General features: G+C 54.1%; 108 protein-coding genes, 1 pseudogene and 1 riboswitch (1 of these 110 cut by a window edge). Of the genes and pseudogenes, 34 read left to right on the top strand and 75 right to left on the bottom strand.

What is annotated here, in order from left to right:
• The 6 genes from QWT68_RS12605 to fdrA form a co-directional block, all read right to left on the bottom strand.
• A protein-coding gene (locus QWT68_RS12605; RefSeq protein ID WP_290148581.1) for a response regulator transcription factor crosses the window boundary here: on the bottom strand, positions 1 to 56 show its beginning. The gene continues 661 nt to the left of window position 1, outside the view; the window shows 56 of its 717 coding nt (coding positions 1-56); the start codon lies at positions 54 to 56; the stop codon falls past the left edge of the window.
• Positions 57 to 59: 3 nt separating this feature from the next.
• Positions 60 to 2,681, bottom strand: coding sequence for a sensor histidine kinase (locus tag QWT68_RS12600; RefSeq protein WP_290148580.1), 2,622 nt, complete (start codon positions 2,679 to 2,681; stop codon positions 60 to 62).
• Between the two features lie 119 nt (positions 2,682 to 2,800).
• Positions 2,801 to 3,739, bottom strand: coding sequence for a carbamate kinase (gene arcC / locus QWT68_RS12595; RefSeq protein ID WP_040285370.1), 939 nt, complete (start codon positions 3,737 to 3,739; stop codon positions 2,801 to 2,803).
• Positions 3,724 to 4,626, bottom strand: a complete 903-nt coding sequence (locus QWT68_RS12590) for an oxamate carbamoyltransferase subunit AllH family protein (RefSeq protein WP_290148579.1) — start codon at positions 4,624 to 4,626, stop codon at positions 3,724 to 3,726. Before QWT68_RS12590 ends, arcC begins: the two co-directional genes overlap by 16 nt.
• 29 nt (positions 4,627 to 4,655) lie before the next feature.
• Complete coding sequence (locus tag QWT68_RS12585) at positions 4,656 to 5,918, bottom strand: YlbE family protein (RefSeq protein WP_040285368.1); 1,263 nt, start codon at positions 5,916 to 5,918, stop codon at positions 4,656 to 4,658.
• Positions 5,919 to 6,019: 101 nt separating this feature from the next.
• Positions 6,020 to 7,768, bottom strand: a complete 1,749-nt coding sequence (gene fdrA, locus QWT68_RS12580; RefSeq protein ID WP_290148578.1) for an acyl-CoA synthetase FdrA — start codon at positions 7,766 to 7,768, stop codon at positions 6,020 to 6,022.
• A gap of 309 nt (positions 7,769 to 8,077) precedes the next feature.
• On the opposite strand from fdrA, the gene QWT68_RS12575 reads away from it, so the two are divergent.
• Together QWT68_RS12575 and allD are read left to right on the top strand one after the other, a co-directional pair.
• Positions 8,078 to 8,953: an alpha/beta hydrolase gene (locus QWT68_RS12575; RefSeq protein WP_040285366.1), complete on the top strand. Its 876-nt coding sequence runs from the start codon at positions 8,078 to 8,080 to the stop codon at positions 8,951 to 8,953.
• A gap of 36 nt (positions 8,954 to 8,989) precedes the next feature.
• Complete coding sequence (gene allD / locus QWT68_RS12570) at positions 8,990 to 10,039, top strand: ureidoglycolate dehydrogenase (RefSeq protein ID WP_040285365.1); 1,050 nt, start codon at positions 8,990 to 8,992, stop codon at positions 10,037 to 10,039.
• 63 nt (positions 10,040 to 10,102) lie between these two features.
• Here the strand turns inward: allD and QWT68_RS12565 are convergent, their stop codons facing one another.
• The 3 genes from QWT68_RS12565 to QWT68_RS12555 all read right to left on the bottom strand — a co-directional run bounded on the left by QWT68_RS12565 (position 10,103) and on the right by QWT68_RS12555 (position 14,124).
• Entirely contained in the window at positions 10,103 to 11,341 is a 1,239-nt protein-coding gene (locus QWT68_RS12565; protein WP_040285364.1) for a Zn-dependent hydrolase, read from the bottom strand.
• 84 nt (positions 11,342 to 11,425) lie between these two features.
• Entirely contained in the window at positions 11,426 to 12,655 is a 1,230-nt protein-coding gene (locus QWT68_RS12560) for a CynX/NimT family MFS transporter (protein ID WP_290148577.1), read from the bottom strand.
• Positions 12,656 to 12,870: 215 nt separating this feature from the next.
• Positions 12,871 to 14,124, bottom strand: coding sequence for a dicarboxylate/amino acid:cation symporter (locus QWT68_RS12555; RefSeq protein WP_290148576.1), 1,254 nt, complete (start codon positions 14,122 to 14,124; stop codon positions 12,871 to 12,873).
• Between the two features lie 249 nt (positions 14,125 to 14,373).
• Between QWT68_RS12555 and QWT68_RS12550 the strand changes: the two genes are divergently transcribed.
• The 5 genes from QWT68_RS12550 (at position 14,374) to QWT68_RS12530 (ending at position 19,700) form a co-directional block, all read left to right on the top strand.
• Positions 14,374 to 14,802, top strand: a complete 429-nt coding sequence (locus QWT68_RS12550; protein ID WP_290148575.1) for a hypothetical protein — start codon at positions 14,374 to 14,376, stop codon at positions 14,800 to 14,802.
• 13 nt (positions 14,803 to 14,815) lie between these two features.
• Positions 14,816 to 17,242 carry a molybdopterin-dependent oxidoreductase gene (locus QWT68_RS12545; RefSeq protein WP_290148574.1) on the top strand — a complete coding sequence of 809 codons (2,427 nt, stop codon included), beginning with the start codon at positions 14,816 to 14,818 and terminating at the stop codon, positions 17,240 to 17,242.
• Positions 17,243 to 17,353: 111 nt separating this feature from the next.
• Entirely contained in the window at positions 17,354 to 18,112 is a 759-nt protein-coding gene (gene pgeF, locus QWT68_RS12540) for a peptidoglycan editing factor PgeF (protein WP_040285359.1), read from the top strand.
• A 16-nt stretch (positions 18,113 to 18,128) separates the two neighbouring features.
• Positions 18,129 to 19,259 (top strand): glycerate kinase, encoded by a 1,131-nt coding sequence (locus QWT68_RS12535; protein WP_290148573.1) that lies wholly within the window; start codon positions 18,129 to 18,131, stop codon positions 19,257 to 19,259.
• A 102-nt stretch (positions 19,260 to 19,361) separates the two neighbouring features.
• Positions 19,362 to 19,700, top strand: coding sequence for a hypothetical protein (locus QWT68_RS12530; RefSeq protein ID WP_290148572.1), 339 nt, complete (start codon positions 19,362 to 19,364; stop codon positions 19,698 to 19,700).
• A gap of 43 nt (positions 19,701 to 19,743) precedes the next feature.
• Here the strand turns inward: QWT68_RS12530 and dacB are convergent, their stop codons facing one another.
• Positions 19,744 to 21,267, bottom strand: coding sequence for a D-alanyl-D-alanine carboxypeptidase/D-alanyl-D-alanine endopeptidase (dacB, locus tag QWT68_RS12525; protein WP_290148571.1), 1,524 nt, complete (start codon positions 21,265 to 21,267; stop codon positions 19,744 to 19,746).
• 218 nt (positions 21,268 to 21,485) lie between these two features.
• Between dacB and QWT68_RS12520 the strand changes: the two genes are divergently transcribed.
• Entirely contained in the window at positions 21,486 to 21,731 is a 246-nt protein-coding gene (locus QWT68_RS12520) for a hypothetical protein (protein WP_040285357.1), read from the top strand.
• A 44-nt stretch (positions 21,732 to 21,775) separates the two neighbouring features.
• On the opposite strand, the gene QWT68_RS12515 is transcribed toward QWT68_RS12520, so the two are convergent.
• Positions 21,776 to 22,816: an LLM class flavin-dependent oxidoreductase gene (locus QWT68_RS12515; protein WP_040285356.1), complete on the bottom strand. Its 1,041-nt coding sequence runs from the start codon at positions 22,814 to 22,816 to the stop codon at positions 21,776 to 21,778.
• Between the two features lie 194 nt (positions 22,817 to 23,010).
• Between QWT68_RS12515 and QWT68_RS12510 the strand changes: the two genes are divergently transcribed.
• Together QWT68_RS12510 and QWT68_RS12505 are read left to right on the top strand one after the other, a co-directional pair.
• On the top strand, positions 23,011 to 23,934 hold the full coding sequence (locus QWT68_RS12510; protein WP_290148570.1) for an ABC transporter ATP-binding protein: 924 nt from the start codon (positions 23,011 to 23,013) through the stop codon (positions 23,932 to 23,934).
• Positions 23,912 to 24,853 (top strand): ABC transporter permease, encoded by a 942-nt coding sequence (locus tag QWT68_RS12505; RefSeq protein WP_290148569.1) that lies wholly within the window; start codon positions 23,912 to 23,914, stop codon positions 24,851 to 24,853. The genes QWT68_RS12510 and QWT68_RS12505 overlap by 23 nt, the downstream gene beginning before the upstream one ends.
• Before the next feature lie 723 nt (positions 24,854 to 25,576).
• Here the strand turns inward: QWT68_RS12505 and QWT68_RS12500 are convergent.
• From QWT68_RS12500 to QWT68_RS12470, 7 genes are all read right to left on the bottom strand, one after another.
• A complete protein-coding gene (locus QWT68_RS12500; protein ID WP_290148568.1) occupies positions 25,577 to 27,667 on the bottom strand; it encodes a 5'-nucleotidase C-terminal domain-containing protein in 2,091 nt (696 codons plus the stop codon).
• A gap of 192 nt (positions 27,668 to 27,859) precedes the next feature.
• Positions 27,860 to 29,074, bottom strand: coding sequence for a multidrug effflux MFS transporter (locus QWT68_RS12495; RefSeq protein ID WP_290148567.1), 1,215 nt, complete (start codon positions 29,072 to 29,074; stop codon positions 27,860 to 27,862).
• Positions 29,075 to 29,355: 281 nt separating this feature from the next.
• On the bottom strand, positions 29,356 to 30,798 hold the full coding sequence (locus tag QWT68_RS12490; RefSeq protein WP_290148566.1) for a protein adenylyltransferase SelO: 1,443 nt from the start codon (positions 30,796 to 30,798) through the stop codon (positions 29,356 to 29,358).
• A gap of 65 nt (positions 30,799 to 30,863) precedes the next feature.
• The gene (locus QWT68_RS12485; RefSeq protein WP_290148565.1) at positions 30,864 to 31,598 is read right to left on the bottom strand and encodes a hypothetical protein; all 735 of its coding nucleotides are present in this window, start codon (positions 31,596 to 31,598) and stop codon (positions 30,864 to 30,866) included.
• Between the two features lie 132 nt (positions 31,599 to 31,730).
• Complete coding sequence (gene abc-f / locus QWT68_RS12480; protein WP_290148564.1) at positions 31,731 to 33,392, bottom strand: ribosomal protection-like ABC-F family protein; 1,662 nt, start codon at positions 33,390 to 33,392, stop codon at positions 31,731 to 31,733.
• A gap of 393 nt (positions 33,393 to 33,785) precedes the next feature.
• On the bottom strand, positions 33,786 to 34,136 hold the full coding sequence (locus tag QWT68_RS12475; protein ID WP_290148563.1) for a rhodanese-like domain-containing protein: 351 nt from the start codon (positions 34,134 to 34,136) through the stop codon (positions 33,786 to 33,788).
• Between the two features lie 112 nt (positions 34,137 to 34,248).
• The gene (locus QWT68_RS12470; protein ID WP_179860730.1) at positions 34,249 to 34,404 is read right to left on the bottom strand and encodes a hypothetical protein; all 156 of its coding nucleotides are present in this window, start codon (positions 34,402 to 34,404) and stop codon (positions 34,249 to 34,251) included.
• A gap of 602 nt (positions 34,405 to 35,006) precedes the next feature.
• Between QWT68_RS12470 and ytvA the strand changes: the two genes are divergently transcribed.
• From ytvA to QWT68_RS12440, 6 genes are all read left to right on the top strand, one after another.
• Positions 35,007 to 35,777: a YtvA family blue-light photoreceptor gene (ytvA, locus tag QWT68_RS12465; RefSeq protein WP_040285347.1), complete on the top strand. Its 771-nt coding sequence runs from the start codon at positions 35,007 to 35,009 to the stop codon at positions 35,775 to 35,777.
• A 57-nt stretch (positions 35,778 to 35,834) separates the two neighbouring features.
• A riboswitch (FMN riboswitch) is annotated at positions 35,835 to 35,980 on the top strand.
• Positions 35,981 to 36,101: 121 nt separating this feature from the next.
• Positions 36,102 to 37,196: a bifunctional diaminohydroxyphosphoribosylaminopyrimidine deaminase/5-amino-6-(5-phosphoribosylamino)uracil reductase RibD gene (gene ribD / locus QWT68_RS12460; protein ID WP_290148562.1), complete on the top strand. Its 1,095-nt coding sequence runs from the start codon at positions 36,102 to 36,104 to the stop codon at positions 37,194 to 37,196.
• Between the two features lie 2 nt (positions 37,197 to 37,198).
• On the top strand, positions 37,199 to 37,843 hold the full coding sequence (gene ribE, locus QWT68_RS12455) for a riboflavin synthase (protein ID WP_290148561.1): 645 nt from the start codon (positions 37,199 to 37,201) through the stop codon (positions 37,841 to 37,843).
• Positions 37,844 to 37,859: 16 nt separating this feature from the next.
• On the top strand, positions 37,860 to 39,053 hold the full coding sequence (locus QWT68_RS12450; protein ID WP_290148560.1) for a bifunctional 3,4-dihydroxy-2-butanone-4-phosphate synthase/GTP cyclohydrolase II: 1,194 nt from the start codon (positions 37,860 to 37,862) through the stop codon (positions 39,051 to 39,053).
• Between the two features lie 12 nt (positions 39,054 to 39,065).
• Positions 39,066 to 39,533: a 6,7-dimethyl-8-ribityllumazine synthase gene (ribH, locus tag QWT68_RS12445; protein WP_040285344.1), complete on the top strand. Its 468-nt coding sequence runs from the start codon at positions 39,066 to 39,068 to the stop codon at positions 39,531 to 39,533.
• A gap of 106 nt (positions 39,534 to 39,639) precedes the next feature.
• Entirely contained in the window at positions 39,640 to 40,038 is a 399-nt protein-coding gene (locus QWT68_RS12440; RefSeq protein WP_040285343.1) for a GNAT family N-acetyltransferase, read from the top strand.
• A gap of 43 nt (positions 40,039 to 40,081) precedes the next feature.
• Here the strand turns inward: QWT68_RS12440 and QWT68_RS12435 are convergent, their stop codons facing one another.
• The 4 genes from QWT68_RS12435 to QWT68_RS12420 form a co-directional block, all read right to left on the bottom strand.
• A complete protein-coding gene (locus QWT68_RS12435) occupies positions 40,082 to 40,588 on the bottom strand; it encodes a QueT transporter family protein (protein ID WP_040285342.1) in 507 nt (168 codons plus the stop codon).
• 153 nt (positions 40,589 to 40,741) lie between these two features.
• The gene (locus QWT68_RS12430) at positions 40,742 to 41,497 is read right to left on the bottom strand and encodes a 3-oxoacyl-ACP reductase (RefSeq protein ID WP_290148559.1); all 756 of its coding nucleotides are present in this window, start codon (positions 41,495 to 41,497) and stop codon (positions 40,742 to 40,744) included.
• A 57-nt stretch (positions 41,498 to 41,554) separates the two neighbouring features.
• Positions 41,555 to 41,776 (bottom strand): DUF2829 domain-containing protein, encoded by a 222-nt coding sequence (locus QWT68_RS12425; protein WP_290148558.1) that lies wholly within the window; start codon positions 41,774 to 41,776, stop codon positions 41,555 to 41,557.
• A gap of 23 nt (positions 41,777 to 41,799) precedes the next feature.
• Complete coding sequence (locus tag QWT68_RS12420; protein WP_040285339.1) at positions 41,800 to 42,165, bottom strand: winged helix-turn-helix transcriptional regulator; 366 nt, start codon at positions 42,163 to 42,165, stop codon at positions 41,800 to 41,802.
• A 137-nt stretch (positions 42,166 to 42,302) separates the two neighbouring features.
• On the opposite strand from QWT68_RS12420, the gene QWT68_RS12415 reads away from it, so the two are divergent.
• Positions 42,303 to 42,929 (top strand): nitroreductase family protein, encoded by a 627-nt coding sequence (locus QWT68_RS12415; RefSeq protein WP_040285338.1) that lies wholly within the window; start codon positions 42,303 to 42,305, stop codon positions 42,927 to 42,929.
• Between the two features lie 38 nt (positions 42,930 to 42,967).
• Here QWT68_RS12415 and QWT68_RS12410 read toward each other — a convergent pair whose 3' ends face one another.
• Positions 42,968 to 44,419 (bottom strand): NAD(P)H-binding protein, encoded by a 1,452-nt coding sequence (locus tag QWT68_RS12410; RefSeq protein ID WP_040285337.1) that lies wholly within the window; start codon positions 44,417 to 44,419, stop codon positions 42,968 to 42,970.
• 545 nt (positions 44,420 to 44,964) lie between these two features.
• On the opposite strand from QWT68_RS12410, the gene QWT68_RS12405 reads away from it, so the two are divergent.
• A complete protein-coding gene (locus tag QWT68_RS12405) occupies positions 44,965 to 45,345 on the top strand; it encodes a hypothetical protein (RefSeq protein WP_040285336.1) in 381 nt (126 codons plus the stop codon).
• A 52-nt stretch (positions 45,346 to 45,397) separates the two neighbouring features.
• Here the strand turns inward: QWT68_RS12405 and QWT68_RS12400 are convergent, their stop codons facing one another.
• From QWT68_RS12400 to QWT68_RS12390, 3 genes are all read right to left on the bottom strand, one after another.
• Positions 45,398 to 47,023, bottom strand: a complete 1,626-nt coding sequence (locus QWT68_RS12400) for a hypothetical protein (RefSeq protein WP_290148557.1) — start codon at positions 47,021 to 47,023, stop codon at positions 45,398 to 45,400.
• Positions 47,016 to 47,810 carry an ABC transporter ATP-binding protein gene (locus QWT68_RS12395; protein WP_290148556.1) on the bottom strand — a complete coding sequence of 265 codons (795 nt, stop codon included), beginning with the start codon at positions 47,808 to 47,810 and terminating at the stop codon, positions 47,016 to 47,018. Before QWT68_RS12395 ends, QWT68_RS12400 begins: the two co-directional genes overlap by 8 nt.
• Positions 47,811 to 48,126: 316 nt before the next feature.
• Positions 48,127 to 48,612, bottom strand: a complete 486-nt coding sequence (locus QWT68_RS12390) for a methylated-DNA--[protein]-cysteine S-methyltransferase (RefSeq protein ID WP_040285635.1) — start codon at positions 48,610 to 48,612, stop codon at positions 48,127 to 48,129.
• Between the two features lie 127 nt (positions 48,613 to 48,739).
• Here QWT68_RS12390 and QWT68_RS12385 point away from each other — a divergent pair, with 127 nt between their 5' ends.
• Positions 48,740 to 49,072 carry a DUF3889 domain-containing protein gene (locus QWT68_RS12385; protein ID WP_290148555.1) on the top strand — a complete coding sequence of 111 codons (333 nt, stop codon included), beginning with the start codon at positions 48,740 to 48,742 and terminating at the stop codon, positions 49,070 to 49,072.
• A gap of 62 nt (positions 49,073 to 49,134) precedes the next feature.
• Here QWT68_RS12385 and QWT68_RS12380 read toward each other — a convergent pair whose 3' ends face one another.
• Together QWT68_RS12380 and QWT68_RS12375 are read right to left on the bottom strand one after the other, a co-directional pair.
• On the bottom strand, positions 49,135 to 50,700 hold the full coding sequence (locus QWT68_RS12380) for a malate:quinone oxidoreductase (RefSeq protein ID WP_290148554.1): 1,566 nt from the start codon (positions 50,698 to 50,700) through the stop codon (positions 49,135 to 49,137).
• A 244-nt stretch (positions 50,701 to 50,944) separates the two neighbouring features.
• Positions 50,945 to 52,684, bottom strand: a complete 1,740-nt coding sequence (locus QWT68_RS12375; protein ID WP_040285332.1) for an ABC transporter ATP-binding protein — start codon at positions 52,682 to 52,684, stop codon at positions 50,945 to 50,947.
• Positions 52,685 to 52,805: 121 nt separating this feature from the next.
• Here QWT68_RS12375 and QWT68_RS12370 point away from each other — a divergent pair, with 121 nt between their 5' ends.
• Genes QWT68_RS12370 through QWT68_RS12360 form a run of 3 tightly spaced genes read left to right on the top strand, consistent with a single transcriptional unit; the run spans position 52,806 to position 57,581 of the window.
• Positions 52,806 to 54,227: an ABC transporter permease subunit gene (locus QWT68_RS12370; protein ID WP_040285331.1), complete on the top strand. Its 1,422-nt coding sequence runs from the start codon at positions 52,806 to 52,808 to the stop codon at positions 54,225 to 54,227.
• 14 nt (positions 54,228 to 54,241) lie between these two features.
• Positions 54,242 to 55,738, top strand: coding sequence for an ABC transporter permease (locus QWT68_RS12365; protein ID WP_040285633.1), 1,497 nt, complete (start codon positions 54,242 to 54,244; stop codon positions 55,736 to 55,738).
• Positions 55,739 to 55,769: 31 nt separating this feature from the next.
• Entirely contained in the window at positions 55,770 to 57,581 is a 1,812-nt protein-coding gene (locus QWT68_RS12360; RefSeq protein WP_290148553.1) for an ABC transporter substrate-binding protein, read from the top strand.
• 303 nt (positions 57,582 to 57,884) lie between these two features.
• Here the strand turns inward: QWT68_RS12360 and QWT68_RS12355 are convergent, their stop codons facing one another.
• Entirely contained in the window at positions 57,885 to 59,084 is a 1,200-nt protein-coding gene (locus tag QWT68_RS12355) for a DUF4317 domain-containing protein (protein WP_290148552.1), read from the bottom strand.
• Between the two features lie 167 nt (positions 59,085 to 59,251).
• Here QWT68_RS12355 and QWT68_RS12350 point away from each other — a divergent pair, with 167 nt between their 5' ends.
• Positions 59,252 to 59,674 carry an organic hydroperoxide resistance protein gene (locus QWT68_RS12350; protein WP_040285328.1) on the top strand — a complete coding sequence of 141 codons (423 nt, stop codon included), beginning with the start codon at positions 59,252 to 59,254 and terminating at the stop codon, positions 59,672 to 59,674.
• 117 nt (positions 59,675 to 59,791) lie between these two features.
• A complete protein-coding gene (locus QWT68_RS12345; protein ID WP_290148551.1) occupies positions 59,792 to 60,286 on the top strand; it encodes a hypothetical protein in 495 nt (164 codons plus the stop codon).
• Positions 60,287 to 60,409: 123 nt separating this feature from the next.
• Here QWT68_RS12345 and QWT68_RS12340 read toward each other — a convergent pair whose 3' ends face one another.
• The 14 genes and pseudogenes from QWT68_RS12340 to QWT68_RS12275 form a co-directional block, all read right to left on the bottom strand.
• On the bottom strand, positions 60,410 to 61,021 hold the full coding sequence (locus QWT68_RS12340; RefSeq protein ID WP_040285326.1) for an FMN-binding negative transcriptional regulator: 612 nt from the start codon (positions 61,019 to 61,021) through the stop codon (positions 60,410 to 60,412).
• Positions 61,022 to 61,038: 17 nt separating this feature from the next.
• Complete coding sequence (gene paiA / locus QWT68_RS12335; RefSeq protein WP_290148550.1) at positions 61,039 to 61,560, bottom strand: spermidine/spermine N(1)-acetyltransferase; 522 nt, start codon at positions 61,558 to 61,560, stop codon at positions 61,039 to 61,041.
• Between the two features lie 26 nt (positions 61,561 to 61,586).
• The gene (locus QWT68_RS12330) at positions 61,587 to 62,039 is read right to left on the bottom strand and encodes a MarR family winged helix-turn-helix transcriptional regulator (protein WP_040285324.1); all 453 of its coding nucleotides are present in this window, start codon (positions 62,037 to 62,039) and stop codon (positions 61,587 to 61,589) included.
• A gap of 144 nt (positions 62,040 to 62,183) precedes the next feature.
• Positions 62,184 to 62,921, bottom strand: a complete 738-nt coding sequence (locus QWT68_RS12325; RefSeq protein WP_040285323.1) for a hypothetical protein — start codon at positions 62,919 to 62,921, stop codon at positions 62,184 to 62,186.
• Positions 62,922 to 62,965: 44 nt separating this feature from the next.
• Positions 62,966 to 63,381: pseudogene (gene hepT, locus QWT68_RS12320) on the bottom strand (type VII toxin-antitoxin system HepT family RNase toxin).
• Positions 63,374 to 63,781: a type VII toxin-antitoxin system MntA family adenylyltransferase antitoxin gene (gene mntA, locus QWT68_RS12315; protein ID WP_290148549.1), complete on the bottom strand. Its 408-nt coding sequence runs from the start codon at positions 63,779 to 63,781 to the stop codon at positions 63,374 to 63,376. Before mntA ends, hepT begins: the two are co-directional and overlap by 8 nt.
• 29 nt (positions 63,782 to 63,810) lie before the next feature.
• Positions 63,811 to 64,437: an NUDIX hydrolase gene (locus tag QWT68_RS12310; RefSeq protein ID WP_290148548.1), complete on the bottom strand. Its 627-nt coding sequence runs from the start codon at positions 64,435 to 64,437 to the stop codon at positions 63,811 to 63,813.
• A gap of 67 nt (positions 64,438 to 64,504) precedes the next feature.
• Positions 64,505 to 65,485, bottom strand: coding sequence for an amidohydrolase family protein (locus QWT68_RS12305; RefSeq protein ID WP_290148547.1), 981 nt, complete (start codon positions 65,483 to 65,485; stop codon positions 64,505 to 64,507).
• A gap of 350 nt (positions 65,486 to 65,835) precedes the next feature.
• Entirely contained in the window at positions 65,836 to 66,627 is a 792-nt protein-coding gene (locus QWT68_RS12300) for a TatD family hydrolase (protein ID WP_040285320.1), read from the bottom strand.
• Positions 66,624 to 67,523 (bottom strand): alpha/beta fold hydrolase, encoded by a 900-nt coding sequence (locus QWT68_RS12295; protein ID WP_290148546.1) that lies wholly within the window; start codon positions 67,521 to 67,523, stop codon positions 66,624 to 66,626. The genes QWT68_RS12300 and QWT68_RS12295 overlap by 4 nt, the downstream gene beginning before the upstream one ends.
• Positions 67,524 to 67,593: 70 nt before the next feature.
• Positions 67,594 to 69,093, bottom strand: a complete 1,500-nt coding sequence (locus QWT68_RS12290; RefSeq protein WP_290148545.1) for a phytoene desaturase family protein — start codon at positions 69,091 to 69,093, stop codon at positions 67,594 to 67,596.
• 54 nt (positions 69,094 to 69,147) lie between these two features.
• Positions 69,148 to 70,446, bottom strand: a complete 1,299-nt coding sequence (locus QWT68_RS12285; protein WP_290148544.1) for an FtsW/RodA/SpoVE family cell cycle protein — start codon at positions 70,444 to 70,446, stop codon at positions 69,148 to 69,150.
• The gene (locus QWT68_RS12280) at positions 70,436 to 70,834 is read right to left on the bottom strand and encodes a helix-turn-helix transcriptional regulator (RefSeq protein WP_290148543.1); all 399 of its coding nucleotides are present in this window, start codon (positions 70,832 to 70,834) and stop codon (positions 70,436 to 70,438) included. The genes QWT68_RS12285 and QWT68_RS12280 overlap by 11 nt, the downstream gene beginning before the upstream one ends.
• A gap of 1 nt (position 70,835) precedes the next feature.
• Positions 70,836 to 71,372 (bottom strand): sigma-70 family RNA polymerase sigma factor, encoded by a 537-nt coding sequence (locus tag QWT68_RS12275; RefSeq protein ID WP_290148542.1) that lies wholly within the window; start codon positions 71,370 to 71,372, stop codon positions 70,836 to 70,838.
• A 658-nt stretch (positions 71,373 to 72,030) separates the two neighbouring features.
• Between QWT68_RS12275 and QWT68_RS12270 the strand changes: the two genes are divergently transcribed.
• Entirely contained in the window at positions 72,031 to 72,891 is an 861-nt protein-coding gene (locus QWT68_RS12270; protein ID WP_290148541.1) for a 5'-methylthioadenosine/S-adenosylhomocysteine nucleosidase, read from the top strand.
• Positions 72,892 to 72,976: 85 nt separating this feature from the next.
• Here the strand turns inward: QWT68_RS12270 and QWT68_RS12265 are convergent, their stop codons facing one another.
• From QWT68_RS12265 to rpsF, 19 genes are all read right to left on the bottom strand, one after another.
• Entirely contained in the window at positions 72,977 to 73,807 is an 831-nt protein-coding gene (locus tag QWT68_RS12265) for a MetQ/NlpA family ABC transporter substrate-binding protein (protein ID WP_290148540.1), read from the bottom strand.
• 16 nt (positions 73,808 to 73,823) lie between these two features.
• Entirely contained in the window at positions 73,824 to 74,486 is a 663-nt protein-coding gene (locus QWT68_RS12260; RefSeq protein ID WP_290150486.1) for a methionine ABC transporter permease, read from the bottom strand.
• Positions 74,479 to 75,225, bottom strand: a complete 747-nt coding sequence (locus QWT68_RS12255; RefSeq protein WP_290148539.1) for a methionine ABC transporter ATP-binding protein — start codon at positions 75,223 to 75,225, stop codon at positions 74,479 to 74,481. Before QWT68_RS12255 ends, QWT68_RS12260 begins: the two co-directional genes overlap by 8 nt.
• Positions 75,226 to 75,546: 321 nt before the next feature.
• Entirely contained in the window at positions 75,547 to 76,026 is a 480-nt protein-coding gene (gene rlmH, locus QWT68_RS12250; protein ID WP_040285317.1) for a 23S rRNA (pseudouridine(1915)-N(3))-methyltransferase RlmH, read from the bottom strand.
• A gap of 58 nt (positions 76,027 to 76,084) precedes the next feature.
• The gene (locus QWT68_RS12245; protein WP_290148538.1) at positions 76,085 to 76,270 is read right to left on the bottom strand and encodes a CxxH/CxxC protein; all 186 of its coding nucleotides are present in this window, start codon (positions 76,268 to 76,270) and stop codon (positions 76,085 to 76,087) included.
• A gap of 166 nt (positions 76,271 to 76,436) precedes the next feature.
• Positions 76,437 to 77,744: a S1C family serine protease gene (locus tag QWT68_RS12240; RefSeq protein ID WP_290148537.1), complete on the bottom strand. Its 1,308-nt coding sequence runs from the start codon at positions 77,742 to 77,744 to the stop codon at positions 76,437 to 76,439.
• A 325-nt stretch (positions 77,745 to 78,069) separates the two neighbouring features.
• Positions 78,070 to 78,858 (bottom strand): MBL fold metallo-hydrolase, encoded by a 789-nt coding sequence (locus QWT68_RS12235; RefSeq protein ID WP_040285316.1) that lies wholly within the window; start codon positions 78,856 to 78,858, stop codon positions 78,070 to 78,072.
• 14 nt (positions 78,859 to 78,872) lie between these two features.
• Positions 78,873 to 79,691 (bottom strand): two-component system regulatory protein YycI, encoded by an 819-nt coding sequence (locus QWT68_RS12230; RefSeq protein ID WP_040285315.1) that lies wholly within the window; start codon positions 79,689 to 79,691, stop codon positions 78,873 to 78,875.
• A complete protein-coding gene (locus tag QWT68_RS12225) occupies positions 79,678 to 81,012 on the bottom strand; it encodes a YycH family regulatory protein (RefSeq protein ID WP_290148536.1) in 1,335 nt (444 codons plus the stop codon). Before QWT68_RS12225 ends, QWT68_RS12230 begins: the two co-directional genes overlap by 14 nt.
• Entirely contained in the window at positions 81,009 to 82,841 is a 1,833-nt protein-coding gene (gene walK, locus QWT68_RS12220) for a cell wall metabolism sensor histidine kinase WalK (protein WP_040285313.1), read from the bottom strand. The genes QWT68_RS12225 and walK overlap by 4 nt, the downstream gene beginning before the upstream one ends.
• Positions 82,842 to 82,844: 3 nt before the next feature.
• Complete coding sequence (gene yycF, locus QWT68_RS12215; RefSeq protein ID WP_040285312.1) at positions 82,845 to 83,555, bottom strand: response regulator YycF; 711 nt, start codon at positions 83,553 to 83,555, stop codon at positions 82,845 to 82,847.
• Between the two features lie 248 nt (positions 83,556 to 83,803).
• A complete protein-coding gene (locus QWT68_RS12210) occupies positions 83,804 to 85,093 on the bottom strand; it encodes an adenylosuccinate synthase (protein ID WP_040285311.1) in 1,290 nt (429 codons plus the stop codon).
• Positions 85,094 to 85,218: 125 nt separating this feature from the next.
• Entirely contained in the window at positions 85,219 to 86,571 is a 1,353-nt protein-coding gene (gene dnaB, locus QWT68_RS12205; protein ID WP_040285310.1) for a replicative DNA helicase, read from the bottom strand.
• A 15-nt stretch (positions 86,572 to 86,586) separates the two neighbouring features.
• Positions 86,587 to 87,033 (bottom strand): 50S ribosomal protein L9, encoded by a 447-nt coding sequence (gene rplI, locus QWT68_RS12200; protein WP_040285309.1) that lies wholly within the window; start codon positions 87,031 to 87,033, stop codon positions 86,587 to 86,589.
• Between the two features lie 2 nt (positions 87,034 to 87,035).
• The gene (locus QWT68_RS12195) at positions 87,036 to 89,006 is read right to left on the bottom strand and encodes a DHH family phosphoesterase (RefSeq protein WP_040285308.1); all 1,971 of its coding nucleotides are present in this window, start codon (positions 89,004 to 89,006) and stop codon (positions 87,036 to 87,038) included.
• Between the two features lie 11 nt (positions 89,007 to 89,017).
• The gene (locus QWT68_RS12190; RefSeq protein ID WP_040285307.1) at positions 89,018 to 89,956 is read right to left on the bottom strand and encodes a YybS family protein; all 939 of its coding nucleotides are present in this window, start codon (positions 89,954 to 89,956) and stop codon (positions 89,018 to 89,020) included.
• A gap of 203 nt (positions 89,957 to 90,159) precedes the next feature.
• On the bottom strand, positions 90,160 to 90,399 hold the full coding sequence (gene rpsR / locus QWT68_RS12185; RefSeq protein WP_251639997.1) for a 30S ribosomal protein S18: 240 nt from the start codon (positions 90,397 to 90,399) through the stop codon (positions 90,160 to 90,162).
• Between the two features lie 42 nt (positions 90,400 to 90,441).
• Positions 90,442 to 90,963, bottom strand: coding sequence for a single-stranded DNA-binding protein (ssb, locus tag QWT68_RS12180; RefSeq protein ID WP_040285305.1), 522 nt, complete (start codon positions 90,961 to 90,963; stop codon positions 90,442 to 90,444).
• A gap of 43 nt (positions 90,964 to 91,006) precedes the next feature.
• The gene (gene rpsF / locus QWT68_RS12175; protein ID WP_040285304.1) at positions 91,007 to 91,294 is read right to left on the bottom strand and encodes a 30S ribosomal protein S6; all 288 of its coding nucleotides are present in this window, start codon (positions 91,292 to 91,294) and stop codon (positions 91,007 to 91,009) included.
• A gap of 445 nt (positions 91,295 to 91,739) precedes the next feature.
• Between rpsF and QWT68_RS12170 the strand changes: the two genes are divergently transcribed.
• Positions 91,740 to 92,303, top strand: coding sequence for a DUF3267 domain-containing protein (locus QWT68_RS12170; protein ID WP_290148535.1), 564 nt, complete (start codon positions 91,740 to 91,742; stop codon positions 92,301 to 92,303).
• 55 nt (positions 92,304 to 92,358) lie between these two features.
• Here the strand turns inward: QWT68_RS12170 and ychF are convergent, their stop codons facing one another.
• Entirely contained in the window at positions 92,359 to 93,459 is a 1,101-nt protein-coding gene (gene ychF, locus QWT68_RS12165; protein ID WP_040285301.1) for a redox-regulated ATPase YchF, read from the bottom strand.
• Between the two features lie 144 nt (positions 93,460 to 93,603).
• Positions 93,604 to 93,807 carry a DUF951 domain-containing protein gene (locus QWT68_RS12160; RefSeq protein WP_040285300.1) on the bottom strand — a complete coding sequence of 68 codons (204 nt, stop codon included), beginning with the start codon at positions 93,805 to 93,807 and terminating at the stop codon, positions 93,604 to 93,606.
• A 114-nt stretch (positions 93,808 to 93,921) separates the two neighbouring features.
• On the opposite strand from QWT68_RS12160, the gene yyaC reads away from it, so the two are divergent.
• The gene (yyaC, locus tag QWT68_RS12155; RefSeq protein WP_290148534.1) at positions 93,922 to 94,563 is read left to right on the top strand and encodes a spore protease YyaC; all 642 of its coding nucleotides are present in this window, start codon (positions 93,922 to 93,924) and stop codon (positions 94,561 to 94,563) included.
• On the opposite strand, the gene QWT68_RS12150 is transcribed toward yyaC, so the two are convergent.
• The 11 genes from QWT68_RS12150 to rpmH form a co-directional block, all read right to left on the bottom strand.
• Positions 94,468 to 95,178 carry a DUF554 domain-containing protein gene (locus tag QWT68_RS12150; RefSeq protein ID WP_290148533.1) on the bottom strand — a complete coding sequence of 237 codons (711 nt, stop codon included), beginning with the start codon at positions 95,176 to 95,178 and terminating at the stop codon, positions 94,468 to 94,470. The two genes, yyaC and QWT68_RS12150, sit on opposite strands and share 96 nt — an antisense overlap.
• A gap of 63 nt (positions 95,179 to 95,241) precedes the next feature.
• The gene (locus tag QWT68_RS12145) at positions 95,242 to 96,084 is read right to left on the bottom strand and encodes a ParB/RepB/Spo0J family partition protein (protein ID WP_040285297.1); all 843 of its coding nucleotides are present in this window, start codon (positions 96,082 to 96,084) and stop codon (positions 95,242 to 95,244) included.
• The gene (locus tag QWT68_RS12140; RefSeq protein ID WP_040285296.1) at positions 96,077 to 96,838 is read right to left on the bottom strand and encodes a ParA family protein; all 762 of its coding nucleotides are present in this window, start codon (positions 96,836 to 96,838) and stop codon (positions 96,077 to 96,079) included. The genes QWT68_RS12145 and QWT68_RS12140 overlap by 8 nt, the downstream gene beginning before the upstream one ends.
• 155 nt (positions 96,839 to 96,993) lie before the next feature.
• On the bottom strand, positions 96,994 to 97,854 hold the full coding sequence (noc, locus tag QWT68_RS12135) for a nucleoid occlusion protein (RefSeq protein WP_040285295.1): 861 nt from the start codon (positions 97,852 to 97,854) through the stop codon (positions 96,994 to 96,996).
• 210 nt (positions 97,855 to 98,064) lie between these two features.
• On the bottom strand, positions 98,065 to 98,781 hold the full coding sequence (gene rsmG, locus QWT68_RS12130; RefSeq protein WP_040285294.1) for a 16S rRNA (guanine(527)-N(7))-methyltransferase RsmG: 717 nt from the start codon (positions 98,779 to 98,781) through the stop codon (positions 98,065 to 98,067).
• Positions 98,782 to 98,839: 58 nt separating this feature from the next.
• Positions 98,840 to 100,729, bottom strand: a complete 1,890-nt coding sequence (mnmG, locus tag QWT68_RS12125; RefSeq protein ID WP_040285293.1) for a tRNA uridine-5-carboxymethylaminomethyl(34) synthesis enzyme MnmG — start codon at positions 100,727 to 100,729, stop codon at positions 98,840 to 98,842.
• 55 nt (positions 100,730 to 100,784) lie between these two features.
• Positions 100,785 to 102,170, bottom strand: coding sequence for a tRNA uridine-5-carboxymethylaminomethyl(34) synthesis GTPase MnmE (gene mnmE, locus QWT68_RS12120; protein WP_040285292.1), 1,386 nt, complete (start codon positions 102,168 to 102,170; stop codon positions 100,785 to 100,787).
• A 243-nt stretch (positions 102,171 to 102,413) separates the two neighbouring features.
• Complete coding sequence (jag, locus tag QWT68_RS12115) at positions 102,414 to 103,196, bottom strand: RNA-binding cell elongation regulator Jag/EloR (RefSeq protein WP_040285291.1); 783 nt, start codon at positions 103,194 to 103,196, stop codon at positions 102,414 to 102,416.
• Positions 103,193 to 103,981 (bottom strand): membrane protein insertase YidC, encoded by a 789-nt coding sequence (yidC, locus tag QWT68_RS12110; RefSeq protein ID WP_040285290.1) that lies wholly within the window; start codon positions 103,979 to 103,981, stop codon positions 103,193 to 103,195. The genes jag and yidC overlap by 4 nt, the downstream gene beginning before the upstream one ends.
• Before the next feature lie 73 nt (positions 103,982 to 104,054).
• On the bottom strand, positions 104,055 to 104,399 hold the full coding sequence (gene rnpA / locus QWT68_RS12105) for a ribonuclease P protein component (protein ID WP_040285289.1): 345 nt from the start codon (positions 104,397 to 104,399) through the stop codon (positions 104,055 to 104,057).
• 269 nt (positions 104,400 to 104,668) lie between these two features.
• Positions 104,669 to 104,803: a 50S ribosomal protein L34 gene (gene rpmH / locus QWT68_RS12100; protein WP_040285288.1), complete on the bottom strand. Its 135-nt coding sequence runs from the start codon at positions 104,801 to 104,803 to the stop codon at positions 104,669 to 104,671.
• Between the two features lie 521 nt (positions 104,804 to 105,324).
• Between rpmH and dnaA the strand changes: the two genes are divergently transcribed.
• The 7 genes from dnaA to QWT68_RS12065 all read left to right on the top strand — a co-directional run bounded on the left by dnaA (position 105,325) and on the right by QWT68_RS12065 (position 115,325).
• Positions 105,325 to 106,674: a chromosomal replication initiator protein DnaA gene (gene dnaA, locus QWT68_RS12095; protein WP_040285287.1), complete on the top strand. Its 1,350-nt coding sequence runs from the start codon at positions 105,325 to 105,327 to the stop codon at positions 106,672 to 106,674.
• 177 nt (positions 106,675 to 106,851) lie between these two features.
• On the top strand, positions 106,852 to 107,988 hold the full coding sequence (gene dnaN / locus QWT68_RS12090) for a DNA polymerase III subunit beta (RefSeq protein ID WP_040285286.1): 1,137 nt from the start codon (positions 106,852 to 106,854) through the stop codon (positions 107,986 to 107,988).
• Between the two features lie 99 nt (positions 107,989 to 108,087).
• A complete protein-coding gene (gene yaaA / locus QWT68_RS12085; RefSeq protein ID WP_040285285.1) occupies positions 108,088 to 108,327 on the top strand; it encodes a S4 domain-containing protein YaaA in 240 nt (79 codons plus the stop codon).
• Positions 108,317 to 109,474 carry a DNA replication/repair protein RecF gene (gene recF, locus QWT68_RS12080; protein ID WP_052461642.1) on the top strand — a complete coding sequence of 386 codons (1,158 nt, stop codon included), beginning with the start codon at positions 108,317 to 108,319 and terminating at the stop codon, positions 109,472 to 109,474. Before yaaA ends, recF begins: the two co-directional genes overlap by 11 nt.
• A 47-nt stretch (positions 109,475 to 109,521) precedes the next feature.
• Entirely contained in the window at positions 109,522 to 111,444 is a 1,923-nt protein-coding gene (gene gyrB / locus QWT68_RS12075) for a DNA topoisomerase (ATP-hydrolyzing) subunit B (RefSeq protein WP_290148532.1), read from the top strand.
• An 83-nt stretch (positions 111,445 to 111,527) separates the two neighbouring features.
• Entirely contained in the window at positions 111,528 to 114,089 is a 2,562-nt protein-coding gene (gyrA, locus tag QWT68_RS12070; protein ID WP_290148531.1) for a DNA gyrase subunit A, read from the top strand.
• 123 nt (positions 114,090 to 114,212) lie between these two features.
• On the top strand, positions 114,213 to 115,325 hold the full coding sequence (locus QWT68_RS12065) for an HD-GYP domain-containing protein (protein WP_290148530.1): 1,113 nt from the start codon (positions 114,213 to 114,215) through the stop codon (positions 115,323 to 115,325).
• Positions 115,326 to 115,343: the final 18 nt, after the last annotated feature.

Genomic DNA, 115,343 nt, shown 5'->3' with positions numbered 1-115,343 from the left:
GAGATGAACCGCAGGATCTTCGCCTCATCATCCACTACGCATATTTTCTGTTTCATCCCTTACGACCCCTCTCTTAACGGAAAGTAAAGTATAAACGTACTGCCTTCGCCCGGTGTACTCTCCACTTCGATCTTCCCTTCATGCGCCTCCATGATCCCTTCACAGATCGACAGGCCGAGACCTGTACCGCCAGAACGGCGGGTGGCTGTGACATCGACCTGGTAGAAGCGGTTGAAGATCTTCTGAAGATGCTCTTCCGAAATGCCGATCCCGTTGTCGGAAACGGCGATCGTCAGATAATCGCCTTTTTTCTCAAGTGTGACATCGATGCGTTTATGATCACTGTCATTATACCGCAGTGCGTTCGTGAACAGATTGACAAGCACCTGCTGGACACGCGTTTTGTCCGCGTAGAAGAACAGATAATCCTCCGCCCTGTTGTGGAATTCCAGAACGGCGTCTTCCTTCAAGGCGATCGGCACAAGCTCAATCGATTTCTCGATGACATGGTCGGCACGGATCATATTCCGTTCGATATACATGGAGCCTGATTCTATTTTCGAAATATCCATCCAGTCATCGACAAGATGCTGGATACGTTCAATATCTTCATGCACTCCTTCAAGAAGTTCATACTGGAAGTCCGGCTCCCATTCGACGTCTTCACGCAGAAGGGTTTCCACACTTCCGCGGATATTGGTGATCGGCGTCTTGAACTCGTGGGAGGTCAGGGAGATCAGATTGTTCTTCAACGTATCGATCTCTTCTTCTTTCGTAATGTCCCGGATGAGGAGCCCTTCCCCGATCTTCTTATCATCCGAAACGACCGAGAACTTATGGAGCATATAGAAATCGGTATTGCCGGATTTTGTCTTGTACTCGAGTTTCAGTTCACTGTTTTGGTCGTCGAAGAATGCGGTCAGTTCATCCGCAGTGATTTCAAACAGTTCATTGATGCGCCGGAAGACATCGGCCAGAGTGGTCAGCGGGACAGCTGCCCGTTCCCCGTCGATGACATTCAGGAAGAACTCGTTCACGTAGTCCACTTGGCTGTTATTGTTCAGCAGCATGATGCCTTCCGACATGCTCTCGAGCACGGCGTCGAGTTCCGCATGCTTGTTGCGGTACCGCTCGAACAGTAATTTGTTCTGCAGCATGATTGCAAGCGATCGGGAAAACGTCTGCAGGAACGACTGCTCTTTCTGGCCGATCATCTGACCTTCCTGCAGGTCGATGATCAGGTACCCGTTCGGCATGCCGTCCAGGATGATCGGTTCCATGTGGTGGTTTGTCCCCTGTACATAACCTTCCAAATATTGCTGAAGACTGATCTCTTCGTAAATCTCATCACGGGTGACCGCCAGCTCACGGAACCAGATGTGCAGGGAGAACGGCACGGTCGGTGCGATATTCTCCAGGCACAATTGGATGAAATGGGGCAGGTCCATCTTGGAAGAGACTGGTGTGATGAGCTGACTGACGGCCTGCAGTTCCGCATTCCGGCTTTCGAGCTTGGCTGTCCGTTCCTGGACGCGTCCTTCCAGCTCGGTGTTCAGGGTGATCAATTCTTCGCGGTTCTCTTCGATTTCGAACAGCATATCGTTGAAATGAGTCAGAAGGTCGGTCATCTCTTGGGGTCCTTCAATCCGCTCGGCGACCTGCACAGGCTGGTTCGTCTTATAGCTTGCGGAATAACGCCGGATCGTATCCAGCAGGTTGCGGATCGTCCGCTCCAGCCGCGCTGTCAGGAACAGGCTCGCCAGTACGACGAACAGGGCCGTCAGTGGGATGAACCAAAGAATCGTACCGGCCGCTTCCCGCAGCGGCTTGGTAATGTGGGTCGACGGATTGGCGATCCAGACCGTCCATCCGAGTTCGGGCGTCTTCGCATAAGTGATGAATTCCTTATCATGGCCTTCTTCTTTGATGGTCAGACTCTTAACTGGGCTGTCCGCATTCCGGTTGATGCTCTTGATAATTTCCGAGTTCGTCAAATTGACCATTTCCGTTTTGGTGTCAACGTCTGGATGGACAATGACATTGTTGGCCTGATCCAGCAGCACCGCATAGCTCGCTTCCCCGGAAATCCGGTTGGAGACATACTTCTCCAGTGCGTTCAGATCGATCGCGCCCAATATATACCCCTGCATCTTGCCTGCAGAGTTGAATATCGGAGACACGATGGCGACGAGCAGTGTGTCCGTTCCGCCACGACCGTGAAACACGTGGGAGACGACCTGTTCATTGGTTTCCAGCAGCTCCTTATAATAGGACCTGTCGCTGAAATCCAAGTGCTCCCGTTTCGCTCCGTCCGTATAGACCGAAGGGTAGAAAACGAGTGACTTTCCGTTTTTGTCCCCTACGTACAGATTGACGAACCCCGGATAGTTCACTTTGATATCCCTCAGATTCTCTTCAATCTTGCCCGTATTCCCTTCTTCCAGGGCAGGTGCGATAGCGCTGGACATCGTCTGGATGACCCGGCCGTGCTGCTCCATGTAACTTTCAATATTATCCTCCAGGAACTCAGTCACTTTGATCTGGCTGTCCTGGTTGTCGCGGATCAATGAAGAGAGCTGGAAATATTGGAAGACACCGAGCGATATGATGGATGCCAGCCCGATCGTGAGAAACGAATAAATAAGTTCTTTTCTGAATGAACGCGACTGCCTCTTCTTCATCCGGTCTCCCCCCTCTCCTCTTCACGTCCCGCCGCTTATGTAAACACGCAATTACCCTGGCAAAATAGCAAAAGGGTATTGGCGCCGTACGGTGACGGCAGCCAATACCTTTCAATCTCTTATTTCGTGATTTGCGTACCTGCTTTTCCTTCGACAGCCAAGTCGGCTTGACCGAGTGAACAGATGATCGCGCGTCCGCCCATTTCAGCGAATTTCATAGCTGCTTCCATTTTAGGACCCATGCTGCCTGCAGAGAATTGACCTTCGTCTGCATACTTTTTCGCTTCATCCAGCTTGATGGAGCCCAAAGCTTTCTGGTCCGGTTTTCCATAATTGACGTATACGTTGTCCACGTCCGTCAAGATCATCAGGACATCCGCTTTTGCTTCTTCCGCAAGACGGAATGCACTGCGGTCTTTGTCGATGACCGCTTCGATTCCTGTCAGGCTGCCGTCTTCTTCACGGACGACCGGAATTCCGCCGCCGCCGGAAGCGATGACGATCACTTCGTTGTCCGTCAGCATCTTGATCGTGTCCGAGCTGAGGATGGATTTCGGATTCGGTGATGCGACCACACGTCTCCAGCCGCGCCCTGCGTCTTCTTTTACGACCCAGCCTTTTTCTTTCGCCAGCTGTTTCGCTTCTTCTTCTGAATAGAAGACACCGATCGGTTTCGAAGGGTCCTTGAATGCTTCGTCGTTGCGGTCGACTTCCGTCTGTGTCAGCATGCTGACGACTTGGCGGTTCTCACCGAGTTTCGTCAATTCGTTCTTGAGTGTCTGTTCCATCATGTAGCCGATGAACCCTTGGGATTCAGCACTGCATACATCCAGCGGCAATGCAGGAACGACGTCTTTCGCCTCTTCGTTCTGACGGAGGATATTACCGACTTGCGGTCCATTTCCGTGTGTCACGATGACTGTGTGACCGTTCTTGACAATCTTTGAAATGATTTCCGTACTGATGCGGACGTTCTCACGCTGGTTTTCATATGTCGCTTCCTGCTTCGGCTGGAGGATTGCGTTCCCTCCAAGTGCGATCACTACTTTTTCTGCCATTCCTGTCTCCTCCTTAAGGCTAATAAGCCGAGTAACATGCCGAACACCGTATCCGCCCCTGAACTGTGCCCCATCTCGAGCAATTCAGTGAGCAGCGGTTTCAGCTTATAAATTTCTGTCTTCCTTGTCAATTCCGAAACTGGCCGGACAACCGTCGAACTGAACTGACCATCCAGCGCATAGAGCAGATACTCCCGTCCGATATCGGTCGTCAGCTTTCCGTGGGTCACCAGGCGGCGGAGCACGCTCCTGAATCCATCCGACAGCAGACCGGCTGCCGTATCGATTGCGAGCAGGCCGACGAGGTGATCATCGCCGGATGGCGTCAGCCCCTGTCCGCGTCCCAGGAAAAACCGAAGCAATTCTTCGACTTCTGTTTCGTCTGCTGAATTGACTGCAGCTATCAGATGCCGTATTTGCGTTTCTGTCCAGCTTGAAGGTGCCCGATCTTCCAGATAGGCCGCCAGAAATTCATCGATTTCGACGTCCAATCCTGTTTTCACCGGGGTCTCCAGCAGAACAGCCGCAAGCAGTGCCAAGTTGTCTGTCAGATCGGATACCGATACTTCCCGACGGGGCAGCGTCCAATGGTAAGGTATCGCTTCCCCGAGGGACACGGCATTTTCAGGTCTGCCGATAAGGACTGCCTGTTCTCTCTGGTCCCAGACAGCCAGGTCCCCCTGTTCGATTCCTTCCAAGAGCTGCTGCAATTCACCTTGCGGCAGATGGATACCAAATGGAAGCTGGCCGTTTTTCACCGTACCGATGAAAAACAGCCGTTCCCCCATCCGGATATTAGCCCCGTTCTGAAAGACGCTGTGGACACACCCTTCAGGCTGTTCAGAAAGCAGCAGAGGGATGTGCTGCTCGTATCCCTCTGCCCTCATGACTGGTCCTATTCCGGATGGTCTGTCCATCAGATCAAGCCGAGTTTGACTGCGTAGGCTTCCAATGCTTTTTCGAAGCATTCTTTCGGTGCACGCACTGTACCTGCGCCGACTTGTCCCATTCCTGCTTTTTTGTTTGCAATCCCTGTGTTGATGATCGGCTCGATGCCGGTTTCAACGACTTTACGAGCGTCAATTCCGAGGCATGCACCCTGGAAGTCCCACGTTGGGATTGTGAAGTTACTGTTTTGGGAAATACAGATTTCCGTCATTTCGTTGCTTGTTGCAAGCGCATCGTCAAATCCGCCTGCACCGACGAAACGAGTAACACCTGGTGCTGCGATCATAGCCATACCGCCGACACCGAATGTTTCCGTGATGGCACTGTCACCGATATCCGGATTCGCATCTTCCTGTGAGAAGCCTGTGAAGAACAAACCTTGCGGCGTGTTGACAGGTGCTGTGAACCATTCGTCACCCATTCCGCTGATCCGGATACCGAAGTCTTTACCGTTCCGGCACATTGCAGTGACAACTGTACCATCCTGGATCTGACGGGCAGCATCCATGACCGCTTTTCCTGTCGCCATCGCGATGTTCAGGAAGAACTGGTCTGTATCCGCGAGGAACTGGATGACGTCTTTGCGGTCTTTCTCATCCATATCGAGCTGTACGATGTACGGGCTGATCTCTTTCAGGAAGATGAGGGACGCTGCAATGTTACGCTGGTGGAACTCATCGCCCATTGTAATCGCCTTCGCAATGATGACGTTGAGGTTTAATCCGTCTTCCGTCAGTTTCAGCGCTTTTGCAATGGTAGGACCGAGGATGTCCTGCATCCACTTCAGGCGGTCGATAACTTCTTTCGAGTTTGCGCCGAAACGGAGCACTTTCCCGATTCCTTCGTTCATGATGCAGTACGCTTCGTTGCCGTCTGTACGGTTCTCGACGACAAAGACCGGCATGTTCGCAGACGTGATGCCACCCATCGGTCCGACTGCATTCACATGATGGCAAGGGATGAATTTCACTTCACCTGCAGCCAGCTGCTTTTCCGCTTCCTCCTCTGAAGAAGCCCATCCTTCATAGATGGATGCACCGATACATGATCCCTGCATCGGACCTGTCATATCGTCCCACTTGATCGGCGGGCCTGCATGCAAAAGGACTTTTCCGTCATTCAGTTCTTTGATCTTCTCTTTTGCTGGAACTACGTCCACCAGGAAAGGTGCTGATCCTGTGATCTTGTCAATAACTGCTTTGTTCGCTTCATCCATTGACTTATAATTCATAACCGTTCCACCTCATTCATCGTATTTACAGACGCTGCCGCCTGCATGGAAGAGGTCCAGTCCGAACCGGATCAGGACCTCACAAATTCACCACGCTGAAATTATTTAAGCAAGCTAAGGATCTTCGCCATGCGCGCATTGCCGCCGGCAACCGGACGCCAGTCATACTGGACGAACTGTGTGCCTGTGTCTTCCAGCGCTTCTGTGAAGCCTTTCAGACCGACGTTGATGACACGCGGACGCTCTGTTACGAGGTTTGTCAGCTCTTCGGATACGGACAGATCGAACTTCTTGTCCGACTTTCCGCCTTCGACATGTTTCTTCTCATTGTCTTCCACGCTCAGGCCGACAATGTTAAGAGCCGTGCGGACTGCTTCGTTGTTCGTTTCCTTGACGATGACACCCGCTTTTCTCAATTCTTTCACGTGACCGTCATAGCTTTGCGGATCGTTCTTCGTACCGCAGACAGTTGCAACGACGTGAAGTGTGCGGCCGTCTTCTTTAGCGGAAGATACTGCCTTTTTGATGGAAGGAAGCAATGCGCTTGCCATATCGTCGTGAGATCCGTACCCAAGGACGAAGTCGAGCAGGATGACTGCTGTCGATTTGTCAGCGCCGGCTTCTTCGATGAATTTCGAACGTGTTTCCGGATCGATCATCGGGTGCGGCTTTCCTTGTGTATACTTATCGTCTCCAAGGTCGACGATTTCGTGGCCTTCATGCTTCAGCACATAGCCTTCTTCGTTCTTGATGTGCGTGCCGAGTCCGAGTGCATCCGAGATGAGGACAGCTGCTTCGGATGCGAGCGTACCGCCTGAATAGAGGCCTTTCAGTGTTTTCTGGCCTTCTTTCAGGTTTTTGTTCTCCACAGTGAAGTCGCCTGAGTTATAGTCCGGCTTCACGTCGTTGCCGCGTGCAAGGTCGACAGCGATGTGCGCTGTTTCAGCAAGTGTGTACGCCTGGTAGACATTGCCGACATACTCTTCCGGCTTTTCACCGAGGAAGACAGCGACAACAGGCTTCGAAAGGCTCTGCAGAAGTTCCATGACTTCGTTGCGCACGTGCTCTGCAGGCGGCTTCGAGATGATTGTGATGATTTCTGTCTGGCTGTGGTTTTCAAGCGCACGGATTCCATCCATCATCGTGATTGCACCGATCGGATCCTTCAGGTCACGGCCGCCTGTACCGATTGCGTGGCTGACGCCTTCGCCGAGGCGGTCGATGATTGTGGAGACTTCCTGGATCCCTGTGCCGGATGCACCGACAAGACCGATACGCCCTTTGCTGACAACGTTCGCGAATGCAAACGGAACACCGTCAAGAATGCCTGTACCGCAGTCAGGCCCCATGACGAGCAATCCTTTTTCGTGTGCTTTCTTCTTCAGGCGCAGTTCGTCTTCGACAGATACGTTATCACTGAACATGAACACGTGAAGACCGCGGTCCAATGCCTTGTCCGCTTCGTCTGCTGCATATTGGCCGGGCACGGAGATCATCGCAACGTTTGCATTCGGCAATGCGTCGACTGCTTTGTCCCATGTACGGACTGTTTCAAATCCTTGTTTCTTGTTGCTGATGGACTGGTCTTTCAAGTACTGGTCCACTTTCTCGAGCACTTTGTCGACCATGCTGTCATCTTCTGTATCCATGACGATTGCCATGTCGTTCGATTCAGCCGCTTCGAGTTCGTCTGTATGGAGACCGGCATCTTTGAAGATATCCTTGTTCGCCGGTGTCGCCATCATGATTTGCACTTTGTTGAGACCTTCCATCGTTGACACTGAGTTCGTGAGCAGCATCAGGTTGATGGAGTCTTGGTACGAGTTCTTCTTGATAATCGTATGAAGCACAAAAATCACCCCTGTAGTAAATTTTTAAAATCAGCGTACCTACGCTACCATTTGATTCCCTAAAAACCCATGGCAAAACTGTACGAAGGCTGGTTTTATTTTATCCATATCCATTGTAGGGCATACAGCATTGCAGACGAATAAAATCCGGGAGCCGAACATTACAAAAACGTAAAAGATGAAGGCGAATGCTGTATTCTGCGCGATTTGTGACGTACCATGGTAGGTGAATCACCATCAGCAGACGCTGTGAAGAAGGAAATTTCCATGCAGCGGAGAAGTATAGAGATCCAGAGAAGGGGATGCATCATGGCAGAGACATTCGTGTATAAGCAGACAGAAGAGAACAGGATCGAAGGTGTCCTCCACCGCACCCGGGAACCACACGCCCCGCTGCTTGTCTTCATCCACGGCGGCGGCCTGATCTGGGGAACGAAGGATGATATGCACAAGCAGCAGATCGAACGGTACACGGAGGCCGGCTTCCATGTCTTCTCCGTCGATTACCGGCTTGCGCCGGAGACACCGCTGCCGGGCATCCGTGATGATATCAAAAGCCTTCTGGAGTGGCTGAAGACCAAAGCGCCCCGGCAGTTCGGCTTCGACACGGGCCGTATCGCTGTCACGGGCAGTTCGGCAGGCGGCTACCTAGCTTTGCTTTCCGGTACATTCAGCGTCAAGCCGGATGCAATCGTTTCGTTTTACGGATATGGACAGGTGACGGGTGATTGGTACCGCAATCCGAGTCCGCATTTCACGAGCATGCCGGCCGTTCCGGAAATGCTCGCGAAGCAGCTTGTGAAGCCCGCGCCGATTTCCGCGGCACCGATCCAGCAGCGGTACGCCATCTACCTGTACTGCCGGCAGAACGGAACGTGGCTCGACTGGGTGGCAGGTCCGGAACTTGCGGCGGACACCGTGCAGCTGCAGCAATTCGCGCCGGTGCTGCTGGCGGATGCATCCTATCCGCCGACACTGCTCATCCATGGAGATGCGGATGAAGACGTGCCGTACGAAGAGTCTGTCGCCATGAAAGGAAAACTGGACGGAGCAGGTGTGCCGAACGAGCTGCTCACCATTTCAGGCGGCGAACACAATTTTGATGCGAATATGGATGATCCGGACTCTGTCCATGCTGTCAATGAGACGATCCGCTTTTTAAAAGACCGCTTTGCCATGTCGTAAACTACCCGGCAGCTGCTGCCAGAAGGAGTATGGAACATGATTGTGAGCTATGAGGAGATTCGGGAACTGATCGCACGGAAACTGGAAAAAGCAGGCCTGCAGAAAGACCATGCGGAAGTTGTGGCGGATGTGCTGGCACATGCCGATGCACGGGGCATCCACTCACACGGCGCCATGCGGACGGAATATTACGCGGAACGGATCGCCAAAGGCGGCATCACGGCAGATCCGAAATTCAACTTCGCCAAAACCGGACCGGGGACGGCTGTCCTGGATGCGGATAACGGCGCCGGTCACGTTGCCGCGAAGGAAGCGATGGAACATGCAATCGAAATGGCGCGCGAGAATGGAACAGCGATCGTCGGCATCCGGCGCATGAGTCACAGCGGCGCGATGTCATACTTCGTCCAGCAGGCAGCGGAGGCCGGGATGATCGGCATCTCACTCTGCCAATCCGATCCGATGGTCGTGCCGTTCGGCGGCGCGGAACCGTATTTCGGAACAAATCCGATCGGCTTCGCAGCGCCGGGAGTAGGGGATGACAAAATCATCTTCGATATGGCGACGAGCGTCCAGGCATGGGGCAAGATCCTGCATGCCCGGTCGAAAAAAGAATCGATCCCCGATACGTGGGCGGTGGACAAGGACGGCGTGCCGACGACCGATCCGTTCAAGGTGACGGGACTTCTGCCGATCGCCGGCCCGAAAGGCTACGGGCTGATGATGATGGTCGATATCCTCTCGGGTGTCCTGCTCGGCCTGCCGTTCGGCAAACACGTTTCATCGATGTACCATGATCTGACAGCCGGCCGCGAACTCGGTCAGCTGCACATCGTCATCGATCCCGGTGCGTTCACAAGTGCTGAACTGTTCCGGGAACACATTTCCGGGATGATGAAGGAACTGAACGAGGTGAAGCCTGCGCCGGGCTTCGACCAAGTCCTGTACCCGGGACAGAATACGACGCTCCAGGAACAGGCATCGATGAAGAACGGAATCGAGATCGTCGATGATATTCTCGACTATCTGCGGAGTGACACCGTGCACAACAATCAGTATGATCATAAAGATCCTTTCGCCAAATAACAAAAGCGGACCGCGACAGTGCGGTCCGCTTTTGTTATGGGGTCGTCAGATTCCGGATCACGGTCAAATGACGACCGCCTGTCTCAGCAGCATGTCCCGCAGCACTTCAGCTCCAGTCAGCAGCTGTTCCATTGCGGTGAATTCTGCAGGGTTATGGCTCAGCCCATCTTTTGAGGGAACAAAGATCATGCAGGTCGGACAGAAACGGGCCATGTTCATGGCATCGTGACCCGCGCCGCTCGGCATTTCGAGCCAGGTCACGCCATGTTCCCGACAGACGTCTTTCAGCTCTGCAACGAGTCCTTCATCCATCTCGACCGGACTTTCATTCGAGATTTCGTCGATCCATACGTCGAGACCCCGCTTGGCGGCAGCCGCGTCAGCAGCCTCCTGCAGCGCATCCGCCACCCGCTGACGAGATGCCGGTTCCGTTCCGCGGATATCGACATCGAGCTCAGCGGCACTCGGCACAACGTTCATGGCACCCGGTTCGATCGAGAACACCCCCACTGTGCCGACGGTGCCATACCGCAGCTCGGCAAGTGCTGCCTTCTCGACTGCAAGCGCGATCTCTGCGCCGCCGAGCAGCGCATCATGCCGGTAATCCATCGGGGTCGTCCCCGAGTGATCCGCCGTTCCGCCCACATGGACATGGAACCGGACGGGGGCTGCGATGGCCGAGACGACACCGACCGCCGTCTCCCGCCGTTCAAGAACAGGTCCCTGCTCGATGTGGAGTTCAACGAATGCCTTGAACTCATCCCGGAACCGTTTCGCAAGATGAACCTCCTCGAGATCGAGGCCATTCTCTGCGAATGCCTGCATCAGCGTGATGCCGTCCTTGTCCGTCAGCGAGCGGGTGTACGCCGGATCGAGCCGGCCGGACATCGCTTTGCTGCCAAGGGTCGAGACGCCGAAACGGGCGGATTCCTCGCAGGCGAAAATGATCACTTCGATCGGATGCTCCGTCTCCGTGCCGTCATCTGCAAGGGAGCGCATCACTTCGAGTGCAGCCAGGACGCCTGCGGTGCCGTCATAGGCACCTGCTGCATAGACGGAATCGATATGCGAACCCGTCGCCACCACCGGCAGCTCCTCATTCCGGCCGTTTCGCCGGGCGATCACATTCCCCGCATAATCGGTACGGACAGTCATGCCCGCCTGCTCGAACTGTTCGATCATATAGCCGCGTGCCTTGCGTTCCGTCTCCGTATACGCGAGCCGATTGATGCCCTCCCCGTTGTCCGTGAATGCTGCCAGTGCTTCAAATGACTGTCGGAGCCGTTCCAGATTCATCGTCATTTCCCCTCTCCCGCTGATTGGTATGGCCTTTCGAAGTCCCTGTAGTTCCCGTACTGAGCTGCCGCTGTCCGATTCCTCTAATTGTCAAACCGATTCTTCCGGCTGCGGCTCCCCGACAAACTTGTTGCGGCCTGCGCCGATTCCGGAGGCGGTCAACAGGAGACACATACCTGTCAGCACGGCAAGAGGAATCGTCCAGCTGCCGGTCATGTCATAAATCAGTCCAATGGCAATCGGGCCTGTGGCCGCCAGCAGATAGCCGATCGACTGCGCCATGCCGGACAGCTGGCCTGCCTGCCTGCCGTCACGTGCCCGCATGCCGAGAAACGCAAGGGACAGGCTGATCGTTGCACCGGATGCAAGTCCGATCAGCATGCTCGATACGATAAGGAATGCATGCGAGCCGCCGAGCAGCAGGCCGCCATATCCGAGTGCATACATGAGACCTGCAGCGCCCGCAATTCCGGACTGATGGCTGAATTTCTCCGCGAGGAGCGGAGCGATGAATGTGGAGGGGATGCTGACCATCTGTGCGATGGACAGCACCCAGCCGGCCGCGGACGGAGTAAAACCGTAGTCGGTCAGGATCTGCGGCAGCCAGGAGACGAGTGTATAGAATCCGAATGACTGCAGTCCCATGAACAGGGTCACCTGCCAGGCGAGCATGGAACCGAACAGCCCTTTCTGCTTCCGGGCGACAAAGACTTTCATTTCATCTTCCGGTACGGGGTCTTCCCGTCTCATGACAACGATCCACAGCACGGCACCGGCAGCGGACAGGAGTACCCAGGAACCGAGTGACAGCTCCCAGCCGAGCCCCGCACCTGATGCAAGCGGTATGGAGACACCTGAAGCGGCAGCGGCAAATATGCACATGGCCGTGGAGTAGATACTCGTCGTCCGGCCGACTTTGCCGGGGAACTTCTCTTTGATGAACGCAGGAAGCAGTACATTCATCAGTGCAATGCCGAGTCCGATCATAGCCGTGCCGATGAAGAGAAGCGGCGTGTAGGCGACCGAACGGATGATGATTCCGACAGTCAACAGGATGAGTCCTGTCAGAATCATCCGCATGTTGCCGAAACGGTTGCCAAGCCGTGCGGCAACTGTCGACATCGCAGCGAAAGCGATGAGCGGAAGACTCGTGATAAGGCCTGCACTCCAATTCGACAGTCCGAGCTCATCCCGGATGGTGCCGAGCAGCGGACCGACGGACGTTATCGCCGGCCGCAGGTTGAACCCGATGATGATGATGGCAATCAGCAGCAGTGTCCGTTTTGCAGAAGAGGGACGCTGGATCTCTGTTTTTCTCATGGATCGGTCCTCCTTCAAATTATAAACAACCGGCACACTGTCTGGTGTATCGACTGCAGTTTCAACAGTCTATGTTTCCGTACAATTTTCTGCCATATATTATGTGAAGTCAAGGGCTGCAGGAGATTCATTGGATTTTCCATGTTTTTAGCCAAAGTGAAAAGCCGGCTGCTGACAAGCTATCTGTCGGCAGCCGGCTTCTCCAGAAGGGCAAATCAAGCTTGCCACTCCCCTTCCCCCTCGTCTTTTATGTGTCCTTTATGTTCTTCCGTCTTGCTGATCAGCGCGGTACCGACGAGGTCGCCGGTGACATTGAGGGCGGTCGCTCCCATACCGATCAGCGCATCGATCGACGTCAGCAGTGCCACTGCTTCCACCGGCAGTCCGAGCTGAACGAAGACAGTGGCGATCATGACGATCCCTGCTCCTGGCACGCCCGCTGTGCCGATGGATGCCAGCGTTCCGACCAGGACAACCATCAGCATATCAGTGAGTGATAGCGGCGTATTGGCGATATTCGCTGCGAAGACAGCGGACACGGCAATCCGGATGGCAGCCCCATCCATGTTGATTGTCGCGCCGAGCGGGAGGCTGAACCCGTACAGACTGCGCGGCAGCTTCAGGTCTTTTGCAGCTTTCAGTGACAGCGGAAGCGTCCCTGCACTGCTCTGCGTGACGAATGCCGTGACGATGGGTGTCCTCGCATGTTTGAAGAATGTCAGAGGATTGATTTTGAACAGCAGCATGGCAACTGTATACAAGACGATCTGCGCCAGCAGCGCCGCGTACAATACGCCGATCATCCCGCCGAGCTCCACAAGCGTATGGACTCCCTGGCTGCCGACCGTCTTCGCCATGATCGCGAACACACCGACCGGTACGTACTGGAGGATCCCTTTCAGGATGATCAATGCCGCCTCATTCAGTGCTGTGACTGTTTTCAGCAGGTGATCACCGAGCTCGTTCATCTTTGAGGAACTCCGCAGTACCGAAATGGCGATTCCGAATGTCAGCGCCGTGAAGATGATGCCGAGCAGATTCATCTCCGTGAAGGCGCTGGCGATATTCGACGGTACAATATTCAGCAGGACGCTTACGATGCCCGGGTTGTCCGGCACGTCGAATGTTTCGTTTCCACCGAGCGACATTCCCTGGCCGGGCTGGAATAATGAAGCAACGGCAAGACCGACCATGATGGCAGCCGCCGAGCTGAGTGTGTAATAGATGAATACCTTTCCGCCCATCCTCCCCAGATTTCCGATGGTCGTCTGGTTGACACCGACAATCAGCGTGAACAGGATCAGCGGAATGATCAGGAATGTCAGAAGACGTATCAGCAGATCACCAAGCGGGGCAAAGACCGCCGCCTGCTCTCCCATCAGCAGTCCGGCGGCCACACCGAGAATAAGTGCGATAGTAATCTTGAGGATCAAAGATGCGGATGCATACCGATTCCATAGTCTTTTCAAAATGCAGGCATCTCCTTTATCAGTTATTTATTCAATCCCTATATATTTAGTAGGAAATATACTTTTCTACAATAATACAGCGCAGTCACCCTGTCAATTTCATTGCCTGTTTTCCATACTTCCCTGTTTGACGCCCTGTTACTCTGCTGCCGGTCTAATTTCCAGAATATTGTAAGAATAACTGTTTCATAGGCAGCGGTTTGTGGTACTCCTACTAACTAGAACAATGATTTGAAAGGAGGACTCCCTTTGTCCAATCAGGTGAACCAGCTGTTTAACGAAATCTTGGATGAGAACAAACAGGCAGTCGAACAGATCGGCACGTATGATCACCCGCTCCTGATTCTGCTGAAGCAGTCCCTGCAGGATCAGCAATCCGCTCTCCGTGACCTATTGCCGGAATTCGAAGCGACGGAACAGCCGCAGCTGTCTTCCTTCAAAAATCCCTGCACACACGTGTATCATGCAAACGAAGTCTCCATGCCGTTCTATGAGTCGTGGAAGCGCGCAATCGGCTGGATGCCCGACCCGTCACGGGAAATCGAAAAAGACCTCAGCCGTCTGATGGAGAACATGCATCACCATCTTCTGGAAGCGGCTCAGCAGCTCGCATCCGAGTATGGAACCCAATCCGTCAAATATGTCATCCCCACATTCTACTTACCCGTAACACAATAAGGAGGCGAACGTCATGTCTTGGCAGGAAGAACGAATCGACCAGAATGTCTACAGCCAGGGAGACCCTGACAAGTGGGTCTATAGTACATGCAATATCTGCTCTGTCGGCTGCGGTTGCTATGTTGCCGTCAAAGACGATCAGATTGTAGGTATCAAAGGAAACGGAGACCACCCGACAAACCGCGGACGACTCGGACCGAAAGGCGAGAATCAATGGCAGGCCAACCAGGCGCCCGACCGGCTGATGTCCCCGATGATCCGCAATCAGGACGGGCAGCTGGTGAAAGCATCGTGGGATGAAGCGATGGAACTGATCGTGAAGAAATCGAAAGAATCGATGGAGAAACTCGGGCCGAACAGTATCAGTTTCTACTCGACGGGACAGGGATTCCTGGAAGACTACTATACGACCGCGAAAGTCGGGCGTGCCGGTCTCCGCACCCACCTGCTCGATGCGAATACACGGCTCTGCACAGCGACGACGGAGTTCTGCCTGCTCCAGTCATTCGGCGCTGACGGCACGCCGGCCTCGTTCGATGATGTCGACGAAACCGACGTCCTCATGCTGTTCGGCCATAACCCGGCCGAAACCGGCACGGTCTTTTTCGAGCGTGTGATGGACAGGAAGCAGCGGACCGGCAAGCCGTATCTGATTGTCGTGGATCCGCGCGAGACACTGTCCGCGAAGGAAGCCGATCTGCACATCCCGCTCAAGCCGGGATCGAACCTGCCGCTGCTCAACGGCGTGCTGAACGAAATCCTTCAGAACGGCAAGCTGGATCAGGCGTTCATCGACAGCCATACGGTCGGTTTCGACAAGATGAAGGAATCAATCGGAGATTGGACGCTCGAGCATGCAGCTGAACTGACCGGACTGCCTCTTGAAAAACTCCGGAAACTCGCGGACGTGCTCGGGACATGTGATTCCCTCGTCACGACGACACTGCAGGGGGCATACCAGAGCAGCAATGCAACGACGGCCTGTGTGGCGGTCAATAACCTGCACCTTGTCCGCGGGCTCATCGGCAAGCCGGGGTCAGGCCCGCTGCACATGGCCGGACAGCCGAGTTCTTCCGCCAACCGGACGGCCGGGGGTGTCGGTACCTATCCTGCCCACCGCAATCCGACCAACCCGGTCCATCTGAAAGAGATGGCCGAGCTTTGGAACGTGGACGAATCCACATTGCCGGCAGGACCGGAAAAAGCGATCGAAGACATCATTTCATTGATCGAAAAAGAGAAGGTCGGCGTCTTCTGGAACATCGGGACCAACCCGATGGTGTCGCTGCCGAACCGCGAGCGCGCCCGCAAAGCGCTGGAGAGCACATTTGTCATCGTCCAGGATCCGTTCCTGACGGAGACCTCTTCTGTCGCGGACGTCATCCTGCCCGCTGCCCTATGGGGTGAAAAGGAAGGGACGATGGAAAACGCCGACCGGACCATCAATATACTGAGGAAAGCCATCGAGCCGCCGGAAGGCATCAAAAGTGACTTCGAGATCCTGCTCGATTTTGCAAAACGGATGGACTTCAGGGACAGAGACGGGCAGCCGCTGATCCAGTACAGCACGCCTGAAGCCTGCTTTGAAGAGTTCAAGCGGGTGTCAAAAGGACGTCCCTGTGATATGTCCGGCATCACGTATGAACGACTCGAGAAGGAAAACGGACTCCGCTGGCCCGTGCCTGATGAAAATTCGAATGGAACACCGCGTCTCTATACGGATTTCAAGTTCCATACGACGCCTGACGATGCGCAGACATTCAGCAAGGACCAGCTGACGGGCCGTGCGCTCTCAAAAGAGGACTATACGGAAATCGGTGCAAACGGACGCGCGATCCTCCAGCCGACTCCGTACGTACCGCCATACGAGCAGCCGAATGATGAGTACCCGACATGGCTCACGACAGGACGTCTCGTCTGGCACTGGCATACCCGGACGAAAACCGGGCGGTCCCCGCTCCTTCATATGGCTGCGCAGCACGGCTATGTGGAAATCAATGAAAAAGATGCAGCGGATATGGGGATCGCAGAAGGTGAAGTCGTCCGTGTGTCCTCACCGCGCGGAGAGATCGAAGTGCCTGCCCGCGTCGGCACGGCCGTTCAGCCGGGACTTGTCTTCGTTCCATTCCATTTCGGGAATCTGGATAAGAAAGAAGCGGCCAACGCACTGACGATCGATCTTGTCGATCCTCTTTCGAAGCAGCCGCTGTTCAAGCAGGCGGCCTGCCGGGTGGACAAGATCCGGAAGAATCACGAAGTGAAGGAAGGCGACACACTGGAGTCGATTGCCGCGAATTATGGCATTACAGCAGATGACCTGAGGAGAGCCAATCATATCGAAACCCCTTATGAGATCCAGATGGGCATCTCCCTGGAAGTCCCTGCATCGGTCATCAACACACCGATCCAGCCTTATCTGCCGTACCGCAACAAAATGTAGGACCTTGCGAAGACCGCCCACCCGGCGGTCTTTTCCGGCTGATCCGCAATGGGCGATTCTCCATCTATCGGAACCGGCAGTTTTTCCGTATAGTTAAGGCAGGTGATGATAATGAAAATGAAGATAATCGGAAACGATCAAACATGGTTAGGCGGAGTCACATTGCGGGACCCTTCAGCCCCTGAAGAGAACAATATGGCGCTGCATGCATGTAAGGATCCGGACGCAGTACTCGGGAACCGGGCAGCACTTGCAGCCGTTCTTGGATTCCAGGCACAGGACCTGACCTGCGCCAATCAGACACACAGTGCGAACTTTCATAAGGTGACGAAGAAAGATATCGGCCGCGGCGCGCTCAGCCTGACGGATGCCATCCCGGATACGGATGCGCTGTATACAACGGAACCGGGCCTCCTGCTCGCGGGCTTCATGGCAGACTGCGTACCGGTCCTGCTCGTCAATGAACCGGCAGGCGTCGCAGCGGTCGTCCATTCCGGCTGGCAGGGGACGGTGAAGGAGATCACGCCGAAACTGCTGCGCCACCTGGAGACAGAGGAAGGCTGCCGGCCTGAAGACTTCATTGTCCATATCGGCCCTGCGCTGAGCCAGGAGAAATTCCAGGTGGATCAGGACGTCTGCGACCGGTTCCGGGCACTCGGATACGCCGGACCGTTCATTCAATACAACGAGGAAACCGGCAAATTCCATATCGACAATAAGCAGACCGTGAAAACGCAATGCGAACGTGCAGGCATAATTACCGAAAATATTACAGTCGATCCCACCTGCACCTTCAAGAGCGGGGATGGTTTCTCATACCGCGAGAACAAACAGGCCGGGCGCCATCTGGCGTTTGTCGTCCTGCGGTGACCTGAGGAGGGATTCTATGAAAATCCTCATTGCACCGGATTCGTTCAAAGGAAGCCTGACGGCAGGCGACGCAGCTGCCGCGATTGCTGCCGGTGTGCAGCAGGCGGTTCCGGGTGCTGACTGTGTCCTTCTGCCTGCAGCAGACGGCGGTGAAGGAACGATGGAGAACCTTGTGAATGCGACAGGCGGCCATACGGTCAGCATAATGGCCGAAGATCCCATCGGCAGGATGGTTTCCGCACGGTACGGCGTACTCGGAAGCGAAACGGCCTGTGTTATCGAGCTGGCGGAGAGTTCGGGGCTGATGCGCCTATTGTCTGATGAATACGCGCCGCTGACCGCATCCACTTATGGCATGGGGCAGCTGCTGCGGCATGCGCTCGACGAAGGTCACCGCAACTTCCTGATCGGTCTCGGCGGCAGTGCGACGACAGATGGAGGGGCCGGACTCCTGCAGGCGCTCGGCATGCAGCTGCTCGACAGCCGCGGAGAAGAACTTCCCCGCGGCGGGGCAGCACTGGCACAGCTGCAGGAGATACGGATGGAATCGTTCGATCCGCGCATCGCAGCCTGTACGTTCCGGATCGCCTGCGATGTGACGAATCCGCTGATCGGACCGGGAGGCGCAGCCGCCGTATTTGCTCCTCAGAAAGGCGCAGGTCGGGAAGATGTTGTACGGCTGGAAACCGGGCTCACGCAGTTTTTACAGGTAATTGAGCGGGCGACCGGCCAGGATCTCAGCCTGACGCCTCACACAGGGGCTGCCGGCGGGACGGGTGCGGCGTTCGCCGCTTTCTTCCCTGCCGAGTTCCAGCCGGGGATCGACCTTGTCCTGGAAGCGCTCCTTTTCCGGCACCATTTGCAGGATGCCGACCTGGTCATCACCGGCGAAGGCCGGTCGGACCAGCAGACGCTTGCCGGGAAAGCGCCGGACGGCATCGCGAGGATCGCAGACGAGTACGGAGTCCCTGCCGTATTGCTCTCGGGAATGATCGACGAACAGGCCATCCCTCTGCTTCAGGCCCGTTTTTCATCCCTGCACAGTCTCGTCACTCCGCACGTGACACGCTTGCAGGCGATGGCGGACGCAGAGTATCTGCTGCAGCAGACGGCATACAGGATCCTGAAAGAACGGGTTGATGGGTGAAATTACCCTGACCAAAAGTGAAACATACGTTCCCTTTCCGCTGGACAAGTCCAACTGTCTGCGGTATACTGTTCCTAACAACGGATCGGAGGGGCTTGCATGATGGAAGAGAAGATTATGCAATTGCTGCTGGATCTCTCAGCGGATATGCGGGACGTGAAGAAAGATATCGGCGGATTGAAAGAAGACGTCGGCGGGCTGAAAGAAGACGTCAGTGGATTGAAGGAAGACGTTGTCAGTTTGAAGACGGGGCTCAATGACTTGCGGACGGAAATGGACAGGCGGTTCGATAAAGTCGATCGGACACTGGAAGGGATCGGCGGTCAATTCGAGCATCAGACGGCCCAGCGTCTGGCCGATAGAAAAGAGATTGACGCGGATATCAGCTCCATTAAAGTCCGGCTGTTCGATTTGGAAACGAAGATGAAGCAGGCAGAATGAAGAAAGCAGACAGCTCTCCTAAAGGGCTGCCTGCTTTCTTTGCTTATAAGTCTGATTCCGCAATCGCCGTCACAATCGCATCTTCGATCGGTGTGACCGGCCCGGTGATGTAGTTATTGATCATGATCGAGAAGACGACGGGAGTTCCCTTGGTCGTCTCGGCATAGCCGGACAGTGTGGAAACGCCGGTGATCGATCCGGTCTTTGCAGCGACTGTTCCTTTCGTCGCCTCCCCTTTCAGCCGGTTGCGGAGCGTCCCGCCGACCATCCGATCCGCTTCCCCTGCGAGCGGCAGCGATTCGCGGTACGCCGGATACCACGGCTCCTGCTGGGCCCGGATCAGCAGCGCCGTCAATGTTTCGGAGGACACGAGGTTTTTGTGTGACATACCCGACCCATCGCGCAGTACGACCGTGTTTTTCGGGATACCGAGCCGTTCCAGCGTATCTCCCATGACGGCAAGACCAGCGTTCCAGCTGCCCTCCCCCTTTACAGTGCGCCCCATCTCCTTGACGAGCATCTCTGCATGGCCGTTGTTGCTCAGCTTCATGAACGGGATGAAGATTTCGCTCAGCGGCATCGACTCCTTGGAAGCGAGCACTTTGGCCGACCCAGGAGCGGCCGCACGCTGCAGCCCTTTCTTGCCGAGGACTTGGATGCCTTCCACTTTCAGGGCATTTCCGAATACATCGAGCGTCATCTCGGAAGGTTCCCAGACCGCAGTCCACGAACGGGAGGGGGACGCGCCTGCAGGAATGGCTCCCTCGACGATAATCCGGTTCGTTCCGTGTTCGCGGTGGATGGAAATGGACTTCTTCCCGTCCGCTGCCACTGTCTTCGCTTCGTTTACAATTACTGAGGTTTCTGTTGCGGGTGTCAGCGTCACAGACGGCTTGTCACCGGCTGCGGCTCCCGGTTTTACTTCCACGATGACGGTGCCTGTATCATAGTCTTCGTTCGGTGACAGATTGAGCGCAGATACTTGCGCACCGACGTAATTGAATTCGTCCGACCAGTTCAGGTCCTGGGAATAACGGTCATCGTCGTACCACGTGTCGTCCGCGTACAGATCACCCTGCACTTTGCGGATCCCCTGCTGTTTTAGCTGTTTCGCAAACCCTTGCAGGTCACGTTCCAGCAAGGTGGGGTCCCCTTTCCCTTTCAAATAGAGGTCCCCCTTCAGGACGGGTCCTTTCTGTTTTCCTGTTGTCAAAATTTCCGTCTCGTATGTGTAATCGGAACCGAGGACGTCCAGCGCGGCTGCTCCTGTCAGTAATTTCATATTGGACGCGGGGCGAAGACGGATGTCCGCCATATTGGAATAAAGGGTATCTCCCGTATCGGCATTCCGGACACTGACGCCGGTGATGCCGCTCTTCAGTTTCGGATCCGCCAGCAGGATATCCAGCTTTTTCGATAACGAAATGTGAGCGCTTGCAGGCGGGGCGATGAATGCCGCCGAGGCTGTGAGAACAGGCACTGTATGCTCATAGGCAATCGGCAGGACAGCGACGCCCGCAATCGCAACTGCGAGAAAAGCTTTTTTCAGGAAATGTTTGGATACCATTCAACAGCACAACCTTTCAACTTTTCTCCAGTATACCAAGAATTCGGGATAGAATGATGTTATAATAATGAATAATCGGAATTGATAAATTTGTTGTAACCTCTCACACTAGGCCGCCTGTCCTATAGGAGGTCCGTGGATAGATTACGCTATGCATCTGACCGGCCCTGTATTCGAACGGCTATGCAGAGTCCGGCAGGCGGAAAGGAGCGGTTCCTATGCGAGAGCGGACACAGGACGAAACGGTGAATACGCCTTATGACGGTGTGCATCTTGTCATCATCTTGCTGGTGGCGGGAATCGGGTCCTGGCTGCATGTCCCGGAGTGGATCGTTTCAGTCATGCAGGTCGGCTATCTGTTCGTATTTTCCATTTTCACACGCCAGTTCAGCCGGCAAGCATTCATCCGGTATTCCGGGTTGATCGTGGTGCTGCTGTTGCTGCAGAGATTCGTATTCTCATAAGAAAGGACACAGACGGCAGATTCCGTCTGTGTCCTTTTTGCAATTCATCTTCTTTTTTGTACAGCCTCCCGCACACGCGGCGCAACTTCCGCTCCGAGCAGGCGGATGGCGCTCATCACCTCGTCATGCGGCATGGAGCCGACCGGCACGTGAAGGAAGAAACGTGTGATGCCAAGGTCCTTCTCCAGCTTGATGATCTTCTTTGCGACATACTCGGCATCACCGACGTACAGGGCGCCTTCCAGACTGCGGGCCTCGTCGAACGTTTCCCGTGTATAGGGTCCCCAGCCGCGCTCCCGCCCGAGGACGTTCATGGCATACTGGGTCGACGGGAAGAACGCGTCTGCCGCCGCCCTGGTTGTTTCCCCGACAAATCCGTGCGAGTGGACAGCGATCTGCAGCTTACTGACGTCATGGCCTGCCGCAGCCGCTGTCCGCTTATACAGGCGGACCAGCGGCTCGAACCGGGACGGCTCCCCGCCAATGATAGCGAGCACGAGCGGCAGACCGAGCTCGCCAGCGCGCCGGACGGAGTCAGGATTGCCGCCGCTGCCGATCCAGATGGGCAGCGGGTCCTGGACGGGCCGCGGATACACACCGCGCCCGTCAATCGACGGCCGGTGTGTCCCCTGCCAGTTGACGACTTCGTGATCCCTCACTTTCAGCAGCAAATCCAGTTTTTCATCGAACAGCTCGTCATAATCGGCCAGATCCTGTCCGAACAGCGGAAACGATTCGATGAACGACCCCCGGCCCGCCATGATTTCCGCCCGGCCGTTCGAGATGCCGTCCAGCGTGGCGAATTCCTGGAATACCCGGACCGGATCGGCGGACGACAGGACGGATACCGCACTCGTCAGCCGGATGGAGAACGTCTGCGGGGCAGCCGCTGCGAGCAGGACTGCCGGCGATGAGGATGCATAATCTTTCCGGTGATGCTCACCTACACCGAACACATCGAGACCCACTCGATCTGCAAGCACAATTTCTTCCACTACTTCCCGCAGACGCTCCGCGTGGCTTTTTGTCTCTCCCGTCGCCGGATCCGGTGTCGTTTCGACGAACGTACTCACTCCAATTTCCATTCCTGCTCCCCCTCGTGCTTGTTTGTTGTCCCTATTGTAATCCTTCAGGCGGCTGAATGGCGTGTCAGACGCTCCATTTTTGTACGGACTGCCTTCGACACATTCCTTTCTCATAAAAACCGGAACGTTTCGGGTAGTGGTCCGTATACTCAGACAGGGATGAAATCCAGAACCATTCAAAGGAGGCATACATCATGGAACAGACTCCGATTGTGGAGCTGAAGAATTTATCGAAGTCCATCCGCGGCAAGAAGATCATCGATGATGTCAGTCTGCTGCTGTACCCGGGGCAGATCACCGGGTTTCTCGGACCGAATGGGGCCGGGAAGACAACCACGATCCGGATGATGGTCGGGCTGATGAAAAAAAGCGGCGGTGAGGTGGTCATCGACGGCCAGACCCTGTCCGCCGGTTTTGAAGAAGCCCTGTCCAAAGTCGGTGTCATCGTGGAAAATCCGGAGATGTATAAGTTCATGTCCGGTTATAAAAACCTGCTGCATTTCGCACGGATGCACAAAGGGGTCACCAAAGAGCGCATCGAGGAAATCGTTCAGCAGGTCGGGATGCAGAACCGCATCCATGAAAAAGTCGGCACCTATTCCCTCGGTATGCGGCAGCGGCTCGGTCTGGCGCAAGCGTTGCTGCACCGGCCGAAGTTCCTGATCCTGGACGAACCGACCAACGGACTCGACCCGGCCGGCATCCGGGAGTTCCGGACCTACTTGCGCCGGATTGCGGAAACGGAAGGCGTTTCGGTGTTTGTCTCGAGCCATATGCTGTCCGAGATCGAGCTGATGTGCGACCGGATTGCCGTCATCCAGAACGGGAAACTCGTAGATATCCGGGACGTCCGGGAGACGAACGAATCGCATGTCTACATAGAAGCGATGCCTGCCGGAAAGACGGCCCAGCTCCTGGAGACCGCTGGTTTCCCTGCAGAGCCGCTGCAGGATGGATTCATCATCCAGGCAGAAAAGGCCCAGATCCCCGCGATCGTCCAGACGCTCACCACGGAAGGGCTCGATGTTTTCACCGTCCAGCCGCACCGCAAGACACTGGAAGACCAATTCCTAGAGATGACAGGGGGCGGGCAGATTGCTGAAACTTCTTCAGAATGAGTGGATGAAGCTATGGGCGAAGAAAGGCACTTGGGTTATGGCAGGCCTGGTCGTCATTCTCGTCATCGGTATGGTCGGTCTCGTCAAATGGACCGAAACGCTGACCGCTGACGATGGAACTCCTGATTGGAGAACCGCCGCCCAAGCCGAACTTACCCAAGATAAGAGTTCTCTCGATGCTGACTTGCTGAAGGGCGAGAGCAAACGGATGACCGAAGAGCGGGTGATGATGAACGAATACCGGCTGGCCAACAATGTCCCGCCTATCGGGGATATCAGCCGGGAAGGGATGATCTATGATCCGTCCGTGGGCAGCATCGCCCTGCTTTTGACAGTCATCGTCGCAGCCGGCATCGTCGCTTCGGAGTTTTCCCAAGGGACGATCAAAATGCTGCTGACCCGACCGGTCAAGCGATGGAAGATCCTGACGTCCAAGTACGCAGCCGTCCTGCTGTTCGGCGTCCTGCTGATGATCATTGGTTTCGCGACGACAATCCTCTGCGCGTTCATCTTCTTCCCGGCCGGCGGCGGCCAGGCGCTTGCCGTTTCGGGAGGGAAGGTCGTTGAAGTATCCGTCTGGAGCCATGGCCTCTACGTCCTGCTGCTGTCGTTCGGCAACGTGGTCATCACGGCGTCCTTCGCGTTCATGATCGGCAGTGTCTTCCGCTCGAGCGGCATGGCGATCGGCTTGTCGCTGTTCATCTATTTCACCGGCAACATCGTCGTCTCTCTGCTGAGCCGATTCGAGATTGTGAAGTACCTGCTGTTCACACATATGGATTTGACGATCTATGAGTCGAATTTCCGGCTGCATGATGACATTACACTGCCGTTTTCACTTGCCGTCCTGGCTGTATATTGGGTCATTTTCCTGATCATCAGCTACGGAGTTTTCACAAAACGGGACATCACAGCCTGACCGGCAACCGTCTGCATGTTTCTGCAGACGGTTATTTTAATGCTGTGGAAACGGTCTCCAACATCTTTTCTCACTCCATCTCAGCAAGACCCAACTTTGTAACATTTGTAACAAAACTTTAAAGCTAATGAGCATTTATTGTTTATAGCTTCATTTTGCGGGGTAAAATGGCATAAGAGGAGGGACAGATTATGCAGACAGAGTGCGAAAATTATGTGATGATCCGTGAGTTACATCACCTCAACAAAGAATTTCAACTTGCGCCCGCCCAATTGAAGCCTGATATCCTCACTGACATTAACCTGATCCAAAGTGCCCTCAGCCTTTTGAAAATCGATATGTACCCCACCCTATAATGACTCTGATGACTAGGAACTATCATAAACAAGCACAATCCCATTACGGGAAGACACTGGCGTTAACGAAACCGGCATCCAGCAGAAGAGTTCACTGCGGCGAGCGCTGGTTTTTTTGTTTTCTTCCTATTTGGGGCTTTCTGTTATGATAGTGATCATAAATTCCGAGTTTTGCCCATAAACCTGGAAAAGTGATCATAAATCCCTGATTCCGTTCATAAACTCACGAAAGTGATCATAAATCCCGGTTTCCGCACATGAAGGAAGCAAGTCAACAACTTGCTTACTCAAGTAAATAATCCCATCTGTTTAAAACAAAGCAAAACCAGCAAACGGCGCTGTGCCGCTTGCTGGTTTTAAAGTACTCTTATTTCGTTTTCACCAGACGATCATCCAGCACTTCTGCTGCATCGATCGTCTGTCCGGCTGCTTTCATGCCGCGCAGATAATCTGCGAACAATTCACGCTGGAAGTCCGGTGTTGAGGTCCACTCCACTTCTCCGAATGTGTCGAAACCATCACCTTCACCTGTTGCAAGGAAATTATTGGTCGCTACGGACACTTTCATATCCGCGAACTTACCATCCTTATAAAGGGATGTACCGTCATTCAGTGCGATGGAGAGAATCCGGTCACCATGCGGCCGGTCTGCGTCAAACTCGACTTTCAACCCTCCATACTGGATGGTCAGGAAGTTGGATCCGTCTTTCAGCGGTCCTTCCAGGATGGCTTTGATCTGCTGTGGTGTCATTTCGGAGACGACATTGTAGTTGTCGAACGGAATGACGCTGAACACATCACCGTACGTGATGTCACCGCTTTCGATCGCTGCCCGGATACCGCCGATATTCTGGAAGGCAACTTGGGTTTGCGACTTTTTCAGCATAGCATCGCTGATCATGTTGCCGAGCATGCTGACACCGTATCTGCCTTCGGTCGGCGTTCGGGACAGGTCACCTTTTGTCGTGCTGACGACTTCTGCTGCAATCTCTTTCACTTGGTCCTGATAGCCCGAGACAATGTCCGCCACCTGCTGGTCCTCTTTGGTCAGTCCCAACTTCGTTTCCAGGATACCTGATTCCGATGAATAGACCTGTTTCGTCTTTTTGTCCACGAACAACTGGATGTGGCCCATTGCCGCCGTGTAACTCTGTGCTTCCACTACCGGGATGTTGTTGACATGGCCAGAGACGCGCTTATGGGAGTGGCCGCCTACAATGGCATCCAGGCTGCCTTTTGAAGCCATTGCAAGGTCTGTCAATTCACCGATGATTTCATCCGAATCCTTTGCATGCTCACCCGGCAGGTGGGATGTCACGATAACGAAATCCGCGCCCTGTTCCCGGAGCTCTGCTGCAAGTTCCTTTGCAATCGGTGCAGGCGTCGGGAAGGACAGCCCCTCTACATGGGTTGCCAGTGTGGTTGCAGGTGTCAGAGGCGTGGCGAACCCGATGATGCCGATTTTATATCCGCCTTTTTCCACCATCGTATACGGCTCCGCCCAATCGACGCGCTTGTTTGTCTTTTCATCGTAAATGTTTGCACCCATCACCGGGAATTTCGCCTGGGCAATCCGATCTTTGAGCACATCGACCCCCCAGTCGAATTCATGATTGCCGATGGCTGCCGCATCATATTGGATAGCATTCATCGTATCGAACGTCGATGCACCTTCAAACGAGTTGGAGATGAGGGTTCCTTGGAAGATGTCCCCGCCGTCAACAACTACTGTGCCGTCAGGGTTCACCGAACGGAATGCATTGACCAGACCGCCGATGATCGCCATTCCGCCGTTCTGGAACTTTTCGTCGAACTCGATATTGCCATGGATGTCATTCGTCGTGAGGAAGTCGATGACATCGAAGACGACCGGTTTGAATGCTTTGGATGCTTCCTGACGGGTGATCTCCTGGCTGTAATCGAACGGCTTGCCGTACTCCACATCGAACGCCCCGCCGAGTATTGCGTACGCAATATACGGCTTCAGGTATGCCGGTATTTTGGAAGCGTCTGTATAGTTATTCAGGATGGATAAATCGACGGACGGCACTTTGCCTCCCGTTTCACTTAATGTAAAAATAATTGCGAACTGCCCTTTTGTAAGGGAATCGTTCGGTTTGAACGACTGTTTGCTGAAACCGCTCACCAATTTGGCTTGCACAGCCTTCGAGACGACGTCTTGATATTTCCCCGGGACGTCCGTGAAGGTCAGTTTCGCTTTCTTCCCGTCCAGTTTCCCCGCACGGTCGAGCATCATCAGCAGTTCCACGCGCTGCAGGGCATCGTTCACTTTCAAATCGCCATTCGGCAGTCCGAGCAGGATTCCCTGATCCCGCATCAATTCGGCAGGATCCTTGACGACCTTGTCGAAATTGGTGTTGGCCTGTGCCTGTCCCGCTCCGAACAATGTCAGTGCCGCTACAGGAGCAGCCAGCGCCGCAAGAACTTTTTTCTTCATTCCCTCTCCTCATTCCCTATGAATTGGTGACAGTTTGTCCATTGCTGCACGTAAGCCCTTACATATAAAAGTAAGACAGGCAGCTGGACAGCAGTCCTATTGACAACCATACCAAAATCAGCCAGACGCGACAATATGATTTTAACGACAGAACACAGAAAATCCCCGGCAGCGATACCGGGGACTTCATGGTCAGTCTGACGTGCTTCTCCGTCCACCCACCAGCCCGCCATACATCACAAGCGCGAGCAGGCTGCAGGCGAGGATGACGAGGGCGAGCGGCCAGGCGGACTGGTCGCCCGCGAGCCCGACGAGCGGTGACACGATTGCGCCGCCGACGAACGGCAGCAGGCCGAGGAACGCGGATGCGCTGCCCGCCGACTGGCCCTGCTGCTGCATGGCGAGCGAAAATGCAGAAGGCGAGACGAGCCCGACGCTTGCGACGACGAAGAAGAGGGCCGCTGCGATCAATGCGAGCGGTCCTTCCACCGCGACGGCGAGCAGAAGCAGCAGTCCCCCGGCGATCGAGGTCAGCACACCGGCGAACAGGAAACGTCTTTCACCGAATCTGTGGGACAGCCGCCCGGTCAGCTGTGCGGCCGCGATGATGCCCAGCCCGTTCAGCGCGAAGAACAGGGAAAACTGCTGAGGCGACACGCTGTACATGTTCTGCAGGACGAACGGCGAGCCTGCAATGTACGCGAACATCGAGGCCATGATGAACGCCTGCGTCAACGCGATGCCCATGAACGTGCGGTCCTTCAGCAGACGGGAGAACGTCTTGAAGACGGCCAGCACCCCTTTTTCCGCGCGCTGGTCCGGCGGCAGCGTATCCGGGAGGAAGCCTGCCGTCCCGGCAAACATGAGAAATCCGATGGCCGCCAGGACGAAGAACACGACCGGCCAGTCGGCGTACGTCAGGATGACGCCCCCGGCGATCGGCGCGAGGATCGGCGCCGCCCCGTTGACGATCGACAGCAGCGCCATGAATTTCGTCAATTCGTGACCGGCATACAGGTCCCTGGCGCAGGCTCTGGCGATGACGATGCCGGCTGCGCCGGTGAGCCCCTGGACGAACCGCAGGAGGATGAACGGCCAGATCGCCTCCGAGAAGGCGCAGAGCAGGGAGGCGATCGCGTACACGGCCAGCGTCAGGACGAGCGGCTTGCGCCGCCCGTAGATGTCACTGAGCGGGCCGAACAGCAGCTGACCGGCCCCGAGGCCGATCAGACAGGCGGTCAGGCTCAGCTGGACCAGTGACGTCGTCGCTCCCATATCGGCCGCCACAGCCGGCAGCCCGGGCAGGTACATATCCATCGACAGCGGGCCGAACGCTGTCAGCGAACCGAGGAGGACGACGAGCCAGAATGTCGGCAGCGGCGGTTTTTCAGCTATGTTAGTGTTCATGTATCCCAAATCCTTTGCTATGTAATGGAGAGGCCATGGAACGGAGTATAGCATAGATGACGGGTATCCGAGGGAGTGGTGCTTGAGCGCGGGGTTGGGTTGCTTGAGCGTTTCTGCGGCAGTCTTGAGCGCGGAACGTCTTCCTTGAGCGTTTCCGATACTGCTTGAGCGTGGGCAGGATATCTTGAGCGCCGCACCTCTACGCTTGAGCGGTTCGGCGGTTTTCATCCTGGCTGGCACAAAAAAAACAGGGAAAGAGGATCTCCTCTTTCCCTGTCCATTCAGGTTCCGCAATAGGTCCGGTATGGCACCGACGGATCGGCAGCGGCTGTGAAGGGCTCCTGATCCGCCGAGTAGGCATACGGGTCTGCGAGCACCCGGTTCAGCGCATGCACTGGCTGCCAGTCGCCCTGCTCCGCAGCGGCAATCGCCGCCTCCACCTGATGGTTCCGCGGGATGACGGACGGATTGCTCGTCCGCATGCGGTTTCGAATCGCTTCTTCCGCCGCGGGCTGCTGGCTGCGCCGGGCCTCCCATTTGTTCCGCCATTCCCGGAATGGAGGAAGCGCGAACCATGCCGGCGGCTCCATGGCACTGTCGGTCAGTGCCCGGAATGTGTTCGTGAAGTCGGCTTGGGATTCCTTCATGACCAGAAGCAGCTCTTTGGCAAGGGCTTCATCGTCCGGCTGCTCGTCCAGCAGCCCGAGTTTCGCCCGCATCCCTTGCAGCCACTCCCGTTCGAACAATGTCCCGAAACGTGCGAGCTGTCTCTCCGCAATCCGGATGGCCGCCTCCCGATCGTCCGCCAGCAGCGGCAGCAGGGTTTCCGCGAATCGTGCAAGGTTCCATGACGCGATGCCGGGCTGATTGCCGTACTTGTACCGGCCATGGCGATCGATCGAACTGAAGACGGTGTCCGGATCATACACGTCCAGGAACGCGCAAGGCCCGTAATCGATCGTCTCCCCGCTGATCGTCATGTTGTCCGTATTCATGACGCCGTGTACGAACCCCGTCAGCTGCCACTTGGCGATCAGGCTCGCCTGCCGCCCGATGACACCGACAAGCAGCTGTTCATACGGATTGTCCGCTGCCGCAGCTTCCGGATAGTGACGGGCGATCGCATAGTCTGCAAGTTCCTTCAGATCCTCATCCACCTGCCGGGCTGCTGCATATTGGAATGTGCCGACGCGCAGGAAACTGCTGGCGGTCCGCAGGAGGACGGCCCCTTGCAGAACAGACTCCCGCTGGACGCCATGCCCCGTCAGCGTCACAGCCAGCGAGCGCGATGTCGGAATGCCGAGCGCCTGCATCGCTTCACTGATGATATATTCCCGGATCATCGGCCCAAGCGCCGCCAGGCCGTCACCTCCGCGGGAGAACGCGGTCGGCCCGGATCCTTTCAGTCCGATATCCACTCGTCCTCCGTCCGGCGTCAGCTGTTCACCCAGCAGCAGCGCACGTCCGTCCCCGAGCATCGTGAAGTTCCCGAACTGGTGACCCGCATACGCTTCTGCAATCGGCTCCGCCCCTTCCGGCAGTTCACTTCCCGACAGCACTGCCGCCGTCAGGCCGTCCTCCTGAAGTCCGAGGGATGCCGCGAGCGATAGGTTCAGCAGTACTGTTTCAGGGGCTGCCGATTCTTCCGGAATTTCTTCTGCAAAGAATGCCTCAGGCAGACGCCTGTACGTATTATCGAATTTCCATCCTGCGCTTGTTTTCATCCGATCACCTCTTTTACTACATCGTACCGGCTATGCTGCAAAATAACACGGTTCCCGCTCAGCCGTCAGAACAGCAAAAGCAGCACGGCGTACCCGGCCAATCCGGCAAAGAAAGCCGGAAAACTGCTTTCCCGTTCTTCCGGCAGCTCCTCTTTCATGACGTTCAGCACGACCCCGCCCGCAAGGAACGCCGACAGCACGGACAGCAGGACGTCATTCACTTCGAACAAAGCCCCGGCCAGCCAGCCTGCAAAAATGGAAACCGCCAGCAGCCACCGCCCGTACCGGTCGTAATCCTCCTTATGAGTCGCACGAAGTCCCTTGTCGTTCGTGATGAAATGCACTCCCATGGCGGTGAAGTAGAAGACCATGCCCCAGTGGCTCTGGTACTCGCCTTTCAGCAGCAAGTACCCGATGATCGCGTTGTAGAGGGCGAACGATCCGATATGGAGCCAAAAGACACCGGCGGACGCTTTCGCTTCCTGTCCCGCCTCGGCATTCTGCTTCTTCGACGATTTCGCGAGCTGCTCCAAGCCATAGAACAAGGCCAGACCGAGCATGGCAATGATATAGATGTGGTGCTCCAGGAAATGCAGGCTCGCCTTCAGCTTGCCCTGCAGCTCGTCCTGATAGTCACTAAGCTCCGGCAGCAGATGCAGGAAGACATAGGCGACCGCAATCCCGCCCGCAATGGACAGGAACCGGCTGCGCGGCGCTTCGCTCAGGAATTTCATATTTTTTGAAAGTAAATGGATGATGATGAACCCGAGGGTGAACACCAAACTGATCCAAGTTTCCATCTAAGCCGCCGCCTTTCTGTTCTGATAAAGGTCTATACCCTGCAACTGTTACTGTGAAAGATTCAAGTCTCATGAATCTTGCTATGCATTACAAAAAGCAGAGAGCTGCTCGCCCTCTGCCTATCAAATCGTTCACTGGTTCAGTTCCCGCAGCCTCCTAGACAAGTTATGAAACTGTCCGTCCAGGTCTGCATATTCCGGATCGCCGGCGTCGAGCAGACTCAGTTTGCCGAGGACCGCCTGCAGTTCGGTTTCCAGCCGCATGCGGTCTTCTGCCGCCGGCTGCCCGGCTGCCGTCTCACCTCGGGCTTCCCACTCCTGCAGACTGTACGGGACTTTCCGGATCGTTCCCTCCCCGAACAGCAGCAGGCCATCCGCCATCCGTTCGGTGAAGTGCCGGTCATGCGAGGCGAACAGCAGCGTGCCTGGATAACCCAGCAGCGTTCGCTCCAATTCCTCGCGGGACGGCAGATCCAGATGGTTTGTCGGTTCGTCCAGCAGCAGGACGTCGGTCTTCCGGCGGATGAAATCGAGCAGTTTCACCTTCAGGCGCTCTCCCTGACTCAATGCACCGAGCGGCAGCTGCCACTGGTCCGCCCGGAATCCGAGATTCGTCAGCTGGATGCGGATGGCTCCCTGTTCACTGAATGACGGCGTATGGAAATATTCCGCCATCGTCCGGTCATCCGGCAGATCGAACGCTGTCTGCCGGAGATAGCCGACCGTCATCCCTTCGGACAACCAGACACTGCCGTCATAAGCCGTCTCACCGGTCAGCATCCGGAACAGTGTCGTCTTGCCGCAGCCGTTCGGGCCGAAGAGCGCGAGCCGCTCCCCAGCCTGGACAGTGAAAGAGACATCTCGGAACAACGTCCTGCCGCTAAAAGACTTTTCGGCTTCATTCAGTTCCAGCACACGTTTCCCTTTCATTCGTGCGCCTTCCAGATCGAACGAGACGGATGTCTCCTGCTCCGGAGCCTCCACGCCGTTCTTTTCAAGCTCCGCTTCAAGACGTCTTTTCATGGATCGGATCTGGACATTCCGTTTCTTGACCTTTTTCCGGAAGTATTCCTTCGAGCCGCCTCGCGAGCGTGAGGAGGCATGCCCTTTTGCAGACCATTCATCGAGGCGGTCGATCTTTTCCTCCGTCTCCCGGATATGCCGCTGCTGCTCGTCATATTGTTTCTGCTGCACATACCGCTCGTGTTCCTTCTTCTTGCAGTAGTCCGTATAGTTGCCTTCATAGATTTTCAGTTTCCGGTGATCGAGTTCAAAGACCAAGTGCGCAATCCGGTCGATGAAATATCGGTCGTGAGAGACGAAGATGACGAGTCCCTCATAGGCATGAAGTGTCTCGATGAGCTGTTCTGTACTGGCTGCATCCAGGTGATTCGTCGGTTCGTCCAGCAGCAGCACTTCTGCCTGCTCAGCGAACGTTGCCGCCAGCCGCATCTTCACCCGTTCACCGCCGCTCGCTTCACTGTATGCCGTTTTGTCCGGCACCTGCCAGCGGCTCTCTTGGTGATACTGTTCCGCTTCCTCCCAGCTATGATCGGTTTCCATCTCCTGTTCCTGCCGGTAATAGGCGATGGACGGCTTCCGGCCGATCCAATCCACAGCTCCTCCGGACGGGTTCCGCTCACCCGCCAGCAGTTCGAGTAACGTGGTCTTGCCAGCACCATTCGGACCGACAATAGCAACCACAGCACCTGCAGGCAATTCAGCGGACAGACTGGCAAATATCTGCTTATCGCCATATTCGGCGGTCAGTTTGTTGAGTATTCCTCGGTTCATAACCATTCCTCCTAGTTGGAGGGAACACAAAAAGATCCCTCCGTGATTTTCCGGAAGGATCGGTTCTGTCGGCATCTGCAAATAAGCCACACCCGCTGCAGGGCAGACCGCATCCCGTGCGGTTCCCTGAGGGTGAAGGCAGCTTATGAAATGGACAGACCAATCCTGTTTTTCGTACGAATCCATCATTCGTTTACGAGAAATCAGAGATCAGTTATCCATCCGCCACCCTCAGCCCTTTCTGTCATATGGTCTTTCCAGTATACCAAACTCCGAATAGTTCGCAAGCGGAGAATTATTTCCCGACAGAATCTCTGTATTTCCCGGGAAATAACTGCAAATTCGACAGTCGATTTCCCGGGAAATCGACATAATGGGGCGGTATTCCCCTCCTCATCGCCATGCACTCATTCCGCCTTTGACGTTGACAACGTCGGAAAACCCTTTTTTCTTCAGCAGACTTGCCGCCCGGCCGCTGCGCATGCCGCTCTGGCAAATGACATAAACAGGTTTGTCCTTATCGAGTTCTCCAAGACGTTTCGGCAGGTCGTTCAGTGGGATACTTTTGAACTCTTTCACATGCCGGCCGCTATATTCTCCTGGCGTCCTCACGTCGATGAATTGATTCCCTTTCTGCTTCAGCAGCGGTTTCACTACTTCCGGCGAAACGGTCCGTACACCTTTCGCAGGCATCGTCCGCCATACGATCAATCCGATCACCAGCAGGATCACAATCCAGCCCATCACAATCTCCCCTAACTGTTTTTCATCAAATATACACTGAGGGGTATACATTATCAATGAATCCGCTTGAATCTTCCCGTAAACAAGTCCCGCGAGGAAACGGGACTGCAGGTCATTTCTTATCCGACAGAGCCAGGAAGAAAGTCGCCACCGGACCAAGCAGCAGCGAGAGCAGGAACCAGTTCAGCCCTGAACGGTTCTTTCCTTGTGCCAGAACAGCGTTGATAAGTGCGAGTGTCCCCCACCCTGCGAAATATCCTTCATTCATCATCATCGCCTCCAGTAAGTATATACGGATTCCTGTATGTCGAAGTTTCACTGTTCCGGCCAGCGGGAATCTATCATACATAGTATTTGGCAATATCTATAGTCAATGATTGCAGCGTGCCAGCTGGATCGCCCGATTCCTGCATGTCTGCAGATCTCCAGTTATCGGTGTATACATTCCCTGGAAAATAGAAGGCTCATTCCACCCCCTCTTAGCAGCATGATGACTGATTCCCCCTTTATAGATACGGTCTGCATCTTCTACAAAGAATCTGAAGAATCATCTTTCCTTTCCAATCATACAGAATTCCTATACCATTTAGTGCGCGGAACTGCTATTCATGCGCAATGATTTTCCGGTTAAGAACCCTTGGCAGCATGCTCCCAAGTAATGCAGGAAAATCCGGTGACTTGGTACTTCCTTCATGCCGACATTCCGTTCAGATAAGTCAGTCGTTTTTCAGCCCGCTATGATAGAATAGGAACAGCTCTGAACGCTACTTATTAACGACCCGGCTCAATAATAGGAGTGTCTGTCTGCTGCCGGCACTCCAAATAATCAAATCCACACCAATAAAACTTCTTAGTCAGGACGTGTTGAAGATGAAATCATTACCTCAATCCACCCAGAATCAATTACTCGAAGCCATGCTCGATGGCAGCCGGGTCGCTGCCCTGGTGACCGATCCGGCACAGCCTGACAACCCGATCATCTATGCGAACCGGACGTTTGAACGAATGACCGGTTACCCAATGGAAGAGACACTTGGAAGGAACTGCCGTTTCCTGCAGGGACCAGAGACCGATCCCTCCACAATTGAGAGGCTGCGTCAGGCAATCGCTGACAAAACAACGATCACTGTAGTGCTGAAGAATTATAGGAAAGACGGGTCGCTGTTCTGGAACCGATTGACTGTCTCACCAATGGAAGCGGACGGCCACGAATTCTTCATCGGAACCCAGACGGATGTCTCTGTCGAATACGCCCAGCGGAAGGAGCTCGAGGGAAAGGAGCTCGAAATCGAGGAACTGATGCTGCCGATCATGATGATCCGTGATGACCTGGCTGCCGTCTCGCTGATCGGGGAGATGAGTCCCCAGCGGTTCTCGGTCCTGACCCAGAAACTCAGTGAGTTCGTCCAGTCGCGCGGGGTCAACAATGTCATCATTGATATCACAGGCCTGTATTGGGATCACGAGTCTCCCCTCTCCAGCCTCCTTGCCGTCCAGGATGTGATGAAGCTGATGGGCTCCCGGCTTTACATTACCGGGATCACGCCGAAAGTGGCGCAATTGCTTGCAAGGGCCGGTTCGATGGAAGAACCGCTTCAGACATTCGCAAACATCCGCCAGGCCATTGAACGGATCCAATGATGCTGAACCGGTTGCCAGCTTCCTGTACGCTGTGCTAGACTCATAGACAATCGAATACGATTCCTTCGGGGCAGGGTGAAATTCCCTACCGGCGGTGATGGGCGGCATGCCCTCAGTCCGTGACCCGGCTGCAGTTCTTGCAGACGGTGGATTTGGTGAAACTCCAAAGCCGACAGTGAAAGTCTGGATGGGAGAAGGAATTCAGCGTTTTTCAAATTTTTCATTTGACTGACGCTTATTTTGTCATGCTTATCCGCCCCGCAGCTGTTTTGCGGGGCTTTTTGTGTTACATGAGGAATCCATATCTTGGGAGTGTTGTACCTTTTGGATAGCGAACAGTATATGCAGCTTGCGTTTTCACTTGCAGCAGGCGCAGCAGGACAGACGTCCCCGAATCCGCCAGTCGGCGCTGTCGTCGTAAAAGACGGCCGTATTCTCGGGATGGGTGCCCATCTGCAGGCCGGCGGGCCGCACGCCGAACGCGTGGCGCTCGACATGGCGGGACCGGCTGCGGAGGGAGCTGATCTCTACGTCACCCTCGAGCCTTGTTCCCATACCGGGAAGACACCGCCGTGTACGGAGGCCGTGCTTGCTGCCGGCGTCCGGCGTGTCTATTTGGCTGCGCAGGACCCGAATCCGCTCATCTCGGGTTCAGGGATCCGTCTGCTGACGGAGGCCGGGCTCGATGTCCGGACCGGCGTATGTGAATCAGCGGCACAGGATCTCTATGCACCTTTTTTCCATTTCATCCGAACCAAACAACCTCATGTGACCATCAAAACAGCAATGACTCTGGACGGTAAGATTGCGGCATCGTCCGGGCACAGCCAATGGGTGACGAGCGGAGAATCCCGGCTCGATGTCCAGTCTCTTCGGCATGCCCATGATGCAATTCTCTGCGGCGTCAATACCATCCTTCACGATAATCCCCTTCTCACCGCCAGACTGCCCCAAGGCGGACTTCATCCTATTCGAGTGATTTTAGATACACAGCTGAAAACACCGCTGGATTGCCGGCTTCTGCTGGATAACAGCGCACCTGTATGGATCTTCTGCGGGTGTGATGCGCCTTCTTCAAAAGAGGACGCGCTTGCGGAGGTGCCGCATGCGGAAGTGATCCGCCTGCCGGAACCGGAAGTCGCGATCCCCGCCGTTCTGAAGGAACTCGGCGCCCGCGGCATTGTCACATTACTGGTCGAAGGCGGCGCAGCGGTCAATGCATCCTTCCTTAGCGCGGATGCCGTGGACCGCATCATTGCCTATGTCGCACCGAAGCTGCTGGGCGGATCCGGGTCGCTGACTCCTGTCGGCGGCAGAGACCCGCTCCGCATGGACGAGGCGGCGGAGTTCGAATTCAGGGAGTTTGAACAGATCGGCCCCGATTTGAAAGTGACCGCAGTTCGGAAAGGACGTGACTGAGTATGTTCACAGGTATCATCGAGGAAATCGGCATCGTCCGGCGAGTCAAAACAGCCGGGCAGTCGATGGAACTCACCATATCAGCGGACGTCGTGCTGGCGGATGTCCGTCTCGGCGACAGCATCGCCGTGAACGGCACCTGCCTGACCGTAACCGGGTTTACCGACCGAGACTTCACCGCGGATATCATGCCCGAAACGTTCCGGGCGACCTCCCTTCACCGTGCAGGTTCCGGCACCCGGGTGAACCTGGAGCGCGCCATGCGGGCGGATGGCCGGTTCGGCGGCCACTTTGTCACCGGCCATGTCGATGGCACAGCTGTTGTCCGGGACTGTACTTACACGGAGAATGCGCTCGTGATGGAGCTGACACTGCCGCCTGAAGGCCGTGCCTATGTGCTGCCGAAAGGTTCGATCGCATTCGATGGCACGTCGCTGACGATTTTCAATGTGCAGGACGATACGGTCACCATTTCGCTGATCCCGCATACGCGTTCAGCGACAGTGCTGGCCGACCGGAAACCGGGGGACCGGGTCAACGTCGAGTTCGACATGCTGGCGAAATATACGGAGAAGATGGTGGTCCCCGCGGATCCTGTAAAACAGCCGCTGACCGCCTCGTTCCTGGAACAGCACGGATTCAAGTGAGGAAAGGATGATCAGGATGTTCGATTCGATCGAATCTGCAATTGAGGATTTACGGCAAGGGAAAGCGGTCATTGTCGCGGATGATGAAAACCGTGAAAACGAAGGGGATTTCGTCTGTCTCGCCGAGCATGCGACCCCCGGAATGATCAACTACATGGCGACGAAAGGCCGCGGTCTCATCTGCACGCCGATCACGGAACGTCACGCCGCCCGGCTCGGTCTGCCAATGATGACCGATCGGAACACGGATGCCCATGAAACGGCATTCACGGTCAGTATCGACCATGCCCAGGCGGCGACAGGTATCAGTGCGTTCGAACGATCGGAGACGATTATAAAAATGCTCGATCTTGCAGCGGCACCCTCCGATTTCAGGCGGCCCGGCCACGTCTTCCCGCTGATCGCAAAAGAAGGTGGTGTGCTTGAACGGACCGGACACACGGAAGCCTCGGTCGACCTGGCACGTCTCGCCGGCAGTGCACCGGCCGCCGTCATCTGTGAAATCATGAACGACGACGGCTCGATGGCCCGCGTACCGGAATTACGGCGTCTTGCAGATCGGGAGGATTTGAAGTTCATCAGCATCGCGGATTTGATCGAGTACCGCAAGCAGCACGAGCAGATCGTCAGACGGGAAGCGGAAGTCGCCCTGCCGTCGTCATTCGGAACGTTCACGATGATCGGCTACACCGAGCCGTCGACTGGCAAGGAGCACGTTGCCCTTGTAAAAGGAGATGTGACAACTGATGGTCCTGTGCTGACAAGGATCCATTCGGAATGTCTGACCGGCGATATCTTCGGTTCGGCCCGCTGTGACTGCGGCCCTCAGCTGCACGCCGCCCTTGCTCAGATCGAAGCCGAAGGACGGGGCGTGCTCGTCTACTTGCGGCAGGAAGGGCGCGGCATCGGGCTCATCAATAAATTGAAAGCCTATGAACTGCAGGAAGAGGGGCTTGATACCGTCGAAGCGAATGCCGCTCTCGGGTTCGCGGACGACCTGCGTGAGTACGGTGCAGGAGCTGCTATCCTGAAGGACCTCGGCGTATCGGAAGTCCGGCTGCTGTCGAACAACCCGCGCAAACTGGACGGGCTCGAAGCGCATGGCATCCGGATTTCGGAACGGCTTCCGATCGAACTGCCGGTCCTTCCGGAGAATAAAGCGTACATGGAAACGAAATCTGAAAAACTCGGTCATCTGCTGACCGTCTAGGAGGCAATCGGAATGGGACACGTATTTGAAGGACATCTCGTCGGCACCGGATTGAAGATCGGCATGGTCGTCGGCCGGTTCAATGAATTCATCACAAGTAAATTATTATCAGCTGCACAGGACGGGTGCATCCGCCACGGCGTATCGGAAGAGGATATCGATGTCGCCTGGGTGCCGGGTGCGTTCGAAATCCCGATGATCGCGAAGAAAATGGCGGAGTCGGGAAAGTATGATGCCGTCATCACACTCGGCACGGTGATCCGCGGGGCGACACCGCATTTCGATTATGTGTGCAGCGAGGCGGCGAAAGGGGTTGCCGCTGCCGGAATGGCCTCGGGCATCCCTGTCATTTTCGGCGTCCTGACGACCGATTCGATCGAGCAGTCGATCGAACGGGCGGGTACGAAAGCGGGCAACAAAGGATGGGACGCGGCCGTATCCGCCATCGAGATGGCGAACCTGTCAAAGCAATTCTCTTAAAACTTCCAGCGGTTTCAAGTAGAATGGGTGTGAACGCTTTCAACCACAGTCACCAGAAGCCGGGACGGGGACCGTTTTCCGTGCCGAGCAGAGGGAGGTTTGATGAATGACGATCACGTATACATTCGAAACGGACAAGCTGACGAAAGAGAACCTGCAGGCGCTGTTCGAGTCGGTGGAATGGGAATCCGCTTCCCATCCGAATGACCTGTATCACGGCATCCTGAACTCGGATTCCGTGGTCACCGCCTGGGACGGCGGCAAGCTGATCGGGCTTGCGAATGCACTGTCCGACGGGGCCATGGCGGTCTATTTCCATTATGTGCTGACAGATCCGGCATACCAAGGGCAGGGGATCGGCAAGCAGCTCATGAACCGCATGCTCGAGAAATACGCGCATATGCATACGAAAGTTCTTGTCTCCTACCCGAAGGCAGTCGGCTTCTATGAAACGCTCGGCTTCGAACCGGAAGAGACGAGCACACCGATGTATGTCTTCTCGTAACCGAAAAACGCACACACAGCCAGACGGCCGTGTGTGCGTTTTTTCATCGGGTGAAATCTATTTTCTTTGAAAGAGCGAGCATGATCGCGCCGCCGACGGACATCGACAGCAGTTCGCCGACACCGACCGTGAACCACGTGAGCCAGAACGGCATGCCGTACAGCAGGGTCAGCTGGCCCGCCACGGTGAACATCGAGACAGCGAAGATGAGTGCGGTCCAGACGAACTTCGCCTTGATCGACTTCAGCTTCTTCGTGGCCATCCGGCTGATAAGCAGGACAAGGAACGTCGCGATGCCGCCGACCGGCACGTCCAGGAACCAGGTCGGTGAAAAGAAGTTCGCGAGCACGACGCCTGCTGTCACAGCGATGATATACCGTTTGTGGAACAGGGCGAGATAGTTGAACATCTCAGACAGCCGCAGCTGCACTGCGCCGAAGCTGATGACAGCAAGTGTCAGCGTCACAGCGACATACAATCCGGCCACGATGCCCATCTTCGCAAGCTCGCCGACTGCGATCCGCTGCCGCTCTTTTACGAGAAGTGTCATAGGGAATCCTCCTTTGTAAGACAGCTTGCCGACTGTCTTAGTAGTAACTGCGGCCAAAGGAAGAAAGAGCCGATCGCTCCGTCAAAAAGTGCCGCAGTGCAGGCGAAAAACCTGCCTGCCCAGTATACCAGAAATGCTTGTCCGCTGTGTGGATTATTTTGCGGTCCAGCCGCCGTCGATCGGGATGACCGCCCCGTGGACGTAGTCGGATGCTCTGCCTGCAAGATACAGTGTCAGGGCCGCGACTTCTTCCGGCTGCGCCCAGCGGCCGGCCGGTGTTTCGTCTGCGACCTGTGCCGCCATCTCTCCCGCTCCTGCGAAGTCCGCCGCATTCATCGGCGTCTCGATCGCACCCGGTGCGATGGCGTTCGCCCGGATGCCTGCTCGGCAATAATCAAGATCGACCTGTTTCGTATAGCCGATCACCGCATGCTTCGAAGCCGTATAGGCCGCACCGCCACCTCCACCGACCAGGCCTGCAATGGAGGCCATATTGACGAGGACACCCTTCCCGTTTGCGATCATATGCGGGAGGATGGCGTTCGTCGTCAGATACATCCCTTTGACATTCGTCTCCATGATCCGGTCCCAGAGCGCTTCATCCGTCTCCAGTGTCTTCGTGAACCCGTCGAGCACGCCTGCCGTATTGCACAGGATATCGATAGACCCAAACGCCGCAAGTGCCTGTTCTGCGGCCTTCGCGACGTCCGCCGCCTTCCGGACATCGCCCTGCCTGTATGCAAACGTCCGGGGATGCTCCGCACTGAGCTGCCGAAGCCCTTCTGCGTCCTGATCGAAGCCGAAAACAGCGGCCCCCTGTTCGATGAACGCCTCTGCCTGAGCCCGGCCGATGCCCGATGCCGCCCCGGTGATGAAGACCGTTTTCCCTGCAAATTCTCCGTGTGTCATCCGTTCAGTTCCTCCAATCGAAAAAAGCCCATGATTTCTCATGAGCTCAAGTTTTGGTCATCCGACCGTCGTCCAGTCATCCGCGAGTATATCGCAGACTGTCGGGGTGAACATCGTGTAGCCTTCACCTGTGACGTTAATGACGAAATACGGATTCATCGTCAGTCCGTCCAGTGTGCCCGGTTCCATGAGTTTCACATACAATTCAGCACCGCCCCAGCCACTGCGGATCACCTTGCTGCCCGCTTTCAGGCGCGGCAGGATTTCTTCAAATGTCATCTATTCTCACCCTTTTTTGTAATTTAGTCAGTTGCGGCTTTATCCGGACAGCCGCCGTTTTCTTTCACCCACGCGAGGATTGTACGGATTACCGGCTCGAAGGCATGCCCTCTGCCGGTCAGTTCGTACTCGACTTTGCGTCCGCCCGGTACGGTCCGTTTCACCGCGAATCCATGCGCTTCGAGTTCCTTCAGCCGTTCCGTCAGCAGCCTGTCAGAGATGCCGTCAATTTCTGAAGCCAATGCGTGGTAGCGTTTCGGTCCGTCCAGCAGATGGTAGATGATGATGCCCATCCACCGTTTGCCGATGAATTCGATCGTCGCATGGAAACTGTCGCACGCGGCGGTTTTCGGTGCTGCGGATTGAATGAGATCTTCAGTTTTCTCCATCTGTACTCCCCCATTCACAGTATAGTTCCACTTTACCACAGTCCCAGTTGACAAACAAACTTACGAATAGTAAGCTTTTGTTCAGTACTTACTAATGGTAAGTTGAATCCAATCTTTCATCCAAAGGAGTTTACCCCATGTCAGAATTATACAAGCCATTGTCCGAAGTGATCCATGCCCGGAAATCCGTCCGCAAATACGATCCCGGCTTCACAATCGATCCAGCTGAAATCGAAGAGATGCTGAAGGAAGCGTCCCTGGCCCCTTCTTCCAGCAATCTGCAGCCTTGGCGGTTCCTCGTCATCCAGGACGATGCGGCGAAACAACGCATCAAGGAATTCTCATTCAACCAGGAGCAGATGGAGACGTCCTCCGCGCTGATCGCCGTCATCGCCGACACGGAGATGTATGAGCATATCGACGAGATCTACCTGTCCAACCTGGAAGCGGGCAATATCGATGAAACGAACGTCCAGGTGCAGATCGCGAATGCGAAGGCGCTCTATCCGAACGCGCCGAAAGAGGCACGGCTCAACATTGCAGCGTTCGATGCGGGTCTGATCTCCATGCAGCTCATGCTGATCGCAAAGGCGAAAGGGTATGATACCGTGCCGATGGGCGGGTTCGACAAAGCGGCATTTGCAGAGGAGTTCGGCCTGGAGGAGCGCTATGTGCCGCTCGTGCTGATCGCCATCGGCAAAGCGGCGGCGCCGGCCTACGGCTCGACCCGACTGCCGCTTGAGAAGATTGCGAAATTCGTATAATAGTTCCATTGGAAAAGGCCCCTGGCGAGGGGCCTTTTTTACATATCTTTCACAGTGAGCGCGCAGACGTACTGCCGATCCTCTTCACTGACGCTCAGCCGGTTCATGTGCCGGCGGAAGGCGCCCATGACGAACGAGTGCATGAACGCCTGCGTGAAGTAGTAGACGAACCACGGCAATGACGGCAGGTAGTCGTGGATTGCGATGATCGCTTCATCCGCCCCCGGGATCTTGCGGAATTCCATCCGGCCGCGCTCGTTGTGCTGCGTATCCGTCAGCAGACCGCCGGTGATGTAGTAGAGGGCCCGGTCCTCCGTACTGCGCTCCCCTGAATACGACAGCTCGAGCAGCGTATGGTCCCCGAGGAAGCCGATCTTGCAGTTCAGCTCGTTATCCGCTGCCGTATGGACCCACGGATTCAGGAACGTCTCGAGCCATCGGACGTAATAGCGGGCAGCTTCATCCGCCGTCCAGCCGCCCGGCAGCCGGATGCGCTGGACGGACCGCACGTCCTGTTTGAGCGGGCCGAAATTCGGCAGGAGCGAGCCCGCCCGCTTCTGCTTCCCGGAACAGCGCTCTTCGTCGAGTGCGATCCGGGCCGCTTCCCGGAACGGTGTCTGGCCGTCGCTCACCCCTTCGACGTAATGGCCCGGCTGGATGACCATCGCATGCCGCAGGCTTTCGACGAGCGGGTACACCATCTCTTTCGGCGTATTCGTCACGAGCCGCAGCCAGAGGCGCGACAGGGTGAGTGTGAAGAACGGCACCCCGATCATCTTCGGGTTCTTGCCCATGACTTCGGCCGTCGCTTTCATCATCGTCCGGTAGGTCATGACGTCCGGGCCGCCGATGTCGATCGACCGGTCCTCGAGTTCGGTGTCGAGGATGACGGCCGTCAGTCCGCGCAGCACATCCTTCAGTGCGACCGGCTGTGTCCGGGTCTTCGTCCACTTCGGCAGCACCATGACCGGCAGCCGCTTGACGAGCTTGGACAGAATGGGGAATGAAGACCCTTTCGGCCCGACAATCAGACCGGCTCTAAGTGCGGTCACCGGCACCCCATAGTCGCGCAGCACGCGTTCCACTTCAAGCCGGCTCTTCAGGTGGCGTGACAGATGGGTTTCATCCTCCTCCGGCACGATACCGCCGAGATAGATGATCTGCTGCACGCCCTGCTTCTTCGCTGCCTGGGCGAAGTTGTCGGCGAGGATGACATCCATGTCCTCGAACGTCCCCTGCGTCAGTTTCGCCGACTTCAGCATGGAATGGACGAGGTAGACGGCGATGTCCGCCCCCTCGAGCCCCTTTTCGGCGTCTTTCATTGAAAACAAATCGCACGAACGCCACGTGACATCCTCCGTACTCTGCCGCCGGCCGCCGCTGCGCGACAGCGCGATAACGTGCGCCTTCCCTTTCAGGCAATCCAGCAGGTTGTGGCCGATATAGCCGCTTGCGCCGGCGACCGCCACTACCGGTTTCCTCGTCTGCATATGTACTCCGCCTCCCTGTTCTCTCGATCTATGGATGCTGTACCCTTCTTTCAGCAGGGGTAAGCGCTGGGGGATGGGTGTTTCAGCTGGCGGCTTGAGCGGTTGATGCGGGGGCTTGAGCGTTTCGCTGTTTGCTTGAGCGTTCGGCTGCTCACTTGAGCGGTTCGACCGGATGCTTGAGCGAATCTGCTTCGTCTTACTTCCAAGATAAATGCCGGCTTGTCTGTTTTCTGCGCGCCGCCGGAGTTCACAGGAAGGGTGTGTGTCCCCGCGGTCTCGGAATTGTGTGCGGATGCCGATAAATTTGGTGATGTGTCCGATACTTCACAGGTTATGTCCGATATGCCGACCGATACGTCCGATACTTCACAGGTTATGTCCGATACAGCCGCTGAACTGTCCGATAAGGGATCCCGCCCAGCGGCAGGTCGGTGGACGGGCGCACCGCCGGGCCTGGTTACCCGGATTAAATCCCGAGAGACCGGAACTTTTCCTGAGACGCAGCGTACAGATAGTATCAGATTTCCAGGAAAGGGGGATGGCGGATGAAGAAGTCCATCTGGCTGACGGCTATCGGCATGCTCGTGCTGGTTGCGGCGGGTGTCTACAGTGCCATGCACGGTCCGCTGCCGCACGCGCTCCTCACGTCAGCGGACGTCCCGGCATCCGCCGTGTCCGATGGCGCCGAAGACACCGTGTTCCGGACATACCGGGATGGGGAGGATCTATACGTTCTGTATCAGCATGACGAGCGGAACGCCTACGTCGACATCTCAATGGAGGCTTACCGCAAGTTCTCAAAACCGGTCGTGACGGCGACCATCCGCCACGCCCATAATGAGGCCCCTGACATGGGGATCGGCGTGCTGAAACTCCCCGGCCTGGCCGGAGAACGTGTCGCGCTGAAAATCCGTGATGAGCGGTAACCAAATACAAAGCCCCCCGTTAGTTGTCAGAAGGCTGGCGGGGGGCTTTCTGTCAGGCCATTCCTTTCACCGGCAGGACCGTCCGCCAGCCGATGATGCAGGCGATCGCGATGAGGACGAGGTAGATCCACGACCCGTACGGAAGGCCGGCGAGTATGATGTGCGGGATGACGAAGGCGCCGATCAGCAGCATGAAGATGATCTGCTTGGCAGTGCCCGACTGGAGGGACTCGCCCATCGGCCGGGAAAACGGGAGGACTCCCCGGCTGCCCATCCCATAACAGATCGCTGCGTAGAGCACCGCCGCGATCAGGATACCGAGGATGTCGGGAATGATCCGTGCACCGAACAGGATGCCGAATAGCACGGCCTGCAGCAGGTAGATCGGCAGGAACAGCTGCGCCAGGCTCGCCTTCAGCGTACCCCGTTTCAGAACACCCGGCTGCCGGATCGGCGTGACCTCGAAGAGCCAGGCGCCTTTGTACTTTTCCGAGTAGCTGAGCATCATCGTCAGCGTCGCTATGACGAGAAAACTGAAGTACAGCATGTAGAACTGATCCGACTTCCCGATGCTTGAGATTGGCCCCTCCTGCAGGAAGATATACAGGAACAGGAACGGGGCGATGAACCCGATGCCGAGCGATGGATACACTTTCAGCTTGAACTCCCGCTCGCGCTTCATGAGCTGCCAGGCGAACCGGAAACACGCCCGCTCTTCCTTGTCCCGGCACAGAAGTTTTTCCCAGAATGTCATCAGGAACGCACGCGGCGGTGTGCCGCCTTTCATCTCAGAGAGCAATTTCTGCAGGTTCTGCTCGAATTGCGGCATCTTGCGGATGTACAGCGTAATTGCGAGCAGCGGGATCACAACGGCCATGGCGGATAACACCTTCAGCACCGGATCGCCATTTCCGCCGGGCAGCCACTCGAACGGCGCGGCGAACCAGAGCGGCGGCAGCAGCAGATGCCACCAGCGGAACACATACTCGACGGACAGGCCGACAAAGTCGAACGAGCGGATCAGCACCTGGTAGCCGGCGAAAAGCCCGATCGAGAGGGCGATCTGGACGTAATTGATGTAGTCTTTCAGCCGTTCACCGTCGAACAAGCGCAGCATGACCATATAGGTGATCGCGGTCAGCGCGATGATCAGCAGCAAAAGAAGCCCCAGCATCACCAGGAACAGCAGAAAGAAAACCGGGCCCTTCACCGCCAGCATGACAATCGACGGGATGCCGAGCAGCGCAAGGGTCATCAAGGACATGTAGATCGTGATATGGACGAGTTTTGCGGCATTCAGCGTGCGGTCATCGACGGGTGCGGCGGCCAGCAGGACACGGTCGCGGACGTCTAGCAGCACTGTCGAGAAATCGGCGATGAGCGACGTCATGATCATGAACATCGAAATGCCGAACACGAACCCCATCTGCAGCATCGGGCTGTCGCCGAAGAACAGGAACGGGATGGTGACGAGTCCATACAGCACGTAGAGAGCGAGCGATTTCATGAACTGGTTGCCCTCTTTCAGCTTCGTCTGCGAAAACACGACGGGCACCCGCCGTTCATCCATCGTCAGCTTCAGGCCGACGATCGCCCGCATGGCGGGATAGCTGACACCGAATTTGCGGAACATCCCCTGGAACCGGTCGAGGATACGGAGGGAACGGAAGTCAGTCAACGGTTCCACCGCCCGTCACTGTATCGACGAACCGCCGGGCCGTCTGTTCATGCTGATCGAAGCCGGTCAGGGAATTGAAGATCGTCTCGAGCGTCCCCGTATCGTCTTGCCCTTTCAGCTCTTCGAACGTTCCGTCGGCTGCGAGCAGTCCGTCATTCAGCAGCACAATCCGGTTGCTGATCTTCTCGACAACATCCATGATGTGGGACGAGTAGAAAATCGTCTTGCCGTTCGCCGCCAGCGTGGCCAGGATATCCTTGACGACCATGACACTGTTTGCGTCCAGGCCGCTGAGCGGTTCATCCAGGAACAGGATATCCGGATTGTGCAGCAGGCTCGAAATGATGAGCACCTTCTGCCGCATCCCTTTGGAGAAGGACGAAATCCGTGTATGGAGCACGTCTTCCAAACCGAGGATCTTCATCAGGTCCCGTGCTTTCCGGCCCGCCAACGTACGGTCCAAGCCATACAGCTCGCCGATGAAGGTCAAGTACTCCATCGGCGTCAGCGTATCATAGATCTCCGCGTTTTCCGGCACATAGCCGATACGGCGTTTCATGTCGCGGTCATCATCCTTCAGATCGCGGCCGAAGATCTCAACCGTCCCCTTGTAATCGCGGATCAAGCCGAGCAGGATCTTGAGCGTCGTACTCTTCCCCGCCCCGTTCGGCCCGATATAGCCGATGATCTGGCCGCGGAATACGTCGAGCGAGATGCCGTCCAGCACCTGCTTCCCCGGAAACTCCATCCTGAGTTCGCGGATGGAGATGATCGGTGTCGTGTCCATCTGAATTCCCCCTGCTTTCGATTGTCTTTGGTGTAAGCCTAACAATAGCGGCCGAAAATTCCAACTATTTTTTCGGGGAAATAGGTGTAATTGGCTGCTTTTTTGAGCGATTCTCTCCCTTGCTTGAGCGTTCCTCCCCCTGCTTGAGCGCTCCTCCCTTGCTTGAGCGCTCCTCCCTTTGCTTGAGCGTTTCTCCTTTTGCTTGAGCGTTCCTCCCTTTGCTTGAGCGCTCCTCCCCTTGCTTGAGCGTTTCTCCCCTTTGCTTGAGCGCCCCCACTTCCCGACCCATCAAAAAAACCGCCGACCGGCGGTTTTTTCACTTCTTATGCTTCTGTTCATGCGCGAGGAGCCATTCTTTCCGCCACATGCCGCCGGCGTAGCCGGTGAGCGTGCCGTTCTTGCCGATGATGCGGTGACAGGGCAGGAGCAGGGTCAGTTTGTTCTTTCCATTGGCGGCCCCGACGGCTCGCACCGCCCGTTCACTGCCGACCGCTTTTGCGATGTCCCCGTACGAAGCCGTCCCTCCGTATGGGATGTCCGTCAACGCCTGCCAGACAGCCCGCTGGAAGATGGTACCGTTCACGGTCACCGGCACATCGAAGTCCGTCCGGGTGCCGGCGAAGTACTCATCCAGCTGGCGCAAGCACTCGGCCACAGCTGCTGGTGCGTCTTCCGCTGCCGGGACATCAGCCGGCGGTTCATCCTCCAGGAACAGCACCGAGGACACCGCCTCGTCCGTCCCGGTGATTTCCAGGATCCCAAGCGATGACTTGTAATAGACTGTCCTTCCTGATGACGGCATGTTCTCCTGCACAATTGTAATCGGCAATCTCGCCACCTCTTTCGCTAAATATGTCCAACCCATTTTCTTACGGGCGGGATAGTTTCCGCCCGCCGGTGCATCCTACAGGAAAACGAGGTGTCTATTGATGATGAAACTTGCCCTCGCCGTTATCCTGTTCATTCTTCCGCATGCATCCCAGCCTCTGACCGCCGTCGGTTTCATGGAAGCCGGAACCCCGAGTTATGCAGAATGGTCGCGTCTCGCCATTCAGCGGGCACAGGCGCACTATCCGGACGCGCAGATCATCGACTACTTATATATGGGCAGCCATCAGAAAGACGACGTTACAGAAGAATCGTTCCGCCTCTGGCTGCGCGAACGGGATCGCGAATATGCCGTTGTGGTCCGTGTCACGTATTTGACCGAGACCGGCAAATTGAAGGACGTCCGGTTCCAGGAGATCCAGCCGCCTCAATGAAGTCCGTTAGATGAAAAAACGCCTGTCCGGCCTCATGGCGAGCCGGACAGGCGTTTTGCCGTTCATCGATCGACGGTATCGGCCGATTTCTGGCCGTCTGCGATCGCTTTCGCTTCCGGCTGGCGATCCATCATGAACGGTTCCATGTGATCGAGCTTCAGCGTCTTGGCCGTCGCATCTTTGACGTCATGGAGCATCGACGGATTCTCCGCCAGCTTGATGCCGTACGACGGGATCATTTCCTTGAATTTCGCCTGCCACTCGTCCGCCCGGTCCGGGAAGCACTTGTTCAGCAGGTTGATCATGACATGGACCGCTGTGGAAGCACCCGGCGAGGCGCCGAGAAGGGCTGCGATCGAGCCGTCTTTCGCGCTGACGAGCTCCGTCCCGAACTGGAGCGTCCCTTTGCCGCCGGCTTCGGTCTCCTTGATGACCTGCACCCGCTGGCCTGCAACGACGGTGTCCCACTCGTCGACTTTCGCATCGGGCACGAACGCACGCAGTTCTTCCACCTGCTGCTCTTTCGTCAGCATGAGCTGCTCGACGAGGTACTTCGTCAGTGCCATCTCCTTGACGCCGGCCGACAGCATGTTGACGACGTTGCCCGGTTTGACGGACGTGATCAGGTCCATCATCGAGCCGGTCTTCAGGAACTTCGGTGAAAAGCCTGCGAACGGACCGAACAGGAGGGATTTCTGGTTATTGATATACCGTGTGTCCAAGTGCGGAACGGACATCGGCGGCGCGCCGACTGACGCTTTTCCGTACACTTTCGCATAATGCTGCTCCGCCACTTTCGGATTGTTGCAGACGAGGAACAGTCCGCTCACCGGGAAGCCGCCGATGCCTTTGCCTTCCGGAATGCCGGATTTCTGCAGCAGATGCAGACTTCCGCCGCCGGCTCCGATGAACACGAACTTCGCGGTATGACGCTGCACGTCCCCGCTGACCAGGTTGCGCACTTTCACTTCCCAGCGGCCGTCGCTCTTCTGCTTCAGCCCTTCCACGCTGCGGCGGTATTCCACATGGACACCTTCGCGTTCCAGATGGTCGAACAGCATGTTGGTGAGTGCCCCGAAGTTGACGTCGGTCCCCGCATCGATTTTGGAAATGGCGATCGGCTCCTCCGACGCCCGGTCCTTCATCATGAGCGGCACCCATTTTTCGAGTGTCTCCGGGTCTTCGGTATACTCCATGTCGTCGAAGAGCGGATTCTGCTTCATCGTCTCATAACGCTTCTTTAGGAAGGAGACATTGTCCTTGCCCTGCACGAAACTCATGTGCGGGAGCGGGCGGATGAAGTCCTCCGGATTGTGCAGCCGTCCGTTGTCCACGAGGAACGACCAGAACTGCTTCGACACCTGGAACTGTTCGTTGATGTTGATGGCTTTGCTGATGTTGACGGAACCGTCTTCCTGCTCGGTCGTATAGTTCAGCTCGCACAAGGCCGCGTGTCCGGTTCCGGCATTATTCCATTCGTTCGAACTTTCCTCGCCGGCCTCCGACAATTTTTCAAACACGGTGATGTTCCACTCGGGCACCAGCTCCTTCAGCATCGTGCCGAGCGTTGCGCTCATGATGCCTGCGCCAATCAGAATCACGTCTGTATTCGTTTCTCCGTTGCTCATTTGACCCATCCTTACACACTGAATTTGCAAAAGAGAGACAGGTTCCTTTTCAAGGAACTACCTCTTTTGTATTGCTGTTCCTCACTCGAATCTATTGGGAGCGATCAGTTAATGAATATACGTTCTTTACCCTACCAATTATAGACTAATTCGAGGAGATACAAAAGGGAGATGTTCGAGATGGCGTCTGATTCCCTATAATCCCTCCAGTCCCCCTTACCTTAGGGACCGGACGGCATGGGAATCAGCCATCCGGTTTCGCAACCCAATGCCCTTCCTTCACTTCCACTAACACTGTATTGGTTACATCAAACATCCTTTCCACTGCCGAGTCTTTACCTGCCGCCTGATGAGGGGCTGTTCTCAGTTTCGGGTCGGGTATCGGGATTGCGGACAATAAAGACTTTGTGTAGGGATGGAGCGGGTTGGTATACAGCTCTTCACTTTCCGCCAACTCGACAATCTTGCCGGCGTACATGACAGCCACACGGTCACTGATATGTTTCACCATCGACAAATCGTGTGCAATGAACAAGTACGTAAGGCCGAGTCGATGCTGCAAATCTTCGAGTAATTTCACAATCTGCGCCTGAATGGATACGTCGAGTGCGGAAAGGGGTTCGTCACATACGATGAAAGCCGGCTCTACTGCCAATGCTCGGGCAATACCGATCCGCTGACGCTGGCCGCCCGAGAATTCGTGTGGATACCGCATGGCGTGTTCCGGTTCCAGCCCTACCATCACGAGAAGATCCTCCACCCGTTTCTTCCTCTCTTGTTTGCTTTTGCTCAATCGATGGATATCGAGTGCCTGCCCGATTATATCCAGCACTTTGAATCGCGGATTCAAAGACGAATACGGGTCTTGGAAAATCATCTGCATATGCCGCCGCATCGCTTTCATCTCTTTTGCAGAAAATCGGCTGATGCCCATTCCTTGGTAGAGCACCTCACCGGCGGTAGGCTCGGTTAACCGGAGGATTGCCCGGCCTGTCGTGGATTTCCCTGAACCGGATTCCCCCACCAGTCCAAGTGTTTCTCCAGGGCGTATGTGGAAGCTGATATCATCCACTGCCTTCGTCACCCCTTTTTTGCCGTTTCCGAAATGCTGCTGGAGCGAGTTCACTTGGACAAGCGGGACAGCCCGGTCCATCCCTTCCCGCAGCTGCGGCACCCGTTTCTCTTTCTTTTTGTCATCCAACCGGGGCAGTGCATTCAACAATCGTTTCGTATAAGGATGTTTCGGACTCTCGAACAATTCAAAAACAGTGCCGGATTCCACGATCTCTCCTTCTTTCATCACGACAACGCGGTCGCACATCTCCGCCACGACGCCGAGATCATGTGTAATGAGGATGATCGAAGTGCCGAAGCGCTGCTGAATACTTTTCATGAGCGACAAAATCTGTGCCTGTATCGTGACGTCCAATGCGGTGGTCGGCTCATCCGCAATCAGCAGGGCGGGCTTACAGGCGAGTGCCATCGCAATCATCACCCTCTGACGCATGCCTCCTGAGAACTCATGCGGGTATTGGTCCACCCGTTCCTCGCTGTTTTGGATACCGACTAATGTAAGGAGCTCGATCGTCTCCTTCCTCGCTTCTTTCTTAGACACTTTCATATGTTTCACTATGCTTTCGGCGATTTGGCCTCCGATTTTCTTTGTTGGATTCAATGAGGTCATCGGGTCTTGAAAAATCATGCCAATGCCGTGGCCACGGATGCTCTCCATATCCTTCTCCGTTTTCAAACTCAGATCTTCCCCTTGGAACTCAATTACTCCCTCTTTTACATAGGACGGCGGAGACGGAAGCAACCTCATGATAGAACGAGCTGTTACACTTTTCCCACTGCCTGATTCGCCCACAATACCCAGTGTTTCTCCTTTGCCGACCTCGAAACTGACCCCGCGGACAGCATCGAAGTCCTTCTGTCGTCCCGTGAATGAAACGTGCAAGTTCCTCACTTTTAAAATCGATTCCATTATGAATACGCTCCTTTTGTCATATTTGATGATTCAAAAAGATAAAATTGACAATCAATAGTGTATATCCTATAGTTTAGTATACCAATCGGAATTAAACAATATGAAGGAGGTGAATTGGATGTCACGCACAGTAATTTCGCTTTTTGAACGCTCTTATAAGAAAGCCAGGGGCCATACCGCCTACCAAGTACTTTTGCTGCTGGCCGGACTGCCTCTCCATCTTTTCACGTATTGCAGTTATATATGGAATAGAAAAGACCGGCAGTACTCGAGCATGCTGAACGCTGCAAGGGTACAACTGGCGGACGAGGGGCGGAAGGAAGAATGGCTGGAGGAGTACAAGGATCAGCTTGAACGGAAGCGGAAATTTTTCGGTGAAAACGTCAGCTCGGCTGACATACACCGGGAAGCAGAGAAGCTGGCAGATGAAAAACTGACCGCAGAGAGTGAGCGGCTCAGTGAGATGCAGCTCACACAGATGGGGAGGCAAAAGGAGACGTACTTTACGTACTTTCAATCGCTTCTTCGGAACCCTGCATTTTTGATCGTTTCGCTGATTCCCGGATTCTTCATGTATGTACTGCTGTTCCTGATGAGCAATCCATTCATCCTCTATATCACAGAGCGGCTTTTGCAAAGCATAGGGGTGATCATCGGAGTTGCCGTTCTGGTCTTTACGATTCTCTATGTCTCTCCGTTCGACCCGGCCACCAACATCTTAGGAGAATCGGCAACGCAGGAACAAATTGCGAATTTCAACCGATTGCATGGGCTCGATTTGTCCTACTGGCAGCAGCTCTGGAACGCTTTGAAAGGAATTGCAACGTTCGATCTCGGGTCTTCGTTCGCGGGGAATGAAAATGTGGCAGCCAGTATTTCCAACAAGTTTCCGGTCACGTTAACGATCGCGTTGTTTTCCGTCATCATGGCGATTGTGATTGCGATTCCTGTGGGGATCCTATCTGCAACGCGGCCCAATTCGTTCCTGGATTATTCGTTCATGTTCGTCGCGCTGATCGGGCTGTCGATCCCGAACTTCTGGCAGGGGCTGATCTTCATCCTCGGGTTTTCCATTCATTTGAATTGGCTGCCGGCGACCTACAGCCCCGGGCATGCGCTTTCACTGATCATGCCTGTTGTCGTGCTTGGAACCGCGCTTACCGCTTCCATCGCGAGAATGATGCGCTCCTCCCTTCTGGAGATCATCAATGAAGACTACATCATTACAGCCCGGGCAAAAGGTTTGGCTTACGGACAGGTGCTGTGGAAGCACGCTGTCGGGAACGCCATGATTCCTGTGATCACCGTGATCGGACTATTATTTGGCGGCATGCTCGGGGGAGCGGCGGTAACAGAAAAAGTGTTCAACATTCGGGGGATCGGCAGCTACATCGTCGACAAGCAGTTCATCCCCGATATTCCGGCGATCATGGGCGGTGTCGTCTACGTCGCCATCACTATTTCGCTGGTCAATTTAGTGATCGATATTTTGTACGCATTGCTGGACCCGCGTATCCGTTCGAAGATTGACCATTCATGAGGCAGGTGAAAGCTATGAAAAAAACAATACGGAAACGTCATTCGTTAGCCGTTTCCACGGAATACACGCAAGCGAATTTCACGTGGGTTCTGTCGCTCGTCCTTACAGGGATCTTTCTCTGGAACAGCATTTCGTTCAAGACCGGCGATATACACCCCTTTGCCTTCAGCCTGTTCGGCGTCTGGGCAGCGACTACTTGTTTTCAGGTGTACATCACTCGGAAGATGAAGAAAGATCTGCTCCAGACGGGTGTCATTCCACCAGCCACGAGACGTCTTGGCTATGTCCAGCTCGTAAGTCTCGCAGCCGGCAACATTTTCGCAGGGGCTTTCGCTTTCAATCTAATCAACGCGAAAAAGTCTGTGGAATATACGTTTGCGGCGTATACGCTGCTGACACAGTTTACGGTGCTCGCCATCAGCGCGGTGAATCTATTCAAACCTTATGTCAGCGATACCTTTTTACCGTCCATGGGAACTCTCCTGCTGATCGGGGTTTTCTATCTCGCCGTACTCATCTTGGTCGTTCGCCATGTACAGGAGTATGAGGCGCCTCGCTGGATGACTTGGGTGGCGCTCTTGCTGCTGGCCAGTGCTGTAACCGGAAACTTATTCGCCCTTCTTTTAGGATGGACTCTCCTCATGAAAACGAGGAGCTCTGACCGATCGCGAATGCTGAAGTGGAACGTCATGTGGGAAAAGATCACACGGAACTCGACCGCGATGCTCGGCATGTTTTTCATCCTCCTGATGCTGGCGATCTCCATTACGAGCCGGTTTACATTCGATTATGCGCTCGCCGTGGAGAATAACTACAGTGCGATTTTGCAGCCGCCGAGCGCTGCCTACCCATTCGGAACAGATAATTTCGGGCGGGATGTGTTTTCGCGAATTGTGTTCGGAGCGAGAATTTCCCTGCTCGTCGGGTTTGCAGCCACCATTCTCCCGGGTGTGATCGGCGGATTTTTAGGCGCCATTGCCGGCTACTACAGCAATCATGTCGATAACTGGATCATGCGGCTGCTCGATATCCTGTATTCCATTCCGGGCATCCTGCTGGCCATTGCAATTATTGCGGCTTTTGGCGCGAATACGGTCAATCTGATCATCGCCCTCAGTGTAGGCGCCATCCCGACCTATGCCCGTACGATGCGGGCGAACGTCCTCATGGTCTCCAATTACGACTTCGTGGATTCGGCGAAGGCGCTCGGCGAATCGAATTTCGCCATCCTGTTCAAACAGGTCGTCCCCAACTCGCTTGCACCGATGATCGTCAAGTCGACACTGACCATCGGCGGGGCCGTCATCGCGACGAGCAGCTTGAGTTATCTGGGACTCGGCGTAGAGCCCCACATCCCCGAATGGGGGAATATTTTAAAAGTCGGAAGTGCATATCTTGAGACCAATTCGTACCTCGCCATCTTCCCGGGACTAGCGATCATCCTGCTCGTCCTCTCCTTCAACTTTTTAGGAGACGGGCTGCGCGATGCACTCGACCCGAAGCTTGACTGATTACAACTACTTACTGTGGAGGGATTCATCGATGGGAAAGAAATTACTATCACTCGCATTGCTGCTCGTTCTTGTGCTGGCAGGGTGCGTGCAGACGAAATCAGAAGTGGAAAAAGAAGGTAAAGACACCGACACCAAAGTCGGACCGGAAGAGAAAGTGAAAATCGAGGTTCTCGGAATGGGGTCAGGTGAGGAAGACCTGAACATTGTGCGCGACCAGCTCATTAAGAATGGATTCGACGTAAAGCTGAACATCCAGCCCGATTACGGCACATTCAAAGCCCAGCAGGAAGCCGGCAACTATGACCTCGCCCTATCCAGCTGGACGACAGTGACCGGGAATCCAGACTATGCAGTTCGTGCGTTATTCAAATCCGATGGAGCGAACAGTCTCGTGGACGATGAAAAAGCCGATGAACTGATTGAGCAGGCAAGTACAGAAACCGTGGATGAATACACGAACTCGTACAAACAGCTGGAACAGCGGCTTGTTGCAGAAAAGGCCTATATCGCTCCGCTTTATAACTCGTTTAAGGCGCAAGGCGTCAATAAGATGGTCTTGAACCCCGACACGGTCCGCCTCGCGAAATCACGTGCAATCGCCTGGGAAACGATCGACTTCAATGACACAGCCAAACGGGCAACTGAACCGCTCGTGGCACAGCAGGCGATCGGCGACTTAACATCGCTCGACCCGATCAAAGGAAACGACGGTTCCATCAATACTCTGAACACGAATATGTACGTACGCCTGGTCAATTTGACAGATGACGATAAAGTGGTGCCGGACGGTTCACTTTCTTATAACTTTGCGATGGCAGAAGGGAATTCCGACTACTACTTCCTCCTCCGCAATGACATTAACTTTGCAGCCGTCTCAGATGGAAAAGCGGTCGATACAGGAGAACGTGTCGGAGCAGAGGATGTTGTATTCTCGCTGAATCGCGCAAAAGACAAAGACTCCGTTCCGGATCACCGGACATACAGCCTGCATGAACATATTAAAAATGCAGAAATCGTAACAGATCTCAGTGAGCTGGAAAAAGCGACCGTTTCCGGCAGCGATGAAACCGTTCAAGCAGCTCTCGAAGACGGACTGGACACCAAAGTGTCAGAACTGGTCGATGACAAAACGAAAGCGGACAACAGCAAAGGCAGCTACCAAGTCGTGAAAGTCACAACAACCGAGCCATTCCCGCAAGTGCTGAACTACTTGGCTCACCAATCTGCCGGCATCGTATCGGAGAAGCAAGTGAAAAACATCAACACATATGACGTAGCTTCGTTCGATGTGGACAAAGACATTCCTTACGGTGATCAGCGCACAGTAACGGAAGGCGCCGGTTACAATAACCAACTGTATGCAAGCGGGCCTTACATCCTTGTGAAGAAAAACGATTACCAAGCTGATTTCGTCAAGAACCCCGCATACCGTGCCGGAAGTGAATTTGAACCGAAGATCCCGGCTGTCACTGTACGGTTCATCGAAGACGCGGACAGTGCGCTGTCTGCATTGCGAAACGGAGAAATCCACCTGTTCAACGGAGTTCCCGAAACGAAGTATGACCTCGTCGAAAAAGATGATAACCTGCTGCTGCAAAAGAGCGACAGCAATGCCGTCACCTATTTGCAGTTCAATACAACTGGCAGAACCGTCTCGGACAGCGAGAACTTGCGCAAAGCGATCTTGTTCTCCATCAACCAAGATGAGTTCTTAAATTACTACCATGGCAATAAGAAAAAAGCATATTCCACGCTCAGCCCGCTCGTCGATACAGGCAATGAGCTGATTGCTGATCCAAATCAAGTAAACGAGTTCTTAGAAGCCTACCGCAAGGAATAGAAAGTAAGCCGCCCTGCCGCCTGTATAACCAGGTGGCGGGGCGGCTTTTATTGCGGTTGCACGCGTATGTCCGGAGCGGCACAAATAGAGAATCGTGAGAGCTGCTCATAAATCTTGCAAAACGCTCATAAAGCAGCGAAAGTGATCATAAACTCAGGTTTCCGCTCATAAACCACCGCCCATCGCTCATAACTTCACAAACGCGCCGCGCAGAAAAGACAGCAAGTCAAAAGTCTGGCTTGTGGCTCCGCTCTGCTCCGCATTTTCTGTAGAATCGTACCGGCATCGCAGACTTTCATTGAATTACGACTCGAACAGCTCTTCCTCCAGCAGCGTGAACCCTTCGATCATTGTATCTTCTTCCACCTCGATCAGAATACAGCGTTTGCCGTCGACGTTGACCTGCTTCACATACTTCAGGTCCTGAGGGCTGATGGAGATGTTGGCGACTTTCGTGCTGATCTTGATGGATTTCGTATTGTAGTTCGGCACGACGTGGCTCGCTTTCAGCTCGTATGCCTCATCGTCGACAATCGTCTGGAACGCCTCGCGCACTTTCTCGGTGTCGACGTCCTCGATGCCGCTCACTTTCAGCACACGCTCGATCTCCTTCGAGTCGAGCACCGGCACGTAGTCGGCCTCCTCATCCTCTTCTTCCACCGTCGTCATCCTATGAAGTTCATCGTACACACCGGCCAGTGTCTGTGTATTCACCTCGTCGCCGACGACCTGCCTGACGATCTCCTCGAACACCGCCTTGTCGTCCTCCGCCGTCATGATCTCCTCGCCGTCGAGCACGTTTTCGATGAAGGCGTAATCCGGCTTGTTCACCTTTCCGGCCGCATACAGGATATGGTTTACGTCTGCTGCATTGTCCGTGAAGCACGGGAACAGGAAGCCGCCGACCGGTGAGGCCAGTTTGACGACGGGGTCCGCCAGTTCGCTCGACTTGAACTCCCTGCCCGTGAAGTCGAAGATGAGCGACGGCTTCGGCAGCTCGGTATGGTTCAGGCTGCAGAGGATGAACGGCGTCGTATACGTTTCGTCCCGCTCGCCCATCTCACGCTCTTCCAGGTCGTCCTTCGACTGCGTCGGCTTGAAGTACTGCCCGCGGATGAAGGTGATGACGAGATCCTTCTCATGCTGCGCATCCGCTACCATCTTCTCGGCGATCAGCTGCATCTCCCGGCGCCAACCGTCGGCGTCTGCCGCATGCAGACCAGCGTACAGCAGCTGCTGGGTATGGTTCCGCTGGCCTTCCTGGACAGGTGCGAAGCGGACTTCGAACAGCTTCATCGCAAGCTTGCCGCCGAGCACTTTCTTGAAACTCGTCAGGAACAGTTCCTGCCGGTCACGGTCGAGCAGCTCGAACGCCTGGCTTTCTTCATGATAGATCTCACTGCTCTCCTGGCGCACGTAGACGTTGTAGATATCCTGGATCGTCAGCAGATCGGCCTCCGGTTTAAATTGCTTGCGGATTGCAGCAATGTCTTTCTTATTCATGGTATTTCCCCTGCTTTCTCTAGATACAGACTGTAGCCGCCGCGCCACATCAGCGGCGGTTCTCGCATTTTTTCATTATAGCAAGGATTGACGATGCTTAACATGGAAGCAAAGCGGGTATAGAACGGACAGCGTCAAAAAACGATAAGATGAGGAGAAGTGATCACATGGCAGAAACACTATTCACATCCACAGCGACCGCAAAAGGCGGACGGGAAGGGCATGTCCAGTCTTCCGATAATGTCGTCAGTTTTGACACAGCGATGCCCGGTACGAAACGGGCCAAAGAACTCGAGAATTCAACGAATCCAGAGCAGCTGTTTGCTGCAGGATATGCAGCCTGCTTCGACGGAGCACTCCAGCTGGTCGCAGGCAAAGAGAAGGTCAAGTTCGACTCCGAAGTGACAGCGAATGTCAGCCTGCAGAAAGACGAAGCTGACCAAGGGTTCAAACTGGCCGTCAAACTCGAAGTCAAAGGGACAGGGATCGAGAAGGACAAACTGCAGGAGCTCGTCGAAAAAGCGCACCAAGTGTGCCCGTACTCGAAAGCGACACGGAACAACATCGAAGTCACTTTGGAAGCGCAATAAATCCGAAAGAGCGGATCCCTTTCCGCTCTTTTTTCATGCCGGCGCAAGCGGCTTCCGCAATCGGCAAGCCGTGCATATAGTAAGAGGAGTCAAGATGAAGACACAGGAGGAATCGTTTTGGGGAATTTCGGATCGTTCACCGGTACTGTCATGGATATCGAGGACGTGCCGATCGGGCAGCATCAGGAGTCGGACTGCTATAAAATTTATACCGTCGAACAGGCGCCGGATCAGATCGTCCGCTTCACCGTGTCGCCGACGACCTATTTCACCGACCAGGCCGTCGTCATGCCGGGGGACACGGTGACGGGCTTCTATGACGCCGATGCGCCGGTCATCCTGATCTATCCGCCGCAGTACAGCGCGCTCGTCATGAGCAAGGAGGTCCCCGGTCAGTTCACAACGGTCGCACAGTTCGACGAGCAGCTCATCAGCAGCGACGGCTCCCTGCAGCTGCTGCTGGACGACGACACCCCGGTCTTCCTGCCGAACGGCCAGCCGTTCAACGGCAGCCTCGCGAACCGGGACCTCATCGTCACCTACAGCCGCACGACCCGCAGCATTCCGGCGCAGACGACCCCAAGCCGGATCGTCGTGCTGTGCCGGCAATAAGAGGAGCAGCTGCATACCAAAAGCACCCAGACGCAAGCGGCTGGGTGCTTTTAGTATGGAAACTTCTTGCTATTTAAGAGTGTCCTGAGCCACCGACAATCAGCCGGTGGGAAGCTGGACGATTCAAATCCTAGCTTTCATCGCCTCTGCTACTAATCTTGAATTTCCGTCTTTTTCTTGATGTAATTTAGAAACGATATGATGATAATCTTCTGCACTTCTATTTTGACTCAATTTATAAGCAGCCTGGACATCTTGCACTTTCACTTCAAAGCCGACAATTCCGGCAATCTGCTTCTTTGTCTGGGAGGAGAGTGTCTCCCACAAAACAGCATTTTTGCGACCCTGCTCGTATTTTTGCAATAGAAGCATCAGATCTTCCTGCAATTCCTGCTCACTCAGTATGCGGCCTGCGCCATATACATGGATGGCTTGATAATTCCAAGTAGGCACTTCTTCAGACTGGTACCAGGAGGATGATATATAAGCATGGGGACCTTGAAACATGACCAGAACACTTCCTTGTTCATCCGGGAAAGTCCTCCATTGAGGATTCGTATGAGCCATATGCCCGGTTATATAGTAGTCATCCCCGCGCTTATGCATCTGAACAGGCAGGTGAGTTGCCAACGGTCTGCCTTGGTCGGTCGTCACAACCGTACCAAACGAGTTGTTTTGGATGAATTCTTCAATCTCCCTGAAGTCCTCGACCTTATATTGTTTAGGGATATACAAATCAATCCGCCTCCCATCTACTGACTGAGTGTTTTTATCATAATAATATCCGTCTGTCCTTCATCTCCCATAAAAAAGGAGTGGGAGTCTGCAGATACAAATCCCATCTTCTCGTAAAACGAAAGAGCATTTTCATTCTTTTCCCAAACACCGAGCCATGCTTGTTCTTTACGAAGCGAAACCGCTATTTCCAGTGCTTTGAGAAGCAGATGTTTGCCAATCCCTTGTCTTTGAAAGGTATGTTTCACATAGATCCTTTCAATCTCAAGAGAGTCCGCACCCATTTCTTCCGTCTGGGCACTTCCCGTATTGACCTTTAGATATCCAGCCAATTCGTCTTCCACACGAATGAAAAAGAATTGAGAAGCCGTATTGACGAGTTCCCGTTCCAATTTCCTGATGGAAAACGCTTTTTCCAGATATGCTTTCAAGTTCTCAGGGGTATTTTGTTCCTTGAATGTGTCTTGGAACGTTTCAATACTGATTTCCTGCAGGATTTGTAAATCATCGCGGGTGCATCTTTCCATTATGATATCCATAGGCAATTTCCAGCTCCTGTCGCTCATTAGTAGCTTCGCTTATTTCCCTTTTTGACGAATTCCCAATCTTTTTCTATATTCTTTCTGACTCTCTGAAGAAGAGAAAAAGTGAGTTCCATTTCGCTCTCGGAAAATCCTTCAAAGGCATTCTTATTTGAATGCTCATTTTCTCTCAGGATGAAAGGATATACACGCTTCCCTATTTCAGTCGGAACAAGTCTTCTGATTTTTTTATTCTGCGGATCATTCTTCTTCTCGATGAATTCGTTCATTTCCAGTTTTTTTACGGCCCGGGCTGCTGTTGTGCGGTCCACTTTTATCATATCAGCCAGTTTTTCCTGTATGATTCCCGGGTTCTCACAGATGCGTACCAGATACAAGTACTGCCCTTTGGTCAGGTCGTATTCCTTGAATTCAATATTGCTTATGGAATCCAGCGCTCTTGCGATCATTCCGATTTCACGAAGTATCTCAGTCATACGGACCTCCTCTGCCAGCAGATGAACTGCTGTACTATAGTCTACATGTTTATTGTTGTATTTGCAACAATAAAAAGATTGCAGGGAGTCGGTAAACAGAGAATGACAGCAAGGACCTCCACCGGTGCCAAATAGGCTCGGTCCTTACTGGACTGCTCTCTTTTTCCGGAACGGCCAGCAGAAAACAATCAGGATACCGCCTGCAATCATCGTCAGCAGCGGATGTAACAGAGGGAAGAAGAAAGAGGGATAGGCATGCCACAGGTCGGTGTAATATCCGACTGACGTCGGCGCCAGATGGCCATTCGCCAGCAGTTTCGTTTCAAAGCCATCCCGATCCGCATACCCGAAGTCGGTGCGCGTCACGTCCCCGGCATCACTCACCCTGTAGTAGGTATACTGCAGTTCCTCTTCAGGCACCCATCCGATATGGTCTCCCTCTGCATTTGCGGAAATTGTTTCTTTCGTCCGTTTCAGCGCCAGGACAAACGAAGTCTCGCCCGCCTTCTTATCCTCCACGAGGAAATACGCAATATCTCCGAAATAGCGGTTCAGGCCCTCTTGCTCCGATCGGACGGGGTACGCCGGCAGCCGATCGATTTCTTTTCCGTTCACCTTGACTGCTATATCGGAAAACGACATTTCATTCTCCCACGGGTCTATGTACTCAGGCTTCTCCAATGGCGTTTCGTCAATCGTGATTTCCTGGCCGTTGAACTTGTACAAGGCAGGGGTCGGCGGTTCTCCTTCGGAAATGTCAGTGAACCGGTACTTCCCGTCCATCCGCTGGTCATGGATATATTCGAGCGCCATCGGACCCGCCCAAGGCAGTGAGACTGCCAGCAGCACAATGCCGATGATGAACCCTGTTGCTTTTTTCATTCAATCACTTCCTCATCTAAAGACATGAAATATTGAGGAATTCCTTACTGCCCATCCAGCCGCTTCAGCAGATGGCTGGTGAACGCTTTGAAGTCTTCCAAATGGTTTCTACGATGGATTGAAGGATATTGCTATCGATCACCTGATAATCATGGACAGCATTATTGCGAAAACCGATCATCCGAATCAAATTCTGAGCAAGTTCTTTAGATATAATTTCATTATCCTGCAAAAGTACAAAAGCTTCCCGACTGGCTTTCGGAATTCCTAACCGGTCCTCACTGACAATATGCATTGCCAAATCAATACTAGCTTCACAAGCTCGCTGTATATTCAGGACGATACTATCCTGCTTTGTGTAATCCGCCAAATTTGCAGGATTGCCTTCATAAACTTCATGAATACGGGAAGTACACCATTCGATAATAGCCGCCTTATTTAAAATGATGTCTTCATTCACCGTATACACTTCCTCTCTGCTTAATCGCCTCGAGTATGCCTGCTCTCTGCTCATTTAAGACTGCATACATTTTGTAGGCCAACACACGCTGTTTGATGAATTCATCAGTATCACGACAAGATATCTTTATGCCCGTGGAGAATATTTGGAAGGCGAGAACTGTATTTGCATCTCGTAAGTTAACGAGATCTACATCGCATCCTGCAATGGCCGCCAACTCATTAGCAAGCATCATACGATCATAGCCAGATAACAACTTTTCACAGTAATAAGCAATATCCAGATCGCTGTCTGTGTGCGCTGTTCCTTTTGCGTAAGAGCCGAAAAGAATGACAAAGGCAGGGTTCACTCGTTCTTCCAAATGAGCCACAACGTATTCAATATTGTCTGGTCCTAACATCCGCTCCCTCTCCTTTCCACCCATCTCCGTCACCCCCGACCTTTCAGAATATCAATGAAATGCTTCAGGATACGGGCAGTCAGTCCCCAAACCGTATAGCCCTCATAGTCGAAGAACCATTCCTCCTGCATGCGGTTCGCCCGTTTGTATTTCTTGCCGTTATAGATCTTATCGAACGGGAAATCCGGCAGCGGAGCCGGCTGGACGGGCACCTTGTGAAGGACCGGTTCGTGTGCGAGCAGCCAGTCGAGCGGGATGGCGAACACTTCCTCGACTTCCGCGCGGTTGTAGGAATGGGCGATCTCATGGTAGTCGCAGATGCCGACGAACGGGTAGACGACGAACGACGGGGACGCGATATACGGACTCAGCTTGCCGGCGATCCGGACGGTTTCCGGATCAATGCCGAGTTCCTCATGGGTCTCCCGCAGCGCCGCCGCCATTGGCGAGGCATCCTCCGGGTCGATCCGTCCGCCCGGAAAGCTGATGTCCCCCGGCTGCTTACGCATTGAAAACGCGCGGACTTCGAAGACGACGTGCCACTCTCCTTCGTGCTCAACGAGCGGTATGAGCACCGCTGCGCGGAATGCTGTTTCCTCGCCGATGAACAAAGCATCATTTGCGGCCAGCCGCCGCTCCAATCCGTCGATATCCATCTCCATTGCCCCCTATGCACCGTGTTTCCTTCATCGTATCATTGATTGCCGAAGGCGGAAAGACCGGTCATTTTTCCGGCATGGCCGCCATCGCCTTCCGTTCAAACCCGCTCTCCCGCATAGCGGCGGCCAGGTCCTCACGCAGGGCAGGGATGTCCCGGCCGACCGGCTTCTTGTCCGCAATGACCTGCTGGCCGCCGATGAACACATCCCGGACATTGCCGGCGTTCGCCGAGTAGACGAGCGCCGAATACGGATCGAATATCGGGAACATGTTGACCGACTCCGTCTCGATCAGTACGAGGTCCGCCTGCTTGCCGATTTCGAGGGAGCCGATCGCCTCCAGGAACTCCACAGGCGTCTGGCCATGCTGCTGCCGGAACTGCTCCACCTCGAAATCCATTTCGCTGACATGCATCGTCCACGGCACACCATGGTCCGCCGACAGCCGATCCGCCCGCTGCAGCGATTCGACGGTATTCGTATACGGCGCATGCGGCGCGACCGTGGCCCGGATCCGACCGTGCTTATCCCACTTCGGCATGAACCGTTCCGCATACGCAAGACCGCCGAGCGGTTCCGGCACGTCCACCGTCACCGAATCGATCACCGTTTCCGCCAGTAACGCCCGCGCGTTCATCTCTTCTGCTGCCTGCGCCAGCGCCTCCTCGAAATAATACATATCGAAAAACGCCGTCACCCCGGCGAGCTGCATTTCCGCAATGGCATACTTGCCGCTCGCCGCTGCAAGCGCACTGTCCATGCACTCATTCTCCAGCGGGAACAAAAACCGCCGCAGCCGGTCCGGACAGTCATCCCCGAGCGACCGGAACGGGATCATTCCGATGTGGGTGTGCGTATTCACCATCCCGGGCATGAGGATCGCCCCGCGCGCATCGAGATGGCGGTCATACGCCACATCGGCCGGCAGGTCCTCCATCGGCCCGATGGCGAGGATCTGTTCCTCCGCCAGCACATAGCCATGCCGGTACTCCTCCATCTGTTCGTTCATCGTGAGAATCCATGCATTCGTGATCAGTGTCTTCATGGTCTTCCGCCTTTCCTCTCAGGGAGCCGTCCCAAATGTGCTTTATGTATTATCGTATCATGGATGGACAGGGCGGAGAGAGCCCTGTGTCCGGAGTATCGTAATGTGGCAAGACAATACAGGACTTGATAAAAAACATCTGCAAAAACGCATGAATTGCCTCTGCCATGCGCTTAGGTTTTCCATTTTATTCACCAGCCTGCTGCCTATACGCCGCCTGCACTATTTTCTGTTCACCCAAAAATTCTTTTGCCATCCTGGAATTACAAATAAATTAAACAGCAGTCATCGTCCCGAGAGAAATTCATCATGTTTCACGTGGAACTGCGGATGCTGAGGTTTATGGATACTCAGATGCTCCTTTCTACCCCATAAAACCGCTCCGTCGTTCTGAGCAGCTCCCGGTACACGGTGCCCGCCGGCAGTTGTTTCAGGCCGGCAATCGCCATGACACTTGCATGCAGCATGCGCGGGTCGGTCCGCTGCCCGGTGAACGGGCCTTCGAACGGCCACGGTCCGTCGGTTTCGACCATGAGTTGCGCGAGCGGGACGCGGCGGGCGATGTGCTGGATCTTCGGCCGGTAGACGACTTCCGGTGTGACTGATACGAGCCAGCCGTTCGTGATGATCCGATCGAGCGTACGGTCGCTGCCTTTGTACCAGTGGAAATGCGCCTGTTCTGCGCTGTGCAGCTCGAGCAGTTCGCAGACAGTCTCGGCATCCTTATAGACGGCATGGAGGGCAATCGGCAGTCCGCAATCCACCGCTTTCCGGATGAACTGCGACAGCACTTCTTCGTAGGGCGTACGGTCGATTGTCGGATCCCCCAGCCGCATGTACCACGGCAGGCCGACTTCCCCGACCGCTGCGATTCTGTGCTGCTCTTCGTCGATCAGCTGCAGCAGGGCGCCGAGCTCCTCTTCTGAAGGCAGCGGCTGTTCGGGATGAAACCCGATTGCCGGACGAATGCGGCTGTCCTGCCGGGCCAGCTCGAGTGTGCGGTGGGCCGATGCAAGATCGGTGGAGACGGCGACGAGCGCCCGGATGTCCGCCTCTTGCAGGCCATCCAGCAGCTTTCTGCGGTCCGCCTCTTCGTACTGATCCAGATGGATGTGTGCGTCGATCACCGGTTCCTTCGTCATTCCAAGCTCACCATCCGATTCTCAAGATATCGTGCATTCCCAAAAAATTCACCCAGCAGCCCATTGACCCGCTCCGCTTCCTCCAGATGCACCCAGTGGGTCGCGTTCTCGAAATAGACGACCCGGCCGTCGTCACAGAAATCGAGACTCCGGAGTGCGAGTCCCCGGCCGAGGAACTGGTCCCCCGCTCCCCAGATGACGAGGACAGGCACCGGCACCCGGAGCGGCGGCTGCGGGGAGAACAGCGTCTTCGCGTTCGCGCGGTACCAGTTGATCATCGACCGGAGTGCCCCGGGCTGTGCCCATGCCTGCTTGTAGGCGGCCAGATCCTCCTCCGTGAAGGCGCCCGGACGGCTGCTCGCCTCCAGCATGGCCGCCATCGGCTTGAATCCATCTGCGCTTAGCATCTTCTCCGGCACGCCGCGCAGCTGGAAGAACCCTGCGTATGAACTGCGCAGCAGCTGCAGCGGATGCGTCGCCGTATAGCCCGCCATCGCCGCCTCGTGCGGCGCATTGAGGATAACGAGCCGGTCAACGAGGTCCGGATACCGCCGGGCGACGTTCCACGCGACGATACCGCCCCAGTCATGCCCGACGACTATTGCTTTACCGCGTCCGGATGCCTCGATCAGTCCTGCAACGTCCGCTGCAAGCTCCTCCACCCGGTAGGCGGACACCGGCTCCGGTTTATCGCTCCGGTTATAGCCCCGCTGGTCGGGCGCCCACACTCGGTACCCCTGTTCTGCCAAATAGTCCATCTGCTGATGCCAGCCGTACCAGAATTCCGGGAACCCATGCAGCAGCACAACCAGCTCTCCCTCCACGGATCCCTGCTGGACGACATGGAGGCGGACACCGTTCACGTCGATATACGTATGTTCTCGTGAAGAAGACATGAAAAAACCCTCCTTTATAGGATGAATGAATCCGTTCCGCTGCCTGCATACCGCGGACAGCGCTCTGGTTTCATCTATACCCTGAAAAGGAGGGGTGTATCCGGCCGCCGAGGATAGCGCGCGCCGCGTGGTAACCGCTCAGCGCAGACGACAGCGTTCCCGGGCCGGGAAACGACTGCTCGCCGGCCAGGTAGAAATCCGGCAGCGGCGAGCGTACGCTGTTCGGCTGGAGAATGGCATTCCGCACGGTCAGGGGGAACCCGCCGACCGCCGTCTTGCCGATATAGCGGTCATAGGTCGCCGGTGTTCCCGCGTCCGAGCGATGCACATAGCGCTCGATCGGCATCACGTCTTCGATTGCGGCAAGCATCGCATCCGCCAATGCCCGTTTTCTCTCGGCATATATCTCCTTCGGCCGCCGTTCCCAACCGCCGGGCTCCGTATGGATGGAACAGGTCATCATGATTTCGCCATTGATCGGTTCACCATGCCCGTCCGCAGACGGCAGGAACGTAACGTACACTGGTCCGTGGCCGCCTGCCTCGTAGACCGGGTGTCCAGCTGCCGGTTGGATCTGCAGCGCGAACGGCAGCGTCCGGCCGGCCAGGTGCTCCTCAGCAAATCGCTCATCCAGCACCGCGTCGATCCGGAACGCCCCCCACGAGAACGCATCGTCCTCCGCATGGCTCGTTCCGATGCCGAACGACACACCCGTGCTGTTAAGGACCACGTCATATAGGTCGCTGCGTTTCCGGGTCACAACCCGCCAGCTCGAATCCTCCCGGATGAGAGACGTCACTGGGGAACTCATCACGACTTCCCCGCCAAGCCCGCGGATCCGGTCTGCCAGCAGCTCACTCAGCTGCCCGAGACCGCCCTCGACGAAGTAGCTGCCCCGCCGGTAAATGTCGAGTGCAAGACTCGCCGGCAGCAGTGCCGCGTGACCGCAATCCGTCTGCGCCGCATCCATCAGCTGCGCATCCAGGAATTGCCGGAACGGCGCATACGACCCGAGTCCGTGGGCGTTCAGCAGATCCCCGACCGTCCAGAGCGCACGGCGGGCGACCGGCAGCAGCCGCGCCGGGTGACGCAGCGCGTACCCCGGCAAGTGGCCGAGATCATACAGCCGGCGCACCGGCAGCGACACGCCCGTCGCCGTCACACCGAACACCGTCCCGCCGATCTGTGACAGCTCCTTCCAGAACGCCAGCACCTCCGCCGCCCTTTCCGGAAACACCCGGGCCAGCTCCGCCTTCCACCGCAGCCGGTCCTGGTACACCGACACCGTCCGATCCGGCAGCACCACATCCATCGGGTGCGCAAGCCGCACCGCGGGCACCTCGATTCCGAGACCGCCGAACAGTCCCGTCAGGAGCCCGCCGTCCTCCAGCCCGAACGCCACCGTCGCCCCCGCCGGAAACCGCCGGTCCTGCCGCACATATGCCCCCGCCGAACCGCCCACCGTCTTCGCCTTCTCCAGCACCGTCACCCGGCACCCCGCCTGCGCCAGAAACGCCCCCGCCGTCAGCCCGCTGATGCCGCCGCCGAGGATGCAGATGGATTGGGTCATGGGATCACTGCCTTTCTCTACATCTGGTTGTTTTCTAAAAACATCTGTATCTCATCAAATAGAGGACAACGAATTTGTCACATACAGCTTCCTCCGATATACACTCAGGACCATGCCAAGCAAGAAGGCATGAATCAGCAGAGGCAGCAGTCCATAACTGATGAACGGCAGCGACATGCCGGTAAGTGGAAGAAATCCAAATATCATAAGAATGGAGTATAGGCTCTGCATGCTGTAAACAGTCACGGAAGCCAGGATGAGTAACTTTCCGAAAGACCGCGGCAAGGTGCGGGCCATCCAGGCAACCCGGATCGTGACAGCGAGCAGAAGCATAATGACCAGGACTCCAGCAACATATCCATAGGAATGGATGAGCTGCACTAATGCGTAGTCTGTATGTGCTTCAGGTATATAGGTATTCATCTCCGCTCCGAAAAGTCCTGCCTCAGCGAGCGCCTCCTTCAATAGAAGTATCATATAACCTGCCGAATCACTATAGCTTTCAGGGTTCAGAAATGCCGTAATACGCTCTGTCTGATAAGGCGCAAGCAAGCGGTGATAAGCGTATACACCGAAAGCGGCTATACAGAGTCCAATTCCCCCTGCGGCAGAAAATACACCGATTTTGACTCTTCGTGAAAAATAACTGTACCCGAAAAGAACAGCAGAGACCGCCATATAGAGCATCAGGACGGTCAAGTTGGACAGCAACGTGAATAGCAGGATCGGTACTAGGGTGAAGCCGGCAAGCTGCCACCCCTTCCACTTGGGTGCTGTGAAAAAACCGGCCATCGAGGTGACCAAAAAGGGAAGTGCCATCCACGTCTGCAGACGAAGCGGACCAATCTGCAGCATCGCCTGCCCATTCACGTAAGTGGCCGGCAGAAGCCACAGACACACTAACAGTACTATGGCACCCGCATAGAACGGCAGACTGAAACGCTGCAGTTTCCTGTAATCGATATAGATCAAAGCTGCAATGATCCCTACTCCAATACCGACATGCAAGAGCCTATGCTGGACAAAGTAACCTGTCAGATCAGAGTCGAATTGCTGCTGGAAATCGGCGGAGAAAAGCGGTAAGAAGCCAGCAGCCAGCAACAAAGAAATGATGCCAATCAGCCAGAAATCCCATGCCGGCCGATGAATTTTATTCATGGACTTTCCAAGCTGGGACGCGGAACCCATCGCCGCCACCGTTTTCTGTTCCGCTTCTTCCTCCGGATAGCCATTGCGCAGCCAGGCCTGTTTCGACTCCTCCAGGTGGTTCTGTAATTCGACAGCCACATGGCGGCGTGCCTCCTTCGAGCGGATGAAGCGGGTGACAGCTTGTACAAAAGCCTCACTGGACATCGGCTCTCGCCTCCCTCAGTAAGCTTCCATCCGCCTGTTTCTCCCGTGGCCGCTCGCGGAAGAATGCCTTTGTTCCGAGCTTCGTGACTTGATAGTATTTTTGTCCGTCTGCCCAGCTGGCAGCGAGCCAGCCGTTCTGTTCAGCATCATGCAGAATCGAGTACACCAGTCCTTCATGACCTGCAATCAGACGGACGCCGCGCGCATGCAGCAGCTGCGTCAGCTCCATGCCGGTCTTCGGCTTCGTCAGCAGCGGAAGAATCGTTTCTGTCAATCGCTCCGCGTTCAGCTGGCTGCGGATCTGTTCCTGATGTGTGTCCGTAAATTCGGTACGTCGGAACAAGGTCCGATCCATGGTTTTTTTCAAATCACGCAAACGATCTTCCATCCTATCCACGCTCCAATCGATTTTGTAATAGCTGTTTCGCCCGGCGCAGCCTCGTCTTGACCGTGCCTTCCTTCACTTGAAGGATTTCCGCGATATCTTTCATCGTCCGGTCCTCGTAATAACAGAAATAGATGACTTCCCGATACATTACCGGCAAAGCGGAGACCGCGCGGATCAGTTCCTCGCCCTGTTCCTGCTGCAGAATCTCCTGTTCCACCCCGTCCGGACCCTTCCCGCAGTCCAGGCCATCTTCCCCGGAAACCTCCACATGCCGGGCATACCAGCTCTTCAGATAATCTTTCGAGTGGTTGATGGCAATGCGCCACAGCCACGTTTTCATAGACGCGTCATGCTGAAAAGCAGGCAGTGCCTTATAGCACTTCAAGAAGATCTCCTGCGTCAGATCTTCAGCCAGCGCCAAGTTATGTACATACTGCATCACCAGCTGCAGAATCTCCTGACCATAGTCCGTCATCAGCTGATCGATGATCATGTCATCCGTATGCGCCGGTGACTGGTCGAGTGAATAACTATCCATCGGCTTGTCCCCTTTCAATACATTAGACGAGTGTCGGTGAGTGATAGTTTGGGTGGTGAGGAAATTTTTCCTTTCCCCGTCTGCTTATTAATATATTTGATTGCCAAGTCGGAATGAGTTATGTAGGAAAGACCAATAACCTGACTTACTGTGATGTCGAGTAAGCAGGTCATTTAGCAAAACGATTTATTATTTATGATATGGCTATCCGTACTGAATCCAATTGAGAATTATTTCCATATTCTAATAGATACTACTCATCATTCATGGGTGAAACCACCACAATGGTGCTATGTTCAACAGCAGAATTTAAATAAAGTTCGTAAATTAAATAAAAAACATGGTTTCACTCAATCAAACCAAGGATATTACCAACTAAACACGTACTATTATTTTAAATTTAACTTTAACGTACGTATTTAGTGTTGTAATTATAAAAACCCTCTGTTATACTCACAATTAATTCACTTTGAATAGTATTCTCACCTACTCTCCACATGCAGATCACACTAGCTTCTAACAATCAAACTAACTAATAATATATTAACAACACCTATCCATTAAATGCTTAGCTGGTATGATTTATAAATTGCACTGAGGGGGGTACTGGGTAGAAATACTATTCATTGAAAATAATTTCAGGGACGAGGAGATTACTTTGAAGAAAATAAAACTGGCTGGATTCATGGCATGTTCGATTTTTTTAGCAGCAATGGTATCAGGCTGCAACTCATCAGCTAAAAGCGGGGCAGAAGCTGAACAACGTCCAATTATTGTCCAAGGGCCTATGCCCATCGAAGCTGAAAAGTTCGCTGACAAATTAGACGATGCGGAAGTTGAAAAGTCCGGGAACTTTGTCTTTTATAAAGGAACCATCGATGGCTACCCTGTAATTGTTACAAAGACTAGTAAAGGGATGGAAAACACGGCGGCTGCGACCGCATTGGCAATTGAAAAGTACAACCCCATTGCGATTATAAATCAGGGAACTTCAGGCGGACATGATCCCGACTTACATGTATTCGATATTGTATTAGGTAAAAGAACGGTTAATATCGGTTCGTTAAAGACCGAGTCTGCTGAGGAGAATGAAGGAATGGATCCTTCGCTTTGGAAGCCTATGGACTTAATGGCTTCTGAAGGAAGTGCCGGAGAAGATCCTGATGCAGAGAAGATTCGCTACTTTGAAGGCGACAAGGGGTTATTGGCAGCAGCGAATGCGGTTAAAGACCAATATGACCAAGGCCAGGTTGTCGAAGGCACTATCGGATCTGCGGATCTCTGGAACAATGAAGTTGATCGCATCAAGTGGTTCCACGAAAAGTACGGTACTTCCGTTGAAGAAATGGAAGGTGCTGCGGCGGCACAAATTTCGGATAGCTACGGTGTCCCTTTCCTAGGTATTCGGATCCTTTCCAATAACAAAACAAATGACGGTCAATATAACCCAGATACGGCAGCTGCCAATCAGGAATATATTCACCTTGTTTTGAAACAATATATCTCTAATTTAAAATAATGGGCTGCGATTCCCGACATAAAGAAGAAGAGGACGGTATATTCAGTACTCCGTCCTCTTCTTCTTTTGAGTTGAATCCTATTCATTAAAAAGCTGGAATCGCGGTTTCATCATAGTTTTCTTCTAAGAATTTTCGAACTACGTCTGATGTCATCGCTTTTGATAACTTTTGAATCGGCTCCCACTCTTTATTGTCCTCCCGGGCAATCAACGTGATGGCAAAGTCGTTTTCAACACCTTCTGTTAGAAGTGCATCACTTTTTGGTGTTAAGTTCAATGGCGCAGCGTATGCCGGTGTCATAACGACTGCATCTGCATCATCGTACATTCTTGCAAGCATAAGTAAATCCACTTCTTTAAACTGATAGTCATTCGGATTTTCAATAATATCCGCCTTCGTATAATAAGGCCCTTCTTTGTCTTTAAGCTTGATCAAGTCTTGCTGAGCTAACAATGCCAACGAGCGGTCAATATTTGAAATATCATTCGCAATTGCAATGCTGGCCCCTTTTGGTAATTGTTCCATCGAGTCATAGTCTTTTGAATAGACTCCGTAGTTGGCAAAATAGATCGGTGTAATCGGAACTAAGTCCGCATTGTTATTCCGATTGAATTCTTCCATGTACGGTACGTGTTGGAAAAAGTTAGCGTCCACCTCTTCTGCTGCCAGCGCGCTGTTCGGTTGGACGTTATCGCCCAATACAACGATTTCAAGGTCAACGCCTTCTTCTGCTAATGTTGGTTTCACCAATTCTAGAATTTCTGTCATTGGCGGGATGAGGGATGCTACTTTCAATGTGACGTTCTCTTCTTCTTTAGGCGGCGTTTTTTCAGGTTCACTAGAAGAATCTGATTTACTGCAGCCTGCTGCTGCTAGAATGCTGCTCATCACTAAAAATAAAATAAATTTTTTCATTGTTTTCTCCCATTCTCTATCTTTTGTCAATCCATCTGGATATAGTGGTTCCTGCAAATTGAATTAGCTGAACAAGTATGATCATAATCCCAATCATATAAATCATTAAATCTGTCTTAAACTGCTGATAGCCATACCGAATTGCAAAATCACCGATTCCCCCGCCACCTACGACTCCCATAATTGTTGAATACGAAATGAAACTGATGATGGAAGTCGTAAGTCCAAGGACAAGTCCTGAACGGGCTTCCACGTATAAAAACTTAAAAATGACTTCTTTCAATGAAGCCCCCATTGAAATTGCTGCTTCCATCACTCCTTTAGGTACATCCAATAAAGCTTGTTCCACTAGTCGTGAATAGTGGGCAATCGCAATAATCGAGAGTGGCACGGTTGCAGCAGCAGTACCGATTGCCGTTCCAATCACTAGTCTAGTAAAAGGAATCAAAAAGACCACGAGCAGTAAAAACGGAAAGGAACGGATGACATTCACGAGGAAATTGACTGTGCCAAAAACAAGTAGGTTTTCAAACACTTGTCCTTTACGACACAGAAACAGCAGAGTTCCGACGGGCAGTCCTACTAAGACAGCTGCAATGATAGAAATTCCCACCATGATGAACGTTTCTGCAATTGCCTGCCCTATTTCGGCTTGATATTGAACGAGTACTTCAGGCATGTGGATCACCATTTTTCATAAGCTGCTGCAGAAGGTGTGCTGCTGTATTTTCCGTTGCTTCAATCCCCTTCGGTGTAATCGTTACCGTATCGTGGACGGATCCATCTGATAGAACGGTAACGCGGTTACACAGGCTTTTGATGACGTCCATCTCATGTGTCACGAGAACAATGGTAACGCCCAATCTCTTGTTGATATCGGACAGCACTGCGAGAATCTCAGCAGTCGTGTGAGGGTCGAGTGAAGACGTGGGTTCATCACACAACAACACGTCAGGATGGTTCGCGAGCGCTCTCGCAATAGCTACGCGTTGTTTCTGCCCACCGCTTAGTTGTGCTGGATAGTTTGTCATGAAACGTTCCAGTCCAACAAACCGAAGACATTCTATTGCACGGTTCTGACGGTCTGTTTTCGGATAGTTTGCAAGTTCAAGCGCTACCACGACATTTTGATAAACGGTTTTATTGGCCACTAAGTTAAAGTGTTGAAAAATCATGCCGATGGATTTACGTACTTGCCGAAGTTGTTTGGAGTTAAATACGGTCAGCTTTTGTTTATTCACTTCAACTTCGCCTGAGTCTGGTGCTTCCAATAAGTTCATCATTCGTAACAATGTCGATTTCCCTGAACCACTAGCACCTATGATGCCATGTATGTCGCCTTGTGCAATGGAGAGAGTAATGGAATGAATGACGGGAACCCCGTTAAACGTTTTACTGACATTATGTAAAGAAATCAAAGTATTTCCCCTCTCTATTCGAAAAAGGCGACTGCAGCCTTTATGAGTATAGCGTACTATGAATACGCTGTCATATTCTCTGCAAAAAGGATTAAAAAAGGCAGGCTCCAGATACGATGCGGAGTCTGCCTTTTGAGTTCCAGCTGGATCTTGGGCTAATTCTGAATGTCAGTTCCTTTGTGGAATACCTAATAAATCGGTCACCACATCCGCGTCTTTTCTATCTAAATGCATACCTCACTCTAGTTAGTATATCACTTGCATGCATTTTCTATAGTTAAACCTGTCTGTATTGCTTCTTCCCTCAATTAGAAACCGTATTTACTTATGATACGGTTCCCCTCGCATAATCCGGAACCCCCGATACACCTGCTCCAGTAAGATCAGTTTCATCAGCTGGTGCGGAAACGTCATCTTCGAGAACGACAGCAGCTCATCCGCACGCTTGTACACATCTGCATGCAGGCCGAGTGAGCCGCCGATGACGAAGGTGATTTTGCTTTTGCCGTACGTCATGAGCGACTGCAGGGTGTCGGCGAGCTGTTCGGATGTTTTTTGTTTGCCTTCGATGGCGAGGGCGATGACATGCGCGTCCGGGGAGATTTTCGCGAGGATGCGGTCTCCCTCCTTCTTTTTGACGATGTCCATGTCTGCCTCACTCAGCTGTTCGGGGGCTTTTTCGTCAGCGACTTCGATCAGATCGATTTTCGCATATGCGCCAAGCCGCTTCGTATATTCCTCGATGCCCATCTTCAAGTATTTCTCTTTCAGTTTTCCGACTGTTATGATTGTAATATTCACAGCGTTGTCCACCTTTTTTGAAAAGTTATTCACAATAGTTATGCACATATCCACACAGTCAGCTAGATGTTGTGTCCGATTGTACGTTCGTCACAATATATATTGGGACCTGGTCACAGTAACTGCATGTTGTGGATAACTTGACATCTTTTTTGACAGGTTCCATGGCAGGAAATGTTCCCTCGTTTGCAACGTACTCGTCAAGTGCCCGGTTTATATGGCTTTCACAGCTATAAATCTTCAATTCTACCGCCTCTTCCGTATTTTATTTTCCCCACACACTTATGCACAAATTTTCTGTTTTATCCACAAACCCGGTTTTGTTGATAAAAAAAGCAGGCACAATAGCGCTTTCTCTGCTATCGTGCCTGCTGTGGATAACTAAACGGTTTTGGTTATGCACATGTGCATCAGAACGAGTTGCCGTCTTTCAGCACCATGTCAATTGTAACAGGCTTGCCGTCCCGGTACACTTTCATGGTCATCTTGTCGCCGACCCGCTTCTCGTTGTACAGGTGTTTCCGGAGTTCGACCATATTGGTGATCTTCTCCCCATCCATTTCCACTATTGTATCATACTTTTCAACGCCTGCTGTCTGAGCCGGAGTATTCCGGAACACTTCTGTGACAACGACGCCGTCTTTCACATCTTTCGGCAGCTTGAGAACATCCTGCTGCTGGGCCGGTATCGTGCGCAGGTCGAGCAGGGAGACGCCCATCGTCGGCCGGTTCACTTCGCCGGTCTCTTCCAGCTGCTCGATAATTGGCAGCGCCAGATTGATCGGGATGGCGAGGCCGATCCCTTCGACCGTTTCTTCAGAAATCTTCATGGAGTTGATGCCGATCAGCTGGCCCGCCATGTTGATAAGCGCACCGCCGGAGTTGCCGGGGTTGATGGCTGCATCCGTCTGGAGGACATCCGCCTGCCAGTCGATGTTGCCGTCATTGTTCAGGTCCACCGGAATGGAGCGGTCCTTGCCGGAGATGACGCCGACTGTGACGGATCCTGCGAAACCTTCGCCGAGCGGGTTCCCGATCGCGATGACCGATTCTCCTCGCTTCAGTGCATCCGAATCTCCGAACTCAATCGTCGCGCCGATATCTTTCGCGTCAACAGTCACGACAGCGAGGTCCGTCCAGATATCACTGCCGACCAGTTCTCCTTTCAACTTGGTGCCGTCTTCCAGAGAAACTTCCAGTGCATACGCATCCTCGACCACGTGGTGGTTCGTGACGATGTATGCTTTGCCGTTCTCTTTTTTGTACAGGACGCCTGACCCCGTACCGATCGCCTGCGGGGCAGAGGACTGCGACCAGAAATCCTGGCCGCTCTGCAGGTTGGTGATACCGACGACTGTGTCGAGTGATTTGCCGACAACGTCCGTGATGTCACTGCTGATGTCGACGCTCACCTGCTGGCTGCTGCCCGGAGTATCCTTGACGGTTCCTGCCGTCTTCTCGACCGTTCCGTCTTTCGTTCCGCCTGTCGCAAACATGAGCAGCCACACGAGCAGGCCGCCAAGTATGGCACCAAATAAGGCAGGCAAAAAGCCGCCTCTCTTCTTGGGCGGTTCAGGGGGCGGCGGCGGGGTCTGCCGTCTGTACACCGGCTCCTCCGGCGATGTCAGCGGCTCGGGGGTGTCCGCCATCCGTTCAGCGTCCGGTTCCGTCGGCCGATGCAGCCGATCCTCTTCTCGTTCTCGATTGTAGTCATCCATGGCACTCGTCCTTTCGATTCAATTGTCTCTTACCACTGTACCCCAATTTGCTGATTTTAAAATGGAATTAGAGGGGGTCTCGGTAATTTAGACGTCAGGGGAGGAGGAATCGTTCCATTAGGGAGAGGAAGTAGGTGAGCAGGCTTGCTCGGATGCCGGGATAGCTTGAGCGTTCTGTCGCCCGCTTGAGCGTTCCGCCGCTCGCTTGAGCGTTTCGCCGCCCGCTTGAGCGCATCGCCGCCTGCTTGAGCGTTCCGCCGCCTGCTTGAGCGCATCGCCGCATCGCCGTCAAAACAAAAACCCCCGCAGCTGCGGGGGTTCCTAATCACACGAGGACGAGATCGGTCGGATTTTCTGCATCGGTATCGTGCAGATGGACATATTCGCCGGTTATGATGCCGCATGTCTGCAGTGTCTGTTCGACGCTCATGCGGGCGAGGTCCTTCATGTTGTTGTCGCGGCTCAGGTGAGACAGGTAGATCTGGGTCTCTTTCTGGCTGATGACGTCGTTCATCGCGATGGCGGCGTCCTCGTTCGAGACGTGGCCGACGTCACTCAGGATCCGGCGTTTGACGCTCCATGGGTAGCGGCCCATCTGCAGCATGCCGACGTCGTGGTTCGATTCGAAGACGAACGAGTCGGCGCTTTTGATGATGCCTTTCATCCGGTCGCTGACATAGCCGGTGTCCGTGATGATCGCGAGTTTCCGGTCCGCTTCATGGAAGACGTAGAACATCGGATCGGCAGCATCATGAGAGACGGCGAACGACTCGACTGACAGGGAGCCGAACGACTGGACGGTTTCCATGTCGAACTGGAACCGCTGATCGAGCGGAATCTCCCCGACCAGGCCGTCCATCGCCTGCCATGTTTTCTGGTTGGCGTAGATCGGAACACCGTGCTTCCGAGCGAGTACGCCGATACCTTTGATGTGATCGCTGTGCTCGTGTGTGACAAAAATTGCATTTATATGTTTCATCGAACGGCCGATTTTCGCAAGCTGTGCTTCGATCCGCTTGGCGGTGAATCCGGCGTCGACCAAGTAAGCGCCCGTGTCATTTTCGATATAGATGGAATTCCCAGTGCTGCCACTGGCAAGAACGCTGAATCGCATAGCTCTTTATCTCCTTACCCGAGCTCCTCTTCGTTATCAAGGGGCTCCTTGTCGAGTTGAAACTCGATGACTTTTCCTTCGTTTGCGTTGAGGAAGTGATGTTCGATTTCCCCATCCTTCAATTTTACTTGAACATCCCAGGTCGGTGCAAATACTTGGGTTTCCGTCAGACGCACGAGCGTGGAATAGCCCATCTTGACATCGGTCACTTCGGATTCCTGTTTCAAAAGTCCTCGTGATGCAAGCGAACCGATGATCTCCAGAGGCGACAGGAGGTCTTTTTTATTGAAGTTCGCAAAGTTCTTCAGCATCCGCTGGTCATACGACTTCAGTTCCTCTTTGTCATCCCAGGAGACCGTCAGCATGGCACTCGGGCTGTAGTAGATCGGCCGGCCGTCGAATTGCTGGAAGAAGACCGCTTGCTGTTCGTCTTCATCCATTGACCACAGGACGTATTCACTGCCGTTCAGGATATATTGCGAAAGGAAGGCTTTGAAGTCATCCTTTTTCGCGTCTTCCAGCGGCAGCTTGTCCGTCAGGCTGGATGTCAGGACGTTATCTCCGGAAATGGATGTCTTCTGGCCCTTCAGATCTTTCAGCGACTCCTTCTTGAAATCCACGATATCTGCTGAAACGAAGGAGGCTTCCTTATCGATGAACGGCGGCAGCTTGTACTTGATCTTTTCCTGTTTCAGAATTTCCTCCATCGACGTCTTCCCCATCACTTCCACGTTCTGAATGTCCGCATTGCGGTTCAGATAAAGAGAATAGAGGAAGACGTTAAGGATTGAAAAGACAATGATGAAGATGGTTTTGGTTTTACTCCAGTCCAAGAAGGCCGCCTCCCTTCCGCGCCTGCTCGTCCTTGAAGACTTCCCAATTCCCTTTGATGTAGTAGAACCAGTATGGCTCAAGCCTCATGACGCCTGTTTCCGTATCATGGAACATGAGATAACCCGGTTTGATTTCTTCAAGGCCGGTGGCATCAAGTTCATCGGATTCCTGCAGAACCTTCGCCACTTCTGTAGCAGCGGGCAGTGTCTTCTTATAAGTCTTAATAGGCGAATTCAATGTGTAGTACGGCCGGATATATTGATGGATCCGGTTATCCCCGAGGATTTCTGTGATCTCCGTTTCATTCGGGATATCGCTGAACACCGGCAGGCCGCCGTCATACAGCTGGAACTGGATATAGCGGGATACCGGGTTCATATAGGAATAGCGGTAGTCGTCGGTCCAGCCATTGTGGTCATTGACAAATTCGATGGATGTACTCATCAGTTCCGACGGGATGGCCAGCTCCTGACTGTCCGGCGGGTAGACGAACCGCAGCACTTTGGTCTTCGTATTGACGTTCATGAACGCATGGTCATCCCCATATTCCTCGGTATTCGTATCGATGAGATTACGCCTAACTGCATTCGGGTCGTTGAAGAGTGCGTCCTTGAACAGGGACGGGTTTATCTCCTCCACAATGTAGGTCGCGTGGTCCAGTTCCAGCGGTTCGTCCGCCACCGTCAGGGTTCTCGTCTCATCCACCGGCACTTCCTTGTAGCGGCCGAGCTGTTTTCCTTTTTTGATGATGGACTTCTGGAATTGCTGGGTATCCTCCATCTTCACTTTCGCCTTGTAGTGAGTTTTGCTCACCGTACTGACAAAGTGGATTTCCGGGAGGCTGTCTTCAGGGTTCCAATTGACGATAAGCCGGTTGAACAGTACTTCCGGTACGTTCTTGTCCTCGATTTCCAGGACGTCCTTATAGACGCCGATCGGCACTTCCCCCGGATAATAGAGTACGTACTGGTTGCTGCGTTTCAGAAGGGCATCCAGTTCAGCTGGCGTCATCTGCTGGTCGACAGCGGTCATCCCGAACATCTTCCACCTCATCATTTCAGACAGGACCGGCTCGATATCCTGAGGATCCGTCGTACCGAGCAGGTCGTCTTCCCCTAGCTTGAACACCCATTTGTACGGAAGCACGATATCTGACACCGGCCGTTTATCCGTTACATTTGTAACGGACCCCTCGACCGCCTGGTTCGAATCGATTGTTTTGAATTTCGGCGCATACGACCAGATCGAGAATGTGAAGGTGATGCTGAGTATGACGAGCAGCAGCAGCACTACGGACTTGATCGCTTCGATATGTCTCATACATCCCACTCCCCATCATCATGCTGTTCGTATGGCAGGGTGAAGAAAATTGTCGTGCCTTCCCCTTCCACACTGTGCGCCCAGATCTTGCCGCCGTGGGCATTGATCATCTCTTTTGCGATGGCAAGGCCGAGGCCGGTACCGCCCATCGCCCGGGAGCGCGCTTTGTCTGCACGGTAGAACCGGTCGAAGATGCGGTTGACGTTCGATGGCGGAATGCCCATCCCTTCGTCCGAGATGCTGATCCGGATCTCGCCTTCGAGAACCGCCACATGGAAGCGGACGATGCCGCCGTCCGGCGAATACTTCAAGGCGTTCGAGATGATATTGTCGATGACCTGCGTCAGTTTGTCCGTATCGATCTCGACGAACAGGTCGTCCGGCGGAATGATGCGCCGGAAGCTGACATTCTCGGACTTCGAGAATTCAAATCGATCGATGATCGAGGTGAAGAACGTATTGAAGTCGACCCATTCGGTATTCAGCTCGTATTCGTTGCTGTCCATCCGGGAGAGCTTGAGCAGATCGTTGACGAGGCGGATCATCCGCTCCGTTTCCGTCTGAGTGACATTCAGGAAAGCCGGCGCGATATCTTCATTTTTCCAGGCACCGTCCGCCAATGCTTCCAGATAACTCCGCATCGTCGTCAATGGTGTCCGCAACTCATGCGAGACGTTCGAGACGAACTCGCGGCGCTCCATGTCGATCTTCTCCTGTTCCGTATTGTCGTGCAGCACGATGATCAGTCCGTTAACGAACCCCGTTTCGCGCTGGGTGACAGAGAACGTAGCACGCAGGATGGAAGGTTCCGTCTCCGTGCTGAAATCGAGCGGTATGGACTCCCGCATTTCGATCAGATCTTCGAAGGAGTACTCCTTCTCGATGCCGAGCAGGTTCGTGATCGGCCGGTTCAAGACGAGATCACTCGTCATCCCGAGCATGCCGAGTGCCGAATCGTTGATGAGGCTGACACGTCCTTTGCGGTCCGTCGAGATGACGCCGTCCGTCATGTTTTCAAGGACCGAGGCGAGCTTCCGCCGCTCGGCTTCTGTCGTCGACTGTGACTCGAGCAGCTGGTTCGTCAGATGGTTGAACGCAATGGCGAGCTGCCCCATCTCATCGTTCCCGTATACCTTTACTTTACGGGAGAAGTTCCCTTTCGCCATCGCCTGCGCCTGACGTCTCATATCGGAGATCGGCCGTGTGAACGTCTGGGCGATGAAGATGCCGATGATAATCGTGATGGTGAGGGAGACGGCGGCGCCGCCCGCAAGGATCCGGTTGATTTGATCGATCTGGGTGAACACGTTCTCGATATTTGACTCGACATAGAGGGCGCCGATCACTTCCATGCCGTCCATGATCGGGAATGCCTGGATCATGACCCGTTTCTCCGTACTCTTATCAAATCGCGTGACCGGCTGGGATGGAGTTTCCGAGATGATCGTCCGTTTGACAGTATCATCGGTCGACTTACGCCCGACGAGCGATTTTTGATGGTCGTATACGGAAGAAGCCAGTATCCTGTACTTCGAATCGACGACAAGGACTTCGTTGATATCATTCGAACTGAAGCCTGTCAGGACGGTCCGCAGGCTTGACTCCTGGGATGGATCATCTGCTGTCCGTTCCTTCAGCATCTCTTCCCTCACGCTGAACTCCACCAGGTTGATGCGGTCCTGAATGGAGTTTGTGAAATTCTCCTTTAATGTTGACTCCAGACCGCTTGAGAAGTACAGGCCGATGATCTGCAGCGCCAGCAGGATGAGCATGACGTAGATCAGGATGAACTTCACATGGATGGAGTTGAAGAATCCTGTTTTCCGCATGGATCAGTCCTGTTCCGGATCGCGCAGATAATACCCGACACCCCGGCGCGTCACGATCCAGGTCGGATGGCTCGGTGTGTCTTCGATCTTCTCGCGAAGTCTGCGGATGGTCACGTCGACTGTCCGGACATCGCCGAAATAGTCGTAGCCCCAGACGGTCTGCAGCAAGTGCTCCCGTGTCATCACCTGGCCGATGTGGTTTGCCAGGTAATGCAGCAGTTCGAACTCCCGGTGGGTCAGTTCGATCGTCTCCCCGCGTTTTTGTGCGAGGTAGGCATCCGGCTGGATGACAAGGCTGCCGACGGTGATATCGTTCGTTTCCTCTTCCGCTTCATCGGCTGCGGTCTTCTGATGGCGCCGCAAGTTCGCTTTGACCCGGGCAATCAGTTCCCGTGTCCCGAACGGCTTGGTCACGTAATCATCGGCCCCGAGCTCAAGGCCGAGCACTTTGTCGATCTCGGAATCTTTCGCTGTCAGCATGATGATCGGGAAGTCGTACTTCTTCCGGACTTCCCGGCAGACTTCCATGCCGTCCTGTTTCGGCAGCATGATATCAAGCAGCATGATGTCCGGCTGCACCTCTTCCACCTTCTCCAGCGCTTCGTCTCCGTCGTATGCTGTATAGACGGTGAACCCTTCTTTCTTCAGGTTGAATTCCAATATATCCGCAATCGGCTTCTCGTCATCGACGACGAGGATCGTTTTGTTTTGCATCTGTCCTACCCTTTCCGGCCGAGTCGGCACATTTACTTGGTATCCTTTTACTCTACCATTCTTCGGGTGTTTTCGCACGTTCCAATCATTTCATGATAAGGGGCTGAATGCAGTCAGGAAAGGGGTTCAGCGAACATGCCCCGGTTATTTCCCGGGGAATATTTCCCGATTGCTGTCGAAATTTCCCGCTCAAAAAAGCACTTCTCCAGCCGCCGGCAGGCAGTCGGAGAAGTGCTGTTCAAGTTTGTTTACGGACGCCAGACGCTTTTGATGACGTTCGTCTGTGTGCGGTCCGGACCGACGGAGAACATGGAGATCGTGACGTCCGTCAGCTGGGAGATGCGTTCGAGATAGTGGCGCGCGTTGTCCGGCAGTTCATCCAATGACTTGCACTGGGTGATGTCTTCCGACCAGCCCGGCATCTCTTCGTAGATCGGCGTGCATTTCGCAAGCATGTTGAGGTTCGCAGGGTACTCCGTAATGGTTTCCCCTTCGTACTCGTACGCTGTGCAGATTTTTACGGTATCGAGTCCGGTCAGGACGTCGATCGAGTTCACGGACAGGTCTGTCAGTCCGCTGACACGGCGTGCATGACGGACGACGACAGTATCGAACCAGCCGATACGGCGCGGACGGCCAGTCGTTGTGCCGAACTCCTTGCCGACCGTACGGATCTGGTCACCGATTTCATCGAACAACTCCGTCGGAAATGGGCCGTCACCAACGCGGGAAGTGTACGCTTTACACACACCGACGACGTGATCGATCTTCGTCGGGCCGACGCCGGATCCGATCGTCACACCGCCCGCGACCGGGTTGGAAGACGTGACGAATGGGTATGTCCCCTGGTCAATGTCGAGCATGACGCCTTGCGCGCCTTCGAACAAGACACGGCGTGCCTGGTCAAGTGCATCGTTCAGCACTTTCGATGTATCCGTTACATACTTCGCGAGTTCCTGGCCGTAGCCATAGTACTCCTCCAAGATATCTTCGAGCTTGAAGCCTTCCGTATCGTACATCTTTTCGAACAGGCGGTTCTTGTCCTGCAGGTTCATGCGCAATTTCGCTTCGAACACTTCGTAATCGAGCAGGTCCGCCATGCGGATGCCGACACGGGCCGCTTTGTCCATGTAGGCAGGTCCAATCCCTTTACCTGTCGTGCCGATCTTGTTCTCCCCGCGGCTCTCTTCCTCCACGAGGTCCTGCTTCAGGTGATACGGCAGGATGACGTGAGCACGATTCGAAATACGCAGGTTGTCCGTATTGACACCACGGTCCTGCAGGCCTTTCAATTCACTGACGAGCGCTTTCGGATCAACGACCATACCGTTTCCGATTACGGATGTCTTCTCTTTATAAAAAATGCCGGATGGCACGAGGTGAAGTTTGTACGTATCTCCGCCGAAGATGATCGTATGGCCGGCGTTGTTTCCGCCCTGATACCGTGCGATGACTTCTGCGTTCTCCGAAAGGAAATCGGTGATCTTCCCTTTCCCTTCATCTCCCCACTGTGTTCCGACAACTACTACTGATGGCATTCTAAAGCACCTCCGCTGGATGCGTCTGCATCCTCATTCAAACAGCTTTCATTGTACCAACTCCGCCATGCCGCGTCAAGAAAAAACACGAACGTTAGAGAACTGCTAATCTCTCACATTCGTGTTTAGGCACCGAACGAATCATGCTGCGACCAGTCGATGTTGAGGAACTTGTTATATTCTTTCGCAAAGGCGAGCGTGACGGTGCCGGTCGGGCCGTTCCGCTGCTTCGCGATGATGATTTCAATCATATTCTGATTCTCGGTCTCTTTGTCGTAGTAGTCTTCCCGATACAGGAATGAGACGATATCGGCATCCTGCTCGATACTCCCCGATTCCCGAAGGTCGGACATCATCGGACGCTTGTCCTGCCGCTGTTCCACTCCCCGGGACAGCTGCGACAGGGCGATGACCGGAACCTTCAGCTCACGGGCGAGCGCCTTCAGTGAGCGGGAAATCTCCGATACTTCCTGCTGGCGGTTCTCGCCGGAGCGGCCGCTGCCCATGATGAGCTGCAAGTAGTCGATCATGATCATGCCGAGCCCGTGCTCCTGCTGGAGACGGCGGCATTTCGAGCGGATTTCGTTGATACGGATGCCGGGTGAGTCGTCGATGAAGATCCCGGCGTTCGACAGGCTCCCCATCGCCATCGTGAGCTTACGCCAGTCCTCGGCTTCAAGGTTCCCGGTCCGCAGTACGGACGCGTCTATATTGCCTTCTGCACAGAGCATCCGCATGACGAGCTGCTCGGCGCCCATCTCAAGGCTGAAGATCGCAACGTTCTCATCCGTCTTCGTCGCGACGTTCTGCGCGACGTTCAGGGCGAACGCCGTCTTCCCGACAGACGGACGGGCGGCGACGATGATCAGGTCGTTGCGCTGGAACCCGGCTGTGATCTGGTCGAGGTCGCGGAATCCGGTCGGCACCCCGGTGATATCGCCTTTCCTCGTATGGAGGATTTCGATATTGTCGTACGTCTCCACAAGGACGTCCTTGATGTGCCGGAAGTCACCGGCGTTTTTCCGGTTGGCGACTTCCATCATCTTCTTCTCGGCTTCCGACAGCAGTTCCTCGACTTCGTCTTCCCGCGTATAGCCGTCTTCCACGATTGTGGTGGCCACCCGGATAAGGCGGCGCAGGAGCGCTTTCTCTTCGACGATCCGGGCATAGTATTCGATATTGGCGGCAGTCGGCACGGAGTTCGCAATTTCGGTCAAATACGAAATCCCGCCGACGTCCTCCAGCTCTTTCTTGGCAGACAGCTCTTCTGTGACAGTCACCACATCGATCGCCTGTCCCTTGTCACTAAGAGCGAGCATCGTCGCAAAGATCTTCTGATGCGACGTCCGGTAGAAATCGTCCTCCATCAGCACCTCGGCCGCGGTGATCAGTGCCTGCGGCTCGAGGAAGATGGCGCCGATGACGGACTGCTCGGCTTCGTTATTGTGAGGCGGGGTGCGATCTATCATTTGATCCATCAGCCTGTCTCCTTATCATTCTTCTGTAACGTGGACTTTCAGCACCGCGCTGACGTCATGGTGAAGCTTCACCGGCACGTTCGTGTAGCCGAGCGCCCGGATGGCATCAGGCAGCTCCATCTTGCGTTTGTCGATCTTGATGCCGTGCTGCTTCTCCAGGGCGGCTGCAATCTGCTTGGATGTCACCGAGCCGAACAGGCGGCCGTCCTCGCCGGATTTCGCTTTCAGCTCGACAGTGAGCCCTTCCACTGTCTCTTTCAACTGTTTCGCTTCCTGCAGTTCCTGCTCTGCGTCTTTGGCCTGGCGGTTCTTCTGGCCTTCCAGCCTGCTCAGCTCAGCAGGCGTCGCCTCGACAGCCATATTGTTCTTCAGTAAGAAGTTCTGTGCATATCCGACGGAGACTTCCTTGACGTCCCCTTTTTTCCCTTTACCTTTAACATCCTTCAAAAAAATCACTTTCATGATCAGTCTCCCCTTTCTTGGTCATTCAGGATCACTTGCTTCAGTTGGGCCTCGGCCTCCTCGACCGTTCCGACGGACAGCTGGGCTGCCGCATTGGTCAGATGGCCGCCGCCGCCCAGCTCTTCCATCACCCGCTGGACGTTCAGCTCCCCGAGCGAACGGGCGCTGATACCGATCTTGCCGTCTGCCCGCGGTGCAATGACGAAGGAGGCCGATACCCCCTGCATCGTCAGCAGGATGTCCGCCGTCTGGGCGATGAGAACCGAGTTGTACGGTTCCCCGTTCTGCCCTTTCGCGACAGCGACACCGCCATCCATGATGTCCACCGTCTCAATCAGACGGGAGCGCTCGATGTACGTTTCAATATTCTCCTTCAGCAGACGCTGCACGAGGACCGTGTCCGCCCCGTTCGTCCTAAGATAGGACGCCGCTTCGAATGTCCGCGAACCGGTACGCAGCGTAAAACTTTTCGTATCGACGACAATGCCCGCAAGCATCGCGGTCGACTCGAGCATCGTCAGCTTCTCATTCTTCGGCTGGTATTCGATCAGCTCCGTCACGAGTTCCGCTGTGGACGACGCATACGGCTCCATATAGACGAGCATCGTATTCTGGACGAATTCCTCGCCCCGCCGGTGATGGTCGATGACGACGAGCTTCTCGGCTTTGTCGATGACCCGTTCGTCGATCACCATGCTCGGTTTGTGCGTGTCCACGATGACGACGAGCGAACGGCCTGTCATCTTCGCGAGCGCTTCGTCCGGGTGGATGAAGTGCTCATACAGCTCCGGATCCTGTTCGATTTCCTGGATCAGCCGGTTGACACTGGCATCCAATTCGTCGAAATTCACGACGACGTATCCCTCCACATTGTTCATGCGTGCCATTTTCCGGACGCCGATGGCTGCCCCGATTGCATCCATGTCAGGCATCTTATGACCCATGACGAAGATCTGGTCGCTGCCCTGGATCAGGTCACGCAGCGCATGGGAGATGACCCGCGCGCGCACACGCGTCCGTTTCTCGACGGGATTGGTCTTTCCTCCGAAGAATTTCAGCTTGCCGTCCGACCGTTTGATGGCCACCTGGTCACCGCCGCGTCCGAGGACGAGGTCGAGACTGGACTGTGCGAGTTCGCCGAGTTCGATCAGCGATTCGGAGCCGGCACCGACACCGATACTTAATGTCAGGCCGTTGCTCTGTTTGGCTGTCTTCTCCCGGACATCGTCGAGGATGGCGAACTTTGTCTTTTCCAGCTCACTGAGCATGGATTCGTTGAAGACCGCGAGGAACCGGTCGGAGGCCACCCGTTTGACGAAGATGCCGTTGTCTGCGCCCCAAGTGTTGATAAGCGATGTGACCAGCGAGTTGAGCTGACTTCTGGTCTGGTCGTCCATCGTCTGGGCCAGCTCGTCATAATTGTCGACGAGCAGGATGCCGATGACGGTGCGGTCTGCATAATATAACGACTCGATTGCACGTTTCTTCGTTACATCAAAGAGATAGATGAGCCGGTCTTCCGCTTTATAGACAAGGCGGAAGGACCGCTCGCCCACTTTCAGGAACAGGTCCTCGGGCACATCATCTTTGAGGAGCGGACGGAACTGCTCAGACAGTTCGAACAGCTCTTCGCCGATCAGCGATTCTTCCTCGAAAATCTGAGCGGCGAACGGATTCGCCCATTCGATGAATTGCTTTTCGTTCAGCAGAATGATGCCGATCGGGAGTTCCAGCAATGCTTCTTCCCCGACCTTCTTCATCCGATAGGACATCGTTTCGATATGCTTTTCCGTGTCCACGTATGTCTGTTCTTCAAGTTTCCAGGAAGCGCCGATCAGCGCAAAAAACAGGACGGTATAGGTAAGCCCGACCCAGAAATTGAACAGGAACAGGAAGACGGCCGCAAGTACGCCGAGGAGTGAGATGGCGGCCAGCGGATAACGGATTCTCCGTTTTCTAAAAAAAGATGTCATGTCTCATCCTCCTAGTTCACCTTGTCATTTCCGATCCAAGCGCGGATGTTGATGGCCGTGTCAAGAGTTCCGAGTAGAATGGTCATCGGGTTCAGCATCAGTGCAAAAATCGTGGCGATGACCGTGACCGCACGAGGCGTCTTCCGCTCATGGAGGAAGTAGTAGATCAGCGACAGTCCCTGCAGCAGGAAGGCAAACCGCAGGATCAAAATGGCGTTCATGTAGATCAGGTATCCCGTGGACGTCGTGTCTTTCCCTAAAAAGAAGGACAGCAGCACGACAGCTGCGTACACGACAATCGTCGCGAATGGCAGTTTCATCTCGCGGAATGGCGGGAACTTCTGTACGTCCGCTCCGACGCGGCCTGCCGTATAGAAGTTTGCAGCCACGAACAGATAACCGCCGAAAAGGGATGACAGCATCACCATCGCCGGTATAGTCGAACGGTAGTACTGGAATGTGTCGTCAATGGTCTTCTGTGCGTCTTCCGGAAGGGTGCCCATGTCCGACATGAAGTCGGTCATTCTCTGCTGCGCCTGCTGGAACATATCCATCATGGCATCAATCGCATTGAATTGGAAAAAGAGGACCCCGCCCACATATGTAGCAACAATGGACAGCAGCAGAGCTGTCCCTGCAGCCATCACTGTATAGAATTTCGATTTTCCCGCCCGGACAGCTTCCCCCATGACAAACCCGATCACGACCAGTGTCAGGGCTGCCGGAATGGAAAGAAATCCGCCTAACAGCGCTGAAATCAGAACAGCGGCAACGGCCACCAAAAGTGAAGCACTTCTGTCGTAACGAAGGCGGTAGAGCATGATAGGCAGCGGTATGAAGAAAAGAGTCACGCTGCCAAGCAGCGGTATGAAAAGACTGACCGCAAACAGTACTGCAAACAGGGCGATCATCATGGCCCCGTATGTCAGTTTCCGTGCATTGTCCTGCATAATCTGGATTCCTCCGGTTCGTCATACATCTCTTTAAAAAAATACATCCTGCCCGTATCGCAAGCCGGATGTTCCCCTTTGATTGTATCACGATTGGGGACTAGAAACCAAAGCCTGACAGCCGGCCCGTGCCAGGTCTGAATAGAAAAACCGTCTTGCTCTCCCGGAGTACGGGACAGCAGGACGGTTTTATAGGTCGGGTCTTATTTGTCTTCTGCTACGAACGGTAGCAAAGCCATGATCCGTGCGCGTTTGATAGCGGAAGTCAGTTTACGCTGATACTTCGCGCTAGTGCCTGTGACGCGGCGCGGCAAGATCTTTCCACGCTCAGAAATGAATTTCTTGAGCAGGTCCGCATCTTTGTAGTCGATGTGTGTAATATTGTTAGACGTGAAATAACATACCTTACGACGTCTTTTTCCTCCACGACGTGGTGCCATAATCGTTTCTCCTCCTTCGTAACCGGATGGTCGGAACCGCTTCGATCAGAATGGCAGGTCGTCGTCCGATACTTCGATCGGACCGCCGCCAGATGAAAACGGATCATCATCGGTGCGTGTATAGTTCTGCTGGTTCGGTTGATAAGATGGCTGATTCTGCTGCTGATTCTGATTATACGGACGGTCATACTGCTGGTTTCCGTACGATGGAGCCCCGCCTTGTGAGCCGGAACGATCCGGATTCGCATTTTTCGGTTCCAGGAACTGCACGCTGTCTGCCACCACTTCCGTCATGAACACACGCTTGCCGTCCTGTCCTTCGAAGTTGCTTGTCTGAATGCGTCCGTCGACACCCGCCAGGCTTCCTTTGCGCAGGAAGTTCGCCGTGTTCTCCGCCTGTTTCCGCCAAGCTACACAGTTGATGAAATCCGCTTCCCGGTCTCCCTGCTGGTTCGAGAACGGACGGTTCACGGCCAGTGTGAAGCGGGTCACCGCGATTCCACTCTGTGTATATTTGAGTTCAGGATCTTTTGTCAATCGGCCGACCAATACGACACGGTTAATCATCAGAATTCAACCTCCCTCATCGTTGTGTACGCTCTATTCTAAATTATGCGTCGAGGCGAACAGCCATATGACGAAGGATGTCTTCGTTGATGTTCGCAAGACGTGTGAATTCGTCGATTGCTTCTGCGCCTGCGTTGAGTGTCACCAGCTGGTAGAACCCTTCACGCAAGTCGTCGATTTCGTATGCAAGACGGCGCTTGCCCCACTCTTTCGACTCGATGATCTCCGCACCGTTAGAAGTTAGGATACCGTCGAAACGTTCGATCAATGCTTTTTTCGCTTCGTCTTCTACGCTTGGGCGAATGATGTACATGATTTCATACTTTCTCATCTGTAGTCACCTCCTTATGGACTTGGGCCCTGCTGCTTGGCAGCGGGCAAGGAGTAAGTAAATTTGTTTACTCACATCAATATATATTACCATAGATATGATTGGAAGACAAGCGTTGGTGAGGGTTAATTTGAATGAAGAGGGTAACGGTGTTGCACGGCTGTCTTACATGGAACACGTGATTTCCGTTTCGGGGGCGGGCGTTAAGCCTCCTCAGTCGCTTTGCTCCTTGCGGGTTCTTAACTGGCCCGCTAATCCCCGGGCCGCCAGGACGGCGGTCATGCAGCCGTTGCCGCAGGACGCGGCGTTCCTAGGCTGCCAGGAGTCGGCGCCCTTCACTGCAATCACTGGAGAATCCTTTCAATAGGAAGTTGACTTCGGTGAACATGCGATTCCCATCCCGGTGGTGGAATAGAGATAGAACAATCCAGCAGGAGGCGTATATATGAGAGTTTCAGAGGAGCCGGTGAAGGTGATTGATCTGGATCTGCAGAAGGTGGCGCGTCAGGGGCTTTGGCTGACGGTTGTGGTGACGGCGGGATTGTTGTTGGCGGATGCGGTGATCCGTCTGCTGCTGCGGCAGGAGTATATGTTTTCGGTCACTGTCTGGAAAGTGCTCGGTGTGGTCTGCGGGTATTTTGTGCTGATTGTCGTCCATGAGCTGTTCCATTTGGTCGGGTTCCGGCTGTTTGCGCATGTGCCGTGGCGCAAGATGATCGTCGGGGTCAATCTGAAGCTAGGTATTGCATATGCGACGACGGACGAATGGATGACGAACAAGGCGATCCGCAAGGCGCTGCTGCTCCCCTTCTGGACGACAGGTGTCATCCCGGCACTGGCGGGGCTGTGTCTGTCGGACGGGGCGCTGCTGACGCTCGGTGGTCTGCTGATCGGCGGTGCGGCCGGGGATTTCGCTATGTACCAGGAACTGCGACACTGTCCGGACGAGTGGCTGGTCAAGGATGACCCCGAACGGCCGCGGCTGTATCTGCATGAACGGGTGGAGTGAAGAGACAGACAGAAAGGCCGCACGGATCGATGTCCGTGTGGCCTTTCTGTCTGTCTTATACGTTGAAACGGAAGAGCATGACGTCGCCGTCCTGGACAACATAGTCTTTTCCTTCTAGACGGACTTTGCCCGCCTCTTTTGCAGCCGCCATGGAACCGGCCGCCATGAGGTCTTCGTACGCGACCGTTTCCGCTCGGATGAAGCCCCGTTCGAAGTCGGTATGGATGACGCCGGCACACTGTGGAGCTTTCATCCCTTTCCGGAATGTCCATGCCCGCACTTCCTGCACACCCGCCGTGAAGTAAGTCGCAAGGCCGAGCAGGCGGTAGGCGGCGCGGATCAGCTGATCGAGTCCTGATTCCTGAATCCCGAGTTCGTCGAGGAACATCTGCTTTTCGTCTTCATCGAGTTCCGCCATTTCTTCTTCGATCTTCGCACAGACGACGATCACTTCCGCGTTGTCCTTCCGGGCGAAGTCCTTCACCGACTGGACATACTCATTGTTCTCCGCGTCTGCAATTTCATCTTCGGAAACGTTTGCGACATACAGCATCGGCTTGATGGTCAGCAGATGCATCCCTTTGACGACCGCTTGCTCTTCCGGTGTCAAGTCGACGGAACGTGCGGAGTCCCCTGCTTCGAACGCTTCTTTCAGTTTCAGCAGCACCGGCTCCTCCATCATCGCTTCCTTGTCCTTCTGCTTCGCCATCTTGGTCACCCGCTGAAGACGCTTGTCGACGCTTTCCATGTCAGCGAGGATCAGTTCCAGGTTGATGACCTCGATGTCAGACACCGGATCCACCTTCCCGCTGACGTGTGTAATGTTTTCATCCGCGAAACACCGGACGACCTGGCAGATGGCGTCCGTCTCCCGGATGTGCGAGAGGAACTTGTTGCCGAGCCCTTCCCCTTTGCTCGCCCCTTCGACGATTCCCGCGATATCAGTGAATTCGAACGCCGTCGGTACGGTCTTTTTCGGCACGACGAGCTCCGTCAGTTTCTGGAGCCGCTCGTCCGGCACTTCGACGATCCCGACGTTCGGGTCGATCGTACAGAACGGATAGTTCGCCGCCTCCGCCCCCGCTTTTGTAATTGCATTGAACAATGTCGACTTCCCGACGTTCGGAAGACCGACGATACCAGCTGTCAAAGCCATATTATTCCCAACCTTTCTTGGTCCGTAAATTATCATGTTTTCTTTTTTTGATTGTCGTTGAGGTACTTGATTTCATCTTACAGCCAGCATGCCGCTTCATCAGGCAGCTCTTCCATTATAAGGAGCACACACAGTTCTGTCCATTCAGTCCTGCTGTGCTGCGTGCTCCGTGACCCGCTTCATCTTCTTCGCGAATTCGTTCCGCGGGATCATGATGCTGTGACCGCACCCCTGGCACTTGATACGGATGTCCGCACCCATGCGGATGATCTTCCAGGAGTTGGTCCCGCACGGGTGCTGTTTCTTCATCTCCACTACATCATGCAGTCCGAACTGTTTCCCTTCCATACCGCATCCTCCTCTTCCAACCTCGTAATAGGCACGTGTATAAACGTGCATTTCTTTGAGTATACTTCAGGACACCATCCATTCCCACTACTATTCCTGGACAGGAGCCTGATTATGCGAAACTTCGATCATGCCGAACTGAACATCCGTATCCACTACAAAGAAACCGGAGCCGTCTGGAAGCTGAGCACATTGTTTCTCGACAACATCCCCTTCACAACAAAAGAAGTACTGTTCCTCTGTATCGGAACCGACCGATCGACCGGTGATGCGCTCGGCCCGCTGATCGGTTCCCTGCTGACGGAGAACAAGCTGTTCCCGTATCAGGTGATCGGCACGCTGGAGAACCCGCTGCACGCCCTGAACCTCGAGGAGACGATCGCCCTCATCCAGCGGCATCATCCGGATGCTTTCCTTGTCGCCATCGATGCGTGTCTCGGGAAAAGTGACTCCGTCGGCCAGCTGCTCATCCAGGACGGCCCTCTCCATCCCGGCAAGGCGGTCGGGAAAGAACTCCCTGCCGTCGGTAATCTTGCCATCAAAGGCGTCGTCAATATCGGCGGGTTCATGGAGCATTCCGTTCTCCAGAGCACCCGGCTGCACCTGTCCTACGAAATGGGACGAACTGTTTCACGCGCTCTGCAGCTCGCCTCGGGGCGGTCAAAGACCAAGCAGACGCATGACCGTCACGATGACCGCCACCACGCCGATCGCAGGGATGAAATTCGCTACACGGATCTTCGTCAGGCCGATTAAGTTCAGACCGATGGCAAAGATCATCAGACCGCCTGTCGCTGTCATCTCGGAGATGAAAAGCTGAAGCAGATCATCGGGCACAACCCGGCTGATCTGCGTGGAGAACAGCGTGATAATCCCCTGATATAAGAACACCGGCACCGCCGCGAACAGGACGCCGATGCCAAGCGTCGAACTGAGGATGATCGCCGTGAAGCCATCGATGATCCCTTTCATCATCAGGACGGAATGATCATTGCGGAGACCGCTGTCAATGGCGCCGATGATCGACATCGAACCGATGACGAAAATCATCGTCGCTGTCACAAACCCCTGTGAAATGCCTGGTCCATCTTTCTGGACAGGCATTTTGGATTCCAGCCATTTCCCGGCCTGTTCCATCATGTGATCAACATTTACCCACTCGCCGATCACCGAGCCGAGAACAATACTGATGATCACAATGAGCAGCTGTGTGCTCTCGAATGTCATCTGGATCCCGATTGCCATGACCGCTAATGCAATCCCATACATGACGGTCTGTTTCATGCGGTCCGGTATGTTTTTAAAGATCCTGCCGATCAAGGATCCTGCAATAATAAGCGCTACGTTTACAAGCGTTCCATATAACACCACGACGTCCACATCCTGATCTGTAAAAAATAAAACCTATCCCGCCGCTGCGGAATAGGTACACGGTCAATCATTCAGCATATCCATGATCCGTTCAAAGTCTTCTTCAGAGAAAAATTCGATTTCAATCTTCCCTCTGTTCTTTGTTTTCTTGATGGATACATTCGTGCCGAAATGCTCTCTCAGTGTTGTTTCCTGCTCAATCAAAAAGACATCTTTCTTATCGTTCTTCTTCGTTGTTTCACGTGAAACATTATCGTTCAGCTTCTGGACGAGCGCCTCGAGCTGACGGACATTCAAGCCTTCTTTCATCGTCTTTTCAGCGATAATACCAATCTGTTCTTTCTTTCGCAGGCCAAGCAGCGTCCTGCCATGCCCCATTGACAACTTGCCGTCCGTAATCTCTTTCCGGACCTTTTCCGGCAATGCGAGCAGACGGATATGATTGGCGATATGCGGGCGGCTCTTCCCAAGCCGGAATGCGAGTTGTTCCTGTGTCAGACTGAGGCTGTCCATCAGGTTCTGATAGGCTTCCGCTTCCTCGATGGGAGACAGGTCTTCCCGCTGAAGGTTTTCCAAGATCGCCAGTTCCATCGATTCGGCGTCCGTCAGCTGGCGGACGACCGCAGGAATCTCTTTCAGACCGGCAAGTTTCGCAGCCCGGAACCGGCGCTCCCCTACGACGATTTCGTTTGCCGATCCGACTTTGCGGACGATGATCGGCTGCAGAACCCCGTGCTCTTTTATGGACGCACTTAATTCCTCGATCGCTGATTCATCGAACCGTTTCCTCGGCTGATATGGATTGACTGTGATGCTTTTCAGATTGATCTGCTCAACTGTTTCCGCTTGTGCAAGTGACTCTCCTGGAAATAATGCGTTGATGCCTTTGCCAAGACCTTTAGCCATTATGAACCACTTCCTTTGCCAGCTCTAAGTAAACTTCCGCACCCCGTGATCGTGCATCATAGATGATGATCGGCTCCCCGTGACTCGGTGCTTCGCTCAACCGTACGTTCCGCGGGATGATCGTTTTATAGACCTTGTCCTGGAAATACTTCTTCACTTCGTCGATCACCTGGATCCCCAAGTTGGTACGCGCGTCGAACATCGTCAGCAGTACCCCGTCGATCACGAGCTGTTCGTTCAAGTGCTTCTGAACAAGCCGGATCGTGCTCAGCAGCTGGCTCAGTCCTTCGAGCGCATAGTATTCGCATTGCACCGGGATAATGATCGAGTCGGAAGCAGTGAGTGCATTGATCGTCAGCAGTCCGAGCGATGGCGGACAGTCGATGATGATATAATCATAGTCCTCTTTCACTTCCTGGATGGCATGTTTCATACGCACTTCCCTGGAAATGGTGGACACCAGTTCAATTTCCGCACCTGCGAGCGAGATGGTAGCGGGCACGCAGTCCAGCTGCGGCACTTTTGTCGGCAGAATGACATTCTTCATTGGGACATCGTCAATGAGGATATCGTAGATGCAATTCTGTACATCCCCTTTGTTGATGCCAGCGCCGCTCGTTGCGTTTCCCTGCGGATCGGTATCGATCAGCAGTACTTTCTTTCCGATATGTGCAAGACAGGCGCTGAGGTTCACGGAGGTTGTTGTCTTTCCGACGCCGCCTTTTTGGTTGGCTATTGCGATGATTCTACCCAAACGAGCACCTGCTTTCTTTCCAGCATTCAAACTGCATGATGACCTGCTGACCCTTGTTCTATCTTTCAGTTTACCAAAACCGCACGGGAATTGGTACGGATAACAGCGCAAAAACTCTTGCATTGACGATTGCAAGAGTCATTGACGTGAGAAACTCATTTCGATTTCGGGATTTTCACGGTGAATGTATAGAAGTCTTCCGAGTCCTCTTCTTCCGTCGTAAGATCGATCCCACTTTTCGTCACCATGGTCAGTGACTGGCGGATTGTATTGACAGCAATCCGGACATCCTTGCTCACGGATTTGCGCTTTGGTGCCTGCTTCTTCTCTTCTTTCGGCTTCAGCACTTCCTGAATGCGGGCTTCCAACTGTTTGACGTTCAGCCCTTTTTCAAGCGTTTCCTGAAATACCTGCCGCTGCAGATCGGGATCCTTCAAAGCAATCAATGCCCTCGCATGGCGCTCCGACAATTCTTTCGAGAGAATGGCCTGCTTGATCTCCTCCGGAAGTTTGAGCAGCCGCATTTTATTGGCAATGGTCGACTGTCCTTTTCCAAGGCGCTGTGCCAGTGCTTCCTGTGTAAGCGAATGCAGTTCGAGCAGCTGCTCATACGCATAGGCCTCTTCGATTGCAGTCAGCTCTTCCCGCTGCAAGTTCTCGATCAGCGCGATGGAAGCCGTTTCTTTGTCGTCCAGATTGCGGACGATGGCCGGGACTTCTGTCCAGCCGAGTTTTTTCATCGCCCGGTAGCGGCGCTCTCCGGCAATGATTTCATAACTGTCCTCTTCTGTCTGTCGGATGACGATCGGCTGGATGATACCATGTGTATGGATAGTGCGCGCAAGCTCTTCTATTTTTTCTTCAGAGAATATTGTGCGGGGCTGAAAGCGGTTCGGTGAAATGAGGTCGATGCGGATCTGTTCCACCGATTCATTCACCAAAGGCTGTTCAGCTTCTTCGATTGGAGGGAGCCCTTTTTCACTATTCCCAAAAAAACGTGAAAAAGTATTTTTCATTCCAGACACCACCTTCTAAAGACTATCCTCTGTTGTACTTCCACTCAGTGGCTGCAGAGAGGATGAATACCACCCGCCATCCGCTCGTCTGCTGAACTGAATGGCAACAGTCCTGTCATGTCCTGACTGACCGTACATACGTAACAAAGCGTCTTGATAACCGCTGATTCTATAAAACGATGCAGTAATGTTCCACGTGAAACAGTTGGATTATCGGATAGGCGTCTTATTCGGCGTGCCTGGTTTCCGTGGATATTTAGCAGGTGTTTTCTTATTCTTTGAAAAAATGAATACCGTACGTTCACTCGCTTCAAGAGGAAGCGAGAATGTATATTCATCTTCTAACACAACGCCGAGAGTTTCAAGTGCTTTTTTTGCATCTGTAAGTTCGTCTTCGGCGGCTGCACCTTTCATGGCGATGAACTGCCCCCCTACTTTCAGAGCGGGAACACATAGTTCTGCCAATACACTCAGCCGCGCCACTGCCCGGGCAGTCACGATGTCGAACCGCTCCCGGTATGCGGGATTCTGACCGAACTCCTCTGCCCGTGCATGGACAAACTGCACATCTTTCAGCTGCAGCTGGTCTGCCAGTTCATGCAGGAATGTGATCCGTTTGTTGAGCGAATCAACAATGGTCACATGTAGGTCCGGGAAGCAGATCTTCAGCGGAATGCTTGGAAATCCCGCCCCGGCACCGACATCACACAGTGCGGCTTCCTTATCGAAATCCGCAAAGAAAGCGGCGGATACCGAATCATAGAAGTGTTTTAAATAGACGGATGGCGCATCCGTGATGGCTGTTAAGTTCATCTTTTCATTCCACTCGACCAGCAGCTCGAAATACTTCCGGAACTGTGCAGCCTGATGGTCGGACAGGGAAATGCCTTTTTCGTTGAGAGCTGCAATGAATTGTTCTTCGTTCACTGGAATCCACCTTTCAAAAAAAAGCTAATACGGACTGGATATCCGTATTAGCTGACAGTCAGCCGGATATTTTCGCGATTTTCCCCTGCTCAATATAGACGAGAAGGATGGAGATATCGGCAGGATTGACTCCCGAGATCCGGGAAGCCTGCGCAATGGACAACGGACGCACTTCACTCAGATTGGCCCGAGCCTCTTTGGCGATTCCAGAGATGGCGTGGTAATCAATGCCGTCCGGGATCCGTTTGTTCTCCATCTTTTTCATCCGGTTCACTTGCTGCATCGCTTTTTCGATGTAGCCTTCGTACTTGATGGAGATTTCCACCTGTTCCGCGACGTCAGGCGTGCACGGAACGTCAGGCGGAACGACTTTGCTGATCTCCGAGTACTTCATCTCCGGACGTTTCAGCAGGTCAGCGGCTTTCATCGGCTCGCGGAGCGGCGTGCCTCCTGCTGCTTCGATGATGGCCTGTACGTCTTCTTCCGGTTTTATGGAAATTGCACGCAGCCGTTCGATCTCTTCCTCGATCTGCTGTTTCTTCACGATGAACTTGGCGTACCGTTCATCGGTGATCAGGCCGAGGGAATGGCCGATGTCCGTCAGCCGCAGGTCGGCATTGTCATGACGGAGCAGCAGACGGTATTCCGCACGTGATGTCAGGAGACGATACGGTTCGCTTGTCCCTTTCGTCACGAGGTCATCGATCAGTACACCAATGTAGGCGTCTGCACGGCCAAGTACGGTTTCGTCTTTACCGAGGACGTTACAAGCTGCGTTGATGCCTGCCATGATACCCTGCGCTGCGGCTTCTTCGTATCCTGACGTCCCATTGATCTGTCCGGCTGTATATAAGTTCTTGATTTTTTTCGTTTCAAGTGTCGGCCACAGCTGGGTCGGTACGATCGCGTCATACTCGATCGCATAGCCGGCCCGCAGCATTTCGGCTTTCTCGAGTCCCGGGACACTCTCGATCATCTTGCGCTGGACGTGTTCCGGCAGACTCGTCGACAGCCCCTGGACGTACATTTCCCGTGTATTGCGGCCTTCCGGCTCGAGGAAAATCTGGTGACGGGACTTATCCGCGAAGCGGACGATCTTATCCTCGATCGATGGACAGTAGCTCGGCCCCTTCCCTTTGATGACACCTGAATACATCGGTGACAGGTGAAGGTTGTCATTGATGAGCTGATGGGTGAGCGGTGTCGTGTAGGTCAGCCAGCAAGGCAGCTGGTCGGTGATGAATTCCGTCGTTTCAAAACTGAATGCGCGCGGTTCATCATCCCCCGGCTGGATTTCGGTCTTGCTGTAGTCGATCGACTTGCTGTTGACCCGCGGCGGCGTCCCCGTCTTGAAACGGACCGTATCGAACCCAAGATCCCGCAGGCTGTCCGCCAGGCCGATGGACGGCATCTGGTTATTCGGCCCGCTCGAGTATTTCAAGTCTCCGATGATGACTTCCCCGCGGAGGAATGTACCTGTCGTCACGATGACGGTCTTTGCCCGGTAGACGGCGCCGATCTGCGTGACGACCCCTTTGACTTCCCCGTCTTCGACGATCAGTTCTTCGACAACGCCCTGATGAAGCGACAGGTTCTCCTGGTCTTCGAGCGTCCGTTTCATCTCCTGCTGGTAAAGGACCTTATCGGCCTGCGCGCGGAGTGCCCGCACGGCCGGTCCCTTCCCTGTATTCAGCATCCTCATCTGGATGTGTGTTTTGTCGATCACTTTCCCCATGACGCCGCCAAGTGCATCGATCTCTCGGACGACGATCCCTTTTGCAGGACCTCCGAGTGACGGATTGCATGGCATGAAAGCGATCATATCAAGATTCATGGTGAGCACAAGTGTTTTTGCACCCATTTGTGCAGCCGCATGGGCTGCTTCTGCGCCAGCATGGCCGGCACCGATTACTATGCAATCGAACGTGCCTGCTTCAAATTGTGGCATGCTCGTTCATCCTTCCTATATATGAACAGCAGACGGCCGCCTGCTGTCAAATTTGTTATTTTCCGAGGCAGAACTGTGAGAATAATTGGTTGATGAGACTGTCCTGTACGGTATCCCCGACAATTTCGCCAAGCAGTTCCCAAGTGCGGGTGATGTCGATCTGGATCATATCGACCGGCACGCGGGCTTCCGCTGCCGCAATCGCATCCTCGATTGCCGACTTCGCCTGATGCAGCAGGGCGATGTGGCGCTCATTCGATACATACGTCGGATCCTGGGCTTCCACGCCGCCGCCGAAGAAGAGTCCGGCGATCGTCTGTTCCAGCTCTTCCACCCCTTCGTCCTGCAGGATGGATGCTGTGATGATCGGTTTGTCCCCGGCGCGGGCACGGACATCCGCCAGATCGAGCTGCTGCGGCAGATCCGTCTTGTTGACGAGGATGATCGCATCCATCGGCCGGACGGTCTCCAGCAGCCGCCCGTCCTCCTCTGTGAGGGCTTCGGACCCATTCAGCAGCAGAATGACAAGATCCGCATCTTTCAGCACCTGCCGGGACCGTTCCACGCCGATCCGTTCGACGAGATCTTCCGTCTCCCGGATCCCTGCCGTATCCACAAGCTTCAGCGGAACTCCCTGGACATTGACGTACTCCTCAATAATATCACGAGTGGTCCCTGCAATGTCAGTTACGATCGCTTTATTTTCCTGGACGAGGCTGTTGAGCAGGGAGGATTTCCCTACGTTCGGCCGGCCGATGATGACCGTCGACAATCCCTCACGCAAAATGCGGCCTTGCGAAGACGTGGCGAGGAGCCGCTCGATCTGCGTCTTCACCCAATTCCCTTTTTCGATCATGAGCGGGATGGTCATCTCTTCGACATCGTCATATTCCGGATAGTCGATATTCACTTCGACCTGCGCCAGCGTTTCGAGGAGCGCCTGCCGCAAGTCCCCGATCAGGCGGGACAGCTTGCCATCCATCTGATTGAGGGCGACATTCATTGCACGGTCCGTTTTCGCGCGGATCAGATCCATGACGGCTTCCGATTGCGATAAGTCGATACGCCCATTCAGGAAAGCACGCTTCGTGAATTCTCCGGGTTCCGCCAGACGTGCGCCGAATTGGAGCACGAGCCGCAGCACCCGGTTGACGGAAACAAGTCCGCCGTGGCAATTCAGTTCCACAACATCTTCCCGCGTGAATGTTTTTGGTGCTTTCATTATAGAAACCATGATTTCTTCGACGGTCTCTCCCGTCGCTGGGTCCACCAGATGACCATAGTGGATCGTATGGGAATCAGCATCCGCCAATTTCTTCCCGGACGGTGACCGGAACAGCCGGTCGGCGATCTGGACGGCCTCGTCCCCGCTGATCCGGACGATTGCGATCGCCCCTTCTCCCATCGGCGTTGAAATCGCCGCGATTGTATCAAACTGCACGCTGTCTCACCTTCCTGATCTGTCGTTATCCACATGTGCATAACCTATTTCCGGGCGTAACTTTCTAACAGTAAATTTTAGCACAAATCGTGCCCAAGTCCTAGTGCGGGAATTGAACTTTTTGTGGATAACTGTAAAAAATGGCCGAAATCCGGCCCTTACACTTTCCGGAGACCCGCAGCGTATTCTTTTTTCATAAAAAAACCGCCATGACCGGTGCGGGCCATGGCGGTTGGACTGTATTCATTTGATCGGTTCGATGACGAGATAGCGGCGCGGATCTTTGCCTTCCGAGTACGTTTCGATGTCCAGACGATCGGCAAGTGCATTGTGGAGCACTTTCCGTTCACTGGACGGCATCGGCTCAAGCTCCACTTTGCGTCCGCTGCGCACGGCTTTGTCCGCCATGCGCTCCGCCAGCAGTTCCAGTGACTGTTCCCGCTTCAGCCGGTAGTCACCGACATCGAGCCGGACGACTTTGTACGGGTTGTCACCTTTGTTTGCAACCAGCTGGGCGAGCTGCTGGAGTGCATTCAATGTGGCACCCCGCTTCCCGATAAGGAACGCCGCTTTTTCGCTTTCCAGCTGGTACTCCAGAACTTTGCCTTCCAGCGTCCAGGTGATGTCCAGATCAGTGACGCCCATCCCTTCTGCAATCTGCAGCAGATACTGGGATGTTTCCGCCGCCACATCTTCGTCGGAACGGCCGGCTTCTGCGGATTCCGCTTCGGTTTCTGCACTTTTTTCATCAGATCCGGGCGCGTCCGGCCGGTCCGGCTCCGTGTTTTCCGCAACCGGTTCGGCTGGTGTTTCGGGTACCGGCGGCAGATCGGCAGGCTCGGGTGCGGGCGGTTCCGGCAGGCGGGTCACCACCACTTCAGCAGGTGCAGCGCCAAAACCGAGAAACCCTTTCTTTCCTTCAGTGATCACTTGGACATCGACTTGTTCCCGTAAAGCGTTCAATTTCTCCAATGCAGAAGCGATTGCCTCTTCCACGGACTTGCCGGACTGTCTGATCTCACTCATTTCCGCTTCGTTCCCCCTTTGCCTTTTGCTTTCGGCTGTTCAATGACGACTTCCTTCTTCTTGAATGGCTTATAGATGAAGAAGTTCTGAACGATCGAGAAGATATTTCCCACTACCCAGTAAAGCGCTAGCGCAGCCGGCAGGAACGATCCGAAGACCATGATGAACACAGGCATGATGTACATCATGACTTTCATCTGCGGGTTGTCCATTGCGGGACCGGTGCGCAGTACAACGAACTGCATAAGACCGGCAATGACTGCGAGCGTGATGCTTGGTGCCGCCAAGTCGAATACGAGAAACTTGCCGAGCGGGATCTCCGGTGTCGCATTCATCCGATTGATCGCATGGTAGAAGCCGATCAGGATCGGCATCTGCACGAGGACGGGCAGGCAGCCTGCCACCGGATTCACTTTGTTTTCCGTCATGACCGCCTGCATTTCTTCGCGGTACTTCTGCTGGGTGACGGCATCTTTCGACTTGTATTTCTCTTTCAGCGCATTCAGTTTGGGCTGGATTTCCTGCATCTGTTTCGAACTTTGCGTCTGCTTCAATGTGAGCGGCAGTAAAATCAAGCGGATGATGACGGTGACGGCGATGATCCCGAGACCGTATGTACCGAGCAGCTCCTTGAATGTCTCGATCAATGAGACGAGCGGCCAGACGATATACTTACTCCAAAATCCTTCACTCGACGCGGATATCGGTTCCTTGAAATCTCCGCAGCCGGCCAGTAAGACGGACATCACCGTCAGCATGACGAGCAGTCCTGCTTTTTTCTTCACTCTGGTTCCCCCATATCTCTATACAATTTTCAGTCAGATTAGTGACAGTGTATCACGGATGAATCTTCCTGTTCTACTTCTTCTTCAGAACACGGGCAATCCTCAGCACATGCTGCAGACTCTTTTTCGTTTCGTGGAAGTCGAAATCGACAGCCGGATGTCTTGCGATGACGACATAATCACGGTCCTGCCGCAGTTCGTCCTTCAGTTCGAGGAACGTCTGCCGGATGTACCGCTTGATGCGGTTGCGTGTCACCGCATTTCCAAGTTTCTTGCTGACGGACAGGCCGATCCGGAACTCCGTGCGATCCGGCTGCGGCAGCACGTAGACGACAAACTGCCGGTTCGCAAACGACTTCCCCTGTTTGAACACCTTCTGGAACTCTTCATTCTTCTTGATCCGCTGTTCTTTCTTCATTAACAAGCACCTGCTTCATCACGTGGTTTGATTTTGCATGGGTAATCCTTGAAAACCGTTGATCTCCGTTCCAGGAGCACGCTTTCCGGGGGCTCGATCTCAGCCTCCTCGCTGCTGCGCAGCTGCGGGGTCTTCGATCTTCGCGAATCCCCAGGAGTCGGCTCCCTGCACTCCGATCAACTGCAGTAGGAATCCTGCGGTAATTTTATAGATTGGTTTTACAATAATCGATCGCAGACATAAAAAAAAACCACTGAATGTTCAGTGGCTTACGCTGAAAGAACTTTTCTTCCTTTTCTGCGGCGGGCTGCGAGGACTCTGCGTCCGTTTTTCGAGCTCATCCGTGCACGGAAGCCGTGGACTTTGCTGCGTTTACGTGTATTTGGTTGGTACGTACGTTTCATAGTAGAAGACACCTCCTGCTTTACTGACTCAGTTGCTTTTGCATATAACAGTCTTGACAAGTATAGCTGTCCATTGTCTGAATGTCAATCTGTTTTTCAGCAAGGCTTTTCCTGCCGCCCGATCGGGTCATGCGCCAGACCCGTTTTCCTCGCAAAAAGGTTATCCACAGTTCATCCGGAAGCCGGCAGTTGCCGCTGTGAATCCCCCCATGTTTGAGTTTTTCAAAAAACCGGCATTTGTCGACAGCTTTTTCACATACCCCGTCTTGTGGATAACGTTTCTATCCACATCTGCGGGCCGTGTGCATAAGTGAACCCATCCCTTGCGGATAAAGCGATTACCTGATACAATGAGAAGGATTTTGCTGTGCATATAATTTCATACAACATCTATTATCCACAATTGTTAATAAGTTGTGGATAATTTTTTCAACATCTTTTGGATAATAGTTACCCACAAGCGTGGAATCTGTGTATAATACATACTTCCGGGTTTAGTTCGGCGTAAAGGAGGTTCACTAGTGGAGCATTTAGAAAACCTTTGGCAGGAAGTACTGTCGAAAGTGGAAGAAAAAATATCCCGGCCCAGTTTCGAAACGTGGCTGAAATCGACAAAGCTTTTATCGTACGGGACGGAAAACGTCACGATCGCTGTCCCGAATTCGTTTTCGAAAGAATGGCTGGAGAGCCATTACGTACACTTACTGACAGGTATTTTGTCTGAGCTGACAGGGGAAGACCGGCTCATTCAATTTGTCGTGCCTGAAGATATGGCAGAGAAGGACTTCGCGGTGCCGAAACCCGTCGTCAAGAAGGCGGAGAAATCACCCGTTGCCACGACAGCTGCCATGCTGAATCCGAAATATACATTTGAGACATTCGTCATCGGATCCGGCAACCGGTTCGCCCATGCCGCGTCACTTGCGGTAGCAGAAGCGCCGGCGAAATCATATAATCCGCTCTTCATCTACGGAGGGGTCGGACTGGGTAAGACCCACCTGATGCATGCGATCGGCCATTATGTGCTGGAGCAGAATCCCTCACTGAAAGTGGTCTATTTGTCGAGCGAAAAATTCACCAATGAATTCATCAACTCGATCCGCGACAACAAGGCGGGTGAGTTCCGCGACCAGTACCGGAACGTGGATGTACTGCTCATAGATGATATTCAGTTTCTCGCCGGAAAAGAACAGACACAGGAGGAATTCTTCCATACGTTCAATACGCTGCACGAGGAATCGAAGCAGATCGTCATCTCGAGTGACCGGCCGCCGAAAGAAATCCCAACGCTCGAAGACCGGCTGCGTTCCCGTTTCGAATGGGGCCTCATCACGGATATCGCTCCGCCTGATCTCGAAACAAGGATTGCGATCCTGCGTAAGAAGGCGAAAGCGGATGGTCTTATTGATATCCCGAATGAGGTGATGCTATACATTGCCAATCAGATCTACACCAACATCCGTGAACTGGAAGGGGCCCTGATCCGTGTCGTCGCGTATTCGTCACTCGTCAATATGGACATCACACCGGATCTTGCTGCCGAAGCGCTGAAGGATATCATTCCGAACGCGCGACCGCGCACGGTCACCATCGTCGATATCCAGAAGACCGTCGGCGAGCATTTCAATGTCCGGCTGGAAGACTTCTCGGCAAAGAAACGGACACGTGCGATTGCATTTCCCCGCCAGGTCGCCATGTATCTGTCACGGGAGCTGACAGACGCTTCCCTGCCGAAAATCGGTTCGGAATTCGGCGGACGCGACCATTCGACGGTCATCCATGCGCACGAAAAGATTTCGAAGATGATGAAAGACGACAAGTCACTCCAGCAGGACATCGAAGATATCCGGGCTGCACTCGGCAGAAGCTGACAGTCTTAGCCCTGTGGATAATCGGGGATAACCCGTGCAAGTCCAATCACAGCTTATACACATGTGGGAAACCTTGCTCTGATTCCATTCAGCCTGCTTATCCACATGTGCACAGGCCCTACTACTATTACTACTATCTTTAAAACAATTAATTCTCTATATAAGCGAGGGGTATCTATGAAATTCGAGATCATGAGAGACAAACTGCTCGAAGGGCTCAGCGATGTTATGAAGGCGATCAGCCAGAAGGTGACGATCCCGATCCTGACCGGTATCAAAATCGAAGTGAATGACAAAGGACTTACGATGACAGGAAGTGATTCCGACATTACGATCTGCACATCGATCCCTGTCGAACAGGACGGCGAACAGATCATCCAGGTGATCGAAAGCGGCATGATCGTCCTCCAGGCGAAGTTCTTCAGTGAAATCATCCGGAAGCTGCCGACCAATGACGTCATGATCGAAGTGACAGACGGGATGCACACACACATCCGTTCCGGCAAATCGGAGTTCCATCTGATCGGATCGGATCCTTATGAATATCCGATCCTGCCTGATGTGTCGGATGAACACCGTATGTCACTGCCGTCGGATCTCATCAAATCGATCATCCGGGAAACCGTGTTCGCGGTCTCGCAGCATGAAACACGCCCGATCCTGACAGGGGTCCATTGGGAGCTGAAAGACGGCCGTCTCGTCTGTGTGGCGACTGACAGCCATCGTTTGGCGAGCCGAACCATCACACCCGAAACGACACCTGATGAGCCGTTCAGTATCGTCATCCCGGGCAAGAGTCTCCAGGAACTGAACAAGATCCTGCCAGATTCCCAGGATCCCGCAGAAATCATCTTCGCGGATCAGCAGGTGCTGTTCAAAACACGCAATGTCCTGTTCTACTCACGTCTGCTCGAAGGCAATTACCCGGACACTTCCCGTCTGATCCCGTCAGAGTACAAAACATCGGTGACCGTCAACGGCAAGCATCTGCTGCAGGCGATCGACCGTGCTTCCCTGCTCGCAAGGGAAGACCGGAACAATATCGTCCGTTTTGCTGCAGAGGGCGGCAATACGCTTGAAGTTTCTTCAAACTCCCCGGAAATCGGGAAAGTCGAGGAACTGATCGAAGCACAGGAAGTGACAGGGGAAGAGCTGAAGATTTCATTCAGTGCGAAGTATATGATGGATGCCCTGAAAGCGATCGACGGACAGAATATTGAAGTCCATTTCACAGGCACGATGCGTCCGTTCATCCTCAAGGCGACGGATGATGACTCAATCCTGCAGCTCATTCTGCCAGTGCGGACATATTAAGACGAAAAGGATGGCCGTAATGCGGCTATCCTTTTTACTTATAGCCGGAAGTCCGGTAAAATAGAGATATCAACTAACATTGTGAAGGATGGCGTGCAGATGGAAGACTTACACTTCGACACAGAATACATTACGCTCGGCCAGCTGCTGAAAATGGTCAATGTGATCAGTTCCGGCGGGATGGCCAAATGGTTTTTGAGTGAAAACGTTGTCTACGTCAACGGCGAAGGCGAGCAGCGCAGAGGACGGAAACTGTACGGCGGGGATGTTGTCATGGTGCCGGGGGCAGGCAAGTTCAAACTGTTCGCTGCGCCAGATGGAACCCGAGATGCACATTGACCACCTCGCTTTAACGAACTACAGGAATTACGCCTCCCTTGAGCTGTCCTTTTCCCCGCATATCAACGTATTCATCGGCGAGAATGCGCAAGGCAAGACGAACGTCATGGAAGCGATCTACGTTCTGGCGATGGCGAAATCCCACCGTACGTCGAATGATCGTGAACTTATCCGCTGGGGCCAGGAGTATGGTAAAATAGAAGGGGATATCGAACGCAAATACGGCCATCTTCCGATTGAACTGGTGATTTCCAAAAAGGGGAAGAAGGCCCGTGTGAATCATATCGAACAGAACCGGCTGAGTTTGTACATCGGGCAGGTGAACGTTGTCATGTTTGCGCCTGAAGATCTCAATCTCGTGAAAGGGAGCCCGCAGGTGAGGCGGCGCTTCCTCGATATGGAGATCGGACAAATATCGCCGGTCTATCTGCATGACCTGCTTCAATACCAGAAACTCCTGAAACAGCGCAATGCAATCCTTAAAACGAACCGCAGCGGACGGCATCTGAATGATGTCATGTTTGACGTCTATACGGAGCAGTTCGCCGAAAAAGCGGTCCAGATCATAAAGAAGAGATATTACTTCCTGGAACTTCTTCAGAAATGGGCCGGTCCGATCCATCACGGCATATCCAGGGGGCTTGAAACCCTTGAAGTCTCGTACCGGACACTGAAGGAACTCTCCGAAGACCAGACGGAAGACGAAATGAAGGAAATCCTGCTGGCAAAACTTACGGAAGTGAGGGCACGGGAGCTGGAACGCGGCGTGACGCTCGTCGGTCCGCACCGGGATGATCTGGCGTTCACCGTGAACGAGTATGACATCCAGACCTACGGCTCGCAGGGACAGCAGCGGACAACCGCCCTGTCACTGAAGCTCGCGGAGATCGAACTCGTGCGCCAGGAAACAGGAGAAGCACCGATCCTGCTGCTGGATGATGTGCTGAGTGAATTGGATGACTACCGTCAGTCCCATCTTCTCAATACGATCCGGGGGCAGGTTCAGACATTTGTAACGACGACCACCATCGCGGGGATCGAGCACGAAACGATCCGCCAGGCAGCCATCTATGAAGTGACCGCCGGTACGGTGACACAGCGTGAAGAAGCACGGCCCCCCGCGGGGGATGAAGATACCGGAAACTAAGACCGGCTAGCCGGCATGTTCGGAAAGGAAAGGTGAACAGTTTGGCCATGGAAGAAAAAGAGCTGCAGCAAGCATATGATGCCAATCAGATCCAAGTGCTCGAAGGGCTGGAAGCGGTGCGCAAACGGCCTGGTATGTATATCGGGACGACAAGCGGCAAAGGACTGCACCACTTGGTATGGGAAATTGTCGACAATAGTATCGACGAGGCACTGGCCGGCTATTGCGACCACATTGAAGTGGCAATCGAGAAAGATAACTGGATCCGCGTCGATGATAACGGACGCGGCATTCCGGTCGATATACAGGAATCCACAGGACGGCCGGCGGTGGAAGTCATCATGACCGTTCTGCACGCCGGCGGTAAATTCGGCGGCGGCGGCTACAAAGTATCTGGGGGTCTGCACGGCGTCGGGGCCTCTGTCGTGAATGCCCTGTCTTCGGAGACGGAAGTTTTCGTACGGCGGGACGGCAAGCTGTATTCCATCAAATTCAGCCAGGGACGGGTCATCCAGGAACTGACGGAAATCGGTACAGCGGAAGAGACAGGGACGTCAACACGCTTCAAGGCCGATCCGGAAATCTTCACCGAGACGACGGTCTATGAGTACAGCGTCCTGGCTCACCGACTCCAGGAACTTGCCTATCTGAACCGCGGCCTGCGCATTTCCATTACGGATGAGCGTGAGGAAGACGGCCAGTCGGATACGTTCCACTACGAAGGCGGCATCAAGTCATACGTCGCCCATCTGAATGAAAACAAGGAACCGATCTTTGAGGATCCGATCTTCATCGAAGGGGAGAAGGATGGCATCTCCATTGAAATCGCCATGCAGTACAACAGCGGCTATGCCGATAATCTGCTGTCATTCGCGAATAACATCAACACCTACGAAGGCGGCACCCACGAGTCCGGATTCAAGACGGCGCTCACCCGGGTCATCAACGACTATGCACGCAAGAACGGCCTGCTGCGCGAAGCAGACCCGAACCTGACAGGAGACGACGTACGGGAAGGATTGACGGCGATCGTCTCCGTTAAACACCCGGATCCCCAATTCGAGGGACAGACGAAGACGAAGCTCGGCAACTCGGAAGTGAGTACGATCGTGAACTCACTGTTCGCGGAGAAGTTCCAGCGGTTCATGCTGGAAAATCCGCAAGTCGCACGCAAAGTCATTGATAAGAGTCTGATGGCGGCACGCGCCCGTGTGGCTGCGAAGAATGCACGCGAATTCACCCGCCGTAAATCGGCGCTGGAAGTGTCAAGCCTGCCGGGTAAGCTGTCCGACTGCTCATCACGGAACCCAGCCATCAGTGAACTGTACATCGTTGAGGGGGATTCCGCCGGCGGTTCGGCAAAGGGCGGACGGGATCGTCACTTCCAGGCAATCCTGCCGCTCCGCGGTAAGATCCTGAACGTGGAGAAAGCCCGTCTCGACCGGATTCTGAGCAATGAGGAAATCCGGATGATGATCACGGCACTCGGCACAGGGATCGGCGAGGAATTCAACCTGGAGAAGGCCCGGTACCATAAGATCGTCATCATGACGGATGCCGACGTCGATGGTGCCCATATCCGCACGCTGCTGCTGACATTCTTCTTCCGGTTCATGCGCCCGCTGATCGAAGCGGGCTACGTCTATATCGCCCAGCCGCCGCTCTACCGGGTGAAGCAGGGCAAGAACGAAGAATACTGCTTTGATGAAGAGGGGCTGCAGGCGATCCTCGAACGACTTTCAGCCAGTCCGAAGCCGATCATCACCCGTTACAAGGGTCTCGGCGAAATGGACGCAACACAGCTTTGGGAGACGACGATGAATCCTGACCAGCGGACTCTGCTGCAGGTCCATCTGGAGAATGCGATCGAAGCGGATGCGATCTTCAACCGCCTCATGGGTGACGAAGTCGCACCGCGCCGTAAATTCATCGAAGACAACGCAATTTACGTCAAAAATCTGGATACCTGATCATCTGGCATCCGGACGGTTATGGATAGCCGTTTCTTTTACAATCAGCAAAAAGAGGAACAGGTTGAAAGGGGTATGACAACATGGCAGATCTGCCAAACCGCGGTGTGCATGAAATCAATATCAGCAAAGAGATGGAGACGTCATTCCTCGATTATGCGATGAGTGTCATCGTCTCCCGGGCGCTGCCTGACGTGCGGGACGGATTGAAACCGGTCCACCGCCGTATTTTGTATGCGATGCAGGACCTCGGGAATACAGCGGACAAACCGCATAAGAAGTCGGCGCGTATCGTCGGGGACGTCATCGGTAAGTACCACCCGCACGGAGACAGTGCGGTCTACGATACGATGGTCCGGATGGCGCAGGACTTCAACTACCGGTATATGCTCGTGGACGGCCATGGCAACTTCGGTTCCGTCGACGGCGACTCTGCCGCTGCGATGCGTTACACGGAATCCCGTATGTCCAAGATTGCGATGGAACTGCTGCGGGATATCAACAAAGATACGATCGATTACCAGGATAACTATGACGGACAGGAAAAAGAACCGATTGTCCTGCCGAGCCGGTTCCCGAACCTGCTCGTCAACGGGACATCCGGAATCGCGGTCGGTATGGCGACGAACATCCCGCCGCACCATCTCGGGGAGACGATTGACGGGGTGCTCGCACTTGCCGACAATCCCGCCGTCACGACCGAGGAATTGATGGAAATCATCCCGGGTCCCGACTTCCCGACAGGCGGGATCATCCTCGGACGAAGCGGTATCCGCCGAGCTTATGAGACAGGCCGGGGATCGCTGCTCGTGCGGGGGAAAGTCGAAATCGAACAGGCAGCAAGCGGCAAGGAGACGATCCTTGTCCATGAACTGCCGTATCAGGTGAACAAAGCGCGTCTGATCGAAAAGATCGCAGAACTCGTGCGGGAGAAGAAAATCGACGGCATCACCCATCTGGCGGATGAATCCGACCGGACAGGCATGCGAATCGTCATCGAAGTCCGCCGCGACGCAAATGCGAACGTCGTGCTGAACAATCTGTATAAGCAGACGGCCCTCCAGTCCAGCTTCGGCATCAACATGCTCGCCCTTGTGGAGGGGCAGCCGAAAGTCCTGTCGCTGAAGGAGATCCTGTTCCATTACCTGGAGCATCAGAAAGTGGTCATCCGCCGCCGGACGCAGTATGATCTCAAAAAAGCGGAGGACCGGGCCCATATCCTCGAAGGTCTGAGGATCGCCCTCGATCACATCGATGAAATCATTGCGCTGATCCGCGCGTCGAAGACGACCGACGAAGCGAAGACCGGCCTGATGGAGCGCTTCGACCTGTCCGACCGGCAGGCCCAGGCGATCCTGGACATGCGTCTCCAGCGGCTGACCGGACTGGAACGTGACAAGATCGAAGAAGAATACCAGCAGCTGGTCGCGCTCATCAATGAGCTGCGTGCCATTCTCGCGGATGAACATAAACTGATTGAAATCATCAAGGAAGAACTTCTTGAAGTGAAACAGCGTTTTGCGGACAACCGCAGAACCGATATCACGGTCGGCGGAACGGACATGCTTGAAGATGAAGACCTCATTCCGGAGGAGAATTCCGTCCTTACCCTGACGCATCACGGCTACGTCAAACGCCTGCCTGCCAGTACATACCGCAGCCAGCGTCGCGGCGGCCGGGGAATCCAGGGGATGGGGACGAACGACGATGACTTCGTCGAGCACTTGCTGAATACGTCGACACACGATACGATCCTGTTCTTTACGAGCAAAGGGCGCGTATTCCGTAAAAAAGGCTATGAAGTGCCGGAATTCAGCAGAACAGCGAAAGGCCTGCCGATCGTAAACCTGCTGGATGTCGAAAAGGATGAGAAAATCACAACCATGATACCTGTCCGTAAATTCGACGAGACCCAATATCTCTTCTTTACAACGCGTGAAGGTCTCGTGAAACGGACGTCTGTCGCAGCATTCGCCAACATCCGCTCAAACGGACTGATCGCTCTTCGTCTGCGCGAAGAGGATGAACTGATCAATGTCAAACTGACGGATGGCAGCGAAACGATCGCTATTGCAACGCACGACGGGATGATGATCCAGTTCAAAGAGGACACCATCCGTCCGCTCAGCCGGACGGCAAGCGGCGTCAAAGGGATCGGCCTCCGCACCGGAGACTATGTCATCGGTATGGACATCGTGCGGGAAGACGGCGAAATACTTGTCGTCACCGAAAAAGGGTTCGGGAAACGGACACCGGTCTCCGAATATCGCCTGCAGTCCCGCGGCGGCTTCGGACTGAAGACGCTGCACGTCACCGAACGGAACGGGAAGATGATCGCCATGAAAGCTGTGAACGGCACCGAAGACCTGATGCTGATCACACTGCATGGTATTCTGATCCGGATGGATGTCCATGACATCTCGATCATCGGACGGAGCACACAAGGCGTCCGGCTCATCCGTCTCGGCGAGGATGAATCCGTTGCAACCGTGGCGAAAGTGGAAAAAGAGGAACTGGAAGAGTTGGAGGACGACGAAGCGCTGAGCGAAAGTGAACAGCCGGTCCTCGAGGAAATTGAAAATCATCTGAAGTCCGAAGACAGTCTGGCGGAAGCACCGGACGAGGCGGAGGGTGAAGATATCTGATACAACAGCCGGCTTGGGAAATTTCCAAGCCGGTATTTTTTTACTGCCGATAGTATTGTATGATAGGGATATAGGAACATAGTAAGAGAACAAGCTTCAGGAAAGGAACTGCGGTGAACAGCAATGGAAACATACAGAAACCTGGGCGACCTCCGTCCGGGAGCTATACTCGCTGAAGATGTCTTTGCCAATACAGCTCATCCGATAGTAAGAAAAGGAACAACACTCGACATGGAGCACCTGGAGATCCTGCACCTGTTTGCCATCAAACGGGTCAAGGTCGAAGAGCGTATCGTGAACCGGGTGCAGCCGGAACAGACTGCTGGCAGCACCGCAGGAACCATCGAAACCGATCTGGATCAGCTGCTTGAAAACAAAGTCAGCCGGACGAAGGACCTGCATACAATGTATAACAAGGCGGTCAACGAATACAAACGCGAATTCACGTCTTGGCGTTCGGGCATGAAGCTGGATATTGCGAAAGTCCGTCTGCTCATCATGCCGCTTCTTGAAACCTATATGGAACATCGTAAACTTCTTGTTATACTGAACGAGTATTCCAATAGAAAAGAATATATGTACCATCATGCCGTATCTGTCGGTATGCTGACGGCTGCACTGGCCAGCGAGCTTGAGTACCCGAAAGGCATCACCCTGCAACTCGGCCTGGCCGGCACACTGGCGGACTGCGGGATGGCTAAGGTGCCATCTCAGCTGCTCGAGAAAGCGGCATTTCTGACTAAATCCGAATTCTCAGAAGTGAAGAAGCACCCGATACTGAGCTATCAGATGATGCAGGATTCCCCGCTGCTTCGCCAGGAGATGAAACTGGCTGTCCTGCAGCACCATGAACGGCTGGACGGAAGCGGCTATCCGAGAGGGGACCAGGGAGAGAAAATCTCCCAGTATGCACAGGTGATCGCGGTCGCAGATGTTTTCCATGCGATGACGTGTGAGCGGGTATACCGTTCCAAAGAGTCGCCATACAGAGTTGCAGAGATGCTGAAGGAAGAGGACTTCGGAAAGTTCGACCCGGCTGTGGTGGACGCCCTCTATGATATGATCGGCATGCCGGTTGCGGGCGATCAGGTGATCCTGACCAATGGAGATTCCGGAAGTGTTGTAATCGGCAACCCGGCATTCCCATTCCGGCCTGTCGTGAAAGTGAAAAACACTGGGGAAGAAGTGGATTTGACAGCACACCGTGCGGTCTCCATCGAGAAAGTCATCGGTTGATTCTGTGAATACTCTATT

Origin of the sequence: Sporosarcina trichiuri, from assembly GCF_030406775.1 — a bacterium.
GTDB classification, from domain to species: Bacteria; Bacillota; Bacilli; order Bacillales_A; family Planococcaceae; genus Sporosarcina; species Sporosarcina trichiuri.
The sequence above is the reverse complement of the archived record's forward strand: the minus strand, read 5'-3'. Positions and strand labels throughout refer to the sequence as shown.

Excerpts from the sequence above, each read along its gene's own strand:
- QWT68_RS12600 (WP_290148580.1), bottom strand. The coding sequence starts at position 2,681 with ATGAAGAAGAGGCAGTCGCGTTCATTCAGAAAAGAACTTATTTATTCG.
- arcC (WP_040285370.1), bottom strand. The coding sequence starts at position 3,739 with ATGGCAGAAAAAGTAGTGATCGCACTTGGAGGGAACGCAATCCTCCAG.
- QWT68_RS12590 (WP_290148579.1), bottom strand. The coding sequence starts at position 4,626 with ATGAGGGCAGAGGGATACGAGCAGCACATCCCTCTGCTGCTTTCTGAA.
- QWT68_RS12585 (WP_040285368.1), bottom strand. The coding sequence starts at position 5,918 with ATGAATTATAAGTCAATGGATGAAGCGAACAAAGCAGTTATTGACAAG.
- QWT68_RS12575 (WP_040285366.1), top strand. The coding sequence starts at position 8,078 with ATGGCAGAGACATTCGTGTATAAGCAGACAGAAGAGAACAGGATCGAA.
- allD (WP_040285365.1), top strand. The coding sequence starts at position 8,990 with ATGATTGTGAGCTATGAGGAGATTCGGGAACTGATCGCACGGAAACTG.
- QWT68_RS12565 (WP_040285364.1), bottom strand. The coding sequence starts at position 11,341 with ATGACGATGAATCTGGAACGGCTCCGACAGTCATTTGAAGCACTGGCA.
- QWT68_RS12560 (WP_290148577.1), bottom strand. The coding sequence starts at position 12,655 with ATGAGAAAAACAGAGATCCAGCGTCCCTCTTCTGCAAAACGGACACTG.
- QWT68_RS12545 (WP_290148574.1), top strand. The coding sequence starts at position 14,816 with ATGTCTTGGCAGGAAGAACGAATCGACCAGAATGTCTACAGCCAGGGA.
- pgeF (WP_040285359.1), top strand. The coding sequence starts at position 17,354 with ATGAAAATGAAGATAATCGGAAACGATCAAACATGGTTAGGCGGAGTC.
- QWT68_RS12535 (WP_290148573.1), top strand. The coding sequence starts at position 18,129 with ATGAAAATCCTCATTGCACCGGATTCGTTCAAAGGAAGCCTGACGGCA.
- QWT68_RS12530 (WP_290148572.1), top strand. The coding sequence starts at position 19,362 with ATGGAAGAGAAGATTATGCAATTGCTGCTGGATCTCTCAGCGGATATG.
- dacB (WP_290148571.1), bottom strand. The coding sequence starts at position 21,267 with ATGGTATCCAAACATTTCCTGAAAAAAGCTTTTCTCGCAGTTGCGATT.
- QWT68_RS12520 (WP_040285357.1), top strand. The coding sequence starts at position 21,486 with ATGCGAGAGCGGACACAGGACGAAACGGTGAATACGCCTTATGACGGT.
- QWT68_RS12515 (WP_040285356.1), bottom strand. The coding sequence starts at position 22,816 with ATGGAAATTGGAGTGAGTACGTTCGTCGAAACGACACCGGATCCGGCG.
- QWT68_RS12510 (WP_290148570.1), top strand. The coding sequence starts at position 23,011 with ATGGAACAGACTCCGATTGTGGAGCTGAAGAATTTATCGAAGTCCATC.
- QWT68_RS12500 (WP_290148568.1), bottom strand. The coding sequence starts at position 27,667 with ATGAAGAAAAAAGTTCTTGCGGCGCTGGCTGCTCCTGTAGCGGCACTG.
- QWT68_RS12495 (WP_290148567.1), bottom strand. The coding sequence starts at position 29,074 with ATGAACACTAACATAGCTGAAAAACCGCCGCTGCCGACATTCTGGCTC.
- QWT68_RS12490 (WP_290148566.1), bottom strand. The coding sequence starts at position 30,798 with ATGAAAACAAGCGCAGGATGGAAATTCGATAATACGTACAGGCGTCTG.
- QWT68_RS12485 (WP_290148565.1), bottom strand. The coding sequence starts at position 31,598 with ATGGAAACTTGGATCAGTTTGGTGTTCACCCTCGGGTTCATCATCATC.
- abc-f (WP_290148564.1), bottom strand. The coding sequence starts at position 33,392 with ATGAACCGAGGAATACTCAACAAACTGACCGCCGAATATGGCGATAAG.
- QWT68_RS12475 (WP_290148563.1), bottom strand. The coding sequence starts at position 34,136 with ATGGGCTGGATTGTGATCCTGCTGGTGATCGGATTGATCGTATGGCGG.
- QWT68_RS12470 (WP_179860730.1), bottom strand. The coding sequence starts at position 34,404 with ATGAATGAAGGATATTTCGCAGGGTGGGGGACACTCGCACTTATCAAC.
- ytvA (WP_040285347.1), top strand. The coding sequence starts at position 35,007 with ATGAAATCATTACCTCAATCCACCCAGAATCAATTACTCGAAGCCATG.
- ribE (WP_290148561.1), top strand. The coding sequence starts at position 37,199 with ATGTTCACAGGTATCATCGAGGAAATCGGCATCGTCCGGCGAGTCAAA.
- QWT68_RS12450 (WP_290148560.1), top strand. The coding sequence starts at position 37,860 with ATGTTCGATTCGATCGAATCTGCAATTGAGGATTTACGGCAAGGGAAA.
- ribH (WP_040285344.1), top strand. The coding sequence starts at position 39,066 with ATGGGACACGTATTTGAAGGACATCTCGTCGGCACCGGATTGAAGATC.
- QWT68_RS12440 (WP_040285343.1), top strand. The coding sequence starts at position 39,640 with ATGACGATCACGTATACATTCGAAACGGACAAGCTGACGAAAGAGAAC.
- QWT68_RS12435 (WP_040285342.1), bottom strand. The coding sequence starts at position 40,588 with ATGACACTTCTCGTAAAAGAGCGGCAGCGGATCGCAGTCGGCGAGCTT.
- QWT68_RS12430 (WP_290148559.1), bottom strand. The coding sequence starts at position 41,497 with ATGACACACGGAGAATTTGCAGGGAAAACGGTCTTCATCACCGGGGCG.
- QWT68_RS12425 (WP_290148558.1), bottom strand. The coding sequence starts at position 41,776 with ATGACATTTGAAGAAATCCTGCCGCGCCTGAAAGCGGGCAGCAAGGTG.
- QWT68_RS12420 (WP_040285339.1), bottom strand. The coding sequence starts at position 42,165 with ATGGAGAAAACTGAAGATCTCATTCAATCCGCAGCACCGAAAACCGCC.
- QWT68_RS12415 (WP_040285338.1), top strand. The coding sequence starts at position 42,303 with ATGTCAGAATTATACAAGCCATTGTCCGAAGTGATCCATGCCCGGAAA.
- QWT68_RS12410 (WP_040285337.1), bottom strand. The coding sequence starts at position 44,419 with ATGCAGACGAGGAAACCGGTAGTGGCGGTCGCCGGCGCAAGCGGCTAT.
- QWT68_RS12405 (WP_040285336.1), top strand. The coding sequence starts at position 44,965 with ATGAAGAAGTCCATCTGGCTGACGGCTATCGGCATGCTCGTGCTGGTT.
- QWT68_RS12395 (WP_290148556.1), bottom strand. The coding sequence starts at position 47,810 with ATGGACACGACACCGATCATCTCCATCCGCGAACTCAGGATGGAGTTT.
- QWT68_RS12390 (WP_040285635.1), bottom strand. The coding sequence starts at position 48,612 with ATGCCGTCATCAGGAAGGACAGTCTATTACAAGTCATCGCTTGGGATC.
- QWT68_RS12385 (WP_290148555.1), top strand. The coding sequence starts at position 48,740 with ATGATGAAACTTGCCCTCGCCGTTATCCTGTTCATTCTTCCGCATGCA.
- QWT68_RS12380 (WP_290148554.1), bottom strand. The coding sequence starts at position 50,700 with ATGAGCAACGGAGAAACGAATACAGACGTGATTCTGATTGGCGCAGGC.
- QWT68_RS12375 (WP_040285332.1), bottom strand. The coding sequence starts at position 52,684 with ATGGAATCGATTTTAAAAGTGAGGAACTTGCACGTTTCATTCACGGGA.
- QWT68_RS12370 (WP_040285331.1), top strand. The coding sequence starts at position 52,806 with ATGTCACGCACAGTAATTTCGCTTTTTGAACGCTCTTATAAGAAAGCC.
- QWT68_RS12365 (WP_040285633.1), top strand. The coding sequence starts at position 54,242 with ATGAAAAAAACAATACGGAAACGTCATTCGTTAGCCGTTTCCACGGAA.
- QWT68_RS12360 (WP_290148553.1), top strand. The coding sequence starts at position 55,770 with ATGGGAAAGAAATTACTATCACTCGCATTGCTGCTCGTTCTTGTGCTG.
- QWT68_RS12355 (WP_290148552.1), bottom strand. The coding sequence starts at position 59,084 with ATGAATAAGAAAGACATTGCTGCAATCCGCAAGCAATTTAAACCGGAG.
- QWT68_RS12350 (WP_040285328.1), top strand. The coding sequence starts at position 59,252 with ATGGCAGAAACACTATTCACATCCACAGCGACCGCAAAAGGCGGACGG.
- paiA (WP_290148550.1), bottom strand. The coding sequence starts at position 61,560 with ATGGATATCATAATGGAAAGATGCACCCGCGATGATTTACAAATCCTG.
- QWT68_RS12330 (WP_040285324.1), bottom strand. The coding sequence starts at position 62,039 with ATGACTGAGATACTTCGTGAAATCGGAATGATCGCAAGAGCGCTGGAT.
- QWT68_RS12325 (WP_040285323.1), bottom strand. The coding sequence starts at position 62,921 with ATGAAAAAAGCAACAGGGTTCATCATCGGCATTGTGCTGCTGGCAGTC.
- mntA (WP_290148549.1), bottom strand. The coding sequence starts at position 63,781 with ATGTTAGGACCAGACAATATTGAATACGTTGTGGCTCATTTGGAAGAA.
- QWT68_RS12310 (WP_290148548.1), bottom strand. The coding sequence starts at position 64,437 with ATGGATATCGACGGATTGGAGCGGCGGCTGGCCGCAAATGATGCTTTG.
- QWT68_RS12305 (WP_290148547.1), bottom strand. The coding sequence starts at position 65,485 with ATGAAGACACTGATCACGAATGCATGGATTCTCACGATGAACGAACAG.
- QWT68_RS12300 (WP_040285320.1), bottom strand. The coding sequence starts at position 66,627 with ATGACGAAGGAACCGGTGATCGACGCACACATCCATCTGGATCAGTAC.
- QWT68_RS12295 (WP_290148546.1), bottom strand. The coding sequence starts at position 67,523 with ATGTCTTCTTCACGAGAACATACGTATATCGACGTGAACGGTGTCCGC.
- QWT68_RS12290 (WP_290148545.1), bottom strand. The coding sequence starts at position 69,093 with ATGACCCAATCCATCTGCATCCTCGGCGGCGGCATCAGCGGGCTGACG.
- QWT68_RS12285 (WP_290148544.1), bottom strand. The coding sequence starts at position 70,446 with ATGTCCAGTGAGGCTTTTGTACAAGCTGTCACCCGCTTCATCCGCTCG.
- QWT68_RS12280 (WP_290148543.1), bottom strand. The coding sequence starts at position 70,834 with ATGGAAGATCGTTTGCGTGATTTGAAAAAAACCATGGATCGGACCTTG.
- QWT68_RS12275 (WP_290148542.1), bottom strand. The coding sequence starts at position 71,372 with ATGGATAGTTATTCACTCGACCAGTCACCGGCGCATACGGATGACATG.
- QWT68_RS12265 (WP_290148540.1), bottom strand. The coding sequence starts at position 73,807 with ATGAAAAAATTTATTTTATTTTTAGTGATGAGCAGCATTCTAGCAGCA.
- QWT68_RS12260 (WP_290150486.1), bottom strand. The coding sequence starts at position 74,486 with ATGCCTGAAGTACTCGTTCAATATCAAGCCGAAATAGGGCAGGCAATT.
- QWT68_RS12240 (WP_290148537.1), bottom strand. The coding sequence starts at position 77,744 with ATGGATGACTACAATCGAGAACGAGAAGAGGATCGGCTGCATCGGCCG.
- QWT68_RS12235 (WP_040285316.1), bottom strand. The coding sequence starts at position 78,858 with ATGCGATTCAGCGTTCTTGCCAGTGGCAGCACTGGGAATTCCATCTAT.
- QWT68_RS12225 (WP_290148536.1), bottom strand. The coding sequence starts at position 81,012 with ATGAGACATATCGAAGCGATCAAGTCCGTAGTGCTGCTGCTGCTCGTC.
- walK (WP_040285313.1), bottom strand. The coding sequence starts at position 82,841 with ATGCGGAAAACAGGATTCTTCAACTCCATCCATGTGAAGTTCATCCTG.
- yycF (WP_040285312.1), bottom strand. The coding sequence starts at position 83,555 with ATGCAAAACAAAACGATCCTCGTCGTCGATGACGAGAAGCCGATTGCG.
- QWT68_RS12210 (WP_040285311.1), bottom strand. The coding sequence starts at position 85,093 with ATGCCATCAGTAGTAGTTGTCGGAACACAGTGGGGAGATGAAGGGAAA.
- dnaB (WP_040285310.1), bottom strand. The coding sequence starts at position 86,571 with ATGGATCAAATGATAGATCGCACCCCGCCTCACAATAACGAAGCCGAG.
- rplI (WP_040285309.1), bottom strand. The coding sequence starts at position 87,033 with ATGAAAGTGATTTTTTTGAAGGATGTTAAAGGTAAAGGGAAAAAAGGG.
- QWT68_RS12195 (WP_040285308.1), bottom strand. The coding sequence starts at position 89,006 with ATGACATCTTTTTTTAGAAAACGGAGAATCCGTTATCCGCTGGCCGCC.
- QWT68_RS12190 (WP_040285307.1), bottom strand. The coding sequence starts at position 89,956 with ATGCAGGACAATGCACGGAAACTGACATACGGGGCCATGATGATCGCC.
- ssb (WP_040285305.1), bottom strand. The coding sequence starts at position 90,963 with ATGATTAACCGTGTCGTATTGGTCGGCCGATTGACAAAAGATCCTGAA.
- rpsF (WP_040285304.1), bottom strand. The coding sequence starts at position 91,294 with ATGAGAAAGTATGAAATCATGTACATCATTCGCCCAAGCGTAGAAGAC.
- QWT68_RS12170 (WP_290148535.1), top strand. The coding sequence starts at position 91,740 with ATGAGAGTTTCAGAGGAGCCGGTGAAGGTGATTGATCTGGATCTGCAG.
- ychF (WP_040285301.1), bottom strand. The coding sequence starts at position 93,459 with ATGGCTTTGACAGCTGGTATCGTCGGTCTTCCGAACGTCGGGAAGTCG.
- QWT68_RS12160 (WP_040285300.1), bottom strand. The coding sequence starts at position 93,807 with ATGGAAGGGAAACAGTTCGGACTGCATGATGTAGTGGAGATGAAGAAA.
- yyaC (WP_290148534.1), top strand. The coding sequence starts at position 93,922 with ATGCGAAACTTCGATCATGCCGAACTGAACATCCGTATCCACTACAAA.
- QWT68_RS12145 (WP_040285297.1), bottom strand. The coding sequence starts at position 96,084 with ATGGCTAAAGGTCTTGGCAAAGGCATCAACGCATTATTTCCAGGAGAG.
- noc (WP_040285295.1), bottom strand. The coding sequence starts at position 97,854 with ATGAAAAATACTTTTTCACGTTTTTTTGGGAATAGTGAAAAAGGGCTC.
- mnmG (WP_040285293.1), bottom strand. The coding sequence starts at position 100,729 with ATGCCACAATTTGAAGCAGGCACGTTCGATTGCATAGTAATCGGTGCC.
- jag (WP_040285291.1), bottom strand. The coding sequence starts at position 103,196 with ATGAGTGAGATCAGACAGTCCGGCAAGTCCGTGGAAGAGGCAATCGCT.
- rnpA (WP_040285289.1), bottom strand. The coding sequence starts at position 104,399 with ATGAAGAAAGAACAGCGGATCAAGAAGAATGAAGAGTTCCAGAAGGTG.
- rpmH (WP_040285288.1), bottom strand. The coding sequence starts at position 104,803 with ATGAAACGTACGTACCAACCAAATACACGTAAACGCAGCAAAGTCCAC.
- dnaN (WP_040285286.1), top strand. The coding sequence starts at position 106,852 with ATGAAATTCGAGATCATGAGAGACAAACTGCTCGAAGGGCTCAGCGAT.
- yaaA (WP_040285285.1), top strand. The coding sequence starts at position 108,088 with ATGGAAGACTTACACTTCGACACAGAATACATTACGCTCGGCCAGCTG.
- recF (WP_052461642.1), top strand. The coding sequence starts at position 108,317 with ATGCACATTGACCACCTCGCTTTAACGAACTACAGGAATTACGCCTCC.
- gyrB (WP_290148532.1), top strand. The coding sequence starts at position 109,522 with ATGGAAGAAAAAGAGCTGCAGCAAGCATATGATGCCAATCAGATCCAA.
- gyrA (WP_290148531.1), top strand. The coding sequence starts at position 111,528 with ATGGCAGATCTGCCAAACCGCGGTGTGCATGAAATCAATATCAGCAAA.
- QWT68_RS12065 (WP_290148530.1), top strand. The coding sequence starts at position 114,213 with ATGGAAACATACAGAAACCTGGGCGACCTCCGTCCGGGAGCTATACTC.